Raw genomic sequence first — 115,343 nt, 5'->3', positions numbered from 1 at the left:
TTTGAAGCCTAGCTTCACTCATATCAACATAATATGTTCTAAAAAACTGTGAAAGTAAAATCGCAACAAATCCGAGCACAAACGAAACGAGAAGTAATATAGTCATCCATAACTTCCCTACTACACTTCTCCAAAGCATCAGTCGTTCACAACCTCAAATTTGTAACCTACGCCCCAAACGGTAACAATCATCTTCGCAGCATCTGGTGATTTTTTGCTTAACTTCTCACGTAAACGCTTTACATGCGTATCAACTGTACGTAAATCTCCGAAGAATTCATATTGCCATACTTCTTTTAACAATTGCTCACGATCAAATACCTTATCAGGCGCTTTCGCTAAGAATAATAGTAATTCGTACTCTTTCGGTGTTAAGTTTACTTCATTACCATCTGCTGTAACACGGTGTGCATCATTATCAATTGTTAAATGAGGGAACACAGTAACATCTTTTGTCGTTGTATCTTGTGTAAAGAACGTTGTTGGTACAGAACGGCGTAAGACCGCTTTCACACGAAGCACTACTTCACGTGGGCTAAATGGTTTCACAATATAATCATCAGTTCCTACCTCAAACCCTTGTACTCGGTTTACTTCTTCACCTTTTGCCGTCAACATAATAATTGGCGTCGCTTTCTTCTCACGAACCCCTTTACACACTTCAATACCATCTTTACCTGGCATCATAAGATCTAATAGGATTAAATCGTAATCATTTTGTAACGCCATTTCTAAAGCTGTATCGCCATTGTCCGCTTCTTCAATTGTATATTGTTCTCTTTCTAAATACATTTTCAACAAACGACGAATACGATCCTCATCGTCTACAATTAAAATTCTTGATTCATTTTCCATTTCTACCCGTTGCGTACTTTTACCACAACGGTTTACACCTACCCTTCTACACTAGTATGTTGCACTATTCTCGTTTATTTAAGCAATCTTCTAAATGTTTCACTTCCCATATTATGCTTCACAAGAATAATAAAGTTTGTTCAATTTTTTTCCAAAACTATGTATTTTTTTTGAACAGGATATAATGTCCTCGACATCATTTTACAAAATCAACCGCTACTTTGTCATGTTTTTCTCAAAAAAGAAGAAAAATTGACAAAAATAAAATAGGAAAGTGACATTCACTCTCCTATTTTATTTCTCTATGCGTATGAATGTAAACCCGCGATAATTAAGTTTACTACAATAAAGTTAAACATAATGATTGCAAAACCAATTACCGCTAACCACGCTGACTTCTCTCCGTGCCACCCTTTTGATAAGCGTAAATGTAATACCGCCGCATAAAAAAGCCAAGTAATAAGCGCCCAAACCTCTTTTGGATCCCAACCCCAAAAACGTGTCCACGCTATTTGAGCCCAAATCATGGCAAAAATTAATGCACCTAATGTGAAAACCGGGAATCCAATTGCAATAGAACGATATCCGATTTCATCCAGTAAATCACTATTTGTATTCTTTACTAACGGCTGAAGTGCTGCCGATACTCGTTTGCGTAAAACAAGTCTTAATACAATATAAAGTAATGTCCCAACTAACACTGACCAAATAACAGTATTTAATTTTTTCGCATTTACAATCGCTGGAACTTCAACTGTCGGTTCTAATTTATTTTCTGTCAATAACTTTCCTTCGTGCGGTCCTACTAAAGCTGGAAGATTGTACTTCATTTCCACTTGTTGTTCATTTTTATCAATCCATTGAAACTTTGCTTCATATTTCATACTAGAAAATAACGTTGTCACTCCAATAAAACCAACTGTACAAACAAGTGTGAACACTACCGTTTCTAACCAAAATGTACGTTTGGTTCTCGTTGATTGGTCTACATTTTTCAATAAATACATAACGCCCGTAATAAAACTAATTGCTAAAATTGCTTGTCCTGCTGCTGCAGTCGTCACGTGAATATGCAACCAATTACTTTTTAAAGAAGGAATAAGCGGAGATATTTCCCTCGGAAACATACTTGCATAGGCAATTAATAAAAGTGCAACTGGTAATGCAAAAAGTCCGATTATACTTACGCGATACATAAAATACATGACAATAAATGCTCCGACAAGCATCATGCCGAAAAATGTACCGAATTCAAAAAAGTTACTAACTGGTGCATGTCCTGATGCAATCCATCTTGTAACAAAATATACTGTTTGTGCAATAAACCCTAAAATTGTAATCGTTATTCCTATATTTGCCCATTTATGACCTTTTTCTTTAATTGCTCCCCCGAAAAATAGAGTTGCAATTAAATATAAAATAAATGCGGTAAAGAGAAAGTTACTACTTATTTGCACCATATCGTTTCCCCACCTTAACTAATTTTTTTATCCACTACTTTATCGCTTGGCTGCGGAATTGCCGTACCTTCTAGTACTCTTTCAATATCTTTCTTTAAACCGAACCAATTTTTATTCGTGTGTCCTGCAATCCACCATTCATCATTAACGCGTTGTATCCAAATACGGCGATGATTCCAATACATCCCTTGAATGACACCCACCATAAATATAAATCCTCCAATACCGAGAATCCAAAGCGTTAAATCTTTCCTTACAGTAAGTGCCGTTGCATTTTGCATTTCCACACCTGCAAACGACATTTTATATTTATTATTTCCATCAGGTTCTATATTTTGCTGAATACCAACAAAACTCACTTCACCATCTGGTGTTTCAGGCGTAAACATTTTAAACACAAATGCAGGGTTGTTTGGTAATTTCGTTTTCGTATTTGGTCTTCCACTCTCATCAAAATAAAAATCTGGAAAATAGCTTAATAGTTCTAAAGAATAACCATTTCCTAAATCAAATTTTTCTGTAGGATTCGTTAAATCTACTTTAATCGGTCCCCACTTTTGATTATTTTCTTTGTTTTGCAAATGGAATGACATGCTTTTAAATTCACTTTCTTTGTAATCCACTTGATATATAGCAAATTGATCAAATTTCAGCGGTTCATTCACTCGAATTTGCGCTTCTTTTACTTTTTCTAATTTCGGTTTTTGTCCTGCTATATTTTCGCCGACCGCTTTATATAATACAGCATTCGTTTGGAAGTTTTTCGCAATCATTTTATCGCCTACACGATCAATCGCTTCATCAAAAACTTCCTTGTCCTTACTTTTATCATAAACTTCCTTAATAAATTTCTCGTTTTTTAAATAGTATTGACCATCCGTTCCTGGTATTTCTTTCGTTTCACCGTCACGTAACCAAAGGGCTTCGTCTACGTACATACTCGGTAAAAAACGGAGCATTGCACCGAATAAAAAGATAATGAGACCGATATGATTCACATATGGACCCCAGCGTGAAAACCGTCCCTTTTCCGCCAAAATATTTCCGTCTTCCACTTTCACGTTATAGTTTCTTTTCTTTAAATTCTTTTGCACTCTTTCAAGATCACCATCTTGCGGTGTACCAGTACCGTATAATCTTTGTCTCTTTAAAAAGCTAGGGTGTCTTTTCACCCCTTGCTTCTTTAAAGCTTTATAAAGTGGAATGACACGGTCTAAGCTACATATCACAAGTGAAATACCAATTGAAGCAATTAAAATCATATACCACCATGAACCGTATAAATTATTAAATCCTAATTGATAGTATAGTTGCCCTAAAAATCCGTATTCTTGCTTATAATATTCAGCTGGTGCAATTCCTGGAGTTATGTACATTTCTTGCGGAAAAATAGTTCCTATTGCTGATGCAGCTAAAGTGATTACAATGAGCCATACACCCACTTTTACAGAAGAGAAAAAGCTCCAAATTTTATCGACTATCGTTTTTGTTTGTGTGAGAGATCTCCGAGCACTCCCCTCATAACGCATATCCAATAGTTTTATATTTTCATTGCTTTCAAATGGTTTCCCACATGCTTCACAAAAAACAGTTCCTATCGGATTCACATGTCCACATTCACACTTAATTTCTTTCAACACTCTCACCGCCCCTATATCTATATGTACTATTGTATATTCTACCCTCAAGTTACCGCAATACTCAGAATTTTTAAATCAAAGACGCTATAGGTAAGCGCCTCGTATGTAAAGGCTTTCTTTATTACGGAGTAATTTTCTTTAAATACTCTTCCAATTGTTCTATCGTTTGTTCACCTTTAATCTCTTGAATCACCTTACCATCCTTATCAATCAAGAAGCTTGTTGGTAACGGTATTACTCCATACGTTTTTATAATTTCTCCACCTTTATCAATTGCGACTGGGAACTTAAGATCGTATTGTTTCACAAAATTCTTAACAGCAATATCCGTTTCATCTGCATCTAACGCAATAATTTCAACGCCTTTTTCTTTATACTTTGGATATAATTCGTTCATATAAGGCATTTCTTTTTCACACGGTTTACACCAAGTGCCCCAAAAGTTTAAAAATACACCTTTTCCCTTTAAATCTTTTAATTCAATTTTCTTTCCTTCTAAATCTGTTACAACAAAATTAGGTGCTTCTTTTCCGATTTGCATTTTCTCTTCTTTAGTGAAATATCCTTGATAAAGTGTAAATCCTACAGCACCGCATAAAATGAGTAGAATAATAACACGAAATAATAAGCGATTTTTTTTCATATTGTCTCCCCTCTCTTCGACGAGTGATAAATATATGTATTTTTTAATAAATCACCAGCGGAGCATTCCACTGGTGAAAGTTTCACACTATCGGTTAGCGCGGCTTTGTAGAAGCCAATGCACGTAATTGTTTCACCTCATGTGGTGACAATTCTCTCGCATCACCAGGTCGCAAGCTACCCACTTCTAAAAAGGCGTAACGTTCACGCTTTAGTTTCACTACTTTACAATCTAACGCTTCAAACATGCGGCGTACTTGACGATTACGTCCTTCATGAATCGTTAATTGTACAATCGCAGTTTCTTTACGCTTGTCCCAAGAAATAATTTTCACTTGTGCTGGTGCTGTTTTCCCATCTTCTAATGCAACACCTCGTTCTAACATGCGAATTTTCTCACCTGTTAATGGCCCTTTAATTTTTGCAACATACGTTTTTTCAACTTTATATCTCGGATGCATTAATACATTTGCAAATTCCCCATCATTTGTCATCAATAATACGCCAGACGTATCATAATCTAAGCGTCCGATTGGGAATAAACGTTGTCTAATTTCAGGGAAAAAGTCTGTTACAACACTTCTTCCTTTATCATCTGATACACTTGAAATTACGCCAGTTGGTTTATATAGTAAAAAATAAACAGGTTCTTCTTTTTCAAGAGGGATGTTATTTACTTCTACTTTATCTTGAGGAGTTACTTTTGTTCCTAACTCCTTCACTATTTTTCCATTCACTTTTACTTTTCCTTGCTGAATTAATTCCTCAGCCTTTCTTCTCGATGCAATACCTGCTTGCGCAATCACTTTTTGTAATCGTTCCATTTCTTTTTTTCACCTCGAATTTATCTTACCTTACATTAGAAAGACTTGGCAACCGCATACGCTTGACGGCTATTCGCTTCATCTTACTTAAACAACATAGCGATGATAATAAACATATAAAGGGCAAATCATGTTTTTACCTTTTATTATTGTCCATATTCTTCATATTGCTCACAATAAAAGTTCATCATTTTGTCAAAAATACCGCATAAAAAAACCACTATTAAGCAACACCTTAATAGTGGTCGTATACGTATTATAAGCGAAATAGCATAAAAAATGAATAGCCGCCTTACTTAAACATTAAAGAAACAAACACAATTGAACAAATAATCCCGATTAAATCGGCAAAAAGTCCTACTTTTAATGCATCTCCCATCTTTCTAATTCCAACAGCTCCGAAGTATACTGTTAAAATATAAAAAGTCGTATCTGTACTCCCTTGCATCGTAGAAGCCAATCTTCCAATAAACGAGTCTGGCCCATATGTGGCAATTAAATCGGTCGTAATACTTAAACCAGCAGAGCCTGAAATAGGGCGTATAAGTGCTAGTGGAACAATTTCTGCTGGGACATGAATTAAATCTAACATCGGCTTCATTACTGATATCATTGCATCTAACGCTCCAGACGCCCGAAAAATCGAAATAGATACAAGCATTCCAACCATAAACGGTAAAATAGAGATCGCAATTTGAATCCCTTCTTTTCCCCCCTCAACGAACGATTCATACGTCGGCACTTTCTTTATCGTGCCATATAAAAGGATAAAACCGATTACACAAGGGATTACCCATAATGATATCGTATTTACAATGCTCATTTTTTCCGCCCCTTCCTACTCCTTCTTCGGTAAAAATAGCGGTCAATCCAAATCGCTCCGATCATAGAGAGTACTTGTGCAATGAATGTTACCCCAACAATTTCAGTAGGATTCGCTGATTCATACGTCATTCGAATCGAAATGACAGTAGTAGGAATTAAAGTAATCGCTGATGTATTTAATGCGAGAAACGTCACCATAGAACGGCTCGCCGAATCCTTCCCTCCATTTAACTCTTTCAATTGTTCCATCGCTTTAATACCAAGTGGGGTTGCTGCATTACCTAACCCAAAAAAGTTCGCCATCATATTCGATAAAATAAATCCCATTGACGGATGGTCTTTCGGGATTTCTGGAAACAACCTTTTTACTATCGGCATAAAAAGTGACACTAACTTTTTTAACAACCCTGCTTCCTCTGCAATTTTCATTAAACCGAGCCAAAATACTAATACACTAATAAGTCCTATACAAATTGTTACTGCATCTTTTGCTCCGTCAAATACGGCTTTATTTATTGCTTCCATCGTTCCATTTATCATGGCATATACAATCCCTATGACTGCCATCGCTACCCATACGAGATTAACCATCGCTCCCAACACCTATCATATGAGAAAAAATTTCTTTCACATTATTCCAATACATTCCCGTTGTAGCTACTAACTTTCGTTTACTATAAAATAAATTCCGTTCTCCAACTTTCTCATTGCCAACATAAATTTCCGTCTTCCCAACCTTTACTCCATCTTTAAGTTTTGCACTTTTATCAAGTTCAACTTTTAATACGACATTCTTTCTTTCCTGCTCAGTTAATGGCACCGCAAAACTATTTTTTGTATATACATGATTGGCATATTTCTTTTCAGTTATTTCAGCAAGAGCTCCTTGTCCTACAACGTTCGTTTGCTTGAAACGTTCAAAACCTTTATCAAATAAATTCATATGATCATCCCAATCACTAGAAGCGCTCAAAGTTACGACAATTAGATCTAGTCCATCTTTTGATGCTGTTGTAACAAGTGTCCGTCCTGCTTTCTTCGTAAAACCTGTTTTTCCTCCTGTCGCAAATTCATAATAAGATGTCACGAGTTTATGTTTGTTTTTCCACGGATAATCCCACGAATCTGATTTATACGTTTTTGTCCCAAAAATCTTCTTAAAGGTTTCGTTCCCCATTGCATACTTTGTTAAAAGTGCCATATCATAGGCTGATGAATAATGGGATCCATCTCCATCCAAACCATGTGGGTTTGAAAAGTGAGTATCTTTCATTCCAATTTGTTTCGCCTTTTCATTCATTAAATATACGAACCCTTCTATACTTCCTCCTACATTTTCAGCAATTACTTGTGCTGCATCATTACCAGATCTAAGCATGAGTCCGTATACTAAATCCTCTAACTTCACTTTCTGTCCAGGCTTTAAATAAATTGCTGATCCTTCTACTCTCACCGCTTCATTACTAACCGATACCATTTCTTTCATTTTTCCTGATTCAGCAGCTAACAAGGCTGTCATAATTTTTGTTATACTAGCAATTTTTTGTGGCTCATGTTCTGCTTTTCCGTATAATACACGACCGGACTGTTGCTCCATTAATACAGCATTTCGAGCACTGACATTACTGTTCATCTTTGCATATGTAGGAATTGGTATAACGCTTGCGCACATAATAAGAAGCGTGATTATTACACAAATTCGTCTCATATTTCCCCCCACGTCCTTTTGGCACTTTTTGTACAAGTGTATGCTTGGCCTTTTAAAATATGAACGAAATCTCTTTCTCCTTCTAATAAAAAAGACGCAGAGAACCTGCGTCTAATACGGTGTCCATTCAATTTGTTTCGCACTTTCAAATCTTTTTTCTACATCAGGCCAATTTACAACATTCCACCAGTTTTTAATATATTCATCTTTTCGATTTTGGTATTGTAAATAATACGCATGTTCCCACACGTCTAGCACGAGGAGCGGTATCGTATCCCATTGTGTAAATAATTGATGAAGTGTACTCTGCAAAATTTCTAATCTTCCAGATCGTGGTACCCAAACGAGAAGCGCCCAGCCTGATCCTTCCACTTTAGAAGCTGCTTCTGTGAAATGTTTTTGAAAACGTAAAAAACTCCCAAAATCTTGTTCAATCTGTTGTGAAAGAGCCCCTCTTGGACTTCCGCCACCCTCTTTTTTCATGTTATTCCAAAATATCGTGTGTAAGTAATGACCTGATCCATGAAAAGCCGCTTCTCTTTCCCAATGCTTAATTAAATCAAATTGATTTGTTTTTCTCGCTTCTTCCATCATTTTCTCTGCCTTATTTAACCCTTCCACGTAACTGCGATGATGTTTATCATGGTGTAACATCATAATTTCTCTAGAAATATACGGTTCTAACGCATTATACGGATAAGGTAATGGTGGAAGTGTATGCCCTCCAATTGGAACAGCTCGTTCACTATCCCCTCTTTCATATAGTTCATATTCCTCTTCTCCTTGCACGAATACTTCCTGCAAATGATGCTGAATATGTTCTACATCATCACTTATTTCATACATAAACTCTGCATCTGTATCATACTCATGCTCTTTCATACGATCTAATAACGTTTGAATTTTATAAGCAAGCATATGGACATCATACACTTCCATTGCACGGCTATCTAATACGTGAAGAACACTTTCACACCAGCTTTCTACTTCATGAAAGTAATCTGTAAATACACCTTGCTGACTCATGTTACACCTCCTTAATGCTATCCCCATAAATATATTCAAAGGAAATCCCTTATATAACTGTACAAAAGGAAAAGAAGCTAAGTCCCCTTAGCTTCTTTTTCGCAATTAATATTTGTGTAACATCTTTGTTTGGTAATCCGTCTCATAATATTCTAGTTCTTCACGCATCAATTGAAATTTTCCTTCTAAACTCTTCATCACTTGCTCTATAGATGCTGGTGGCGTTTGTTGAAAAACGATGGAGTTCTTCCCAGTATAGGCAGACCGACTATTTTCATACCAATGATCACTCTTTGGTGAGAAAAACTCTGCAATTACTTGATGATAAATTTTATATAAAATTTTCTCAGCTGCTGTTTTTCGAAATGGCTGGCTATTTAACAAAACAAAACATGCATCATGTCCTTCTTCACAAAAAACGAGAAGACGTCTTATTGATGCTAATAACCCTTTATAATATTGCTCGTTCCCTGCTGGTTTTTCTTCTAATAAAGAAGGCAACGTATGATAATTTACATAATTGGTTATTAAAGTAATAACATCTTCTAAAAACATAGAAACTTGTTCTGTTTGATTTTCAACCATTAGATTAGACATTTTTTCCCTCTCCTTTGCCATTTCACGCTATTTCTACTCTTTTATTTTTATGTAATTCAGCTAATATTTCTTGTACTTTCACCACTGTTTCCTCATCAAAATATTGTTGGAATGCTTCTATATTATTTAAATATAAACGTTTTTGCATGCGATGCTCATTCTCTTTCAGTAAACAACATATCGCTACAATATCCCGTAAATATATGTCTTGTTCTTCTACTTTACATACTGGATTTCCTTCAAAAGGAGTAATTTCTTGTAAAACTTCTTCAAAATATCGAACGTATAAAACGGAAAAAGTTCTCTCTTTATTATTTAATATATATGTCACTTCAGATTTATTAAAGAAATCTTCTGATGTATTAGGTTTCGCTTTCTCTAACTCATATCCCGCATAACCTATAATAATCATCTACTTCCCCTCTCTTCCTTCTTTCAATTCATTTTAACTTAATTTTCTGACAAACGAAATACTCTTTTAAATATGACCCATATAAAAAATAGCTTCTCTATACAGGAATTTACCTTTTTATTTTTCTTGAAGTTTGTCATAATAATATTATTGTCTCAGTTTTCTTATACAAGGAGAGTTGTATTTATGTCGTTTTCATGGAAACGTTTCTTACAAATCGGGAAAATTATCTTCCCATTTGTTGTATTAACAATTGTATTCTTTCAAGCAAAAAAAGAATTAGCAGGCATTTCTTTTTTAGAAGCAATCAATACAATTAAAAACATTCCAACCGGAGGAGTCTTTTTAGCAATTACACTTGGTGCATTTGCCGTATCAACAATGTTCTTTTATGACTATGTTATGCTTCGTTATTTAAAAGCTGATATACCAGTCCAAAAGATTTTTCGTATCTCATGGATTGCTAATACTTTAAATGGATTTATTGGGTTTGGTGGTCTCGTTGGAGCTGGTGTACGCACAATGCTTTATCGTCCATACATAAAAGAAAATGGCAAACTTATTAAAAGTATCGCCTGGATGACAACTGCTTTTATTAACGGACTCGCAATTCTTTCTTTCCTCGGTCTTATTGGAATATTAGACACAAGTTTTATTTTGCATGAAAAACCGTGGCTATGGCCTGTTCTTATTTTCTTCGCCCTTTTCGTCCCTATATACATTGGCTTTTCTAAACTAAAAAATAGAAAACCAAAGCAAACCGAAGGGCAAGAAGAAGGGGAAGAAGAAAAAAATCCAACTGTTTTATACTCATTAGTTTCATTAGTTGAGTGGGTATCTGCCGGTATTGTTATGTACGTCATACTAATATTATTTGGTATCGATATCGAATTTCAAAAGTTTTTAGGTGTGTATGTAATTGCTGCTTTAGCTGGTGTTGTTAGTCTCGTTCCTGGTGGACTTGGTTCATTTGATCTTGTCTTTTTAACTGGGCTCGGACAATACGGCATTGATACAGGCGTATTACTACCTGCTATGTTATTATATCGCCTCGTCTATTATATTTTACCTTTCTGCCTTGGTCTTATTTTTGCAGCTTTTGAAATGACAGGCGTGGCCATTAAAAAGTTTGAAGATAAACCTTTTATTGCGCCTGCATTAGAAACAACTGGTGTTATATGGACTTTGCAGCGTGATTTTCTAGGAAAACTAGGTTCATGGGCCTCTGCTGCTTTAACAGTATTTGCTGGATTAATGGTTATTTTATCGACCATTCTACCGACAAGTATAAACAGAGCACATGCCTTACATATTCTAGCTCCAAAACATCTTATTCAATTTTCTTTTAGCTTATCACTAACATTTGGTATTCTCCTCCTGATCCTTTCGCGAGGGATATATTATGGAACAAAGCGTTCTTACTATATGACGATTATTTCTTTAATCGGAGCAGCCATCTTTAATACGCTAAAAGGGATTGATATTGAAGAGACGTTTATTTTATTAATCGTACTCGCTGTATTATATATGCTTCGTAAAAGATTTGTACGCGAGAAAATGGAAGTCTCACTTTCTGATATGGTAAAAGTTTTTATATTCTTACTCATAACTTTATATTTATATAAAAACTTAGGTATTTTATTTGCAGGTGCAAAAGAAGCTTTTAAACCTGATTTTGTCGTTCGTAATATTACGCAAGTGAAACGAAGTGCATTAGCAGCTGCCTTTTTCGTTCCTACATTTTTACTGATTGGCTCACTCATTGCCAATCGTTATCGAAATGAATTTCCCGGGCAACCAGCTAATGATAAAAGGTTGCAAAACTTTTTAGATGAACATGATGGTAATGTACTTAGTCATTTAGGATTTTTAGGAGATAAACAATTTTTCTTCAGTAGTGATGGGAAAGCGCTCCTTCTCTTCTCTATAACTGGAAAACGTCTCGTTGTGCTAGGTGATCCAATTGGTGATCCTTCCTCCTACCGTACTGTGTTACAAGAGTTTTTAGCTGAGGCTGATCGATTTGGATACATTTGTGTATTCTACCAAATAGAAAGTAAATGGATGAGTTTATATCATGATTTTGGTTACAACTTCTTTAAACTTGGTGAAGAAGCTGTCGTTGATTTGAACACATTTACAATAACAGGAAAAAAACGAGCCGGTATGCGAGCGACTTTCAACCGTTTCGAACGAGAAGGCTATACATTCTCTATTCATCAGCCACCATTCTCAAACGAATTATTTGAAGAGTTAAGAAAAGTTTCAGATGCGTGGCTCGGCGGAAAAAAAGAGAAAGGTTTTTCACTCGGATACTTTGATCGTGAATATATTAGCCGAGCACCTATCGCTACATTATGTGATGCTGATGGAAAAATCATTGCATTTACAACCTTTATGCCCGTATATCAAGACGGATCATTGTCTGTTGATTTAATGCGCTATTATCCAGATGCACCTAGCGGCATTATGGATGCAATTTTCATCCACCTATTCCAGTGGGCAAAAGAAAATGAATACCACTCCTTTAATATTGGTATGGCACCACTTTCAAATGTAGGTTTATCGACACAATCTTTTTGGTCCGAACGAGTTGCTGCTGCCATCTTTAATAATGTTCGTTATACGTATAGCTTCAGCGGGCTACGTCATTTTAAAGAAAAATATAAACCAGCATGGAGCGGTAAATATTTAGCATTTAGAAAGAATCATTCTTTACCAATTACAATGCTCTCTGTAACAAAATTAATAGGAAAAAGAAAAAACAGCTAAACATTTAGCTGTTTTTTCTTTTTTGAACTTGTACAATAAATTCTTTTTCATATTTCTTACCATTTATATAGAAATCTCCCCATATTTTATACGTTCCTTCTATAGGAAATGTAATACGGTATTGTAATTGCTCATCTGTATCAACAGGTATTGCGTATAAAAAGTTTTCTCTCGTTTCGTCCACGATATAGAGCGCTTCCACTTCTCCTCTCTCTGAATGTAATTTCAATTTCTCACCCTTTTTCGCTTGGAATTGAAATGTTAACGTCGCTGGTTCATTCGGATGCAATGCACCAAATAATAGAGAAACTTCATACTCCCCTATTTTTTTTGTAAGCACACTATCGATTGAAAATTTTACTTTTTTCTTATTTTTCTCCTCTATTTCTCTCCCAAAATCTTTCTTCGCAAATGATTTCACAGACTTGTTTTTGTCTTCATATAAAAATATTGTATATCTTTCATCTTTCGCTATGTTGGAAGATACCTTATATGATCCATTCCCTGCAAATGTAGGTTTCATTTGTTGTACATGTTTTAATTGTCCGTCTACAATAACTGCCCGAATTTGATCATTCACACCACGAACTTCGTTATTTTTATTATTTAGTAATTGAAACAAAATATTTACTTTCTCATTTCCTTTTCCATTTGACACATCCCATTTTACTTCCTGAACATCACCTACAGTCTCTGTAGTTTCCTGATACTTTTTTATGTAAAATCCTCCTACTACAATAAATAGTAAAGCAACAAGTCCAATGACAAGATTTTTCAAAATATCACCTACCATTTTTATTGTCTCTGTTTATACAAAACTTCTTACATATATATTCTAGATTATGATTTATGAAATCCTCCTGCTTTGCACATATTACAAATAATTAAAAGATTTTAATTGAAAGGATTGATAGTGTATAATGCAAATGATATTGATTTCTATCAATACATTATAAGGAGGACTTTTCATGAGTGTACATATTGAAGCAAAACAAGGCGAAATTGCTGAATCTATTCTATTACCTGGTGATCCATTACGTGCAAAATATATCGCTGAAACATTTCTAGAGGACGTTACTTGCTATAATAACGTGCGTGGTATGTTAGGTTTCACTGGAACTTATAAAGGAAAACGCGTATCTGTTCAAGGTACAGGTATGGGTGTACCTTCTATTTCTATTTATGTAAACGAATTAATCCAAAGCTACGGAGTTAAAAATTTAATTCGCGTTGGAACTTGCGGTGCGATTCAAAAAGACGTAAAAGTACGTGACGTTATTATTGCAATGACAGCTTGTACGGATTCTAATATGAACCGTTTAACATTCCCAGGTTTTGATTTTGCACCAGCTGCAAGCTTTGACCTTTTAAAGAAAGCTTACGATGCTGGAACTGAAAAAGGCTTACACGTTCGTGTTGGTAATGTTTTAACAGCAGATGTATTTTACCGCGAAAGCATGGACATGGTTAAAAAACTTGGAGATTATGGTGTACTAGCAGTAGAAATGGAAACAACTGCTCTTTATACATTAGCAGCGAAATACGGTGTAAATGCGTTATCTGTATTAACAGTAAGCGATCACATTTTCACTGGTGAAGAAACAACATCTGAAGAGCGTCAAACTACATTTAACGAAATGATTGAAATCGCTTTAGATGCAGCAATTCAACAATAATACATTAAAGAACTCGTCATACGTCTGTCGAGTTCTTTTTATGTGACTTTTTATTAAAAACTACTTTCAGAAGAGACAGATTTTCTCCTCTACTTTTTTGTAACGTTTGTTATAATTAAGAAATCATTTACAGTATTTCTCACAAGAGGTGACGCAGTGAAAAACAGAAGTATCGTCTTTAAACTATTTTTATTAACATCAACATTATTTACAATCATATTCCTCCTTTTTTTCTTAGGACAATCTCTATTTTTAGAGAAATTTTACATTAATAAAAAAGTAAAAACAGTTCAAACTGCTTTTGAGAAGTTCGTAAATACTTACGAAGAAAGTGGTAAAACTTATGAGGAAATTCGAAAATTAAAACAAGAATTTCATGACAAAACAAATGCTGAAATGCAGTTTTTAAATACGAACGGCATTATTAAAAGTGACAATAATTTCTACATTGATGTAATTAATCCTAAAAATAATAAAGCATATTCCATTCCACTCAATAATGTTTTAACGCCAGAAGAATATAATAAATTCGAAAACTTAGGATTGAAAAAAGATGGGATGATAAACGTCGTCGGTTTTGTACAAGATTCCACCATAACACCACTAGAATTGACAACAAACTATAATCGATGGCAAAACGAAAATGTCAACTCAGATTTTCAATCCATTAATGGAAACCCTGCTAAAAATAGACTTACAAGCCGATCCAAAACTGTGACTCAAATTGAGTTTACTGGTATCGTATCTAAGTTACAGCTTCCATCCAAAGCAGATGTTCGTCTTGCAAATGATTTTGAAACATTACAAGCCGTTCAATATTTTGCAGAGATTATTAGAAATGGCACTGCTAACTCACACCAATTAAACACTTATATAATAGATGGTGGAGAGAATATAAAAAATAGTATCTTTGTAAAACCTATTGTGGAAAATGGAAAAATTACAGAATACGCTTTTGCGATAGCATCTTTACAACCTGTTAATGAAGCGATGCTCGTTTTAAAGGATTATTATGTCTATGCCTTAATCATCGTATTTCTCGTAATTATTTTATTATCCTTCTACTACTCAAAAATCATTGTGAAACCATTAATTAAAATGAATCGCGTTACAAAAAAAATGGCCAATTTTGATTTTAGTGAAAAATTACCTGTGACAGCAGACGATGAAATTGGCGGGCTTTCCGGTAGTATTAATACGTTATCTGTAAACTTAAAAGACCGAATCGATCGATTAAATGTTGCCAATACAAAATTACAACAAGATATTGAACGTGAACGTCAATTAGAGAAAACGCGAAAAGAATTCATTTCTGGTGTATCACACGAATTAAAAACTCCACTTAGTGTAATTAGAAGTTTCGCAGAAGGAATTAAAGATGGCGTTAGTAAAGATACGACGTATTACACAGATGTTATTTTAGAAGAAACAGAAAACATGAACAGACTTATTGTTGAAATGTTAGAATTAGCAAAACTAGAATCTGGTACGTACAAACTAGATATGACGACATTCTCAATCGGTGAATTAATTCAACAAGTCTATACAAAGTTATTATTTAGCATGGAGGAAAAGCATTTACAAGTGAACGTAGATGTAGACTCTTCTATATTCGTTAACGCGAATCGTAGTCGTATTGAGCAAGTCGTTGTGAACTTACTTAGCAATGCAATTCGCTATACGCCAGATGGAGAAAAAATACACGTCTCCGTTATAGAACTGGAAGATATAGTAAAATTCGAAATCGAAAACACAGGAAACCCTATCCCTGAAGAAAGTCTTGAAAAAATTTGGGATCGTTTCTACCGTTTAGATGCATCTCGTAGCCGTCATACTGGAGGTACCGGTCTCGGGTTATCAATTGTAAAAAACATTTTAGACCTCCACCATGCCGAGTACGGTGTATATAACACGACTAATAGTGTTGTATTCTACTTTAATTTACAAAAAGTAAAAGAAGTCAAATAATTTGTCTTAATTTCACTAGGAGTTCACATGAAATTCACACTCTCCCTTTATAGTAGGAAACAAGTTAATCCTTTCCTTTACACACATAAATGAGGAGAGTGCGTGAAATGAAACAAGCAGGACAACCTATTCAAAATGAAAAACAATTAGAAACTATCAAAAATATACTTTTACAATCTTCGAAACGTGATGGCTTATTATTCGTATTAGCTGTAAATTCTGGCTTAAAAGTAAGTGAAATCTTACAATTAAAAGTTAGTGATGTAATCGATGAAAATGAAAATGTTCGCCATTCCATTTTATTTTACAATGAAAAAGTAAAGAAACATAAATGGTTTGCTGTAAATGAAGACTTGCAGCACGCGATCGAAGACTACATGAAAGAACGTAAAACTTGGAAACGTAATGAACCATTATTAAAGTCTCAAAAAGGAACGAAATCTATTACGAGACAACATGCATGGTACATTTTAAACAAAGCTGCAAAAGAAGTTGGATTAGAAGGGATTAGCTCACATACACTTCGAAAAACTTGGGGATATTGTGCATACAAATCAGGTGTTGATATCGCATTTTTACAACACTTCTTTGATCATAGTACTCCATCAAAAACTTTAAAGTATATCGGTATTGCTTAATAACTCTTATACATAAAAAAGGTTACCATTTATAAATGGTAACCTTTTTTATGTTTCACATTCTCTTTTCTTGTCTCTCCTATATTGTAGTGGTACTCTAATAGTAAGGGGGAGAAATTATGAACACATTAACAATTGAATTACCGAAAGATACGGCTGAAAAACTTGATTTATTAAAACAAGCTTATGAAAAGAAAACAGGCGCTTCCATTTCTGAAAGTACTCTTGTTCAAACACTTATCTCAAAAGAGTTTATCCAAGCGATAACTCCTTTTGATTTACAACAATTCGTCACTGGAAAAGAACAGCATTAATTGCTGTTCTTTTTTTTGATACTTTATTAGGAGTTTACTAGCATTCTCCCCTGAAAAACTTCTTTGCTTCAGCCAAACCTTTTATCAGGAATCTTCCTACCCGTTAATGTCTCATAAAAAGTTTTTTATTTATTTTTCGGAAAACTATTGACAATGATAATGATAACCATTATCATTTATTACGAAGCCAACAATTGATGAATCAACCAAACGCTCAGTAACATTGTTACCCCTCTTTTTCATATAGAAAGGCACTGTACATTCCCCCTGTTTGTACAGTGCCTTTCTTGTTTATTATCATTCAAACAAATTTAATTGCTCAGGCTTCGGCTCACCATATGTAATGTTCATCATTTTCATAAGCTGTTTCGCATTATCCGCTGCATCTCCGCCCGAATTATTGTTAAATAGTACATATATGTCCTTTGTCTTCTTTTTTAATTGCTCTAGTCTTTCTACCCATTCTTCTAATTCTTTATTGTTGTAGCGATATAAGCAACGAACCGCTCTCCAATTTTCCCCTTTATCAAGCCACCCATGAACATTCCTACCATGAAAACGTATTAACACCATCTCTGCATTCGTTACTTCTAATACGAGAGGTACCGAACCTATCCCGGCCTGCGGCTCATCACAAATGGTATGAATCCATTTCTCATGTTCTAGAAACTGTATCGTCTTATCTTTCATTTCGGGATAAAACCATGTTTGATTTCGAAATTCTATGGCACACGGTAAACCTTCCATTTTTTCTTTCGTATATCGAAGAAAATTCACATTTTTCTTTTTACAATCAAACCATGGTGGATATTGAAATAAAATCATTTTTAATTTATCAGCTTCTATTAAAGGCAGAATAGATTGTTTGTACACATCAAACATCTCATCAAACGTAGAAAAAGGGATTTCACCTTTCATATGTCCTGTCATTCCTTGATATGCTTTTACTATAAAAGCAAAATCTTTCGGTGTTTCCATTGCCCATTTTGTATAGTTTCGTGCAGGTTGCATCGCATAAAATGAACTATCCACTTCCACTATAGGAAAATACTCACTATATGTTCGTAATTTATTTCTATTTTCATAGGGATCTATATATAAAGAATCATGATCTCCCCACCCTGTCACTCCAATGAAAAGCAAATATATCCCTCCCTTTTTAACTTCACCTTCTATTCATTCTACTCACTTCCCGAACACTTCAGCTAATCAATTTTATTAAGTAGCCCCTTCTTTAAGAGTATCCGTATAAAAATATGATATACTAGATGGAAGAATTTTTAAATTGAGGGGTTATTCATTTATGCTTCCAAACGATGATATTGTATCTCATGAAAAACGAATAGAAGAATTAGAAAATAAAGTACGTTTTTATGAAGAACTTGTGAATCAATTACCACATCATTTCACATACAAAAATCCACATATTGGTTTACAAATAAAGAAAACGAGAACGACTCATTCCATTCAAAACATAAAAAAAGAGAATAAAGAGGCTGATTTTCAACTTACTTGCGATTCATTATTTTTATTTGAGCAACTTGAAACATACTTCATTCATATTTTTGATGCTTTTTCACATCATGTAACCTTTGTTGATGCTAAAGGAAATATCACTTTATGTAACCAAGCTGCAGCAGATGATTTTGGTGTAGTACGAAATGATATAATCGGAAAGCCAATTCAACAATTACTACAATTGCCAGAAGAAAAAATTAAAGCTCTTGAAACATTAAGAACTGGAACAGAAATATATAATGAAGAAGTTTTAGACAAAAACTATGGCATTTTAAATAACCGAATTATTCGTGATTATAACGGAGAGATTTTTAGAGTTATTAGTGTCTTTCATTATTTAAACACAGAACGTGATGCAGAGAAATTTTCTTTAGCAGGGCGAATTGCAGCTGGGATTGCACATGAAGTACGTAATCCTCTTACAACCGTACGAGGTTATTTACAATTTTTACAAGAAACTGTTTCTCCATCTAATAAAGAATTATTTGAAAACTTACTTATTCCTGAATTAGACCGCGCAAATAGTATTATTACAAAATTTTTAGCTATTTCAAAAACACGCGAATTTACAAGAGAACCGTTTCCTATTAATACATTTTTACGTGAGTATATTCAACAGTTACTAGCTAGTGAAGTCTTTTTACATAATATTTCAATTGATTATAATTTTTCTACCGAATTAGATGATGTATTAGTCCATATTGATCGTCATGAACTTGTACAAGTTTTTTTAAACCTATTTCAGAATGCTGTCGATGCTCAAGGTGAAAAAAAACTTTCTATCCAAATTACTAGTTATCGTCTAGATAATTTTGTTCGTATTACTTTCACTGATAATGGAATTGGTATTCCAACAGCCATTCAAGAGTATATCTTTGATCCATTCTTCTCAACAAAAGATTCGGGCACAGGACTGGGCTTGTCAGTAACGAAGAAAATTATTCAAAATCATAACGGTACATTAAAAATGACCAGTAATCAAGATGGTACAACTTTCACTATTTCAATTCCAATTTTACCTAAAACAACCCTTGAAAGATTAAATGACTACAAATGAGGTACTCCTCCACAAACTGCATGCCAATTGTTAAATACCTACAACAATTAGCATGCAGTTTTTTATGCTGAATTTTTCGTCTTTACATTATATAAACCTTCTCTTTATCTTACTTATTTTTGCTAGGAGGGCCAATTTCTTATTTTTTTAGAAATGGTAGTTTGTCCATCACGAATTTAGTATAAATTTCATTTTAATATATAGTAACGACTATTGATTCTATGAAAGAAAGGAATGAAAAGATGAACAATAAAAATAAAGGAAAAGTATTTTATGGTAATGATTGTTGCGAAGTCAGAGCTTGTAGTTATATTAACATCTCTAAGTCCGAACTTACAGAATTCGTTAGACTTCTTCAAGCTCTTGGCCAAGCTATTCAAGCTGTCTTTCAAAACCCTTCTCAAAATAATATCGATAACTTGATTGCTGCCCTAAATAACCTACAAAAATTCCTCAATTGCTTAGATTTATCTCCAGCACAAAAACAAATTGGAAATTCTATTATCGCTAATCTATTAACTATTTTAAAAACAAAACCTTTCTCATGCGGAGCATTGTACGTTGAGCTACAAAGCTTGCTTAATTATTTATTGTATATCGCTAAGTTATTTAAAGTAGATTGCTGCACTATCGACAAACTAGTTAAACTCATAACAGAGATCCAAACTATCCTAGTTCAATACGGGTCAGGTTGCCTTGGAGGAGGAGCAACAGGGGCTACTGGGGCTACTGGACCTCAAGGTGCTACTGGACCTCAAGGACCGGCTGGTGCTCAAGGTGCTACTGGACCTCAAGGACCAGCTGGCGCAACAGGTGCTACTGGCGCTCAAGGACCTCAAGGTGCTCAGGGACCAGCGGGTGCTCAAGGCGCTACTGGACCTCAGGGTGCTCAAGGTATTCAAGGTCCAGCGGGTGCTCAAGGTGCTACTGGTGCCCAAGGACCGGCTGGCGCTCAAGGTGCTACTGGCGCTCAAGGACCGGCTGGCGCTCAAGGTGCTACTGGTGCCCAAGGACCAGCTGGCGCTCAAGGACCGGCTGGTGCTCAAGGTGCTACTGGCGCTCAAGGACCGGCTGGCGCTCAAGGTGCTACTGGCGCTCAAGGACCGGCTGGCGCTCAAGGTGCTACTGGCGCTCAAGGACCAGCTGGCGCTCAAGGACCGGCTGGCGCTCAAGGTGCTACTGGCGCTCAAGGACCGGCTGGCGCTCAAGGTGCTACTGGCGCTCAAGGACCGGCTGGTGCTCAAGGTGCTACTGGCGCTCAAGGACCAGCTGGCGCTCAAGGACCGGCTGGTGCTCAAGGTGCTACTGGCGCTCAAGGACCAGCTGGCGCAACAGGTGCTACTGGGGCTCAAGGACCGGCTGGCGCTCAAGGTGCTACTGGCGCTCAAGGACCAGCTGGTGCTCAAGGTGCTACTGGCGCTCAAGGACCAGCTGGTGCTCAAGGTGCTACTGGCGCTCAAGGACCAGCTGGCGCAACAGGTGCTACTGGGGCTCAAGGACCGGTTGGCGCTCAAGGACCAGCTGGCGCAACAGGTGCTACTGGGGCTCAAGGACCGGTTGGCGCTCAAGGACCAGCTGGCGCAACAGGTGCTACTGGCGCAACAGGAGCAGCGGGTACTCCAATTCCTGTAACTATCGCAGCTATCGGAAACTCAAATCCACAAACTATATCCCCTGGAACAAACATCCAATTCAATCAAGTTTTTGAATTAACTAATATCTCTTTCAACGATACTTCAGATACTTTAACAATTTTAGAAACAGGCGTATATGATATTAGTTTCTCAGCGTCTACAACTTTCCCAGGATCTTCACCATTCGGATTCGGTATTTCATTCAATGGCCAACCACCTAATCGTAACTTCTCAACTAACGTTATCGGTAGTGCTGTTTCTTTCTCTACAATCGTTACTTTACAAGCTGGTACAACGATTGCTGTACAGCCTACAGCAAACACTATTTCTATTCCTAACACAGGCGATACAACTGCAACACTATCCGTATTCCGAATTTACTAATTTTCAATCAATAAGTATATTTATAATAATATGTATCGTTTAACCGTGCATTAAATCTCTCTTTATATAGAAAGGAGCACTTATTTGGGAGGATAAGTGCTCCTTCTTTACGTTTCTTTACCTCAAATTTACTCTGTCTTAATCCTCATTTTGTATGATAAATAGTGAAGTCAAAGATATGAAAGAGGGATGAAAATGAGAGTTATGTCACTAATACGCATTTGGGTTGCTCTTATGGTATGCATTATTTTATGTGTAGGATTTTTTTTAACTCTAAAATATTCCACTATATCAAAAGCAGAGAGAAAAACTGTTCCATACAAACTTTTGTATACAAAACAAAGCAACATCCCTTATTCCAATGCCTCAAATAATGAAAAAAAAGTTATAAAAGGAATGCTTATTACGAAAGCTGCTAGTTCCGAAGCGTTACTTCAAATTGCTGAAACGATTAAAGTTCAGTATACAAATAAAGAAATTGATGAAATCATGCTTTCTATCCATAATGAAAATAATGGTGTTTACGAAGAAGAATTACCTTACGAGCCTATTAGTAAAGGAAAAATAATCATCACATACGATTCTCAATCCTTTGGCAGTACAAATGTTACACTTAACGAGTAATACTATTTATCCCAATTGATATGGGCTAACAACTCGTAAGGATAGATACAGCTCTTCCCACCGATTAAAAGTTCACTTAATTTCTCATACGAAAAAGAGGCGAATTTCGTTATTCGCCTCTTTCTTTTACCAAAGTGAAGGAATCCATTCTTTTACTTTGTCGAGCCACTCTTGTTGCTCTTTTTTTCTTTGCTGTTCCTCTTCTTTCCTTTTCTTCTCTTCTTCTTTTCTTCGTTTTTCCTCTTCTATTGTATTCAATTGTTTTTTATAATCAGCCTCAGATATGAGCGATAACTGGAATGCTTTTTGAGCTGGATTGGCATTCGCTTTTTTCATAATATCCCGGAACATTGTCGTCGTAATTTGACTCCCCCCTGGAACATAATGATCGCTATCTGTTTTATCAAATCCTACCCAAATCGCACCTACTAAATCTGGTGTGTATCCAACAAACCATGAATCCTTTGCACCAGTGCTTGGTCCATTTACAATTTGAGTAGTTCCTGTCTTCCCGGCCGTATCAACATTATTAACTTTCGCCTTTTCGCCCGTTCCCTTTTCGACAACACCTTTTAATAAATATGTCATCTTTTGAGCAATTTTCTCGCTCGTCACTCGTGTCTCTTTCTTATACCACTGTCCAATTGTTTCACCTTCAGCATTTTGTATCTCTCTAATCGCATGAGCTTCCACTTGGACACCGTCATTTGCAAATGTACTGTATGCTTGAGCCATTACAAATGGAGAGGTCCCAACATGCATCCCACCTAAAGCAATTGGATACGTACGATCTTCTGGCACTAATGGAATACCAAATCGCTCTAAAGATTTCAACCCTTTATCCAATCCAATTTGTTCCAATAGCCAAACAGCCGAAACATTGTACGACTTTGCCACGGCTTCATACATTGTCACATCACCGTGAAAAGTGTGATCACTATTTTGCGGTTTATATTCTTTAATATTAAATGGTTCATCTTTTAATATATCGTATACTTCATACCCTTGCTCTAACGCTGGTACATATACAGCCAGAGGCTTTAACGTTGAGCCAGGTTGTCTTTTTAATTGGGTTGCATGGTTAAACTGTAAAAACTGATACGGTCCTCTACCTCCAACTAAAGCTGGTACACCACCTGTTTTTGGATTTATAAGAACTACACCCGTTTGCATAAGCTGGTCTGAGCCATTATCTTTGAAATAACTCTCATTATTCACAACGTCTTCTACAGCCTGTTGTTTTTTCGGATCAAGCTCTGTGTAAATACGATAACCACCTGCTAAAATTTCATTTTGTGTTAATTCGTACTTGTCCATAGCTTCCCTAACAATATAATCTACATATTGAGAGTATTTCCCCTTGTATTTATCATCCACACCACGTTTTAACACAAGACCGCTCTCTTTTTCTTTATTATACTGCTCGTCAGAAATATATCCTTGCTCTTTCATTAAACTTAATACAACATTACGTCGTTCGATTGACTTATTAAAGTTTTTATATGGTGAATATGCAGACGGTGCTTTAATCAAGCCAGCAATCGTTGCAGCCTCTGAAACCGTTAAATCTTTTACATCTTTATCAAAATAAGATTTAGCTGCCCTTTTTATACCCCAAGCACCTTCGCCAAAATAAATTTGGTTCATATACATTTCAATAATTTCATCTTTTGTATACGTACGCTCTATTTTTTTTGTTAAAAAATATTCCTTTATTTTTCGAGAGTATGTGCGGTCTTGTGTCAGAAATACATTTTTCGCAAGTTGTTGTGTAATTGTACTTCCCCCTGCTACAACTTCTCCTGCTGTAATATTTTTAAAAACTGCACTTATAATTCCACTATAGTAAATACCGTGATGGTTAAAAAACTCCTTATCTTCTACTGCAACAATTGCCTGAACCATAATATCAGGAATATTTCCCCTTTTAATACCTTCTGTTTTAGAAGAAGCTAATTTAGTCGCAACTTCATTATTTGCATCATAAATTAAGGTCGGTTGCGGAACAGCTTGTTTTAATTCAGATATGTCTTGAATGGAAATTATTATATTTATAGCAACAAATAGAGTAGCGAGTAAACTCCCTAATACAATTAATGAATTACGAAGTTTCTTCCTCTTGTTGAACCACTCCTGCATTTTTTTTAAGTGAGTGTTCTTCAATTTCATTCGTTCACTTCCTTCGTTTGTTTACACTCTTCTTTTCAAAAGGAAGAATATACCTCCTTTTAAATTTATTATAATAACGTAGTCGTTCCTATAGTGTAAAGCTTTTCTTTCACATTCATACTTTTTGCAAGAAAAGGACATTCTACAAGTAAGATATTCACTATTGATTATTAATATTATTAATACAACAATGAGAGTTATGTTAAGTTTTTGTAAACTTTTCGATAAAATGTTTTAAAAAACGACAGTTTTTTGTTAGAATTGATTAGCCAATATATTTTACATATATTACTTTTGTGGGGGTAACTAATAATGGTATTTAAATCAAAAAAAGATAAATTTTCTGAAATGTTAATGAATGTTTCAGAAAATTTAAAAGAAGGCGCGCAGTTTTTCGTGGAGTATAAAATTAAAAATGCTAGCGATTTAAAAGAGTTTTCTATGCGCATGAAAGAGTATGAGTCAAAAGGTGACTCATTTATTCACGAAATCATTATGGAGCTAAACAAAGCGTTTATTACTCCAATTGAACGTGAGGACATCCTACAACTTGCAATGAGTATGGATGATGTATTAGACGGATTAGATCATAGTGCTGGTCTATTCGAAATGTATTCTATTACAGAAGCTGATGAATACATGATTAAATTCGTTGAAGCAATTAATCAATGTGCGATTGAGATTGCAAATTCTGTTGAACTACTGTCTAAAAAGAAGTTAGTCGACATTCGTACGAACGCGATTAAGATTAAAGATTACGAATCACAATGTGATGATATTCGCCGTCATGCAATTAAGCACTTATTCTCTCGTGAGAAAGATCCGATTAAGATTATTCAATACAAAGAGATTTACGAGGAGCTTGAAGAAGTAGCGGATAGCTGCCAAAGCGTTGCAAACGTATTAGAAACAATTATTATGAAGAACGCGTAAGGAGTTTGATCATGGATACACTCTTGATACTGACCGTTTTAGTAGTCATTTGCGCTTTAGCTTTTGACTTTATCAATGGATTTCACGATACAGCAAACGCTATTGCAACGGCTGTTTCAACGAAAGCTCTAAAGCCTAGACATGCAATTATTATGGCAGCTATTATGAACTTTTTAGGTGCGATGACATTTACAGGTGTAGCAAAAACGATTACAAAAGATATCGTTGATCCATTTGCCTTGCAAAATGGTTCTCTTGTAATTTTAGCTGCTTTGCTTGCGGCAATAGCTTGGAATTTAATTACTTGGTACTACGGTATTCCAAGTAGTTCTTCGCATGCAATTATCGGCTCAATCGCAGGTGCAGCTATCGCTGCTGCCGGTATTAGCTCGTTAAATCTTAAAGGGTTCATAAAAATTCTTGAAGCTTTAATCATTTCACCGATTATCGCTTTTGTTATTGGTTATATCGTATACAGTATTTTTAAAGTGGTCTTTAAAAACTTTAATTTAACGAAAACGAACAAAAACTTCCGTTTATTCCAGATTTTCACTGCAGCATTACAAGCTTATACACATGGTACGAATGATGCACAAAAAGCAATGGGGATCATTACGATGGCTCTTATGGCCAATAACTATCATACTTCTGACGACATCCCGTTCTGGGTACAATTATGTTGTGCAATCGCAATGGGTCTTGGTACTTCTGTTGGCGGATGGAAAATTATTAAAACTGTCGGTGGACAAATTATGAAAATTCGTCCTGTAAATGGTGTAGCTGCTGATTTATCATCATCACTTGTTATTTTCGGCGCAACATTCATTCACTTACCGGTTAGTACAACGCACGTTATCTCTTCTTCTATTTTAGGGGTTGGTGCTTCACATCGTGTGAAAGGTGTAAAATGGGGAACTGCAAAACGCATGTTAATTACATGGGTTATTACACTTCCTATTTCAGCTTCGTTAGCTGCATTATTTTACGCTTTATTACACTTAATCTTTTAATTAAAAGTCGTCTTCCTTATTTTTCTAGGAAGACGACTTTTTTGTGAACAAACCTTTTTCTTATTAAAAAGCGTGTATAATAATTGGTGGATAAGTTATATAGAGGAGTTGGAAATTTTGGAATACATCATGTTACTTTTCATCGGGTTAATCGCCGGGACAGTCGGGAGTCTAGTCGGGCTTGGTGGCGGAATTATTATTGTTCCGTTATTAATCGGATTACACAGTCTATCACCACAACTTGCAGTAGGAACTTCAATGGTAACAGTCGTTTTTACAGGACTCTCTTCCACCCTTACTTATATGAAGCATAAACGAGTAGATTACAAAAGTGGACTTATTTTATTTATCGGGAGTGGCCCTGGTGGTATCATCGGCTCGTGGGCAAACAAATTTTTAAACCAAGATACATTTTCTTTATATTTTGGGATTTTCCTTATTTTTGTCTCCATCCTTCTTATGTTACGAGACAAATTAAACCCCCTTTCTTTATCAAATATGACGGTAATTAAGCGTACTTTTACAGATAACGAAGGAAACACTGTACACTATCAATTTCCACCGCTTCTCGCTATCTTTATCGCCTTTATAGTTGGTTTTATATCTGGATTATTTGGAATTGGCGGCGGTGCCTTACTTGTTCCAGCAATGATGCTACTTTTTGCATTCCCAGCACATATTGCTGTAGCAACTTCGATGTTTATCGTATTTTTATCAGCAATTGTAAGTTCTGCAACTCACATCTCCCTTGGAAATGTCAGCTGGGTTTACGCATTAATTCTTATTCCTGGTGCATGGATTGGCGGAAAAATCGGGGCTTATATTAATACAAAATTAAGTGGTAATGCCGTAATTAATTTATTACGTATCACATTAATTATTCTCGGAACTAGATTAATCATTACTTCTTTTTTATAACGCGTTCTTTTTAGAATGCGTTTTTCTTATACACATGAATATAAAAATCCTCCTAAGAGAACAAATAAAATTAAACAAACACATAATAACATATAATTGGAAATATGTACTTTCTTCAAGTTGACCACTCCTATAACTGCGACTGTTATCTTTATGATAGCGAAAAAATAATTCACTTGCAGTTACAAAGTGCTAACAATGCAAAATCATTTATTACAAATTTTATCCTTATATTTCATTTCTTTGTATATTCTATCGTTTTAATAAAAAAAGATGTCATATTGACATCTTTTTTAGTGAAGAAGTGACCATCCCATAAAATCCTCATGTACTTGGCACGCCCTCTTATCGTTTCGATCATATAATTCAGCATAACTATCTGTTTCTTCATCATAAGCCATCGTATAAATAATTTGGCCGTCTACTTCAACGGATAACACGACTCCACCTTTCATCTCTTCTACATGAATGATAGCATTCGCCGGAATTCTCATATCCGTCATTTTTATCGCATCTAACAATATACTAAACCCCCTACAGCGTATTCATTGCTAGTACTATTACACACTAAATAGTATACTACTGTAATAGCATATATTTCGTCAATGAAATTGCTGTTTAAAAGCATATTGTCTTTATACATATACGCTAAAATAGAAGAAATATAAATGTTTAAATGGGGGGCTAACATTGATTCTACACAAAGGAGATGTACTATTCCGTCAAGGCGAGGACGGTCCTTTATATTTTATAAAAACAGGTTTATTAAAAGTAGTACGGATAGAAGAAGATGGAACACCATTTCTATTCAACATTATCGTTCCAGGTGAAACGATACCTCACCATTCTTTAATTTCACCGAAGGAATATCACGGTACAGCAATCGCTTTAATGAAAACAGAAGTTGAACCTATAATTAGTAATGAATGGTACGATCAACTTCAGGCAAATCCTGCATCATATGCAAATATTGCTATGCAACTACAATCAAAATTAAGACTGATGCAACAGCGTATCGATCAATTGACAACCGTCTCTCCGAAAGAACGTCTACATCGTTTACAAGAATGGTTCACACTATATTTAGGTGACATTCCTATATATGAAATATTAACACAAACTGAAATCGGTCAACTCATAGGTATACGCCGTGAAACGGTAAATCGGCTGTTACGGGAACAAATAAAAAACGAGGTAAAATAATACCTCGTTTTTACTTATTTCAAACTTCATCTATTGTAAGCTTGCTGCTGGACCGAAAAATTCATAATGAATATGCTCTTGTTCCACACCTAAATTAGTTAATGCAGCATTTATATGCTTCATAAATGGTACGGGACCACAGAAATAAAATTCTGCTTCCGTTGTCGGAATAATAGTTTGTAACCATTCAGCTTCAATGAAACCTTCTTTATCAAAGTTCTTCATTTCCAAATCTTTTTCAGTTGGTGCAGAATAGCAAGTGTATGCTTTAACTTGTTCGTATTCATTATCTACTGCCTCAACGTGTTCTTTCATTGCATGTGTATTACTATTTATCGCTGCATGAACAAAACATACATTACGTTTTGAGTTTTGTTCAATTAACGTATTTAGCATACTCATCATTGGTGTAATACCTACTCCACCACTAATTAGCACAACTGGTAATGTTGAATCCATATTTAATACGAAATCTCCTGCTGGTGCACTTACTGGTAACATATCCCCTTCTTCTACATGACCATGTAAGTAGTTAGATACTTTACCGTCCGGTGTATCTACACCTTTTTCTTTCTTTACACTAATACGATAATATTCTTTTCCAGGAGCATCTGATAAACTATATTGACGATTATGTGTATACGTTTCACCTTCTATATTTATTTGAATCGTTACATATTGTCCTGGGATGAATGAAGAAACTTGCCCACCATCTTCAGGTTTTAAATAAAATGATGTAATAACGTCGCTTTCCTTCACTTTTTTAACAACCACAAATTTACGGAAATCTTTCCATCCACCTTCTTTATGTGCCGCTTCTTCATACATCTCTGCTTCAATGCTAATGAATGCATCAGCAATGACACCATAAGCTTCTCCCCATGCATTTAAAACTTCATCAGGTGCACCTGCGACCTCTTTAATTGCACGTAGTAAACATGTACCTACAATCGGGTAATGCTCTGCTTTAATACCTAAACTTCTATGCTTATGACCAATTTGTTTTACAACTGGAATAATAGCTTCTAAATTATCAATATACGCTGCAGCTGCATAAACAGCATTCGCTAGCGCTTGTTGTTGTCTTCCCTTTTTCTGATTTGTATGGTTGAAAATATTCAATAACTCCGGATGTTCCGAAAATAAAATTTGATAAAATCTCGTTGTAATTTCAACACCTTTTTCTTGTAATAATGGTATTGTTGACTTTACGATTTCAATTGTTTTTGCACTTAACATTGTATCCCACTCCTCTATTTCCTTAACTGTTTTTAGTTTAACTGAATTGTATAGTACATATTGTGATTTTAATCACTATTAACACGGTGTTTTTGTGAATAATATATGAACATTGCACTTACAAAAGAAAATAAGCCAACTAGAATTCTAGCTAGCTTATTATTTGGACTGTATAGCTTGTTCAATTACCCTTATATCTTTTCCATCTCCAAACTCTGTATACCCCCAGATGTTCGTTTCACCTCTATATTTATTTACAATAATATCTAAGTCATGGTATACACGATGTGCATAAACTACATACTCAATATTTTGAAGTTCCACACCTTTTTTTACAATTTCATAGCTTCTATTTACATCACGTTTTATTTTTTCATTCTTTATTTCTGTATGTATATTTTTTAAAGACGATTCTTGTTGTTGAAACCATTGTTTAAATTGGTTCCAGTCCCCTTCTGTATAATTCTCTGCTTTACCGTAATTTAAGGAATTATTATAACTTTCATGCGTCATACGAATAAAATCTAGCACTTTTGTCTCTTCTTGCACATCTTCTATTTGAGCTATTGTACTTACCTCAGCAGGCTTATTCGCATAATGTAATAGCAATTTCATAAGACTATAGCTCGCAATGATCATTACGCTAATAATCCCGAATACAATTAACAATTTCTTCATATACAGAACTCCTTCTCTACTAAAGATATTACAATGTAAGACTATACTTGTAACATTCTCTCGTAGAAATATAATTCCTGTATAAATTCTTCCTATCATTTCGACAATATTTTTCTATACATTTCTCGTTGGTAAATGTTCTTGTAAAACAATGTACCCTTCATAAGCTGTGTAACCGAGTATAGCCATTAATCCGATATAACAAGCAAAGACTGTCCATTTTGTTTTCATATCAACTTTATAATAGTTTTCCTGTTGTCTCTTTTCTGTCTCCCATTCCTGTAATTTTCTTTCTGACATTTCAAATGCTTCTCTTATATGAATTGTATGCGTTTCTTTTTCATCTTCATATGGAACGTAATCAAGCGGCTCAAACTTTGGTAAAAGATGCTCTAACACTTCAATCTTTTGAAGTTCTCCTACTTTTAATTCTTTCTCTCTTTCTTTTTGCCTTAATATATTCATTTCATGTTGCATCATATATATATTTCGATGCACCGCACCTGTTTCTTTTAACTCCTCTTCAAGTCTTGCAACATATTCTTTCATTCCATCAATTCTATATCCTAATTCCTTAATTGGCTCATCTCTCTTTATTACTCTATATAATTCCATACAGCCGATAATAAAAATAAATCCTCCCAAAATACTTTTAAAGTAAATGGCATAACCGAGCAATACAATAAGACCCGCTCCCCAAATCTTTGTACTTACAACTGAGATAATTCGTCCACCATCTAATGGAGAAACCGGAATCAAGTTAAAGAAGTTAATCATACTTCCAAGTAAAATAATTAATGCCCAAAATGGCTCTTTCGTTATTATATAAAGTGGAATCGCAGGTAAAAATGACAACAATCCGAAAAGAGGTCCCATATAGGCGATGTAAGCTTCATCTTTTGCATTTTTCGGCATCTCTTTCATCCCAATAAGAGCACCCATAAATGGAATAAATATTGCTGGCGATGTTGGTATACCTTTTCTTTTCGCAGCCCATAAATGGCCCATTTCATGAATAAACAACAAATAAATGAGCGCTACCCCAAATTTCCAACCATATATAACCGCGTATGCACCAAGTGATAGAAACATACTAAATACCGTTGAAAACTTTGCTAGTTTAAAAATTGCAAATACCCACTTTAACTTAGAAAGTAAAAATAGCCCTATTGCAACAATAATTCCCCATAATCCTTTTTTATTATTTTTCATATTCCTCTCCTTTATCTCTCATTAATGAATCATATTTATTCATCAAAACTATTCTTTTCTCTATTATGACATATTTTTTTCTATCGTTAGAAATAATGTTTATTTAATCCATTTTTAGCCAAAAATATAAATATAAGGAGGTGTTTGCAAATGAATTTACAATCTCTCATAATAGGCGCTCTATCGTTTTTAGCTTCAACTCTTATTTTTTATACCGTTAGTTACGTATTATTATTAGATTTGTTGCCCAATCACGTATTTATTGCCCTTGTCATCCTTTCCGCTCTTATGATTTCTTTTCTTATTACACGAAAATCAATGAATGAGCCATCTGCAAAAGCAAAATAATAGAGAGGGGGTGTTTTCCCCTCTCTATTATCATTTCCTAGGAAAGGTCATATAGACTTTACATTCATCTCGATCCGTAAGAGCTAATTAAAGTTTCATTTTATCTTTGTAAATCCATTTTTTCACCATACTCTTTAACAATTTGAATGATATTTTGAAAAACACCTATTTTTTCTTTTTTGCTATTTAATATTTTCAAATCATAATTTTCATAATATGTTTCTAATGACTTTAATTGTGATTCTGAAGCATCTTTTACCGGAACAGTAGCATGCAATTCATATTGTTTATACCCTTCCTTTACCTTTTCACCTGAAATTTTTTCACTCTCTTTTGCTCCAATTAATTTTTGAACTTTTTCTGGGAAAATGACTTGTAAATAATACTCTTGTTCCTTCTCTAACTTGTTGTATAGTGAATGTGAAATCGTATACCGCACCGTATAATTCACTTTTTGATCGCCTGCTTTAATATGAAACGCAGTAATCTGCAAATCTTTTTTTGTTACTTCCGTTAAAGGACCTACCTGCATCTCATCTTCTTTTTGTTCTGAAACATTTGGAAATATAGCCAAAAGCTTTTCTGTATCTTTTTTATTCAGCATATACATAGCTTTCTTATATTGTATCCATCCTCGTCTGTCTTCTCCTCTTAGCCATGCATAATATGTTTCTTTTTTTCCACCCCTATTAATTTTCATTTCATATTCCGGTTCACCAAAACTACCTGTTACTTCTTGTTTTTCCGCTTTATCTATAATGTCTATTACTAACTTAGCTTCTGATTCCTGTAACTTTTTCTCTTTATGTTTTTTTTGTATAACGGTTACCCCTATCGTTTCTTTCACTTCATTCACCGTCTCTTCCACTTTTTTTGTTTCTTTTTTTTGCTCTATTTGACCACAAGATGCTAGTAACGTAGCAAATAACAACAATACATATTTCCTTTTCAACTTAATCCTCCTTTTACAATAAGAAATTCTTATACTCTTCATATAAAAAACAAAAACGTGAAACACTATAAAATACGCTATACTAAGTATTGAAAGGAGGTCTTCTTCATGTCCATTAATTTTCACGATGCAAATAATAAATACACATACGCACAGCGAAACGCCCATATTTCTTGGGGAGAAATGATAAAAAGTATTACAAATATACAAAACAAACAAATAATTGATATCGGCTGTGGTGGCGGGATTTATACGAAAGAACTTGCTCTTATGGGGGCCAAAAATGTCATTGGACTTGATTTTTCAAAAGAAATATTACAAGCTGCAAAAGAAAATTGTAGCGGCTTTCCAAATATTTCATTCATTCACGGTGATGCACATAACGTCCCATATCCTAATAATACATTTGACATTGTTATTTCGCGCGCAGTGATTCATCATTTACAAGACATTCCTGCATTTCTACGTGAAGCTTCTCGTATATTAAAGAAAAACGGTGTACTTATTGTACAAGACCGAACTATTGAAGATTGTACAATTCCTGGAAGCCCCGAACACATTCGTGGATATTTTTTCTCTACCTTTCCAAAACTCATTGAAATAGAATCAAAAAGGCGGCCAAAAACCACCACGATACAGCAAGAATTACAAAAATATTTTCTTCACGTGTTCCCCTCTCAAACACAATGGGAAGTACGAAAAATACATGATTCTGTAGAAGCATTGCTACAAGATTTATCACCTCGAACAGGTCGATCCATTCTATATGAATTAACAGATCATGAACTTTCTCAACTTCTACAACAGGTCCAGACCGCATTACAAAGCATCTCTCCTATTATCGAAAGAGATCGGTGGACAATTTGGAGCGCCATGAAATTGTAAGGAAGGAAGCCTCACAACATAATGTGAGGCTTCCTTCTTTCATAATCTAATTTTGCAACACTCTTGATATCCTCCACTTCTGGCCTGTGCACTTCCACACTTCGGACATACTAAATATCTAGACTGATTTGTCAACAAACTACCTTTTTGAAAGAGTAAAACTTCTGCTTGTTTAAACGAACGCGAATAATATAACCACATAAAACCAATTATAGCAATAATGCCAAATAATACTCCCATCGCAAGCATTCCAGTCACCTCTTTTGGTTTGTTCTTTCCAGCAAGTGGATTGTTATATTATTCTCTGTAAATTCAAACAATACCTTCTTTACTCCTATAAATATCAACTTTCTCTATAAGTTTTACAATTCTCTACAAATTTTTACTCCCGTTTTACAATTCACCATTCCCTTTACAACAACGAATATCACATTCGATATTTCCATATATAAATATATCTTTCAAAAAAATGTTGACTTTCAAAAAAAAACATGTGACAATACTGTCAGAATACTTGAATAAAAATTCATTGACGAGAACGAGTACGTTATAGGACTGTCCTCCAGAGAGTTGGCGATTTGCTGAAAGCCAACGTTCAGTGCGTAACCGAAAATCATCTCCGAGAAGTAGAACCGAATGTTACAGTAAGTTCTTACCGGCTGTCCCCCGTTACAAGGAACACGTATCATGTTGTACGTTGTAAAGCCGTATACATATAGACTCATTTCTACATGTATAAATTAGGGTGGTATCGCGGGTAAATATAACTCGTCCCTTTCTTTAGGGACGAGTTTTTTGTGTTCTTACAAATGAATTTAAAAAAGGAGGAAAAACAATGAACACTGTATCAAAAAAACATATTTTTTTCACGGGTCTTATGCTATTTTCTTTATTTTTTGGGGCAGGTAATTTAATTTTCCCTCCCATGCTTGGACAAAATGCAGGTGAAAACTTTTGGCCGGCAATGATTGGATTTTTACTAACAGGAGTCGGTTTACCATTATTAACTGTTATTGCAATTTCTTTATCAGGAAACGGCATGCAACAACTCGCAAGTCATGTTCACCCATTATTCGGAATTTTCTTTACTGTAGTTGTATATATCGCAATCGGTCCTTCTATGGGAATTCCACGCGTTGCAAATGTCGCTTATGAAATGGGTGTTAGTTCTTTCTTACCAGAAACAATTCGTTCTAGTAACCTAGCACTATTTTTATACACAGTCGTCTTCTTCGCTATCGTATTTTGGCTTAGTTTAAATCCATCTAAACTTGTCGATCGCATCGGAAATATTTTAACACCTATTTTATTACTCTCTATTCTCTTACTATTTATTAAAAGTGTATTTACACCACTCGGGCAATCAGGACCAGCAATGCAAGAGTATCAAACTTCTCCAATCTTCAAAGGCTTTATGGAAGGATACTTAACGATGGATACCATTTCTGCGCTTGCATTTGGAATTATCGTTGTAAATGCCATTCGCTCTAAAGGTGTGAAGGATCGTAAATCCATTGCCATCGCAACAGCGAAAGCAGGACTTATTGCCGCTACTGGTCTCGTACTTGTATATGGTGCACTTGGCTGGCTCGGTGCAACTAGCGTCTCGCTCGGATATGCACAAAATGGTGGACAATTACTTACTGTTATCGTACAGCAATTATTCGGTCCATACGGTTTACTTCTATTATCTCTAATCGTTACACTCGCTTGTCTAACAACTTGTGTTGGACTTGTATCTGCGTGTAGTCAATATTTCTCAACATTATTGACTAAATTTTCATACAAAATGTTCGCGAGTATCATTTGTGCATTAGGATTATTAGTTGCCAACTTAGGTTTAACGAAAATTATTGCCATCTCTGTTCCAATTCTACTTGTTGTATATCCAGTTGCAATTGTACTCGTCCTACTATCGTTACTTCATAAATATTTCGGTGGATATCGTTCTGTTTATGTAGGTGCTTTAATTGGAGCAGCAATCGTAAGCGTATTTGACGGATTAAAACAAGGTGGCATTTCAGTTTCATTTATCACACCATATTTTGAATTTATCCCTTTATATAATGAAGGAATTGGCTGGCTAATACCAGCATTAGCCGGGGCTATTATCGGCCTTACAATCGCTAAGTTAAGCGGTGCGAAAAAAGTTCCCTTAATAACCGATTCCCGCGAAGTAAAAGCATCCTAAAAAACTCCCGAAAGGGAGTTTTTTACTTTTGATAAACAGTATGATTAAAACTGCTTATTTTATATGCTTTCGTATAATATTCGATATTTGTATCCACTGTTTCTACTTTGACAACATCGTAGCAATCTTCTTGCTTTACTAAAAATAAATAGTACTCTTCTGTCGCCTCAACAATTGCAATTTTATCTGTTTCAACATTATATTGTTCACAAAGCGCTTGTAATGCGTTCACATAATCCCCTAATTTTTTAGACTTATCCATGCCAAATATCGTTTGAACTAACATACACTCTCTCCCCTTTGTATGTATTGTTAACAACTCAATGATAACGCTTACATTTATTAACGTCAATAAAAAGATTTGGCGTAAACTAATAATCAGCGGAGATCCCCCCCACTGATTAAAGTTTCACTTTATCATTTCGTCAATTGATGTCTAAACGCATAAATAACTGCCTGTGTTCGGTCACTTACATTTAGCTTATTTAAAATATTACTCACATGTGTCTTTACTGTTTTGAGGGCAATAAACAATTCATCTGCAATCTCTTGATTACTTTTCCCCTCTGCAATTAATAACAAAATTTCAGACTCTCTTTCTGTTAACTCCTCATGCAAAGGTTGTTCTTTCTTCTGACGCATACGAGACATCATTTTACCAGTAACTTTTGGCTCTAATACCGTTTCTCCATCATAAGTAGCTCGTACAGCGTCTGCTATATCACTCGCTCTTGATGTTTTTAATAAATAACTTGTCGCTCCAGCCTCAATAACAGGGTACAATTTCTCATCATCTAAAAAGCTCGTTACAACTACAATTTTCGCTTCTGGCCATTCCTGAATAATAGTACGTGTTGCTTCAACCCCATCCATCTCATCCATGACAAGGTCCATCAAAATAATATCTGGTCTTAATTGCAGTGCTAACTCTGAACCTTTTCTTCCATTTTCAGCTTCTCCAACTACTTCGATATCTGGCTGCGTTGATAAATATGCTGATACACCCATTCGAACCATTTCATGATCATCGACAAGTAACACTTTTATCATGATTCTCCCCCTCTCTCAATCATAATCGGTACTTTTACTTCTATTTGCGTCCCTTTAGCGGGGAAACTAAGTACTTTTAATGTCCCACCAATTTCATGAACACGCTCTTGCATTGATCTTAAACCATATGAACCAGCCTTATTCACTCCGACTTCAAATCCAACGCCATCATCAATAATTTTTAGAATTGCATATTGATCAATTTTCCGAAGACGTACTTCCGTTTTCTTCGCTTTCGCATGTCGTAAAGTATTGGATAAAGCTTCTTGCACAATACGAAATAAATGATCTTCTACACCTTTTTTCAATTCTATTGGCTCGATTAGCCATTCAATTTTCATATGTTGCTTTCGCGATAATTCCGTCAATAATTCCTCTATGCCTTGTGTCAGTTTCTTACCTTCTAATTGTACAGGACGTAAATGAAGAAGCAATGCTCTCATTTCTGATTGCGCATTTACAACCATATTTTCAACGAGCTGCAACTGCTTGTTTGTCGTTTCTGGAATTTCAGCTACTTGTTCATTAATAGCCGACATCATCATCGACATTGCAAAAAGCTGCTGACTTACAGAATCATGCAGCTCCCTCGCCAATCGATGCCTTTCTTGGGATATCGCTTCTTGTCTCATCTCTTCATTCCAATGAGCTCGTTCATTCGTTACTTTTTGAAAGAGTCCAGCTTGCTCCTCTAATCGACGAGCAAGACCGATTACTTTTCGTTCTACTTCATGAAATTCATCATCTGCAGTAAACGAAACATCGCTCGGAAAATTCCCTCGCTCCACTTCAAATAGAAAAGTATTTAATCCTTGTATACGCTGCTCTATATAGTAACCGATTGCATACCCTACAATTCCCCCGATAAGTAAACTTGTAGTCATAATAAACAAGCCAATTGGAACAGAAGCGATGGATTCCTTCCATAATAAATCATACACTTGTTGCTCGCTTTTCCATACATATACAATTGTACAAATGAGTGCGATACTAACAGAAGACAACATAGAATAACGAATATACATCCACGAAATATTTTTTTGTTTCTTCATTATACTTTCCTCACTTCCGTATCGCCTACGATAAGCGAAGAAATAATTTTAATACGACGAGGAGCTTCTTTATACTGCTCTGTTCTAAATGTAACATTACGATTAAATCCTGTCTCTTCATGTCCTGGCAGGAGCACACGTCCGACAATAACAGAATGATTTAAAGACAGCTCAATATCATATGGCACGTATAAACGAATATTACCAACGATACCTCGGATAACAATTACCGTTTCTCCTTCTGGAATCATAGCAGTTGTTAAATCTATTTCCACATCACAAGCACCATATTGAACATTAATATCCTCAAGTTCATAAATATGATCCATCATTCGCACATTACCTACAAACATGTTTTTTAAATATGGTTCTGTACGATAAATTTGCTTCTCTTCATCTATATATCCTTTTTCTTTAATTTCAACCTTCATTGCTTTTTTCTGATGTCCTTGTTGAATCAATTGATAACCAATTAAAGCTAAACAAGCAAAGACGACAAGAACAAATGCTGCTGATGAAAATAAGAAGAATAAAAATACGATACCACCAACAAATAAAAAGACATTTCCCCTTACATAACGATTCTTCTTACGATAATGCCTTCCAAACATAAGCATAATAAATGCAAAAATGAGACCACCTGGTTCAAAATGTCCAAGTATCATATCAAGAAAAAGACCGAATCCAAATATGATGAGGAGCATCCCCATTAATTGTGTTTTTGAAAATTGTTTCTTCATTTCAGCTCCCCCCTTCTTGTTACATATACATAGAAGAAAAGGCATTGCTTTCCAACACCTTTTCTCCTATCACTATATCATAAGCCTGTTTTATAATATACTACTATTATTTTGTTAACTCTTTCGTTAACGATACATCATTCTTCTCTTTCATTTCACGCTCAAGCTTTGCAATCTTCATATCAAATGTGTCACGTTCATGCTCCTCATTTATACGAGATTCTAAGTCGCGAATATGATCTTCAATTTCTTCAAAGCGTAAGAACGGATTATTTTCATCCATTTTATGCATCGCTGTATTCATACGACGATTTGCATGCGCCATATTTTCACGTGCCATTAATTCCATACGCTTTGCGTTCATTTCTTTTAATTTATTTTTCATTTCTGAAAGACGACGCTCTAACTCATCAATTTGCTCTACAACACCTGCATACATTTCTTCTAATCGAGTTACTTGCCCTTCATAATACGCTACTTCTTCTAACGCACGCTCATGTAGCTGTAATTCGCCTGCTTCTTGAGCGACGATCGCTTGCTTTGATCTTTTATTAACGAAATAACGTGCTTGCTCAAGCTCACGAGCGAAATTAGATTTTAATGTTTTGTGGCGCTCAATTAACTTCTCAATTTTTGTTATTTCACGCTCACTATCGCGTAAATATTGGTTTAACATCGCGATTGGATTTTTTCTTTCTTTCTCATCTAACACATTATGAAAATCTGCTAAAATTGCATCGCGTACACGTCCGAATAAAGATTGTTTCATTATAATCTTCCTCTCTTCTACTTTATAAATTTGATTTAGTTTTTTATTAGTTTTTCATTAACTTGTTCCACTCATCTTCAAAGTTGCTATATGGTTTAGAACTTTCTGGTGCAGAATCAACAACTACATTTTTTTCTTTTTTCCACTCACGGTATCCGTAGTATAAAACTACTAATGCTGCGATACCAATTAATGCTGGGGAATGAGAAAGGGCGATGGACAAGCCGATCAAACCAACAATACCCCAAGCTAACTTTCCAAAAAATGATTGTGCTCGCACAAATGATTTATAGCTCCAGTACACAACTCCTGCTCCAATTGCGAATCCTATAATACCAGCAAGACTACCAAGAGCAATTAAAGCTAAAATACCAGCCGCGATAAACGCTAGAAATTGTTTCATCTTGTGCTTGCCTCCCTTCGATTTGATACTCTTATCTTAACTATTTTTTCACTTTTCCATAACGAGCTTAAGAACCGTTTTCGACTCAGACTTAAGACTGAGTTGCATTCAGCCTTTTGTAAAAATATGCGGTAGGATAGGATGATTCACTCTTTTATCGCACATAAAAAGCCGTACAGAGAACATTCTCTGTACGGCTTTCATTACTATTCATAAACTTCATTTTAAATTATGCTGTTTTGTGATACTCTTTCTTTCCCGCTACTTTAGAAAACCTCGGGAAACCAATTAATATAGAAATAATTCCACATACTCCAACTAAAATCGGATAAAACGCATATGGTAACAATTCAATCGGAGATAACGCCGCAAATCCTGCTGCCGTTAACATTTGCGCACCATACGGAATTAACCCTTGCACACAACATGAGAAAAGATCTAATACACTCGCTGATTTACGAGGATCAATTTCATATTGATCTGCAATATTTTTCGCAAGTGGACCTGTAAAAATAATAGAAATCGTATTATTCGCTGTACACATATTCGTCATGCTCACTAAGCCAGCGATACCGAACTCTGCTCCTTTTTTCGAACGAATGTTACGAGTTAAAATATTCATTAAATATTGAATACCACCATTATATTGAATCAGTTCGACCATACCACCAATTAAAATAGCAAGTAATACTAACTCCATCATACCGCCCATTCCAGTCGTTACACTTTTAAAGAAACTCTCTAACGTGTAACTCCCATCTAAAAGACCTATAACGCCGGATAGTACAGTTCCACCAGTTAACACAATAAGTACATTCCAACCAAGCAATGCTGTAATAAGTACTCCTGCATACGGTAAAATCTTTATCCAGTCAAAGCTATGCGCTTTAATCTGCGTGTCACTTCCTAAAGTAACGATTACTAATAGTACAATTGTAATAATAGCTGCTGGTAATACAATTAAAAAGTTCGTTTTAAACTTATCTTTCATTTCTGTTCCTTGTGAACGTACAGCTGCGATTGTTGTATCTGAAATAAATGATAAATTATCCCCAAACATCGCCCCACCAACAACAGTAGCCATCGTAAGTGCAATAGAGATATCAGTTTGCCCACTAATACCTACAGCTATTGGTGCTAATGCAGCAATTGTTCCCATTGAAGTTCCCATCGCTAATGAAATAAATGCCCCTATAACAAAAATTCCAGCTACGATAAATCCTTGCGGTAAAATGGATAACGCTAAATTAACTGTAGAATCAACGCCGCCCATCCCTTTTGCTGTTTCAGAAAATGCTCCTGCAAGTACAAAAATCAGAACCATAATCATAATATCCGGGTTCCCTGCACCTTTAGCAAATCGTTCTACTTTTACATTAAAACTTTCTTTACGATTCATTGCTAAAGCGACTCCTACAGCAATTGAAATTGCTACAAGTATCGGCAATTTATAGAAATCACCTGTAATAATTCCAGAACCAATAAATAGCGCCAAAAATATCCCAAGTGGTAATAAAGCCAAACCATTTCCTCTCGTTTCTTTCAAAGTACCATCTCTCCCTAGTTTCAACCTTTTTCTAATGAATAACAAAAGACCTCTTCCAATGAGAAGAGGTCTTATACATCTATAAGGAACGCTCTTCTCATCTTTCAAGCACATGCTTGCTGGATTTGGCACAGCACTCTGAAATCGAGTCCGCTGCCGAGGCATCGTAGGGCCAGTCCCTCCGCCTCTCTTTATAAGAAGGTTTCATATTTATTTTTTAATAATAATTTCTTCCCTAACTTTACTCGCTTACAAAACAAAAGTCAATTATTTTTTGTATAGATTTTTTTGGTAATTATACAAAAATTTGAATACAACAATCATTTTAACTTTTTGATTTCTTCTTCCAATATTGAAATCCAATAAAATTCACTATTTTTTATTGCATCTATTATCCATTTCGTAGTGTACCAAGCTAACTCGTACTCTTCTTTTGTAACATCGCCACTTTTATAGGCGTCCTCTAGCTCATCTTCATCTAGTACATACATCTTACCGTTCGGTAATAACACTACATCTAAATATAAATCATCAAAATACGGTAAACCACGGTCATCAATTTTATATTCTTTCGCCACATCGATATAATATTGCACTAATTTTTTCTGATCATCTAACATAGCTGTAATCGCAAAGTTTTTCCCGTCTATAAAATATTGAATCCACGTATATTGATTCCCTGCGATACAAAGTTTTTTACCATCATATTCTTTACAACTAGGTTCTCTTACCTTTTTTATGTCTAATATTCCTAGCATTCCTTCTTCTACTTGCTTAACCGTATAATCCTTCTCTATTAGTCGCTTCCACGAAGAACCGTCACCATATTTACGTTTCATTACGTCCGCTTCCCTTCTATATAGAAAAGCCCCCACATATTATGTGAGAGCTTGTTCAAATTATAATTAAGCTGCTTGCTTATTAGAAATTTCTTTCAAATAAGCTTGTCCTTTTTCAGCGTCATACTGACCTTCCCACTTAGACATAACTACAGCTGCTAAAGAGTTACCTACAACGTTAACTGCTGTACGAGCCATATCTAAAATACGGTCAATACCAGCGATGAATGCTAAACCTTCAGGTGGAATACCTACTGTACCAAGTGTCGCTAATAATACAACGAATGATACGCCTGGTACACCTGCGATACCTTTTGATGTAACCATTAATACAAGTAATAATGTAATTTGTTGTGTAATAGATAAATCAATACCGTACATTTGTGCTAGGAAAATAGCCGCAATTGCTTGATATAAAGTTGATCCATCTAAGTTAAATGAATAACCTGTCGGAATAACGAAAGACGTAATTGCTTTCGGACAACCGAATTTCTCCATTTTCTCCATGATTTTCGGTAAAACTGTTTCTGAACTCGCTGTAGAATATGCTAAGATCAGCTCGTCTTTTAAAATCCTAAAGAATTGGAAAATGTTAATTCCAAATATTTTCGCTGTAAGTCCTAAGACAACTACGACGAAGAAGATCATTGCTCCATATACGACAATTAGTAATTTCCCTAATGGAATTAATGAAGCTAGACCGAATGTAGAAACTGTAACACCAATTAGTGCAAACACACCAAATGGTGCAAATTTCATAACTTGGTTTGTTACATAAAACATTGCATCAGCTACACCTTGGAAAAATTGAAGAACCGGTCTTCCTCTTTCACCAATTGCTGCTACACCTAAACCAAATAATACAGAGAAGAAGATAATCGCAAGCATATCTCCGTCAGCTAATGACTTCATAATGTTCGTTGGAACAATATTTACAAATGTATCTGCAAATGAATGACTTTGCACTTGCTCTGTCGTATGTGTATATTTCGAAATATCTGTCTTCGTTAACTGATCCATATTTACGCCTTTTCCTGGTTGGAAAATATTCGCAATTAATAGACCGACAATAATTGCAATTGTTGTAATAATTTCAAAATAAAGAATTGTTTTCCCGCCTAGTCGGCCCAGTTTTTTTACATCACCAACACCAGCAACCCCAACAACAATACTTGCTACAACAATTGGTACAACGATCATTTTAATTAATCGGATGAAAATATCACCAATTGGTTGTAAATATTTCACAACCGCTGGATTATCAAAGAAAATCGCTCCAACTGCAATACCAAGCGCAAGTCCTATTAATATTTGCCATGCAAGTCCTATTCTTTTCATATTTGTTGTAACCCCCTCTTCGATGTGTCACTCTATCTCTCATTCTATCTCTATAAAACTTGAAATTAAGAGTATTACATATTATTCGACAATTCACTACATTTTGTCCCTGTTAAAAATCATAAATCAAAATTTTAAATCTGACAACAAAATAAGTTTGCCCGAACACAAATAATTTTCTTGACAAAAACAAAGCCCATGTCAGAAAACCTCACATGAGAACGATTCCTTATCAGTGTTTTATTGGATTCCTATCTAATATTTCACTATATAAAACAAATGCATTATTCCCTTTATTTTACATAAAAACCCAAAAAAATACATCCTTCTTACACGAACAAAAAGTGCATCTACCATGACAATTACCGTTAAAAAATGATAAATTCCGACAAAACTTAGCAACTTTATAAAATTTTCTTTACATTATGGTTACAACGATAGACACTCTTCTTCTTATGATATATAACATTCATAGGGAAAGGAGCCAGACAACCATGAAAAAGAAATTTGCAGCGTTTAGTGTTTTAGCAGCAGGAACACTTTTTGTTTCTCCGTTACTTTCACCCGTATACGCTGAAACGAATCAAGATAAATTATCTAATATTCAATCTGAATTAGAAGGAAAACAAAATGACTTACAAAATAAATCAGCTGAGAAAGAACAAATAGAAAAAGAAATTCAAGAATTACAAAAGAAAATTGATGACTTAACTACTTCTATTAATAAAAACGAAGCTGAATTAAACGATACAAAAAAAGAAATTAGTAAAACACAACAAATAATTACTGAAAAAAAGAAACATATAGAGCAATTACAAACAAACATAGATACGCGTCAGGAAGTTATTAAACAACGTTTACAATCTATGCAAGAAAAACCTCGTACAAACATCATTACAGAGGTATTAACAAATTCTACAAACATTGCTGATCTTGTTGATAATATGTACTCTGTAAGTTTAATTTTAAACAATGATACAGATATTGTTAAAAAGCAAACAACTGACCAAAATGCTGTGACGAAAGAAAAAGAGACTGTTGAGAAAAAAGAGCAACAACTGAAAGAATCCGAGCAAAAATTAGAACAAAAACAGCAAGAATTACAAAATAACCAACAACAGCAGCAAACATTTATTAGCGATCTACATACGAAAGTAGCAAAAGTAGATTCAGAGATTGAAGGATTAGAAGAATCTAAAGGCATTTTAGAAAATCAGCGTCAAGCTGTTCAAAAAGCAATTGAAGAAGAAAAACGTGCCGAAGAGGCTCGTAAAGCTGAAGAAGCTCGCAAGGCGGAAGAAGCTCGTAAACAAGCTACTACATCTGCTCAAGCAGCTCAAGCAGCTCAAGCAGCTCCAACACCACACGATACAAATATTGGTGGGTTTATTAAGCCAGCAGCTGGATCAAAAACTTCTGGGTTTGGCGTGCGCTCTATAGATAACCATAAAGGAATCGATATCGCAGCCTCAGGAACCGTTCCAATTATTGCCGCTGCTGATGGTGTTGTTATTCGCTCAGAATTATCATCTAGTTACGGAAACGTTGTATACTTATCTCACCGTATAAACGGAAAAACATATACGACAGTATATGCTCATATGAGTAGCCGTTCTGTATCAAATGGACAAACTGTAAAACAAGGCACTCAACTTGGATTCATGGGAAATACTGGACAATCATACGGGCAGCATTTACACTTCGAACTTCACCTTGGAGAATGGAATGTCGGCAAGACAAACGCAGTGGATCCATCTCCTTATATCGGATTATAAAAAAACTCGGTGCATACCGAGTTTTTTTATTTCCACTTCACACACTATAGGCATTCCACATAGACTACAACTAAATGCCTATATTTTACGAGGTGAATCATATGAATACACAATTACAACAGAAAATAGAAGAAGCTAGAGAAACTTACATTGGCCGGTTATTTACATTTGGCGGCTCAGCATTATTTTTAATCGGATCATTCATTGCAGTCGTCACAGCCTATAAAGCGTATAATCGTTTAGTGAATATACCTACAACATAATAAAAAGACGGAGAAATCTCCGTCTTTTTATTATGCAAACATTTTAAATACGCCTATCGCATTTAAAAATACAATAATTACCGTTACTGGAATAACATAACGAAGCAAGAAGAACCAAATATTAAATAATGTTTTCCCTTTCGTTTCCGTAACTTCTAATTCTTTCATTAACATTTCTTTACTCATTTTATTTGGTACGAATAGCGAAATGGCTAGTACTCCGAGCGGCAGTAATACATTACTTACCGAAAAATCGACGAAATCAAAAAATGTCTTACCAAATATTTTCACATCACTCATAATTCCAAACGATAATGCTGACGGGATTCCAACTGCAAAAATAAGAATACCAATTAATAATGATGCTGACGGACGCTTTTTCTCATTATCTTTCGCAACAGATGCTACTACAATTTCAAGCATGGAAATCGCAGATGTTAAAGTTGCAAAGAAAAATAAAACTAAAAACATAATGAAGAAAAATTGTCCAAATGGTATTTTCGCAAATACTGCTGGAAGGACGATAAACAGTAGTCCTGGTCCTTCAGTCGGCTTAACGCCTAATGCGAAAATCGCCGGGAAAATTGCTAATCCTGCAAGTACTGTAATAAAAACAGTTAAACTTACAATAGATGTTGCTGATTTAGCTAAATGTTCTTCTTTCTTCAAGTACGAACTATACGTGACCATTACTGAGGCACCTACTGTTAGTGAGAAGAACGATTGTCCCATCGCGTATAAAATCGTATCTGCTGTCAGCTTTGAAAAATCTGGTTTTAAGAAGAACTCTACCCCAGCAAAAGCACCATCTAGTGTTAACGCACGAATAATGATTGCAATAAACAAAATAAATAATAGCGGCATCATATACTTACTTGCCTTTTCTATTCCCTTCTCTACACCTTTACTTACTACAAAAATAGTACAAAGCATAAAGATAAATTGCGCTCCAATCGCACTTACTGGATTTGAAATCGTTTCACCAAATAATTTTCCATAATCAACAACACCATTCCAGAAGCTACCTGTAACACTATAGTATAAGTACAGTAAAATCCATCCACCTACAACACTATAAAAAGAGAGTACACTAAAACAAGTAACAACTCCCATGCGACCAATCCAAGGATATAACTTGCTATTTGGCACCAATACTTTATACGCTGTAACTGCCTCTTTTTGAGTACTACGTCCAATAACAAATTCAGCTAAAAGAAGCGGCATACCTATAAATACAGTTAATAGTAAAAATACAAGGAAGAATGCGCCTCCCCCACCATTACCTGCAACATACGGAAATTTCCATATGGCACCAAGACCTACTGCGGCTCCGGCTGCTGCGAGTACAAAGCCTATTTTCGACGTCCATTGCTGTGTTTCTTTCATCATAAATTCTCCTTTTCTGAATATTTAAACTTTTGTTAATTATACACTTTCATTTCATACTCGCACACCTCCTTTAGAAAATAAAAAAGTCCCCTACACGCAAATATGCATGTAGAGGACGATATATGTAATGTAAATACCGTGGTACCACCTCAATTGGATTGATAAATCCCACTTGTTCAAGTACAGGAAAATTCCGATACTCTATCCTTTTAACGGCGGAACCCGGGTTGCCTACTACAATGTTCAACATACCTCTCGCAAGCCCATTCTGTATATTTTATCGTACCGGGCTCACACCTTCCCCCAGCTCTCTGAACGTATCAAATATACATACTCTTCTTGCTCATCGATTTCATTTATTGAAGTTACTTGTGATTATAAATTATATTTTTATAGTTGTAAAGTACAATTTACTCATTATCCTATATGAACTCTTCTCTCTAATTCTTGTAAAAACAATTCTCTTTTTTGTTCATTTTGAACATATATCGACTTTAATACTTCTTGCAACAATATATTTCTCTCTCTTTTCTCTAATTGTAATTCTTTCACTTTTATTCTAACTTCGTATAAAAAATCAAGATACGATCCATACGCCTCATCATATTTATTTGCGATATCATCACGAATTTTTTTTGCAAGTTTCGGACTCGCTCCTCCGGTAGAAACAGCTACATTCAATAATCCACGATGAATCGCCGCCGGAAAATGAACATTGCCACTTTCCGGGTTCGTAATAACATTTACTAATTGATTTTCTGCGCTATCTTCAGCAATTTGTTCATTTAATAAGGCATCACTACTCGCTGCAACAACTAAAAAAGCACCTTGAATATCACTTTTTTCATACTCCCTTTGATACCAACGAATTTGCTTTTCTTCCACTAGTTTCACTAAATTCGCATCCAATTCAGGACTTATCACAACTATATCCGCACCTTGTTTTAGTAAAGGAATAATTTTGAATCCCGCGACTTTTCCTCCACCAATGACAACAACACGTTTCTTCTCAACTCGCACTGTAAGTGGATACATATTGATCTCCCTTCAATAATTTCTTCGTTTTCTGAATTAACATATATTGAAATGCTTCATTCTTTCCTAAATACGGACTTATTTTTATCTCATCCAACTCATATTGGCGCACTTCTTTTTCAATATGTTTCATAAGTAAACCTGTAAATAATAAGTAAGGCAGTACAACGATATTCTTTTCTTTTCGTTCAACAACTTCCTTTAACTTCTCCTCAAATTTCGGCTCGGCAGCCGCTAAATAACAAACCTCTACTTTTTTAATTTTCTCTTCATGTTGAAATAAAGAAGCAATCCAGTTTATATCTCTTAATACTTCAGGATCACTACTCCCTCTTGCTACGAGAAGTAGCGTCACTTCATTCTTATCTTCCTGTTCAATGCCACTTCCACTATACACCGATTTCACAAGTGTTTCTGATACACCAAACGGGTTACCGTAGGTCACTTTAACATTCGAAAATTGATTATTTAACTTTTCCAATTCAAACGGTATATCTTTTTTCACATGACCTGCCGCTAATAAAAAAACTGGAATAACAATAATCTCTGTAGCACCACGCTTCACACATGTACGGAACCCTTCATTAATCGTTGGGCTCGCTAACTCTAAAAAACAAACTTCTTGAATACTTGCCTCTACACGGTTCATGCATGACGTAATAAATGCAACCGCTTCTTCTTTAGCTGCTTTCAAACGACTTCCATGGCATATATATAAGACGGCTTTCATTTTATAACACTCCACTTACTTGATAGGTACTTTCTGTCTGTTTCTCAAACCAATGGATTTTTTCTCGAAAACGGACCACTTCTCCAATTACAATCATGCTCGGATTTTGAATTTGTTCTTTTTTTGCAACATCCACAATTGTTCCTAACGTCCCTACAACTGTGCGCTGCATTGATGTCGTTCCCCGTTCAATAATAGCAGCAGGTGTACTTTTGTCTTTTCCATGCTTCATCAGTTGTTCACATATGTAGGGTAAATTGCTAACCCCCATATATACAGCTAAAGTCTCTACACCTTTCGCTAAATTTTCCCACTTCACTTCTTCTTCAGCACCTTCTTTCCTATGCCCTGTCACAATAGCAAAACTTGCACTTGCATCACGATGTGTCACTGGAATGCCAGCATAAGCAGGAGCAGCTATCCCAGCTGAAATACCAGGAACGATTTCAAATGGTACACCTTGCTTTGCTAACGCTTCAGCTTCTTCTCCTCCTCTACCAAATACAAATGGATCGCCGCCCTTAAGCCTCGTTACAACTTTTCCTTTTTTCGCATATTTAATAAGAAACGTGTTAATCGTCTCTTGCTTCATCGTGTGATAATTTGGTAGTTTTCCGCAATAAATTAAATCCGCTTCAGGCTTTGCATGGGAAAGTAACTCTTTATTCACGAGACGGTCGTATAAAATAACATCTGCCTTCTCAATACATTTCAACCCTTTCACAGTAATTAAATCTGGATCACCAGGACCTGCACCAACGATATAAACCTTCCCCATCATCTCTCCTCATTTCTACTATTAAAGTGAAACTTCCATCCTTATATACGAATGGAAGTTTTCATTATTTCGTATTACCTTTTTCCTACTCATGAATAACAAATGCTGCACCTTTTCGAATCTTCTTTTTTTCAAATAGAGAAATCTCCTTTACTTCTGGTAACGGTAAAAAATGCTTTTCAAGCTCTATCTCCGCGAGCTTAAATGCCTGTTCTTCACTTTGAGCAACAACAACAATCGGAACAATACTATTTACTAACACAGCTTCAAATCGATATAAATCCATATTGTCCCTCCTAAGACGCTATTACTTCTTCTAGCACGTTATTTAACGCTATTTGTAATGTCTCTACACCAACACGGCCGACAAAATCATAAAACGTTTCAACTGGTAATTTATTCTCTTTGAAATAGCTTATAAATGATGCAAGTACATCAGGTAGATCCTCACCATCTATTTTCCCTTTTAACTTTTGGTTATAAGCACCGCCATCTAACAGCGTTCCACCTACGTATATTTCAAATGCTTCAACAATTCCTTTTTCCTTCGTTTTCATTTTCACCCCTTGCAATCCAATGTCAGCAATTTGACGTTGCCCACATGAATTCGGGCATCCTACCATATGAATACGAACTGGAACATCGAGCGCAATTTGTGTATCTAAGTACTCTGCGATTTTGCGTAATCTTTCTTTCGTTTCTACTAAAGCAAGATTGCAATACTCAATACCGGTACAGGAAACCGCATGACCAATAAATGATTTAGGACTTGCTGATATGGCTTTAAATAACGGCTCATTTAGTAAACCTGTTACATTTTCTGGCGGAACATTCGGAATAATGAAATTTTGCGAATTACATGTACGAATCTGTCCATTTCCATACTGCTTAGCAATTCTTGCAATCTCAAACATTTCTTCTGCATGTAGACGTCCTACCGGCACATTAAAACCTACATATTTTAGTCCATCTTGTTTTTGATCTTGAACACCATAAAAGTATCCCGCATTCCATCCTTTGAGAGCACTTTCTCCTTTACTTTGCAATGGTCCTATATACTCTATTAGTTTCTCTTTAAATTTCTCTGCTCCCCAGTCTGCAACTAGAAATTTCAAACGGGCTAAATGACGTTTTTCACGGTATCCAAAATCACGGAATATCGTAGCAATCGCAATTGCTACCGCCTTCACTTCTTCTGGTAAAACGAATACATCTAATTCATCAGCTAAATATGGACGGGCTGATAATCCACCGCCTACTTTTATATGAAAACCAACTTTTTTCTCACCATCTATCTCTTTCGTTGCAGGTGTAAATGCAACACAGTTAATCTCTGCGTTTGCTGAATTATAAATGTTAGAACTAATAGACATTTTAAATTTACGCGGTAAGTTAGAAAACTCTTCATTATGTTGGAAATAATCATATACCTCTTTCACAATACCCGTTGTATCAAACAGTTCATTTGCATCAATACCAGCAAGTGGATTCCCTGTAATATTACGCGTTATATCACCACACGCCCCCGCTGAAGATAACCCAACTCTTGCTAATCTTTTGAAAATATCTGGAATTTGATGAATTTCTAACCAATGAAACTGAATCGCCTGTCTTGTCGTAATATCTATTACGTCACGCCCATAATCCTCAGCGATAGAAGCAAGCACTTCTGCCTGTGCATTCGTAATAATCCCTGAAGGTATATTTACACGCATCATAAAATATCCAGCTTCTTTCGGTCTTTGTAAATATAACCCTGCCCATTTGAATGCGTCCCACTCTTCTTTCGGAATAGATTCGAAGCCATTTTCTGCATAGTAAGGAATATCATTAAAGATTTCCAGTCCATCTTTTTTCAATTTATTTTTCTCAGTCTGATTTAATTTTTCATTGTTAGCCCATACTTTTTCATAACTCATTTTTTATCCCCCTATATAAAACTACGCTCTTGTAAGTACTTCACGATTTGTTCTGCACATTCTTCAATAGAATACTTGTGCGTTTCTACAATTAACTCTACTTTCTCTGGCTCCTCATACGGTGAATCAACACCAGTAAACTCTTTAATATCACCCTGTCTTGCCTTTTTGTATAATCCTTTTGGATCACGTTTTTCACACTCTTCAATTGGACATTTTACAAACACTTCTATAAACTCATCTGCTGCTAATAGATCTCTAACTTGTTTTCGGTCTACTCGAAACGGTGAAATAAACGCTGTAAGAACAACAGTACCTTGATCTACAAATAGCTTCGCCACTTCACCAATCCGTCTTATATTTTCCATACGATCACTTTCAGAAAAACCTAAGTCTTTATTTAAACCGTGGCGTACATTATCTCCATCTAATACATAGTTTCCAATATTCTTTTCAAATAGTTTACGAGCAACCGCGTTCGCCACCGTAGATTTACCTGAAGCTGATAGACCAGTAAACCAAACTACAAAACTATGATGCCCATTTCTTACTCTTCTCTCATCTTTTGAAACAGATGCTGTATGCCAAGTAATATTCGTATCCATGTCATTCTCTCCCTATTCTGTTACTACTTCTTTTTTCAAACCTTTAATTAGCACTTCCACTACTTCTTTACGACTAAATGTACTCGGCGGAACCTCACCGTTTCTTAATAGTTCTCTTACTTTCGTACCTGATAAAATGACATGATCCTCTTTTCCGTGTGGGCATGTTTTCGTCGAAGCCATCGCTTCACACTTCGTGCAGTAAAAACTATGTTCAAAAAATAATGGTGTAATCCCTAATTCTTCCACTGTAAAGTTTGTAAAAATTTCTTGTGCTTCATAAGTCCCGTAATAATCTCCTACTCCTGCATGATCACGCCCTACGATAAAGTGGGTGCATCCAAAATTCTTTCTGACTATTGCATGGAATATCGCTTCCCTCGGTCCTGCGTAACGCATTGCTGCAGGAAATACACCTAAAAAGACACGATCTTTCGGATAATAGTTTTGAAGTAATACTTCATAGCTTTCCATCCTTACATCAGCAGGAATATCGTCCGACTTCGTTTCCCCAACGAGTGGATTTAAAAAGAGACCATCTACAATTTCAAGGGCAGATTTTTGAATGTATTCATGGGCACGATGTACCGGATTTCTCGTTTGAAATCCAACCACTGTTTTCCAACCACGTTTTTTAAATGCTTCTCTCGTTTCAATTGGATCTAAATGATAAGAAGGAAACGGATTATTTTCAAAGCGTTTTGTAAGAATAATAGCTCCCCCGACATAAACGTTCGGTCGTTCATATAATTTTTTCACTCCTGGATGAACCTCATCCGTCGTTTTATACACAAGTAACGCTTCTTTTTCCTTGTCAGGCACAAAAATATCTTCTATTTGAATGACACCATATACATTTTCAGCATTAACAAGTTTTACTTCCTCTCCAGCTTTTAAACTCTCTGCTACTTCTTCTGTTACTGGTAATGTAATCGGTATACTCCATATGCTCCCGTTTGCTAAGCGAAGCGTTTCTACGACCGAATCATAATCTTTCTTTCCTAAAAAACCAGTAAGTGGGCTATATCCCCCTGTCGCTAATAGCTCTAAATCACTTAACGCAATGTTGTCTAGTTCAATTTCTTTTTCGATTTGTGATACGTCGTAAGTCTCGTCTATACGATTTATTAATTCGTTTCTTGTACTCATTTTCTATTTCCTCTCTTAGCTTTATTTTCAAATTCATCTTATTGGTAATGAAGACCACATTCTGTTTTCACTTTCCCAGACCACCTACCATCTCTCGAATCGCCACCCTCACCTACAGGTAACGTACACTTCTCACACCCAATACTTGGATATCCAACATCATGCAGCGGGTTATACGGTAAGCTATGTTTGTATACATATCGCCACACTTCTTTCCACGTCCAATGAATGAGTGGACAAACTTTAATAGATTGAAAGCGATGATCTTGATTTATAAACTTTGTATGCTTACGTGTTTCTGATTGTTCCCTCCTTAAGCCCGATATCCACGCTTTTTCCGCTGCCAATGATTTTTCTAACGGTAAAATTTTTCTAATTTTACAACAAAGATTCGGATTACTTTCCCATAATTTCTCACCATGCAACTTCGCTTGTTCATCAAGCGTAAGTTCCGGCTGTTTTTCTATAATATTTAATGAAGGAAATCGTTTACGCACTTTTTGAATTAATTCATACGTTTCTTGAAAATGAACATTCGTATCTAAAAATACAACTTTAGCAGATGGATTTACTTGGTTTATAAGATGCAGCAATACCATCCCTTCCACTCCGAAGCTACATGCGTATACAATTTCATTTTTATATTCTTTATAAGCCCAACTTAATACAGATAGCGCGCCTTTCGTTTCATCTTCTTCTGAAAATGAAACATTATTTTCTTCCCACGTTTCATACGTCAACATGTTCTTTCCCCCTGTAAAAGCAAAAAGACGGTTTTAACCTAATATAATAGGTTAAAACCGCCTCTAGTTTTTCTAGTCAGCGCTTTTTACTTTAAACGTACCTTTTCACTTTTCTCTAATTGAATGACTTTCCCATCTTGCACAACAATTGTAATTGAACCATATTTCATATCAGCAAGCATCGCTTGAATTTTCTCAGATACTTCCTCAAAATGTTCCCGTACGCTCACGCGAACAGCCCCCCTTTTTATTCATAAAAAAAATCTTTCCCATTTCGAAAAGACTGTTCGGTAATATATTTTACCTTATCTTTCAAAATGGATTCCATTTTGCTGGATTTAGCACCTTGCTTTCTATAAGCAGGTTGCCGAGCTTCTTCGGGCCAGTTCCCTCCGCTTCTCTTGATAAGCTTTGTATTTGTATTTTATCACAATTCTGATTTTTTTCAATCCTAGTTTTCCGATATATTTTAATTATTTTATTTTATAAAAAAGGAATTGCCCATCCGAACAACTCCTTTTTCCCATTCACACAAGTTCTTTAATACGTATGCGATCGTTCCCAATAATATTTTCATATGTTTCACGCTCTACAACAATTTGTGATGTGCCGCCTTTCGCGAAGACGACAGCTGGTCTACGAATCCGATTATAATTATTCGCCATCGAGTATCCATATGCCCCTGTACAAGAAATTGCTAATAAATCGGCTGAAGCAACTTTCGGTAGAGTGATATCCCAAATTAACATATCTCCACTCTCACAGCACTTCCCAGCAATCGAGACAAGTTCCTCATTCTCATCATTCCCTCGATTCGCTAACATCGCTTCATAACGAGCGTTATATAAAGCAGGTCTTAAATTATCAGTCATCCCACCATCCACTGATACATATTTCCGAATACCAGGAATGTCTTTCACAGATCCGACTGTATAAATTGTCGTTCCAGCATCCCCTACAATACTACGGCCTGGTTCAACCCATATTTCTGGCAGGGGATAATTACATACTGTAAATTGTTCCCTCACAGCACTTGTTACAGCTCGCACATATGTCTCAAGAGTTAATGGTGTATCTGACTCTGTGTAGCGTATTCCGAATCCTCCGCCTACATTTAGCACTTTTACTACATAGTTTGTTCGCTCTCTCACTTCTTCTAAAAATTGACGAAGAACTTCAATCGCTCGCACAAAGCCGGCCGTTTCAAATATTTGTGATCCGATATGTGAATGAATTCCTAACACATTATAATTTGATTTTTGTAAAGCAATCTCAATTACTTGCATCGCTTGACCATTTGACACGCCAAATCCAAATTTCGAATCATCTTGGCCTGTTGTAATATATTCATGTGTGTGCGCCTCTACTCCGGGCGTTACACGAATTAATATGTTCACAAATTTCCCATGTTGCACTGCTAAATCATGCAAAATTTCTAATTCTAAGAAATTATCTACGACAAAACAACCAATATTCGCCTGAAGAGCCATCACAATTTCTTCTTCTGTTTTATTATTGCCGTGAAAATGAATGCGTGATGCCGGAAATCCTGCTTGCAGCGCAGTATATAATTCTCCTCCAGAAACAACATCTAATGACATATTCTCTTCACGAGCCACTCGGCACATCTCCATGCACAAGAACGCCTTGCTTGCATATGCTACTTGATAAGAGAAACCACTTTCTTTAAACGCACGATGAAACGCGCGGCACTTTCCTCGAATAGACTCTTCATCGTATACATAAAGTGGTGTTCCGTATTGTTTTGCTAGCTGCGTCGTATCGCACCCTCCAATTTCTAAGTGTCCTTGCCCATTGATTCGGCTTGTGCCGTGTAAATACATTTGAATTCCTCCCTTATTTCCTCTAAAACTCATAACCCCAATCTTCTATTCATTGCAGCACGCTTTTAGATAGACAAAAAACGCGCGGAACAATGTTCACACGCGTTTCTTATTAGGAAAAATATATATTGAAAAAATAAACGAGTTGTTATCTCCTCAAAATAAGAAACCGCATCAACATCTCCAAATAGCTCTCCATAAAAGAAATATTATGACAGTACTACATTTATTCAATGTAGTCCCAATATATGAATAAGATGGTTATTCTTATATTTCGGCAATAGTCCCTTTCAACCTATGATCACAGATTCCATTAAATCTCCCATAGCTTACTCTTTCCTATCGCGGCCTCTACCTTTGAGAGTAGATGAGGTAAGTCTATTTAATTTTCAAACATCTAATTGTTGCTATTAACAATACCAAAGGACCATTTTATTTGTCAAACAATTTTTTATATTGTTTTTTTACAGTTTAATTTCGTATCATTTGGTAAGCGCTTTACTGAAATCTTTGACACTTCCCATTCGCCTTCTTCATTATTAAATGTAATCGTTACCTTCTCAAATGGTGGAGCAATTTTCCCAGCAACTCGTTCATACTTCGTTACTTCAATACTTGCTTGAAATAAATATGTACCGCTATACACTTTTTTTAAACTAATAATTTTAGGACATTGATAAGGCTTCAAGCTCCCATATTGTTTTTCAATTGCTTTATTTATTTTCGGAAATAAAACAGAATAAAGGGCATCTTCCATAAGAGGTGCATCATATTGGGCTACCGACACACTCGGTGAAGCAAAAAGTATAACACTACTGCATACTATAAAATATAATAATTTTCGCATTATAACCTCCGTATTATTACACGATTCTTTCTGCGCACGATAATTATCATACATAGAAACTCCGTTTTATTGTCTCCCACTGCCCTTTTTCTACTCAATTATTATAAAAAAGTCCACAACTCTCTTTTATTTTCGTATAATGATACTCATAGTATAATAAACATAATAACAAAGGACTGTTCGTATATATAAAATGAGGCGCTAATCAAACCGGCTCACAAGAACTGTCATGCTTTTTAGGAGAGGAGTATATTATGCTACAACGCCTGTTTCCAAAACTGCGATTTGCACTCGTTGCAGTCGTTTTATTATGGATAAAAACATATATTGTGTACAAGCTAGCATTTGATATTAAAATTGATAACTTCTTTGAAGAATTTATGCTTTTTATTAATCCACTAGCTGCGTTACTTTTATTTTTCGGTTTTGCTTTACTTGCATCTAAACACCGAAACCGCATTATAGTTGGAATCAGTTTTATACTGTCCTTTATTTTATTTGGAAATGCAATGTTTTATGGGTTTTATAACGATTTCGTTACGTTCCCAGTTTTATTTCAAACAAATAATATGGCTGATTTAGGGACAAGTATAAAAGAACTCTTTACGTACAAAACATTACTTTTATTTGCAGATGCAATTATTTTAATGTTTCTTTCACGTAAATTCCCAGCATTTTGCGACAAGACGCCACTTTCTCGCTCTGAGAAGCGAACTTTCTTTAGCGGTGTAACAGCTCTATTAGCATTACAAATTGTCGTTTCAGTTATTTATAAGCCACAAATGTTCTCACGCTCATTTGATCGTCAAACTGTCGTGAAAAATTTAGGTTTATACACATATCATCTATTTGATATTACACTTCAATCTAAATCTTCGGCTGAACGTGTATTTGCAAGTGGTGACGGATTCTCTGAAATTAAAAACTATACAGACTCAAAAGATAAGCAAGTTGATAAAAACTTATTTGGAGCTGCAAAAGGTAAAAATGTAATTTTGATTTCAATGGAATCTACACAAAGTTTTGTTATTAATAAAAAAATAAATGGAAAAGAAATTACTCCATTTTTAAATGAATTTATTAAAGATAGTTTTTATTTCGATAACTTCTATCATCAAACGGGACAAGGTAAAACTTCTGATGCTGAATTTATCGTTGAAAATTCGCTTTATCCGTTAGACCGCGGTTCTGTATTCTTTACTCACGCAACAAATGAATATACAGCTACACCAGAACAATTAAAAAAATACGGATATTCTTCTGCTGTCTTCCATTCAAACGATAAAACGTTTTGGAATCGTGATGTAATGTATCCTGCACTTGGATATGATCGTTACTTTAATTTAAATGATTACGTAGGCACAGAACAAATGTCTGTCGGTTGGGGATTAAAAGATAAAGGGTTCTTTGAACAATCGATTCCAAAGCTAAAATCTTTACCACAACCGTTCTATACAAAATTTATTACTTTAACAAATCATTTTCCATTTCTTCTAAATCCAGAAGATCAATATGTTGATGAGTTTAATTCGGAAAGTGGTGTTGTAAACCGCTACTTCCCAACCGTTCGTTACACGGATGAAGCTCTTAAACTATTTATTAAACAATTAAAAGAGGAAGGACTGTATGATAATTCCGTTATTGTCATTTATGGAGATCATTACGGTATTTCTGAAAACCATAATGCAGCTATGGCTCAGTTCCTTGGTAAAGACGCTATTACACCGTTTGATTCTATGCAATTACAACGCGTCCCTCTCATTATTCATGTACCTGGTCAAGAAGGAAAAGTCATTTCTAAAGTATCTGGTCAAATTGATATTAAACCAACGCTACTTCATTTACTTGGTATTAAAACAAATCAATCAGTTGAATTTGGAACTGACCTATTTATTAAAGAAGAAGATCCACTTATGGTAATGCGTGATGGTAGCTTCGTTTCGGAAAACTATGTTTATACAAAAAACATGTGCTATAAACGAAATACAGGTGAAGAAGCGGACATTTCATTATGTCAACCAAATATTGAAAAAGCAAAAACTGAATTGAAACTCTCCGACAAACTCATTTATGGAGACTTATTACGTTTCGACCCTAACAATCATTATAAAACCGGAACAATGACAACGAAATTTGAATAGCGCCAGAAGCAACTTTTATAAAAGTTGCTTCTTTTTTCACTTATTTTTCAAATCATTCCGCTATGAAATCTTTCACAAATTGGGAATTTTTTTCGTATGAGGAAGAAATTTATGGTATGATAAAATAAGTAAAATTTCATAAACTAATTAAGAATTTATTACAGAAAGCAAGGGATCAGATTTTGTATAGAGCAGCTATTCCAAACTTATTTACGCTCGGAAATTTATATAGTGGATTCTTGTCAATCGGCTATGCATCTTTAGGATATTATAAATCAGCTGCTATTTTAGTACTTATCGGGATGATGTTAGATAGTCTTGATGGACGTGTTGCTCGTTTATTACGTGTTGATTCACAAATGGGAAAAGAGCTTGACTCGCTGGCGGATGTCGTAACATTTGGTGCAGCACCTGCTGTTCTTATGTATTACACATCTTTCTCCAATTACGGAATCATCGGACTATACATAGCGGGATTATTCCCTCTTTTCGGAGCATACCGTTTAGCACGATTTAATGTAACACCATCTTCTACTTCAATGAAATATTTCACTGGCGTACCGATTACAGCAGCGGGAGGGCTTGTTGCTTTCTTAACATTATTTTCACATACCATTCCAAAAATCGTTCTTATTACAGTATTTGTAACGTTCGCATTTTTAATGGTGAGCCGCATTCGTATCCCAAGTTTAAAAGATGTACCAATTCCACGATATAGTATCATTATTACACTATTTTTAGTTGGAATCATTATAACAATGTACCAAACAGGGTTCGGTAATTTTTCTGTTTTCTTATTCATTGCTATTCCACTATATATTTTGTATATGCTATCTCAATTTCTTAGACAAAGACCATCTAAAAGAACAAATAAAGAAAAATAAGAAACCTTCCGGAATCGGAAGGTTTCTTTTTATTTTGTAACTACTACTTTTTGATTTACAGGTGTTACAGGCTCTTCCCCTTTTAATACGGCTAAAATATTTCTTACTGCCATTTCAGCCATCGCATCACGAGTTTCGAACGTTGCATTTCCTACGTGAGGAGCAAGTACTACATTCTTTAATCCTTTTAGCTCTTCTGTAATTTTCGGTTCAAATTCAAATACGTCAAGAGCTGCTCCTTCAATTTCATTCGTTTTTAATGCATGAGCAAGTGCCGCTTCATTCATAATTGGTCCACGTGAAGCATTTACAATATACGCTGTTTTCTTCATCATTTTAAACTGTTCATCATCAATCATATGATGCAATTTCGGATTATAAGCACAATTAATTGTAATAAAGTCTGCTATTTGTAATAATTCTTCCAATGTTACATATGTTGCTTCCAGTTCACTTTCAGCTTCAGGCTTTCGATTTGGACCTGTATATAAAACATTCATTCCAAACGCTTTCGCACGCTTTGCAACTGCCTTTCCGATTTCTCCAAGCCCAATAATTCCAATTGTTTTACCATGTACTTCACGGCCTAAGAAAAATAATGGCGCCCATCCATTAAATCCAGTTGTACGACATAATGTATCGCCTTCAGGAATTCTACGTGCAGCTGCTAAAAGAAGTGCAAATGTTAATTCTGCTGTCGCTTCAGTTGATACTTTCGGTGTGTTCGTTACCGCAATCCCTTTTTCTCCGGCATACGAGTAATCAATATTATCGTAACCAGCACCGTAGTTTGCAATAATCTTCAAATTAGGTGCCGCATCAATAACTTCTTTTGTCACCTTTGTAGAAAGTAGACTTAACAATGCATCTTTATCTTTTACACGATCTGTTAATTCATCTAAAGAAATTAACGCATCTTTATCGTACATTTCTACATCATGATCCTTTAATAGTTCTAATCCGATTGCTGGAATTTTCCCTGCTACTAATATTTTTGCCACTACTAACACCTCTTCTATAAAAAATAAGATATCTCTTATCTTTCATTGTAAGAAATCCACCTATAAAAACCAAGGAATTTGATTATAGTTTTGAAAATCGACACTTTTCCACAAAAAAAGAGGAGATGCAAGTCTCCCCTCTTCTTATGCCTTTTCTTGCGATTGTTTTCCAAGCTTCACATCGATCGTTCCTTCTGCAACTGTATCACTAATTTGTTCCTCAATAACGGATTGAGATGTAGCATTCGTTTCAGAAGTATACGCTTGTTCCTGTGCACCTTGTACATTTTGTTTATTTTGTTGTTTCGTCATTTCTTTACCCTCCTTTTTATTCTTTCTTATTTTGAACAAAAAGGTGAATTTTCATCAAAAAATCGTGATCATTTTGAAATTGTTACTTCTTCTTCCAGTAATCGCATCGTTCTGACTCGTTTCGTAAATGTAGCTAAATGCGAAATATCATGATTGCGTAACGTCTTTATATTCTCTTCCACATATTTTCCTAAATCATGCGGATAATGAGCATCTGAGGAAAGTGTAATCGGGATCCCATGCTTAGCTAATACTTGTAAATATAGTGGACTCGGGCACATCTCGCGCACAGGGTAGCGATAGTACAACCCCGCATTTATTTCCGTTGCCGTATTAGTTTCTACTAACGCACGCGCAATTTCCGTATAATAAGAAAGTTGTTCATTCTCATCTAGCCGGTAGTTAAATACTTTTATGTTATCAAGATGGGCTATTATATCAAATAACTTAGAACGAACTGCACGATCCACCGTTTTGAAAAACGTATCATATAAAACATATAAGTCATGTTCCTTAAAATATTCTTTCGTATCTGGATTATCAAATCCCCAGCCATTTAAAAAATGAACAGAACCTATTACATAATCAAAATCCCCTAATGCGAGTAAAGATTGTAATTCTTGTTCACCACCAATAAAATAATCCGCTTCAATTCCAAGTTTAAGCGTAACACCTCTTTTACTCCATCGTTCTTTCGCCTCTTCAATTGCCTTTGTAAAATCATGTAGTGACGCTACCCTTACTTGGTCTAACCATTCCTTCTGTAAATGACCAAGCCTCGAATTACTAATATCGACATATCTTTCATAGTATTCTTTCGCTTCATAAAAACGGTATAAATGATCGACAATCCCGACTTCTTTTATACCTTTTCGCAAAGCTTCTTCTAAATATAAATCAATCCATTTCACCGTAAATGGCCCTTCTTTCACACGTCTTTGCAGGCGTTCTTGTGTTTTCACAAGCCATTCCATAGAATGTTTTTCTTCTTTAAGTGGTTCATAATGTTGCAGTGCTTCATTTATTTTAGCTAGCCATCCTATTGAATATGGCCCTTCTTCTAAATGAATGTGATAATCCACCTTCATCTACATTTCCCCCTTATAATGTATCTATTTCTCTCCTGTCTCCTACTCTCGAATGCTTCCCATTTCTTTCTTTCACTTCCTCCATAATATCTTCTAATGGTATATTTTTTTCGGCTAATAAAACGAAGCAGTGATACATTACATCAACCATTTCTTTCACTAACTCTTCTTTATCATTATTTTTAGATGCGATAATTACTTCGGAACATTCCTCACCAATTTTCTTTAAAATTTTATCTTCCCCTTTTGAAAACAAGTAATTTGTATATGATTCAGGAAGCGGACTTCTCTTTCGTTCTTCAATTGTTTCAAATAGTAATGTAAAGGCGTTTTTCATATGTATCCCCCTATATAATTTTGTAATGAAAACATGTCTTTTCTCCCGTATGACATGCAGGTCCTACTTGCTTTACGACAACAACAATTGAATCTTGATCACAATCTAAATAAAGAGATTGCACATATTGGATATTCCCTGATGTTTCCCCTTTATTCCATAACGACCTTCTTGACCGAGAATAAAACCAAGTTCTTTTCGTTTCTAACGTTTTTTCATATGCTTCTTCATTCATATAAGCTAGCATTAAAACTTCTTTTGTACCTTCTTCAATTACAACTGTTGGTAGTAATCCTTTTGAAAAGTTAGGTTTCATAACCGCACCTCGACGTTTGCATTTCTTAATTTTCTCTTTACATCCTGCATTGTCGCCTCACCATAATGAAAGATTGATGCCGCTAACGCTGCATCAACTGTTGTCTTTTGAAAAACTTCTATAATGTGATCAACATGACCGCACCCGCCTGACGCGATGACTGGTACGGAAACGCTTTTTGAAATTTTTTCTGTTAAGCGAAGGTCATATCCATTTTTCGTTCCATCTGCATCCATACTCGTTAATAAAATTTCCCCTGCGCCTAGCTCGGTAACGCGCTTTGCCCACCAGATGGCATCCATTCCTGTATCAACTCTTCCGCCGTTCACATATACATTCCACTTACCTTCTGTTACTTTTCTAGCATCAATTGCGACGACAATACATTGTGAGCCAAAGTGTTCTGCTCCTTCTTCAATTAATTTTGGATTTCGCACTGCTGCTGAGTTAATTGAAATTTTATCTGCTCCCGCTCTTAGTAAATTGTACATATCTTTAACACTTGAAATTCCCCCGCCAACTGTAAGAGGAATAAATACTTTTGAAGCTGTTTTTTCTACAACATCTAGAATTGTTTTTCGTCCTTCATGCGTTGCCGTAATATCTAAAAATACAATTTCATCTGCTCCCGCCTCATTATATAAAGCGGCTATTTCAACAGGATCACCAACGTCTTGTAATCCTATAAAATTTACACCCTTTACGACTCGGCCCTCTTTCACATCTAGACATGGAATAATGCGTTTCGCTAACATAACTTTGTTACCTCTAACACTTCTTCTAAATCAATCGTTTTCTCATAAAGAGCCTTACCAATTATGACGCCGTATATATTCATATCATTTAATTTTTTCACATCTTGAATAGATGCCACTCCTCCAGAAGCAATAAGACGAATAGCAACGCTTTTTTGTAGTAACTCCAATTGCTCTAAATTCGGCCCTGCAAGCGTCCCGTCTTTCGAAATGTCTGTAAACACAATCGTTTGAACACCTACATTCTCCATTTGCTTTGCTAAATAAATGTAAGAAATTTCAGACACATCAAGCCAGCCTCTCGTTGCTACGAAACCATTTTTCGCATCAATTCCAACAATGATTTTCTCTTTATATAGAAGAACTGCTTCTTCTAAAAATTCCTTATCATAAAGAGCAGCTGTTCCTAAAATCACTTTATCTACACCTACTGACAATAACTTCTCTACCGCTACAAGTGATCGAATTCCCCCTCCAACTTGCACAGGAATACGTACTGCCTTGCAAATCCTTTCAATAACGAGCAAATTTACTGACTCGCCAGCAATTGCGCCATCTAAATCAACAATGTGCAACTTTTTCGCTCCCAATTTTTCGAATATAATCGCTTGCGCAACCGGATCTTCATTCATTACTGTTTCTTTACTAAACTCTCCTTGATAAAGTCTAACGCATCGCCCCTCTTTTAAATCGATAGCTGGGAAGATTTCCATGCCTCTACCACCCCTTTGAAATTTTTCAACATTTGCATTCCAATGTCACCGCTTTTTTCAGGATGAAACTGTGCGCCGTATATATTTCCTTTTGCTACAAAACCAGGTACTTTCACTCCATATTCACTTATTCCATACACAATTTCATTTGGACAATCTGCATAATAAGAGTGAACATAATATACGAAAGAACCGTCCTCTACTCCATTCCAAAGTGCTATTTCTCCCTCTTTCTTTAACTCATTCCATCCCATATGTGGAATTTTATAAGGAACCTTTAACTTTCGAATAACACCTGGCAATAAACTTAATCCGTTACAGTCTTGTAGTTCCTCACTTTTTTCAAATAAAAGCTGCATCCCTAGGCAAATGCCCAGAAGCGGTTTTCCTGAACGCCCGACTTCTTTTAACACGCGCACTAAATTTTTTTCTTCCAATACATCCATCGCTTTCGGAAATGCACCTACTCCTGGTAAGATCACTCCATCACTTCTAAAAATCTTTTCTTTATCACCCGTTACGATGTACTCTGCTCCAATATATTGTAATGCTTGTTCCACACTGCGAATATTTCCCATTCCATAATCTATAATAGCAATCAATTACAACATCCCTTTCGTTGAATTTACACCAGTAATGCTGGCATTTCTTTCGACTGCTTCTCTAAGCGCTCTACCAAACGCTTTAAATAACGCTTCAACTTTGTGATGTGTATTGCTTCCGTATAAAATGCGAGCGTGTAATGTAATATTGGCAGCATGAGCAACTGCTCTAAAAAATTCTTCTGTTAGTTCTGTATCAAAATCCCCTAGCTTCGGATTCGTTAATTCTCCTTGAAATACAATATATGAGCGCCCGCTAATATCAATTGCGACAAAACCTAAAGATTCATCCATCGGTACATATGCGGAGCCATAACGGTTAATCCCCTCTTTATTTTGCAATGCTTCTTTCAAACAATTTCCGAGTACAATTCCAACATCTTCAACTGTATGATGCGCATCAACGAATACATCGCCTTCCGCCTCCACTTGTAAACCGAATCTTCCATGCCTTGCAAATAAAGTTAGCATATGATCAAAAAATCCAATTCCCGTTTGTACAGAAACGTTTTTGCCTTCATCAAGCTGCAAACTTAATTTGATTTTTGTTTCTGTCGTCTCACGTATTTGACTGCACTCACGCATTATTCTTCCTCCTCAAATCTTATTTGAATTGCTCTCGCATGCGCATGTAATCCTTCTTTATTGGCAAGTTCTACAATATGATGTTGTACATCTCTTAACGCTTCCTCCGTATAAGACAGAAAGCTTGATTTTTTCACGAAATCATCGACTGATAACGGTGAGAAAAATCTTGCTGTTCCACTTGTCGGTAACACATGATTCGGTCCTGCTAAATAATCACCGAGCGGTTCCGGTGCATATGGTCCAAGAAAGATAGATCCCGCATGTTTCACATAAGCTAGAGCATTCATCGGTTCTTTTATATGTAACTCTAAATGTTCTGGAGCAATTTCATTGGATAATTGTAGCGCCTCATTTAAAGAAGGAATGATAAAAATGGCTCCATTTCTATTTATCGATTCACGTGCAATTTCGCTTCTTGGTAATGTTTCTAACTGTCTTTCTATCTCTTTTTCTACCTCTTTTGCTAACTCTATATTCGTTGTAATACAAATTGCTGTTGCTCTCACGTCATGTTCTGCTTGTGATAATAAATCAGCAGCAATGTATTTTGCATTGCCAGTTTCATCAGCGATAACTACAATTTCTGACGGTCCAGCAATCATATCAATATTTACTATCCCGTATACTTCTCGTTTTGCCAGAGCGACGTACAAATTTCCCGGTCCAACTATTTTATCCACTTTCGGAATCGATTCCGTCCCGTATGCTAAAGCAGCAATTGCTTGCGCGCCACCTATCGTATAAATTTCATCTACTCCTGCAAGGCTTGCAGCAACTAAAATATGTGGATCAATTCCTCCTTCCCTCGGCGGTGTTACCATTACAATTTTTTTCACACCAGCGAGTTTTGCTGGCAATACATTCATTAATACTGACGAAGGATACGAAGCAGTTCCGCCTGGCACATATACGCCTACATTCTCTAACGGCCGAATGATTTGTCCTCTAATGATGCCATTACTCTCGCAATCGAATATGGATTGCCTTTTTTGTTTTTCGTGATATGAAATAATGTTTTTCTTCGCCTCTTGTAACGCTTCTAAAAATGAATTCTCTACAAACATACCCGCTCGTTTTATTTCTTCTTCACTTACGCGAAATTCTTTAACTTTTACACCATCAAACTTTTTTGTATAAAAAGATAGGGCCTCATCCCTACTCTCCCTTACATTTCGAACAATTTCATTTACATTTCTTTGAACAGTTTCTTCTATTACATTAGCGTTTTCTCGTAGCAATTTTATTTTTGATAACGCCTTTTGAAAATCTTCATAAACGATTTCCATTACAAGTCCCCCTATTTTCCTGACAAAATTTCTTGCTCCATCATATTTACAATACTGAATATTTCGTCTTTTTTAGTTTTTAATGCAGCCTTATTTACAATCATTCGAGCAGATATAGAACACATTTCCTCAAATACAATGAGCCCATTTTCTTGTAATGTTTTTCCTGTTTCCACAATATCAACAATTGCATCTGCCAATCCAAGAATAGGAGCGATTTCTACAGAACCTTCTATTTTAATAATTTCTACATCTTCCCCTTTATCATGAAAATAGTTAGAAGTAATATGTGGATATTTCGTCGCAATGCGTTTCTTTCGGTAGCTCTTCGGATTATACGTAGGAATAGAAGCAACACAAAACTTACACACGCCCACTCCTAAATCTAACATTTCATAAATATCTTTCTCGTTTTCCATTAAAATATCTTTTCCAACGACCCCAATATCAGCTACTCCATGTTCTACATAAGTAGCAACATCTACTGCTTTCACTAAAATAAATGAGATATCTGTATTTTTACTTTGAAAGACAAGCTTTCGTCCTTTATTTTTGAGCTCCGAACAATCAATTCCAATCTGCTCAAAGAGCGGAATCACATGTTTTTCTAATCTTCCCTTCGTTAACGCAATTTGAATGTTACGCATGAAGTTTCTCCTTCTTTCTGGACTACCCATTTCTCTTTCCATACATATTCCACTAATGATTCGTTCTTCGCCTCAACGACCGTTACTATTTGATTTTTTCTTGCAAATTGAAAGGTGTCGTTTACATTAGAGTATAAGGATAGCTCTACTTTTTTCCCGTCCTTTTGAAGTAAATTTCGTAATCTTTCCGCTTCTGCTAATCTATTTAACTCATAATGAATAATAATATCTATTTCCTTTCGTTCATATGGTTCTTGTTGCTCTTGCAGCGCCTTCACAATTTGATTGACTTGCACCGCGAGTCCAACAGCCGGCAGCATCTCTCCAAAATTTCCAATTAACTCATCATATCTTCCGCCACTAACAATTTCTTCTCCTATTTCATATATATACCCTTTGAAAATAACTCCCGTATAGTAATCTAAATGTTGGATCATACCTAAATCAATTGATATGTAAGATCCATAGCCTAGTTTTTCAATTGCTTCATATATTTCTTTCACTCTTGCAATCGCCATTTTCATTTCATTACTTGAGGCGAGTTTTTCTGCTTCCTCAATCACTTCTAAGTTTCCAAATAGCCTTGGTAACTTCTCAAGTAATCTTACTGTTTCATCACATCGATCTAATTTCTTTTCTCTAATAAAATTTGATAGAGCCGCATAATTTTTACTTTCAATGTATGTCCTAAGTACTCTCTCTTCTTCCTCATGAATGGAGAGTTTTTTTACAATACATTTATATAATTGCACTTGCCCAATCTCTATTGTAAAAGATTGTACCTTCACCTTTTGAAGTGATTGAATGACGCTTATGACGCATTCAATTTCAGCTCTTACGTTATCAATACCTATAATTTCAATACCACTTTGTACAATTTCATTATATTTTCCAGTAAGGGACTCATTCGCCCGAAATACATTCCCGCCATACGTCAGTTTAAGCGGCGTATCCCACCTCTGCGTTCCCATCACTCTCGCTAAAGGAATTGTCATATCTGGACGCAATACGATAATCCGTCCCTTTTCATCAAAAAATTTATACATCTTTTCTTCATCTATCGGTCTATTTTGAAAGGCAAAAACATCATAAAATTCAATTGTAGGTGTCCTTATTTCCTCATAACCTCGCCCTAAAAAAGTACGTCTTAATTTTTGCTCCACTTCCTCAATTAACGTACATTCTTCGAATAAATAGTCTCTCGTTCCATTTGGGTTTGCACGTTTCCATTTTGTCATCTAAATTCTCACACCTTTCCCTTTCTAATGTATGCTCATTTCATTCACCTAAACCGAAAATAAAAAGAGCCTTGTAGACAAAATACCTACAAGGCTCTTTAGTAGAGTGTAGGTACAACGGGAATAACCCTTGTACCCACACGTTTTCACGCTAGGTTCAAGGGCTTTATGTATGATGATGTAGTTGTGTAAGCACTTTAATAGATTGCATGATATTCATAATACTTACTCCCTTTCTCCTCTGATTTTTACATAGTATATAATACTTAATTCTGAATGTAAATACTTTTTGAACATTCCGTTATTTCTTAATGTAAAGCTACTTTCCTTTCATACTCTACAATTTCTTGTTCATATTGCATCGTAATACTAATTTCGTCTAGACCATTTAATAATTTCTCTTTCCACATTTTCTCGATTGTAAAATGAAACCTGTGCGTACTTGTTTTAATTACCTCATTCTCTAAATCTACTTCTATTTGTTCTCTCGCATCCGTTATGGCAAGTTGTTCTCGCATTTCTTTATCCATTACAATTGGTAACATACCATTTTTCATACAATTCATATAAAAAATATCTGCAAACCCGCCGGCGATAATAACGCGAAAACCATAATCAGCAAGCGCCCACGGAGCATGTTCTCTTGAAGAACCACAACCAAAATTATCACCTGTAATTAATATACTTGCTCCTTTTCTATTTTGTGCATTAAGCGGAAAATTAGGGTTTTCATGGCGGTTATTATCATAACGCCATTCATCGAATAAATATTTTCCAAATCCCGTCCTTTCAATTCTCTTTAAATATTGCTTCGGAATAATTTGATCTGTATCAATGTTATCATTCATCAGTACTGCAGCAGTACCTTTATGAATACGAAATGGCTCCATCATAACTCTCCTTTCTAGTATCAACAAAATGACCGTATAACGCAGCTGCTGCCGCCATTGCCGGGCTAACTAAATGTGTTCGTGCCCCTTTTCCTTGTCTTCCTTCAAAATTACGATTTGAAGTCGAAGCACAATGTTCTCCTGCAGGTACTTGATCTGGATTCATTCCAAGACACATTGAACATCCAGGTTCTCTCCATTCAAATCCAGCTTCTTCAAATATGTGATGTAGCCCTTTTTGCATCGCAGCTTCTCTTACTCTTTTCGATCCAGGCACAACGAGCGCTCGCACACCTGCTTTTACCTTTCTCCCTTTCACAACAGATGCAGCAATTTCTAAATCAGAAAGCCTGGAATTTGTACAGGATCCAATGAAAACATGCTGAACAGGAATGTCATACGTGCTTTGTCCAGGGCTTAATCCCATATAAGAAAATGCTCTTTCGTCATTTGTATCCTGCTTTTCTGGCAATTTTTCATCAATACGAACACCCATACTCGGGTTTGTTCCCCATGTAACGTACGGTGCTAAATCCGTCACATCTATCGAAATATGCAAATCATAAATTGCATCTGAATCTGTATAAAGTTCAGACCATTTCTTCTCGAATGTTTCAAATTCTTTCGGTGCATATTTACGTCCTTTTACATAAGCAAATGTTTTTTCATCTGGTGCTATAATACCAGCCTTTGCTCCTCCTTCAATTGCCATATTACAAAGCGTCATTCTCTCTTCCATCTCCATAGCCTCAATCGTATCTCCGTAAAATTCCATTACATATCCAGTTCCAACTGCTACACCGTACTTTGAAAGGAAATGCAAAATAATATCTTTTGCGTAAACACCTTTCTGTAATTTTCCTTTTAACTCAATACCCATCGCTTTCGGCTTTCGTTGCCATAACGTTTGCGTTGCCAATACATGCTCCACTTCACTCGTACCAATGCCAAATGCTAGTGCGCCAAACGCACCATGCGTTGCTGTATGACTATCACCACAAACAATTGTTTTTCCTGGTTGTGTAAGTCCAAGTTCTGGTCCGATAACATGAACAATCCCTTGCTCTTCATCCCCGATATCTGCTAACGGCACCTGAAATTGTTTACAATTTTCCCGGAGTGTATCTAGTTGCTGCTTCGCAATGCGATCGGTAATATTCCAAACATCTTTCGTTGGAATATTATGATCCATCGTTGCGAATGTTAAATCCGATCTGCGAACCGTTCGATTTGTAAGCCGCAAGCCTTCAAAGGCTTGCGGTGACGTTACTTCATGAACAAGATGAAGATCGATATATAATAAATCTAATCCATTTTCGTTTGTCGTAACTACGTGTCTTTCCCAAAGTTTATCTAGCAGCCTTTTTCCCATTATCTCCCTCTCCCTACTAACGCTTGCTCTTCCATCTCTTGTATAACTGCCTTCGTAAATGAAGTTGTCGTCTCATCTCCTCCGATATCTGCTGTACATTTTCCTAATTTAAGAACTGCAGATATCGCAGATTCAATTGCATTCCCTTCTCTCGTTAATTCAAATGATTGCCCAAGCATCATTGCAACAGAGCGCATCATTGCAATTGGATTCGCCTTATTTTTCCCCGCAATATCCGGTGCTGATCCGTGAATAGGCTCGTATAATGAAGGCCCCTTTTCCGCGTGACTTGCTGATGGAAGCATTCCTAATGATCCCGCTAATACTGAAGCCTCGTCACTCAAAATATCCCCAAATAAATTTTCCGTTACAATTACATCAAACCGTCCTGGATTCCGTATTAACTCCATCGCAGCTGCATCTACTAAAATATGTTCTAGTTCAACGTCTGGATAACGAAGTGCTACTTCTTCCGTAACAGTTCTCCATAGTTTACTAGATTCTAAAACATTCGCCTTATCAATAGATGTTACTTTTTTCTTCCGCTTACTCGCTAATTGAAAGGCATAAGAAACGATTCGTTCAATTTCATGACGATGATACGTAAGTGTATCTGTTGCTACTTCGTCCGTTCGTTCTTTCGGATAAGAAAAATAAATTCCGCCTGTTAATTCACGAACGACAACGAAATCAATTTCATCAGCGTTTTTTAATGGCGATAAATGTGCCGTTGCGCTTTCTACCGTTACAGGGCGAACGTTCGCAAATACTCCAAGTCCTTTTCTTAGAGCTAATAATCCTTTCTCCGGTCTTTCTTTCGCGCTATCCCACCTTGGTCCACCAACCGCTCCAAGTAAAACCGCATCACTTGCTAAACAAGCGGCAAGCGTTCGTTGTGGTAATGGTTGCCCATTTAAATCGATAGCACTCCCGCCAAAGTACTCATCTTGTAAGTGAAAATGATGTCCATATAACCTTTCTACCATATGCAATACTTCTTTCGCACTTTCCATAATTTCTGGGCCAACACCATCACCAGCTAAACAAACGATACGTTTTTCCAATTTCAACACTCCTTTTAATTGAATTTTCAGAACTTTAATTTGATAGGTAAGGAAACTTCTCCCTCACCCATCAAACACTTATTTCACAAGCGCTATCAGAGATTTTAATTTCCCTGCTGCATGGACATATGCTCTTGCCGACGCTTCCAATACATCTTGCGCAACACCAAAACCTGATACTTGATGCGTTCCTTCTTTTAATTCAACATGAACATGAGCCAGTGCGTCTTGACCTTGTGTAATAGATTGTATGCGATAATCCGCCAATTCACATTCTAATCCTAAAATTCTTTGGATTGCATTATAGATCGCCTCAATACTACCAGAACCAGTGGCTGCATCTTCGTATGCATTTCCTTCTTCGTCTTTTAGTACAACTGTCGCGCATTGTGTACTATTTGATACGAAATGAACTTGTAGTTGCGTAATGTTATATTGCTGAGCTGCAAATGCTGCTTCACCAAGCATAAGCGCACGTAAATCTTCCTCAGTAATTTCCTTCTTACGATCAGCTAATTTTTTGAACGCTTCAAACACCGCATCTCGTTCTTCCTTTGTAAATTCATAGCCAAGCTCTTTCATTTTTTCTGTAAACGCGTGACGTCCAGAATGTTTTCCAAGTACGAATAGATTTTGAGATTCGCCTATTAGCGCTGGTTCAATAATTTCATATGTTGTCACTTCTTTTAAAACACCATCTTGATGAATTCCGGATTCATGAGCAAATGCATTCGCTCCAACGATCGCTTTATTTTTCGGTACAACCATACCTGTTAATCTACTTACTAATGTACTCGTCGCTTTAATTTCTTTTAGCGTCATAGAAGACTCCGCCTTATAGAAATCTTTTCTAATATGAAGAGCAACTGCGACCTCTTCTAGCGCCGCATTACCTGCTCTTTCTCCAATTCCATTAATTGTTCCTTCTACTTGCAACGCTCCGCCTTCAACCGCAGCTAATGAATTTGCTACTGCCATCCCAAGATCATCGTGACAATGACAAGAGAAAATTGCTTTTTCATATGAAGGAACGGATTCTTGTAAGTATTTAAAAAGAGAATAATATTCTTCTGGATTCGTATATCCAACTGTATCTGGAATATTAATTACATTCGCTCCTGCACGAATCGCAACTTCAACTGCTTCAGCTAAAAAATCTCTTGCTGTTCTTGTCGCATCTTCTGCAGAAAATTGTACTGTCGGAAATAATGATTTCCCGAGTGTAACCGAGCGGTGAATACTATCTAATACATCTTCTTTTGACATACAAAGTTTATATTTCATATGAATATCACTTGTGGCTAAAAATACGTGTAAACGAGGAGATACAGCACCTTTCACCGCTTCATATGCTCTTCGAATATCACTTTCTTTCGCTCTAGCTAAACTCATAACTGTAGCATTTTGAATGGTATTTGCGATGCGTTTTACCGATTGAAAATCCCCTGCGGAAGCTGCTGCAAAACCAGCTTCCATGACATTAATACCTAGTCTCTCTAATTGCCTTGCAATTTGCAATTTCTCTTGTTCATTTAAATTTACTCCTGGTGATTGTTCGCCATCACGTAGCGTCGTATCCATGAACAAAATCTGCTTCATATTATTTGACCCCTGCCTTTACTCGCGGCTGTACAAACGGCATCATTTCACGTAATTTACGTCCAACTACTTCAATTTCGTGTTCATTCTCTTTCTCATTTGTCGCATGGAAATTTGGTTTTCCTGCTTTATGCTCTGCAATCCAGCCTCTTGCAAATGTACCATCTTGAATTTCTGCTAGCACTGCACCCATCGCTTTCTTCGTATCTTCCGTTACAACGCGTGGTCCTGATACGAAGTCGCCCCACTGCGCTGTATCTGAAACTGAATATCTCATATTTTCAAGTCCGCCTTCATACATAAGGTCAACGATTAGTTTTAGTTCATGTAAACATTCAAAATATGCAAGTTCCGGTTGATAACCAGCATCAACTAACGTTTCAAATCCAGCTTTTACTAGCGCAGTTACTCCGCCGCAAAGCACAGCTTGCTCTCCAAATAAATCTGTTTCTGTTTCTTCTTTAAATGTCGTTTCTAATACACCAGCTCTCGTCGCTCCAATCCCATCAGCATAAGAAAGTGCCTTTTCAGTCGCAACTCCTGTTGCATCTTGGTATACTGCAAATAATGCAGGAACAGCTCCGCCTTCAGCAAATGTACGGCGCACAAGATGACCTGGCCCTTTTGGCGCTACTAGAAATACATCTACATTAGCTGGTGGTTTCACTTGATCAAAGTGAACATTAAATCCGTGTGCAAAAACGAGAGAATTTCCTGCCTTTAAATTTGGCGCAATTTCCGCTTCATATACTTCTGACTGGAGTTCATCTGGTAGTAGAATCATTACTACATCAGCTTTTTCCGCTGCTTCTGCTACTGTATATACAGAAAATCCATCTTCTTTCGCTTTATCCCAAGACTTCCCTTTTCTTAAACCTACTACTACATCAAATCCGTTATCACGTAAGTTTTGCGCATGCGCATGACCTTGCGAACCATATCCAATGATTGCTACTTTCTTTTCTTTTAATACATTTACCGTTACATCTTTCTCATAATAAACTTTTGTCATTTTCATTTCCCCCTATATTTAAATGATTATTGAATTAACATAACTTGCTTATCTTGTTTTTTCATACTACGCGTAAATGCTGTTACACCTGTTCTAGCAATTTCTTTCAAACCATACGGACGAAGTAATTCAATTAATGCTTCTACTTTCTCTTGCGTACCAGTTACTTGCACAACTATGGAATCCTTCCCAACATCTATTACAGCGGCTCGAAACGGTTCAATTAAACTATATAATTCTGCTCTTGCTACTGATGTTGCTACTTTAATAAGTGCAAGTTCTCTTGCGATCATCGCTTCTTCTGTAATATCTGATACTTTCAGAACATCAATTTGCTTATGAAGTTGTTTAATTAACTGCTCCACTTGCTGTTCATTTTCAACGTGTACAACAATCGTCATCCGCGATATGTCCGATGATTCCGTATGACCTACTGAAATACTTTCAATATTAAAATGTCTTCGTGTCATAACACCCGTAATTCGGTTTAACACACCACTTTGATTTCGAACTGTCGCTGTAACAATTCTCTTCACCTTTTTTCCACTCCCTCCATTTGGTGAACACCTTTCCCTGGCGCAACCATCGGCATTACCTTTTCTGATTGAAGTACACGGCAATCAATTACGACCGGTTCTTTTAATTCAATCGCCTGCTGTATTTGCTTCTTTGCAAGAAGTGGATCCTCTATGCGAACTCCTTTTATGCCATACGCATTCGCAAGAGCGACGAAATCTGGTTGACACGACAATAAAGAGTGTGAGTATCTTTGATTATAAAATTCATCTTGCCATTGTCTTACCATTCCTAAAGCTTCATTATTTAAGATAAATACTTTAACAGGCAACGAATGTTCTTTTAACACACTTAATTCTTGCAAGGTCATTTGAAATCCGGCGTCACCGACAATTGCAATAACTAGTTCCTCAGGCTTTGCAATTTGCGCACCAATTGCTGCTGGAAACCCAAATCCCATCGTTCCTAATCCTCCTGAAGTTACCCATTTATTTGGATTTTTGAGCGGATAATATTGTGCCGCCCACATTTGATGTTGCCCAACATCTGTTGTTACAATCGCTTCTCCTTTCGTAATTTCATATAACATATCAATTGCGTATTGAGGCTTAATACTTTCCGAATTTCGTTTGTAAGAAAATGGATACTTTTCTTTTCTACTCTTTAGTAAAGAGATCCATTCATGATGATTTTCTTTCTTTCCTTCTGGTTGAAGTAATACTTCCAAAGCTCGCTTAGCACTTGCAACAATAGGAATTTCAGTCGGCACATTTTTTCCGATTTCGGCTGGATCAATATCGATATGCGCAACAGTCGCCTTTTTAGCAAAATAAGCTAAATTCCCAGTAAGACGATCGTCGAATCTTGCACCTATATTAATAAGTAAGTCGCATTCATATAACGCCATATTGGCTGTGTAAGAACCGTGCATTCCTCCCATCCCTAGAAAAAGTTCATCATCTGGCGGAAACCCACCAAGACCAAGTAATGTATGCACAACAGGAATTTCATATTTACGAGCAAAACTTGTTAACTCTTTCGAAGCCTTCGCATGCAATACACCTGCTCCAGCTAAAATTAACGGCTTGTTTGCAGCCCTAATTGCTTGTAATAATTTGTTTATTTGGAGTAAATTTGGTTCATAATTAGGGTTGTATCCTGGTAAATCCATTTGTACGTCATTACAGCGTTCTCCTTGCTCTACTACCATATCTTTCGGAAGGTCAATAACGACTGGGCCTGGTCTTCCTGTTCTAGCAATATGAAATGCTTCTTTAATAATTCGAGGTAAATCTGAAGCCTTTCGCACTTGATAGTTATGTTTTGTCACTGGCATCGTAAGCCCCATAATATCCGCTTCTTGGAAAGCATCACTTCCAATTAACGTCGTTGCTACTTGCCCTGTAAATACAACAAGTGGTAATGAATCAATCATCGCATCTGCTAGACCGGTAATAACATTTGTAGCACCTGGCCCACTCGTTGCAATGACAACCCCTGGATTGCCAGTAATTCTGGCATACCCTTCCGCGGCGTGAATAGCTCCTTGCTCATGCCTTGTTAAAATATGCGGAATTTCACAGTCATAGAGTGCATCATAAAGAGGTAAAACAGCACCACCAGGATAACCGAAAATCACTTCTACTCCTTCCTTTTCTAACGCTTCTAACAATAGCTGTGCACCCGTTGCCAGTTTCTCTTCCGTTTTTGAAGACATTGTTCTTATAAGCCCCCTTTTTGAAAATTTTTATCAATAAAAAAAATCCTACGTCCACACTCCAGCTATGTGCTGAAGGGACGAAAGATTTCGCGGTACCACCCTTCTTCGCAAGAATACTCTTGCCTCAGTGACTCATAAATGAGTCTAGCTAATAACGGAGCTACCGTCTAAGCCTAGACAAATGCTTCAGCTTAGCACTCAAGGGCGATGTTCGTCGACGTGAACCATCGGTTTTCAGCAACCACCGACTCTCTGTGAGGCTTCACAATCAACTACTCCTCCCTCTCAACGCTTTCTTATTGTTATAAAGAGTTGTTATCCAACTTTATTTTCTTCGTAAATCTTCTCTCCATCTTCTACAACTAACTTTCGGAATTCTTCTAATAAACGATTCGTATGTGGACCTGTTTGCCCTAAACCAATCGTTCTACCATCTACTGTCGTAACAGCAATTACTTCAGCAGCCGTTCCTGTTAAAAATACTTCATCAGCTACATATACATCATGCCTTGTAAATAACTCTTCTCTAACGTCATATCCAAGTTTTTCACCGATTTCTAATATAGCGTTTCGTGTAATGCCTTCTAACGCTCCAGCAGAACTTGGTGGTGTAATTAATTTATTTCCTTTTACAATAAACACGTTATCTCCTGAGCCTTCAGCTACGTATCCTTGATCATTTAACATAAGTGCTTCTTGTACTCCAGCTAATTTCGCTTCAATACGAACTAAAATATTGTTTAAGTAATTTAAAGATTTTACTTGAGGCGACAAAACATCTGGACGGTTTCGGCGCGTTGCAACTGTTACAACCGGAATCCCCTTTTCATAATATTCTTGCGGGAATAAAGATAGTTGTTCTGCAATTACTACTACATTCGGTTTCTTACAAGAATCAGGATCTAATCCAAGATTTCCTGCTCCTCTCGATACAACAAGGCGAATGTATCCATTAGATAATTTATTTTGTCGAATCGTCTCAACAACAATATTCGTTACTTCATCTAAAGAATATGGAATTTCTAACATAATGGATTTTGCTGATTCATATAACCGGACAAGATGCTCTCTCAAACGGAAAACATTACCGCTATATACTCTAATTCCTTCAAATACTCCATCGCCATATAAATAACCATGATCATATACTGAAACTTTTGCCTCGTCTTTTGGAACAAATTCTCCATTTAAGAAAATCCATTGCTCGTTCACTGGAAAGCGCCTCCTATGTTCTATGAATTTTTTATTGTTTCCTAGTTTACTCTCCTTTCTAAATAAATCAAGTTAATTTTTAGAAAATTTATAATTTTTAATCGTACGTACATCTTTGATTATATTGATTTAACAGCATTGTTAACGTTTACAAAAAATAAAAAATTTTTTTCGTCAATTTCTACTAAAAAAATTATTTGTTTAAAAGAAGGATTTTCATCAATTGATACGAATCTATTGTATTCAATAAACGGACGTCCGTTTTTATAAATTCGGGAATATATAACGACTTTTGCTGAAAAAGGGGGGAAATAATAAGAATAACGCTGTCTAAAAATAACATTCATATTTTTCGTTTCGTAATCATAATCCTATTTTTAAAAAACAATTTGTCAAAATGAAGGAGGAAATCAATATGGCGTGTGTACAAATTAAAGGAACGAGACAAGAGGTAGTAGAAATGCTTCAACTATTTGATCTAATGGATACGAAAGGTTTTTGTAAATTCGATAATTATGTAGAGGTAGAACCAAATAATAAAGAACATAATAATTTTATTGCTTCAATTGACATTCATTCAAATACTTCTTCTGCCCAAGATACTTTAAACGATCAATTCGTAAGTCAAATGCTTACTGGTGTATATAACGACTAAACAAAGATTTACTTCCTACCGTCTTTTCATAAATATATGCAGTGGACTTGAGCATACTAGCAACTAGATGGTAGGAGGTGAGAATTATGGCTAGAATTGGCGTTGAAAACTCATTAACAGATGTTCAACAAGCTCTTCAGCAACAGGGACATGAAGTTGTTACCTTGGGCTCCGAACATGATGCACAAGGGTGCGATTGTTGTGTTGTAACTGGGCAAGATTCTAATATGATGGGTATTGCAGATGCATCAATTAAGGGATCGGTAATTGCAGCTCATGGTCTAACAACAGATGAAATTTGTCAGCAAGTAGAGAGCCGCACTTAAATGTATTATACAAAAAGAAAGAGGGCTCCTTTTGAAAAGGAGTCCTCTTTTTTATATTCACCTAACGGGAAAGTAACATATACTGGATGAAAGCCCTACCTCTCTCTCATCATTACGGTTCCACTGACCGCTCCTTGATTCACTAGTATACATATAAAGCCTACAATAATAATTTATAGGGTTTGTTCACAAAAGTTGTTGGTAAGACTACCCGATCTTTCGCAAACTTTTCGTATTATATTTATAAGATTTATTTACTTTACACTAGCTGTAACCGAGACACGAATTAAAATTTTAACACTAATACAATAACTTGTCAACGTTTTTTGTAAATTAAAAACAGACAGTAACGGTTTGTCTGTTTTAGAATGGAGCTTTTTCTTTTATTACATATACAACAAAACCGCTTACTAACATACATAAGCCAACTACTAAGTTTTTGATATTAATCATAAATTCCTCTCCCTTATTCCACACATCATATATATTTACAGTTCAATTATTCCGATCATCTTAAAGCGCACTTTTTCTAATATATCATAATTCCTAAAAAATGCAAGTTCACTTTTGGCGACCATTTACAAATTTATCTACAGTGCTTGGTACCGTATTTAAAGCCTTTTCAATTAAATGTGTACTACTATTGAGGTGTAATACTTGCACACCGTTCGAACCGACTACTAAAAAAGCAACTGGGCTAATAGAAACCCCAGCCCCGCTTCCGCCTCCAAATGGATGGCTTTGCTTCTTCTCTTTATGCTGCCCTTGTCCGTTATTATGCTTTTCGGAAATAAAATCACCTTTAAAGTCACTTCCGCCGGCACCAAAACCAAAAGCCACTTGAGATACTGTTAATACTACATTTCCATCAGCTGTTGAAACTGGACTTCCGACAATCGTATTTACATCTACCATCTCTTTTAAATTTGTCATTGCTGTTTTCATTAAATCTTCAATTGGATGTTCCATTATGTATTGCACCCTTTCCTCATTATTCTTTTTTATACTTTCCAAAATAGAGGAAGTCATACTAACTTTTCCTATTTCAAAAAAACAATTTTACTCTTCTAAGTGGAATTACGCCTTGTACTCGTTCGGATAAAGTGAAACTTTAATCAGCAGGGCTTTGTTCATCCCCCACTGATTATTAGCCATCAGCAATCAGATGTTTACGGGCTACAATAGCGGGATAAAAAAGAAAAAGAGATGCATACTACTATTGAACCTTGTTATGAAAGGAGTCATGACTTTGACTGAGAAATTTGATGAGTATAAAAAAAGAGATAGAATAGATAGTGATTATAGTGACTATAAAGAAGAATATGCAGCTGAGGTTGCACCACAGCACATTGATTATGATTACGATGAGAAAGATAATAAAGATGATGTAAGATCGTCCGCCGCTGGATCAACTGCTGGCTTTATCGCTCTTGCCTTATCTATCTTATCACTCTTTACCTTCCCAACATTATTTGGTCTTGTTTCTGTATTACTAGGAATTTACGCTTATAATCGCGGAGCTACTGTAACTGGTGGTATCGCTGCGATTGTCGGCGGAATTGCAGCACTCATTGCAATTTTATTCCGAGTAGCACTTGTCGGATTATTGTTCTCCCTTTTTTAAAAAGAAAAAGGTATCTCGCTTATGCGGGATACCTTATCCTGTAAATACATCTTCCCATGGATATTTAATTTTTTGTTTTGCTGGTCGCGCTAAAGAAAAAACAAGTGTTAACGGTCCAATTAATCCACAAAACATAACAAACATAATAATACATTTTCCAAACGCTGATAACTTTGCAGTAATCCCCATCGTTAACCCTACTGTTCCAAACGCTGAAATTGTTTCAAATAGTAACTGAATAAAACTAAAGTTTTCTGTAAGCATTAATACAAATACTGCTGCAAAAATGAGTATTTGACTGGCAACAGCAATGGCTAACGCTCTCGTTACTGTTGACATTTTTATCGTGCGCTGAAATAAAACGATTTCCTCTTTTTTTCTAAAGAAAGAAAGGACGGATGTAACTAAAATAACAAACGTTGTTAATTTAATCCCTCCACCTGTCGATACACTTCCTGCACCAATAAACATTAAAACCATCGTAAGTAATATAGATGATTCTTCCATCCCCCCGTAGTCAACTGTATTAAATCCAGCAGTGCGAGGAGTAATACCTTGGAAAAAAGAAGCCCATAACTTTTCATTTAAAGGTAAATTCCCCAACGTCTTCACATTATTATATTCCAATACAAAAATCACAATCATCGCTATCACATTTAGCGCTACTGTTCCAACAATCATGATTTTGGAATGAAGCGATAATTTTCGAAAACTCCGGCTATACCATATATCAATTAATACAGTAAAACCGAGACCACCTATTACGATTAAAGAGCAGATCCCAATATTAATAATTGGATCTCCTACATACCTCGTTAAATTATCTGGCCATAGAGCAAATCCGGCATTATTATATGATGCGATCACGTGAAAAATACTATAGTATACACCTTTTCCAAAGCCAAACTCTGGAATAAAGCGAAATGATAAAAAGATAACTCCAATCAATTCAATACAAATTGAAAATATAAAGACACGTTTTACTAATTTTACAAGACCACCTATATTTGTCTGATTAAATGCCTCTCCGATTAATAATCGATGGCGTAACCCGATTTTTTTACCTAATACCCAAACAATTAAAATGGCAATTGTCATAAGACCTAAACCACCTGTTTGAATTAAAAACATAATAACAATCTCGCCAAACATCGTAAACGTACTTGCAGTATCTACTACTCCTAATCCGGTTACAGTTGCTGCTGACGTTGCCGTAAAGAAAGCATCTACCCAACTAATATGTACTTTCGTTGCGAATGGTAACTTTAATAACAAACCGCCAACCAGAATTAAGCAGAAAAAACCTAGTGCTAATATTTGTGGTGGATTTAATCGTATAAAACGATTATACAGCCCTTGTCTTTTTGTTACTTCCATGTTCACTAACTCCCTTTTCCCCTCATAACTAAAGGCTTATAAGAAACCTTACATAGCGGGATAAACCTTATATTCTTATAATATAGTTGAGCATAATCCTTTTTTTTAAAGATTTCAACTTTTATTTATACTCGAACTCCACTTCATTTTATGACAAGAAACTTTCTATTATATTTATTCGTACTCTACAACTCTCGTAACAATCATTTTATATGTATCATTTCTCAAATTCTCATACCTTTCACTCTATGTTCACATGGGGGTCACATCCAACTTTTATAGTATATATATCGAAGTTGTTCCTCCCTAATTTATAAGACATTCCCCAGTGTCTTGAACAACTTCCATCCCTAATTAAATTGACATAAATTGTCCCCTTCCTTAGGCCATCATTTGTGATGGTCTTATTTTTTGTTTACTCTACCTCTTATTTAAAACTCCCTCTCTCTTTCACTCTATGTTCACATGGGGGTCACATCCAACTTTTATAGTATATGTATCGAAGTTGTTCCTCCCTAATTTATAAGACATTCCCCAGTGTCTTGAACAGCTTCCATCCCTAATTAAATTGACATAAATTGTCCCCTTCCTTAGGCCATCATTTGTGATGGTCTTATTTTTTTATTTACTCTATCTTCTATTTAAAACTCCCTCTCTCTTTCACTCTATGTTCACATGGGGGTCACATCCAACTTTTATAGTATACGTATCGAAGCTGTTCCTCCCTAATTTATAAGACATTCCCCAGTGTCTTTGAATAGCTTCCATCCCTAATTAAATTGACATAAATTGTCCCCTTCCCTAGACCATCCTATGTGATGGTCTACTTTGTGTTCTAACTAAATTCCCCAAATTTTTTGCTTACTTTAGCAAAAGCAATCTATATTTAAATACATATTTTCATACAAAATATTCAGAAAATACTGTCAAAACAGGCGGTTTTTCTGTACAATTAATGTAGAAAGTAATTTCACAAAAATAAAGGGGGGGTTTTATTGAAACAAACAAAAGCAATCTTAATCGCATTATTTCTCGGTTTAGTCGTCGGACTCACTTTAAATTTAGCTGCACCATCCATTTTTGAACCATTAAATCAATATGTGTTCAATCCACTTGGTCAATTATTTATTCGCCTCATTAAAATGCTAGTTGTTCCTGTTGTATTCATTTCTATCGTGCTTGGATCTGCTGGGCTTGGAGACCCGAAACAACTTGGAAGAATCGGCTTAAAATCAATTTCATTCTTTCTTGTAACTACAGCCGTTGCCATCTCTATTGCAGTTACATTTGCACTGATTATACAACCAGGATCTGGCGGTAACTTTAAAACCGAAGGGCTTAAATATGAAGGGGCAAAAACCGAAACATCTTTCGTCGATACATTGCTAAATATCGTACCAGATAACCCAGCAAAAGCGATGGCTGATGGAAACATGTTACAAATTATTGCCTTTGCCGTATTAATCGGACTCGGTATAGCTATTTTAGGAAAACGAGTTCAAGGTATCCATTCATTACTTGAACAGGGCAACGAATTAATGATGTATCTTGTTAATCTCGTTATGAAATTAGCTCCAATCGGAACATTTGGATTGCTCGCTTCATCCGTTGGTAAAATGGGTCTTGCAGGCGTCGCTGCGATGTTCAAGTATATGATTGTCGTTATGCTAGTACTTATTATTCACGGCGTCTTCGTCTATGGCGGATTATTAAAGGTATTAGCAAAAGAAAGTATTGTCCGTTTCTTTAAACATTTCGGACCGGTAATGGCAATTGGGTTTAGTACATCTAGCTCTAATGCATCTCTTCCGTTTGCAATGAAAACAGCACAAGAAAAACTTGGCGTTCCAAAAGCGATAAGTTCTTTTGTACAACCACTAGGTGCAACAATTAATATGGATGGTACTGCCATTATGCAAGGTGTAGCAACTGTGTTTATCGCTCAAGTATACGGAGTTGAGCTTACTATGTCCCAATTAGCTGTCGTCGTATTAACTGCTGTACTAGCTAGTATCGGTACTGCTGGTGTACCAGGTGTTGGACTTGTAATGCTTACGATGGTTTTAAATCAAGTAAATCTACCCGTAGAAGGTATTGCCTTAATTATCGGTATTGATCGCATTTTAGATATGTCAAGAACAGCTGTAAATATTTCCGGTGATGCAATTTGCGCAATGATCGTCGCAAAATCAGAAGAAAAATATAATACGGATCAATCCGCAGCATCTTAAATCAAAAAAGGAGTGAATTATTTCACTCCTTTTTTGATTTACTTCCTTTTTTCGAACGATATTCTTTTCCTTTATTATCATTACCAGTCTCAAATTCAGTACTAAACTCTTGCTGAAATTGCCCTGATTTCGGTGAGCCTTGATTTCCGCTCCCTTTACTACCATTTCGATTTGTCATATGTCTGCCCCCTTCCTTACTAGTAGTATGTTACATATTTTCTTTTTTATAATCTTTTACATACGAAAGAAGACCTTCCTCACATAGGGAAGGTCTTCTCCTTTATTACGTAAGCGTTTTCTTACTTGTAATGAATTAAATAAGTTTTTTAGAAATTGATATCATTATATTCATTTCTTCTTCTGAAAGCGCGGAGAATCTTTCTTGTAAATATTTCTTTTTCTCCCCTTCCATTTTCGCAACTAAATCTTTTCCTTGTTCTGTAATCTCCAAATATACAACTCTGCGATCTGACGTAGAACGTGAACGAGTTACAAAACCTTTATTAATTAATTTTTCTGTAACAGCTGTAATATGACTATTCGACACATTTAACTCATTGGCTACACGTGATACCATTTCTTTATTCGTACGATTCAATATTCTAAGGACAATGAACTCATTCCACGGTATGTAACCACCAAATATCTTTCCAATATCATTACGCAACGTGCGGAACATAGCAAAAACATTTGTCGATAGTTCTTCCATTAATTGCTCTCGATTTTGAGACAACTTTGACAGCCCCTTTTATTTCATTTAGTTAAATAAAAACCTTATTAATAATTTTACATGAAATCTTACTTTTTGTCACCTTATTTTCCCATAATTCGTAGTTTTTAAATAGATATTTCATGATACAATAAAGTTGATTTTCCAGAAAAAGGGGATGAAATAGTGAGTGAAGAAGACAAATTTTCTAATCTCAATCTAAAAGATAAGACTTTGATTATTGGTTTTGTTATTCTGTTTCTCATTATAACTTTTGCATTTATATTCTTTGTATATGTAGGAATCTTTCATATTACAGGTATAGAGTATAGATCACGCACTGCTTTACTTCTATTTTTTCTATTAATCACTTTCTTAGACGGTATTACATTCTTTATCTTCGGCTTCCTCAAGGCGTTGCTATATCCAATGACAAAAAACATGCCAAATTGGCTGGCTATTACTCTTTTTGCAATCATTGAAATTACGCTAGATTGGTTCGTCATTCATACTGCCGATGATTGGATAGAGAGCGTACAACTGTCCAATCTTACTGAATTATGTGTCGTACTATTCTTTTTCCTATTAAATCAATTATTAAGTGACAAGAAAGAGTAAGAATACAAGCTTTTCTATATAAAAATTGGTACAATGAAAACAAATCATACTAAAGAGGTGTTACTTATGAACTTACAACAATGGGCTGATAAAGGTATGTCCTTTGATACATATGTGAATGAAATGAAAGTCAATCAATACGAGCTACTACACATTTACAATAACTTTTTAATTCCAAATGAATTACTTCCTGTATTAGAAGAACGCCAAAATGATGGCTGGCGTGTTATCGTATTAACAGCTGATTGGTGTGGTGACGCTCTTTTATGCGTACCTGTTATGAAACGAATTTCTGAAGTTGCAAATATTGATATGAAATTATTAATTCGCGATGAAAACTTAGAATTAATGGATCAATATTTAACAAATGGAACAGCACGTGCCATTCCAATTTTTATTTTCATTGATAAAGATGGAAATGAACAAGCCGTTTGGGGACCACGCGCTCCAAAAGTACAAGAATTAGTAACTTCAATGCGCGCTACATTGCCTGAAAAAGAAGATCCAACATTCGAAGAGAAACAAAAAGAAATGTACGCTAATTTCCGTGCCACATTAGCGGATGATACTACTCTTTGGGAACATGTAATGGAAAGCATGATGGAAAAAGTAGTAAAATAAAAAAACTGCCGAACTCGGCAGTTTTTTTATTACATAATGAAGAAGAAATAGAATACCGCAGCTAAAATGAAACGGTAGTAAGCGAACGGTGTTAGTTTTACACGAGCTAATAATTTTAAGAATGAAACAATTGCAAGCATCGCAACAACGAATGCTGTAATGAATCCTGTTGCAAATAATGGGATATCAGCCGTACTTAATATATCCCAGCTTTTAATTAAATCTAAACCACTTGCAGCTACCATCATTGGTACTGCTAAAATGAATGTATATTCAGCCGCCGCTGTATGTGACACGCGAGCTAATAAACCACCACTTATTGTAGATCCAGAACGAGAAAATCCTGGCCAAAGCGCTAAACATTGGAACATTCCAATTGTAAATGCTTGCTTATATGTGATTTCATCTAATGTTCTTGCTGTACTTGGTTTCGAAAACTTTTCAGCAACAATCATTAAAATACCACCAGCCACTAAACTGATGACAACTGGGCCTGGCCCAAATAAAACTTCTTTAATCGCGCTATGGAACAATACGCCAAGTACGCCGGCAGGAATCATCCCGATAATAATATGTAATAAATTTAACGATGGTCCTTCTGTTACTTTCCCTATACCTACTAAAGACCATAGACGCTTCCAAAATATAACAACAACTGCTAAAATCGATCCCAATTGAATAACAACTTCGAAAACTTTCGCTCTCTCATCGTCAAATCCAAGTAAATGACCTGTTAAAATCATATGTCCTGTTGATGAAACTGGTAAAAACTCTGTTAAACCTTCAACAGCACCCATGATTATTCCAATTAACCAATCAGCCACGAGTAGTGCCTCCTTAATAACGAATATGTAATTTTTCACACCTTATCATAATACCTTATCCCCTTTTAAAGTGCATCTTTTTTTTATTGATTGTACATGTTGTATGCGCGTATTTCTTTTCTATTTTTTGATTAAATTGTATGATAGTAAGAGTTTGTTTTTTTAGCGGAAAGGGGATTTTATGAAGGAAACTAATTCATTCTCACAAAAATTAAAGCAATTTGTATTACTATTTTTCCCGATTTTCGTAACGCAAATGTCATTATTTGCAATGAGTTTTTTCGATACGACAATGTCAGGGCACGCAAGTCCTATTGATTTAGCTGGTGTTGCTATCGGAACAAGTATATGGCTTCCCGTTAGTACCGGATTAACAGGAATTTTAATGGCTACTACTCCAATTGTTGCGCAGCTCGTTGGATCAAAGAAAAAAGAAGATGTTCCCCAAGTTGTCATACAAGCAGTATATTTAGCAATTTGTGCTAGTTTCGTGGTCATCCTTATCGGTTTCTTCGCTGTTTCACCTATTTTAAACGGCATGCGCCTGGAAGAACCTGTGGAACGTATTGCGGCACAATTTTTAAGTATTATTGCAATTGGAATTATCCCTTTATTTACTTACACTGTTTTGCGCGGGTTTATTGATGCATTAGGAAAAACTCGCACAACGATGATTATTACATTACTATCATTACCAATTAACGTAGTATTGAATTATGTATTAATTTTCGGTCATTTCGGTTTTCCAAAACTCGGTGGTGTTGGAGCGGCAATTGCTTCTGCAGCAACCTATTGGTGCATTTTAATTATTACCGTTATTATTATTCGTACGAAAGAGCCTTTCGCATCTTTCAATATATTTAAACAATTATATCGTCCTTCTCTTTCAAGTTGGACTGAATTCTTAAAACTTGGCGTCCCTATCGGATTTGCTATCTTTTTTGAAACGAGTATTTTTGCTGCAGTGACACTTATGATGAGTAATTTTAGTACGACAACAATCGCTGCTCATCAAGCAGCTATGAACTTCGCTTCCTTGTTATATATGACTCCTTTAAGTTTAGCAATGGCAATGACCATCGCTGTTGGATTTGAAGTTGGAGCAAAGCGATACAATAACGCAAAACAATATGGATTTATCGGGATTGGCTTAGCACTTGCATTCGCCCTATTATATTCAATTCTTCTCTACTTCTTTGATGATGCAATTGCTTCAATTTATACGACAGATATACAAGTTCATCATTTAGCAAAAGAATTTCTTATATTTGCGATTTTATTTCAAATTTCAGATGCAATTGCAACTCCCGTACAAGGGGCACTGCGTGGTTATAAAGATGTCAATGTCGCCTTAATTATGACGCTAATTGCTTATTGGGTAATCGGTCTTCCTCTTGGCTACATATTAGCAACTTATACGGAATGGGCAGCGAAAGGTTATTGGATCGGTCTTATTATCGGTCTAGCATTTGGAGCTAGCTTCCTACTTATCCGTCTCTTTCAAGTCCAGAGAAAATATACAACGCAAAACAGCCGCTAATGATATAGCGGCTGTTTTCTTCATGCATATTTTTTCTTTGAACGTATAACATAATGAAAAAGAAAGGTGGATACATATGGACGAAAAAGAAAAAAAGCAAGCATTCAATGAAGAATTCGCCCCTGAAATTTCACCTGGATATCGGCAAGATGTACATAAGCCACCTAAATATAAAAACACCTCGTTTTTAATGGGCATTACCATTTTTGCTGCGGTGTTACTCGTACTCATCATTTTCGTTTATTTTTAAGGAAAGGTGACATATTATATGAAGAAAAAAGATTCCAATCGTTCAAAAAGAACTGTGAAAACAGAAAAAGGGTATGCAGGTGATTCTGTTCTTACTCAGAAACAAGTCGAGCAAGGAAATTTATATATTGCTCAAAAAGAACTTGGTCAACAAAATGAAAACCTTTAGAATCCCTCAAAGAACTGGGGGATTTTTTTATCCGCTATTTGTAGCACTCATTCATGTTTCACTTTATTGTACATACTGTTTTTGTTCTAACACCTTAAATAAATTATTAACCTTTACAATTTTTATTTCATAATTCAATTTCATTTCGCTTCTCTTACCATTTTCAGTACCCGCAACGTACGCTGCAGTTTGATAACGAAAACTCTCATCTGTCTCTTCACGTATGTCCCTCGTCTGTAAATTTATACTCTAAATCCCGAAAGCGATTTGGATAATAATTTCTCATTAATTGTTCACACTCTCTATTTACAAATAGTTCTTCACCTTTTCGTTTCACATCTTCTTTATTATTAAACTCAAACACTGATAATTGCTCTGTCACAAAATGTTCTCCTACCTTTTTCATTTCATTATGAGTTAAAGTTTCTATACTTTTATTCTTTAATTCCTTATTTAACCCGTACTGATCAATCAGTTTAAAGGTAGCAAAAACCTCCTCTTTATATGACCAAAACAAGCCAAAAGCGATACATAGAGCAATGATGAATAGTCTTTTCTTCGTAATACTCCCGCCCTTCTTCATAATGATAGTTATATTTTAACATATAGAAAGAAAATTCTGATATCATAAAGTGGAATAACTTAACTTAGAAATGAGGAACAATTATGGACTCTTACAAACAGTATATAAAAGAAGCTTTGCCTAATCTTTCTATACATTCATATAAACAAAATGAAGAAGGCTGGGATAATGTAGCGGTTATAGTAAATGAGGAGCTACTGTTTCGCTTCCCTCGAAAACAGGAATATGCAACGCGAATTCCGTTAGAAAAAGAACTATGCACACTCCTCTCTTGTTCACTACATGAAATTGAGGTTCCACAGTATCACCTATTATATAGAAATGATGCTGATGCGGTTCCACTTTGTAGTTACTATACACTCATTCATGGTGAACCATTAAAAACAGACATAGTAATCAAGCTTGAGGATAAAGAACTGAAAACTATTATTACACAATTAGCCACCTTCCTTGCAACCTTACATAGTATTCCTTTAAAACAAGGTACAACGTTAGGATTCCCTGTTGAAAAAACACTCACCTACTGGAAAGAGCTACAAACAAAATTAACTCAATATCTTACTAACAGTCTTACTTCATACCAGAAATCAGCGTTAAATTGTTTATTTGAAAATTTCTTTACATGTATCGATACATCCACTTTTCAAAAAACAATTATTCACGCTGACTTTACACATCATCACATTTTATTTGATCACCAAAATAAAACCATTTCAGGTATTATCGATTTTGGTGATGCTCAAATTGGAGATCCTGCCTTTGATTTTGCTGGGCTATATTATGATTTCGGACATGAATTTACTACATCAGTATATGAACAATACAGTACGCTTATTTCACACTATGATCCATTACTCATTCATCGCATCACGACCTTTTATCAATACAGTCCTTTATTACATAATATGATTTATAACTTAGAAACAAAGAATGAACTTAAATTCCTAGCAGGTACAGAAAAACTGAAAGTAATACTACAGGGCCGAGATTAAATTCTCTCCCGATATTCTCTCTCTTCATACATCATTAACTTTTTATCCATTTCAACAATAATTTGATACAGTTGAAACGCTTGTAAAATTTGCAGTTGAATTCCAAAAGGAGCATTCTGTTCTTTTAACCATTGAAATACTTTCGTTTCATCTTTCATTGATTATTCCTCCCTTTATTAAAATCTGCTACAAATATACGTTAAATGATGAAAAGCTTTTCATGTCAATAACAAAAAAGGATGCAAAATTGCATCCTTTAATGTACGATATTTTTCTTCTGCTTCGCTTCTTTCTTTACTTCTTCCCTTTGGCATTCACTACGAAACGCACAACTCATACACTCAGAACGAAAATGACGCTCTGTATAATGCTCAGGTTGTTGCAACATTTCTTTCATTCTAGATAAATCAGCCATGCCAGTTATAATATCTTCCTGTTTCGGAATGTACTCATACTTAGTTCCTTCTATTAAATTAATAACTTCAATTTTTCCTGGAAGAATACCGAAAGCTTTATAACTGAATACTGTCATTAACTTTTGACAAAGAGCAAGCATTTCCTCATCCGCATCGACAACATACTTTTTAATTACAAACGACTCAGTACGCCACTCACCAACTTCTAATGTCAATGACATGTGGACACCTAACTCTTCCATATATGTTTGAAATTTTTCATATAAAAATAACGGTGGTGTCTGACTATCATCTCTTTCAACAAACTGTAATAAGTGATCCGTTAACTTCGCTAACACAATATAATACTCCGTCTTTGAAGCGAACATATTAATCCTTACTCTTTTCCAATACTTTTCTATTAATATTAAAAGTACGATTTTCGTTTGTTGGCCCGCAGGTAGTGTGTAATATTCATTAATAATTCGATTCACAATCATTTGTGCGATTTGTTGCCATTCAAATGAAGAAGGTTCTCTTCTTTTTATATGACGGAAATAAAATTTATGCGGACAACGCATAAAATCATACAAATGATAATCTGTCATCGTTTTGATTGCGATTTTCTCGTGCACTTGCTCTCCATCTCCCTTCTGCCATTAAGAAAGGTGTTTTACAAATTCAGCTCCAAACTGTAAACATTTTTCTACATCTCCATCTTCTGGCGTTAATTCTACTTTTAGTCCTTCTAACACAACTGCAGCTCCGCGCTCTTGTAGCTTTTCTATTAAAATGTCAACCGCCACGCCGTATTTCGGATAAGCCGAATCACATGATCCGAAGACTGCTGCTTTTTTCCCATTTAAATCAATAGAATCCATTGCGTCATAAAAATCTAAGAAATCATCAGGAAGGTCACCATCTCCCCAAGTGTAAGCACCTAAAATAATTCCATCATACTGTTCTAGTATAGAAGCCTCTGGTGAATCCATAATATCGATCACTTCAATTTCATTTTCTGTTTCACGAATTGCACCCGCAATATGATCAGCCATTTCCTCTGTATTTCCACTCATACTTGCAAATATCATTACTAACTTACTCAACTGAATCTCTCCTTTTACCTTGTATCTCTTTTTCTGTTGGAAGCGGACTCTTCTCATCTACATATTCAGAACGAATTACATTTCGTTGCCATTCCATATGCTGATCAACATCTTTATTTTTATCTTTTAATCCCCTCCGCAGAAGGTGAAATTTTTTTCTCATTAACATGTCGCATCCATCCTATTGATAATAATTATCAATTTCAACTACCCTTAGATTAATTGACAGTGATTATCAATGTCAATAACTATTTTTAAAAAAATGATTAAAATGTACAAGCTTGTCCGTTAGCTATTCATATACTATAAATGAGCATAGTTCTTTCTCAGCCCTCTCTGACGGAAAGAAATAAAAGCAACTGCGATAGAGCGCAGTTGCCTTTTTTTATACTTTTTTACGATTTTAGCAATCTTATCGCTGTCTCTAGAAATAATCCCACTCCATAAATTAAAGCTGCTTCATCTACATCAAATTTTGGATGATGATGTGGATAACAAGTATCTATCTTTTCATTCCCCGTCCCCAATTTAATGAAGCAACCCGGTGCTTTTCTTAAATATGCTGAAAAATCTTCTCCTCCCATAGAAGGTTCAAGCTTCACAACACGCTCATTCCCAAACAAATGTAGTGCACTTTCTTCTACTACTTTCGTAATATATTCATCATTAATAACCGGATCATATCCATATCGATACGTATATGTATACTTCCCTCCATGTGCTTTTGTAATTCCTTTCACGATTTGCTCAATTTTCTCTTCTGCTTCTATTCTTAACGCTTGATTAAAAGAACGCACAGTTCCCATTAAAGTTGCTGTATTAGGAATAATATTATCAGCCATTCCCCCATGAAACTGCGTAACTGAAACAACTCTTTGCATGAAAGCACTTGTATTTCTTGATACGATATGTTGTAAATTTGTAATAATCTGTGCTCCGATAGCAATAGGATCTATCGTTTCTTCTGGCCTCGCCGCATGCCCTCCTTTCCCTTGAATTTCAACTGTAAATACGTCCGGTGCTGCCATCATCGGTCCATACGTAATTCCGATTTTCCCGCTCTCAAGTCCAGACATAACATGTAAACCTATTACATAATCAACACCATCCATCACGCCTGCCTCAACCATTTCTTGTCCCCCGCCAGGATACACCTCTTCTGCGTGCTGAAAGAAGAGACGAATCTCACCTACGAAATCTTCCTTTATATTTGATAGCACCTCTGCTGTACTTAACAAAATAGCTGCGTGAGCATCATGCCCACATGCATGCATCATTCCTTTATTCACAGACGTATAAGATTTCCTTGTCTCCTCTTGAATTGGTAAAGCATCTATATCAGCTCGAATCGCAACTATTTTCCCTTGTCCCGTCCCTCTTTTAATTGCTAGTACACTATACTTCGTCGGTCTCGTTACTTCAAAAGAAGAAAATGAGCATAATGTATCATATATAAATTGTGAAGTTTCTTTTTCATGAAATGATAATTCCGGATATTTATGAAAATGCTGTCTCCATTTAATAATGTTTTCTTCTGAAATAAGATCCTTCCACACCCTCTTCATCAGAAATTCCTCCTCTTATGAAACTTTAACAATTCATACATTAACTATGAAAAACTCAAACGAATATTACATTTCTATACATTCTCCCAGACCACTTTTATACATTCACACAATCCACTTCCTATTTACATGTCAAACCCATTACAAATTCATGCTGAATGTAATATAATTGCTAAGTTAGGGATTTTCTTTTTTAGTATTTAGTGCTAATATCAGAAAAGAGCCTTTTGACTTATTTTTACCTAAAATGTGGAATTTTGTTTTTTTCACAATAATGTAGGACATGATACCTACAAAGAGCTATCATTTCATTAAGAGAGGGAAAGACATGGAAAGATTAAAAGAGATATGGTCTCGACCACTCACACAATGGGTTGCAAAGACGGTTTATTACCTTGCAATTTTATTTGCATTACTTTGGTTGTATGGATTCCATGATACAAACACAAGTACATTTATTTACAACGAATTTTAGGGTGGGAACGTTATGAAGTTATTAGAACAAATTGAAAAGTGGGCTATTGAAACGCCTGATCAAACTGCTTTTGTTTGGCGAGATGCGAAAATTACGTACAAACAATTAAAGGAAGATTCTGATGCGTTAGCACATTGGATTTCTTCTGAGTATCCAGATGATCGTTCACCAATTATGGTGTATGGCCATATGCAACCTGAAATGATTATTAACTTTTTAGGATGTGTAAAAGCTGGACACGCTTATATTCCTGTAGATTTATCTATCCCAGCTGATCGTGTACAACGTATCGCTGAAAATTCTGGTGCGAAACTACTTTTATCAGGAACTGAAGTAACTGTAACTGATTTACCAGTTCGCATTGTAAGTGAAGACAACTTAAAAGATATTTTCTTTACTCATAAAGGGAACACTCCAAATCCTGAACATGCGGTAAAAGGTGATGAGAACTTCTACATTATTTACACATCAGGAAGCACAGGTAATCCGAAAGGGGTTCAGATTACTTATAACTGCCTTGTAAGCTTTACAAAATGGGCTGTAGAAGATTTCAACTTACAAACAGGACAAGTATTCTTAAACCAAGCACCTTTCTCATTCGATTTATCTGTCATGGATATTTACCCATCCTTAGTAACAGGTGGTACACTTTGGGCAATCGATAAAGATATGATTGCACGTCCAAAAGACTTGTTTGCTTCTTTAGAGCAATCGGATATACAAGTATGGACTTCAACACCATCTTTCGCAGAAATGTGTTTAATGGAAGCATCTTTCTCTGAGAGTATGCTTCCAAACATGAAAACATTCTTATTCTGCGGTGAAGTGTTACCAAACGAAGTGGCTAGAAAATTAATTGAGCGTTTCCCGAAAGCGACAATTATGAATACGTACGGTCCAACAGAAGCTACTGTCGCTGTAACAGGTATTCACGTTACAGAAGAAGTGCTTGATCAATACAAATCACTTCCAGTTGGCTACTGTAAATCAGACTGCCGCCTTCTTATTATGAAAGAAGATGGCACGATTGCACCTGATGGTGAAAAAGGTGAAATCGTAATTGTCGGTCCAAGCGTAAGCGTTGGATATTTAGGAAGCCCTGAATTAACAGAAAAAGCATTTACTATGATTGACGGTGAGCGCGCCTATAAAACAGGCGATGCTGGCTATGTTGAAAATGGTCTTCTATTCTATAATGGTCGTCTTGATTTCCAAATTAAGCTGCATGGTTATCGAATGGAATTAGAAGAAATTGAGCATCACCTTCGTGCGTGTTCTTACGTAGAAGGAGCAGTTATCGTTCCAATTAAAAAAGGTGAGAAATACGATTATTTATTAGCGGTTGTTGTTCCTGGAGAACATTCATTTGAAAAAGAATTCAAATTAACATCTGCAATTAAAAAAGAACTCAATGAGCGATTACCAAACTACATGATTCCACGTAAATTCATGTATCAATCTTCTATTCCAATGACACCAAATGGAAAGGTAGATCGCAAAAAATTATTGAGTGAGGTTACAGCATGACCGCATATGGATCATTTTATTTTTTCGCTATAGTGGGCATTTTATTAATACCTACTATCATAGCTGGATTAAAAGGTAAAATGTTGCGTAAATATAATGCCGTTTTAACATTAGTCATGATTGCTATTATCTTCTCGGATAAACCGAAGCAAGCGATTATGTTAGCCGTATTTATTATTTGGCAATATGCCCTGATTAAAGGCTATTTAATTTTAAGAAAACAAAATAATAGTACATTCATGTTTTGTATAGCTGTTATTTTATCGATTTTGCCACTTATTTTGGCAAAAGTCGCACCATTTGTACCTGAATTGCATTTTATTGTTTTCGCAGGTATGTCTTACGTAACATTTAGAGCTGTACAAATGGTCTTTGAAGTTCGTGATAATTTAATTAAAGAACTTTCCTTCTTTAATTTCTGGGAGTTTGTTTTATTCTTCCCTGCGATTTCAAGTGGACCTATCGATCGTTACCGTAGATTCCAAAAAGATATCCAAAAGCCACCTAGTGCTGAGGAATATCAAAAATTACTATATACAGGGCTTAACCGTATTTTCCAAGGTTTTCTGTATAAGTTTATAATCGCGCACTTGATAACAACATACCTTGTTAAGGCAGTATTCGCCAATCAAGATACACTTTTATCTAATGTGATTTTTATGTACGCTACTAGCATGCAATTATTCTTTGACTTTGCAGGTTATAGTGCGTTCGTAATTGGTATCAGTTACATGATGGGAATTAAAACACCAGAAAACTTTAATAAGCCATTCCTTAGTCGTAACATTAAAGACTTCTGGAACCGCTGGCACATGAGTTTATCATTCTGGTTCCGTGATTTTATTTACATGCGTTTCGTCTTTTTTGCAACGAAGAAAAAGTTAATCAAGAACCGTTACACAATTTCGTATATCGGTGCCTTTTTAAACTTCTTCATTATGGGAATTTGGCACATCCAAGGAAGCGCCATTGCGCAGTATGTTATTTATGGTCTCTATCATGCCGCACTGTTTATTTTATTCGATATTTTCGAACGAAAAAACAAGAAGCATAAGTTTTGGCCAAACAATAAATTTACACACGTCCTTGCGATTGTAATTACGTTCCACGTTGTATGTTTCGGTTTCCTAATTTTCTCTGGACACCTTAACAGATACTTTTAATGCACCCTTCTTATACTAATAAGAAGTTGCACATATAATATATTTCGGATATAAAGGAGATTTTAAAAATGGCAGAATTCAAAGAGCAAGTATTAGATATTTTAGAAGAAGTATGTGAAAACGATATTGTGAAAGAAAACTTAGATGTTCAATTATTTGAAGAAGGTATTCTTGATTCTTTCGCTGTAGTATCTTTATTAGTTGAATTCCAAGAGCGTTTAGATATTGAAGTTTCTATTTCTGATTTTGACCGTGACGAGTGGGCTACACCAAACATGGTTATTAAGAAGTTGGAAGAAATCCGATGAACAAAGCAAAATTTGGTCCGATGCTTTTAGCATTGGCCCTTTTTGCTGTATTCTTACTTATTCCAACGCGCTTTCTACTTCCACTTTTAAGTGATGAAAAAGTAGAACAAGCTGCCACTTCTTTAAAAGAAGAAAAGATTCAAAGTATGATTTTACAGCAAAAGATGTTAGCAGACCCGAAATACCTTCCGATGTACGGTTCATCGGAATTCGCACGTATGGATGCTTTCCATCCATCAAATTATTTCAAAGTAAAACCTGAAGGGTTCACACCATTCCTTCTTGGACGCGGAGGAACACAAGACCTTGTACATGTGTTAAATTTTGCATCTACAATGGATCAATTGAAAGATAAGAAAATGGTATTCGTTCTTTCTCCTCAATGGTTTGTACCACAAGGTATTGATGAAACACACTTTGCACCTAACTTTTCAAAACAACAAGGCTATCACTTACTTTTCAATGATGACCTAAAGCCTGAAATGAAAAAGCAAATTGCAAAACGTTTATTAAACTTTGAGATCGTTAAGAAAGAAACTTTATTAAAAATTTCGCTTGAAGGTATCGTTTATGATGATACAAAGCATAAAGTAAAAGCACTTGCTGCTAAACCTTTCGCTTATATTTATCGTAACATTTTAGATCGTAAAGATTTATTTACAGCAATGTTTGATATTAAACCGCATAAAGAAAAACTTGACCCTTCATTAAAACAAATGAATTGGGAAGAAGCTCGTAAACATGCAGATCAAACTGGTGCAGTAGAATCAGGTTCTAACGAATACGGTATCGAAGATGATTACTTCAACAGTAAGATTAAGAAGAAGTTAAAGCAACGTGAAGGCTACTTAAAAAATGATGCTTATGATCAATCGCCAGAATATGAAGATTTACAAATTGTACTTGATTTATTAAAACAATCTGGTGCAAAACCACTCTTCATTTCTGTTCCTGTAAAAGGTCCTTGGTACGATTACGCTGGCTTCCCGAAAGAACGTCGCGAATTGTACTACAAAAAAGTTCATGAGCAAATTGAGAAAGCTGGCTATCCAATTGCCGACTTCTCAAATCATGAGTATGATAAATACTTCTTAAAAGATCATATGCACTTAGGTTGGAAAGGCTGGGTTTATATCGATGAAGCCATCCAACAATTTTATAAAGCAAACTAATGAAAAGACCGCTTGAATTATTCAAGTGGTCTTTTTCTATATATATTTTGCAATTGTTCGATTACGTTACCTGCTTCTTTCATCACTCGCTCCACTACATGCTGAGCTGATTCTATTCGTGCTAATGATGACGCTTGCCCTGCCCAAAGCGACATGTATTCTCCTTTATTATGTTTTGCTGCTTCTTGGCGTATTTTAGAAGTTAATACATTTTGCACTGGATACATCGGAAGCCCTTTTTCTTTCCCTTCATATCTCTCTATAAATTCATTACGAATACCCCGTGCATATTTCCCGGAAAACGCACGGGTCACAGTTGTACTCGTATCTCTACTATGTAAAACTGCTTTTTTATACACATCATGCGTAATACTTTCATCACTCGTTAAAAAGGCTGATCCCATTTGAACAGCTTCTGCCCCCAGTGTAAATGCCGCAACAAGCCCTTGCCCGTTCATTACACCCCCTGCTGCAACAATTGGTATATGCGGGACTGCTGCTACTAACTGCGGAATTAATGCGAACGTCCCAATCATAGCGTCCTGTTCTTTCCCAATAAATGTTCCTCTATGCCCTCCTGCCTCGCTACCTTGACCGACAATAATGTCTACTCCTAATTCAGCAAGCACCCTCGCCTCTCTCACATGAGTAGCTGTTCCGATGACTTTTATTCCTCTTCTTTTTAAGTCATCTATTTCTTCTTTTTCTAACGTTTGAAATGCAAAGCTAACGACTGGCACGTTTTCTTCTACTAACACTTGTAATTGTTCTTTATAGCTTCTCGGAAGCTTTATCGTCTCTTCTTCCTCTATACCGAATTCTTTATTTACTCCGCTAAGTAATCCCTTTGCCAAGGTTACCTTCTCTTCTTCTATCTGTATCTCTTTCGTTAACAGTAAATTAACACTGAAAGGCTTATCCGTTCGTTCTCTTATTTTATAAATTGCGTCACGAATTTGTTCAGGGCTCATATAGCCTGCTCCAAGCGTTCCTAATCCTCCGCTATTACTTACAGCTGCAACAAGCTCAGGCGTCGTAATCGCACCTGCCATACCTGCTTGAATGATTGGATACTTAATTTGTAATAGATCTATTACGCGACTTGTAAACATCATTTCTCCTCCTATTCCCCTTATATCTTCTTTATTTGACAAACTTTCCCCTTCTTTTACAAGGGTTGAACTTCCTATGAAGCGAATATATTGAAAGGGAAGGAGGCTGAAAATGATGATTTATCCAGATGCGTTACAACAAGGTGATACAGTAATGGTTATTGCACCGTCCGGTCCACCAACAATTGAAAGTGTATTAAAAGGTGTAAATGTATTACAAGAGATGGGTTTATCTGTAGTAATCGGGAAGAGTGTTTATGAGAAATATGGATATTTAGCTGGAAGTGATCAAGTTCGCCTTGATGATATACATGAAGCATTTTCCAATCATGAAGTAAAAGCCATTTTCTGTGCACGGGGTGGTTACGGAAGTGCTCGTCTCCTCCCTCACATTCAATATGAAATCATTAGGCAAAATCCAAAAATCTTTTGGGGATATAGCGATATTACAGCTTTACATACGGCCTTTTCACGTTATGCAAAGCTCATTACTTTTCATGGCCCAATGGTTGAAGAATTAGGAAAAGGTGTAGATTCTCTCTCTTTATCTTCTTTCAATCAACTATTCCATCCGTATTCCACCATCTTATCTGCTTCAGAATGTATCGTACCTACCTCTTCTTGTACAGTTACAGGCACATTAGCGGGAGGAAATTTAGCTGTGTTAACGAGTATAATTGGCTCACCTTATGAGATAAATACGGCGAATAAACTTTTGTTGCTTGAAGACATTGGGGAAGAACCGTATCGCATTGACCGTATGTTAAATCAGCTACTTTTATCTGGAAAGTTTAATGAATGCAGCGGTGTTATTTTTACAAGTTGTCATGACTGCACTCCTTCTAAACCATCTCAATCATTACAAACAATATTATATGAATATTTCGCACCATATCATATACCTGTTCTATTCGGTTTACCGATTGGACATATAAGTCCAAACATCGGGATTCCTCTTGGAGCTACAGCGACAATAAATACAAATAATAAAACACTCTCTATTTCTTCTGGCGTAGCCAATCCGTATTCAAATTAAAAAGGAAAAGCGATTCCGCTTTTCCTTTTATTTATAATAATTAAAAATTCGTCCAGATGCGATATCTGCAACTTCTTCTGGAATAAATGTTTTACTTATATCAGTACCAACATTTAATACTGCTGTAGCATCTTTCTCAATGCTACCAAATAATTCTTTTCCACGTATCGTAATAAGGGGCGTTCCTTCTGGCAACACGTCTTTTACAAATTCCATTTGTGTAAAGAACGGAACGATCCATCTACCCTCTCCTTGGAAATGACGCAAACGAAGTATTCCTTCTGTTGCCCCGTCCTCTGCTTCTAGTGAACCAGCAACATAAAACTCAGTAGATAAGAGCAATTCATAAAATTCCTTTTGCTTCTGTTTATCGTCCCCTGCTACAACAAGTACTTCTTCTATTCTCTTTACCGGAATTTGCTCCATATGATGCCACCCCTATTTCAAAATGATTGTACTTAGATTATACGAAATATTCTTATTTTTTTCTACATAATTCGCAATTATTTTCTTAAAATAATTTTAATACTTCTTTTGTCGTTACAATCGTAGCAAACTCTTCATGTAAATTTACAAGTGTCATATTGTGAATATCCTCTGCATTATACTCTTTACCATCTAGACCTTTACGGTTAAAAGTAGCCGTTGCATCACTCACTAAATACGTTGTAAATCCTAAATTTCCTGCCATTCGTGTCGTAGTCTCCACACAATGATTTGTCGTTAATCCTACAACCACTACTGCATTACATTTGTTCTCTCTTAATTGCTCTTCTAAATTTGTCCCAATGAACGCGCTGTTAACAGATTTCTGAATAATCACTTCGCCTGGTAATGGCTTCAGCTCTTCTTTAAAGTTCACCGTTTCCGCTCCTTCATAAAACATCGATTGAGCATTTTCTTTATTTACATGTTGAATATGAAAAACTGGTCGTTTCCTTTTTCTCCATTCTGCTAATAACATTCTCATGTTTTCTTCAGCAAAAAGATTATTTCTCTCGCCCCAGTATGGTAACTGAAACGCCTTTTGTACATCAATTATAATAAGTGCTATTTTATTCATCATCATTTTCTCCTTCATTCGGCTGTAATTGAAACAGAAAACCAAGTTGTTGTGACGCAGTAATAAAACAAATATAAGCGCAAAGCTCTACAATTTCTTTTTCCGTCCAATATTGTTTCAATGCATGAAACATATTATCATCTATTGCCTTTTTATCATGAACAAATGTATGTGCAAAAGTAACTGCTACACTCATTTCTTCTACCTTTTGCATATCATCAGGTCTTCCCTTTGCCATACAGTACGGACATTCATTCCCGTACGCTAATGTTCTTCTTACTTGCTCCTTCAACTCTGCTGAAAGAGTTCCTTTACTATACAGCGTATTCTCTACCATACTCCATGCATGTAATAGATCCGGATTATGCCCTAATAACTTTTGAAATTTTGTATCTCCTATATTTGATAATGAAATTCTCTCCATCATTTCCCCTCCTATTTCCTTCTGTTTTATTGTAAAATAAATAAAGTTCACTTCACATTTCATATGAATCTTAATTTATATTTTTCCTTTACAAAAATTATTATTTTACTGGAGGTATATTTACAAATGCAACTAGACCGTGTCGATCGAAAGATTTTAAATGAATTATATAATGATAGTCGCCTTTCCATGCGTGAATTGGCGAAACGAGTAAATTTATCTGCTCCGTCTACTGCAGAACGTGTTCGCAAACTTGAAAGTGAAGGCGTTATTCAAAAGTACACAATCGATATCGATTATAAAAAAGCAGGACTTGTTTTAGATTGTATTTTAGAAATCACTTTAAAAAATGGTGATACAACACGTATGCAACAGTTTATTCAGTCTTATCCATCTGCAAGTTTTTGTTACCGAGTAACAGGGAGCTTATGCTACATTGTAAAAATTTCTGTTCCTTCACTCGTTGAACTTGAAGAATTTATCAATGATGTTTCTTCATATGCAACGACTGTTTCTCATATCGTATTATCAGAAGTATCTCTTACTCCTGATATTGAACATATCTTCCCAGAAGTTTAATTTATTTTTATTCATAAAATATATAAAAACCCCTTACAATAAGAATAAAAATAATATATTATGTATTAAAATACATAAAGTTCGAGAAAGGGGCTTTACATTGAAAATCTGGTTTTATGAAAAAACGGCACAATTAGATGACTTGCTTGGCATTTGGGACAATGTTCCGACTATCCCTCGAATTGGTGAAAAAGTGGAGATTTTAAAAACAGTCCGTATCGTTACAGATATTAAATATGTAAAGAACGGTAATAATTTTCGTGTAGAAATTATTACAAATTAAAAAGTAGCTCCTAAGGAGCTACTTTTTAATTATCTATCGTGCGCTTTCTTTATAACGATTTTATCGTCTTCTACAGCTACTGTTACATAATCATTTTCTTCTAATCGAAGCTTATTTACTGCTTCATCTGGTAGCTCTACAGCCATCAGTCTATCTGTTACAATCACTTGACTATACACTTCATTTTCTTGTAACAAACTTACTATTTTTTCCTCATTTATAAAGCGCATCGGCGGCACACCAACTTCTTTTACTGTACGCCATTGCTTCCAAACATACGGAGTTAACCACAGTAAACCAACAACTGTAAGACCGATACCGATCCATAAATTACTTTGCGCTTGTAATTCAGGAATTGAAATTGCACCACTCTCTTCTCCACCGACAAATTGCATACTTGTTGCAATCAAATTATTTAGAGCGTGTACAGCGATATTCGTCCATATATTTTTCGTCTTTATGTATAAAAGACACATCACAACACCAAACATAAATGCACCAATAACATCAAAATGTCCTAAACCAAAAATAAGTGAAGATATGATTACAGCTTTTTTAATTCCCCATTTATAAGCCATTCGCTGTAAAAAGAAGCCCCTAAAAATAACCTCTTCCATAATAGGTGCTAACACACACGCTGAAATGAAAGTAAATATCGTCATATATATGTTACTCGTATTAATAACGTTTCCGTCTTCTAACATAGTAACTAAGAAATTCGGTAACGTATGTGCTAATATGTAAAATTGAATATGAGATATACCAACTGAAAAAATCATTCCCATTATCGTTGCTAATACAATTAACCCCCACGGTAAACGTCCTGGCTTATCAAAAAAACTGTTAAATACAACATTATTTTTATTTGTTTTTACGTATAACCAAAATAACGGAAATACAAAAAATACAGTTATTTGTGAAATAACTTCCATCGTACTCTCAGAAACATTCGATAGACCTAATGGGATCATCGTAAGGAACAACCCTATAATCATCCATCCAAAAAAGCTACGGAGTCTTATACGTGAAAATGCATAGTGCATATAGAACACCCCCAAAGATAATATAAATAAATGGTCAGATAACTAAATTATAATTCGAATATAGTTGAAATTCTTCCTATTTTTCTCAAATACTTTCAAACAACATATCTTTTAAAATACCATATCACTGTTCTTCAAGTTGCCATTTAGGAGGAGGTTATGTAATAAAAATCCCCGTTTTTACAAGCGGGGATTTCTTTTATTATAATACGTCACGTTTTTGGAATAATACACTTGATGCTACAAGTAATACAATAAAGTATGCAGCTACAAGTAATAATGAAGTTGTAAATGTAAACTCTGTAAATGTTGGTTCCATTCCACCACTTACTAGTTTATTGCTATCGTAAACACTTAAATTCAAATGGAAAAACACTACAAATTTCGCTACACCTTTTGCAAACATCATCAGTACCATATTAATTGGTCCTTGTAAAAAGAAGAGGAACATCGTAATTATTAATGGTAATACAGATTTTCTAAATACATTTGCTAAGAAAAATGCAAGCGTCGCAAAGAAGAACGGCGAAAGTACTTGATATAAAGTAGATTTCATTACGATTCCTACCGTTAATTCTGTTTTACTACCATCCATTACAATTCCGCCAACAATCATTGCAATTAACGTGCTAGCAAATATGATAAATACTATAGTAAGTAACACTGTAATATATTTAGAGAATAAAACTGTCACTCGTTTTCTTGGACGGATTAATAACTGCTTAATTGTACCTTTTTGGAACTCATCAGTAATCATACGAGAAGCAATCGTAATGCCAAAAATTGTTGCAAACAAAGTAATTAAACCAATCTCTGAACTTGCAAAATCTAAATATGATCCTTTAAATTCAGTTCCGTCCCCCCATTTCAGCATTGCTAAAACTCCCAAAATCTCCAATACTGCAATAACACCAATTAAAATATACATACCTTTTTTCGCATGCAACTTTAAAAATTCATTTTGAATTAATTTAAACATTACGCTTTCACTCCCCCTGTAATCGCTAAGAACTCATCCTCTAACGTTTTATTTTGAACGGTAACCCCGTATACAAGCACATCGTCACTCACAAGTTTCTTTACAAGTTGTGGAATTTCTTCTTTCGTTACAGATACTACAATGACATTTCCTTGCGCCTTACCTTCAATGATTTCATTTGCTTTCTGTACTTGATCTACTTCAAACGCTACAACTACTGTCTCATCATGTTTTGCTTGTTCATGTAAGTTGTACTCTTGTACAAACTCACCTTGTTTAATAATAACAACACGATCACACATGAGTTCAATTTCACTTAATAAGTGACTTGATACGATTACAGCAATATTCTCCTCTTTCGCTAAACGTTGTAAATAATCACGAATTTGGCGAATACCAGCTGGATCTAATCCATTTGTCGGCTCATCTAAAATTAAGATTTTTGGCTGATGCAGTAATGCCTGTGCAATTCCTAAACGTTGTTTCATGCCAAGTGAATATGTTTTCACTTTTTTATGAATCGCATGCTCCAATTCAACAAGCTTTACAATTTCAGCAATGCGCTCTTTACTAATCGGTGTAATTGCCATGTTCGCAAAATGCTTTAAGTTTTGCATTCCTGTCATATAATCATATAGTTCAGGATTTTCTACAATCGCTCCAATTTGCTCTAGCGCCTTTTCACGCTCCGTGCGAATACTATGACCACAAATTGTAATATCTCCCTCTGTCATTGATATAAGACCTGTCATCATACGAATTGTCGTCGTTTTACCACTACCATTCGGTCCAAGAAACCCGTACACTTCCCCTTCACGAACTTCAAATGATAAACCGCGGATAATTTCCGTTCCACCAATCTTTTTTCGAACATTCTCTAACTTTACTACTACATTTCCCAATGTTGATTCCTCCTTTAGACTTCTAGTTTCTTATCGATTATGCGACCTGTTATATAAACAAATAAAACAAATATACCGATTGAAAAAGCAATACTATATAAATTCATAAGCTTTTCCGGATAAAGAAACACATTTGCTTCTGATGATTCATCTATATACACTAACTTTTTTATAAAAGCAGGTGTAGGTGCAAGTCCACCTAGCATTTCATATATCATATTGATTACTTTCGTTACTAGTAAAAATAAGAAGAAAATAATTACATACTCCATTTTTTTCTTTTTCAAAGAAAATACTTTAACGCCAGCTACTGTAAAAAGTAAAACTAACAATACACTTGATAAATTAAATACATATAACACACTGCTAAATAATTGTTTTACTATATCTAACGTAAGTGTACTTTCGGTAAATAACAATCCATAGAGTTCTGTACCTTTTATTACTTTCATCGAAATGCTATAGAAAAACATAGTACCTATTACTTCAAAACACATTAAGCTAATTGCCGCATATGACAATATTGCTAAAACAATTTTTTTACCAGATATCGGTGTTAATCGAAATAATGTACTTTCGGTCATTTTCCCAAACGCAGACATCGCCTGCAGAAATACTAATACCGCAAAAATTATATAAACTAAGAATACTAAGGCAACTATAATCATTTGCCTTACTTCTCCTGATTCTTGTTTAATATAATTCCCCATACTTACAAAAGCGACAGCTGCAATAAATATGAATGACAATAACGAAATGAAAATTTGTTTTTTATTCGCATTGTACATATATATTAAACTGGCCTTCATCTACTAAACACCTCCTTAAACAAATCCGTAACAGCTTTTCCTCTTTGGAAACGTAATTCCTCTACATTTTCATGCAATACACTCTCACCATCTTTTAAAAAGATTACTTCGTCAAAAATATTTTCCACTTCTCCAATTAAATGTGTTGCAATTAAAATAGTACAGTCTTCGCGATAAAACTGTAAAATAAGTTCCAGTACATGCTCCCTAGAAACGAGATCAATCCCGCCCAATGGTTCATCTAGTACGTATAACCTCGCTTTCCTAGAAAATGTTAAAATAATTTGTAGCTTTTCAACCATACCTTTTGATAAAGCTGTAATTTTTTCTTCTAACGGTATTTTAAATTCCGCAATCGTATCTACCGCTTTTTGAATGTCGAAGTCTTTATAAAAATCTCGATAGAAGAATAAAGAATCTTTTACCGTCATCCAATTATCAAATACTGGTTTATCTGACATAAAAGAAACAATTTCTTTCGTTTCTAATCCTACCTTTTTACCAGCAATTGTAATACTGCCTTCGGAAGGATGCTGCAGACCGGCAATCATTTTCAATAACGTCGTTTTCCCGCTCCCGTTATCTCCAACGAGTCCTATAATTTTCCCTTCCGTAATCTCTATGTTTAATTCACGGATCACTGCTTTCAATCCGTATCTCTTCCATAAGTTTTCTATTTTTAATAACTCTGTCATTCGCTCTCCTCCCTCTTCTCGTGTAATGAAGAACGAAGGATTGTAAGAATTTCTTCTTCTGAAAAACCTAAATTGTCCATTCCATCTATAAAAGAATGAAGTAATTCTTTCGCCATCTCTTTTCGCAGCTCCATAATTTTCTCCCCTTCATTCGTTACATATCGACCCATTCCTCTACGTGTGACAACAACCCCATCCCGTTCTAGCTCTTGAAATGTACGCTGAATCGTATTTGGATTTACTTGTAATTCACTCGCTAATTCACGTACAGAGGGAATTTTATCACCAGGCAATAAATGTCCTGTTACGATTTCTTTTTTTATGTATTCCATTACCTGAATGTAAATTGGTGTATTTGGAGAAAACTCTATTTTCATTTCTTCCCTCCTTTTGTATCGGTGTACTAGTTAAATAATACACTGATACAAATAGTTTGTAAATACCCATTTAATTACAAAAAAGTTCTATCCATTTGCTGGATAGAACTTTTTAAACAGAACTCGTTATACAAAAATAATAGTGTTATGTAAACAAATCCATAAAGAAAAGCTGTCTTATCAATGAATAAGACAGCTTTTCTTTATGAGTATATATTAAAAATCAAACACGAAGTCATCATCAGCTAACTTTTCAACGTTCGTTGCTTTTACGTAACCATTCCCTTTTACAGAGAAGAAATCATGGTTTTTCGTATCTGTACGTAAACCATTTAAAACGATTGGGTTAATTTCTTCTTCTTCAAACTTCGGCTCAAGTCCTAAGTTCATAAGTCCTTTATTCGCATTGTAACGAACGAAACGATTTACATCCTCTACAAGACCGATAGAAGTGTAAATTTCTTCTGTGTATGCCATTTCAATTTCATATAGTTCCATTAATAACTCTTGTGTTTCTTTTTGCACTTCTTGTTGATCTTCTGCAGAAAGTTCTGCGAAGAGTTGTTGTGCTAAAATACCGACGAATACGCCGTGAATTGACTCATCACGAATTATTAGGTTAATAATCTCACCACTTGCTGTCAATTTACCTTGACCTGCTAAGTAAAGTGGGTAGAAGAATCCACTATAGAATAAGTAACTTTCTAAGAATACACTTGCTACCATCGCCATGTATAACTCTTTTTTCGTTACTTCAGGCTTTAATAAACGACGATAGTAACTAGTAACAATACCAGCTTTTTTCTCAAGTAATGGATGATTGTCTACCCATTCAAAAATATCATCAATTTCTTCTTCAGTAGCTAACGTTGTGAAAATATGACTGTAACTCTTCGCATGTACTTCTTCCATAGCTCCCATGAAAGCTAATACACTTTTCGCTTGTAAATTTTCAAGATGAACAAGTACAAGTGGCATCCCTTCGCCACCTTGTTTCGTATCTAAAAGTGTTAAACCACCTAATACACGCTTATAAGCAACCTGCTCTTCTTTTGATAATTGTGCCCAAGTATTTTTGTCAGAAGATACTGCGATTTCTTCTTCTGTCCAAAACTGAGCGATGTTTTGCTTCCAAAACATTAAACTAAAATCATCTTCTTTTTTGTTCCAGTTTACCGCACGCATTCAATCGCCCCTTCTCTAAATAAACATGAAAAATTGATAACTAAGCATGAGCAGGGTTCAGAAAACCCTGCTCATGATGTCTCACTTTTTATATTAAACGGTACAAGCTACGCACTCTTCCACGCTTAACTTACGTGTTCTCGTATAATAAAGACTCTTCAAGCCTTTTTTATGTGCATAGATGTAGTAACGTGCTAACTCACGTGTTGAAATATCACTATTAACGTAAAGAATTGTACTAATTCCTTGGTCAATATGTTCTTGGATTTCTGCGATTAAATCAATTAATTTAAACTGATTCATATCGTAAGAAGATTTATAGTACCAGAACGTATCTTTTGATAAATACGGCATTGGATAATATGTTGTCGCATTCGCATATGTTCTTGATTCGATTTGACTTACGATCGGCATTACGCTTGAAGTTGCATTTTGAACGTAACTGATAGATTGTGTTGGAGCGATAGCAAGACGGTATGAATTATATAATCCATTCTTCTTCACTTGCTCTTTTAAACTTGTCCAATCTTCTTTTGTTGGAATATGAATTCCTTCAAATAGTTGCTGAACTTTTTCAGTTACTGGGCTGTAATCTGTCGTTTCGTACTTTTCAAAGTATGTGCCATTCGCATAATCAGACTTATCGAAGTCTTTAAATGTTTCGCCTTTTTCTTTAGCGATCTCCATACTTTTTTCAATAGAGTAGTAATTTAACATCATAAAGAATGTACGAGCGAACTCTTTCGCTTCTGCACTTTCATATGCGATTTTGTTTTTTGATAAATATCCGTGTAAGTTCATTGCGCCAAGTCCAACTGAATGAAGCTCATCATTTGCTTTTTTCACAGTTGGTGCATTCGGAATGATCGTCATATCAGACACAGCTGTTAAAGCTTCCATTCCCGCATGAACAGCTTCACGAATTTCTTTATTTTCCATTACATTCACGATATTTAACGATCCTAAATTACAGTTAATATCACGACGGATAATATCATCTGTACCGTAATCATTTATTTCAGAAGTTTCTTGAAGCTGGAAGATTTCTGTCTCGAATGTTCAACCGAGTCCGCTACTCCTCAGTCCGTTGCTCATGCAACTGCTGTATGTCACCATACAGGACAGACTATATCATCACCTACAGCATTACCTGATTAGGTGCTCCGCTTTTCGAACGCCAATCGCTTGCGCTCTACTCCCATAAGGGATAGTCGTTAGGCTTTTACTTATCTTACATACTTCAGAATGTATCTTATTACTTTATGTTGTCCCATAACTCTGCTATACAAAATAATAAGATACATTCTGAACTTTTATATTTTCATTCTAAGATAAGATTTAGCACGGTAGGTTACCTCAAATTTGAGGCTTTCCCCGTTTAACGGAGTTTTCGACTAGCATTTCTACTAGAAGGTGCTACATATTTAACACAAGTTCGACATCTTCACAGTTCCAATATCCTTCAGTGGATGTTGGTTATTTGCATTTGATTTAAACATTAAGTATGGGTAACCAGACTCAAGCTGAATCATAGCAATTTTAATAAGCATATCACGTGCACTAATATCTAGCGGCTTCTTCTTCACTTTCGGATTGCTCATTAATTCATCGTACATTTCATCAATGTCTATATCATCTAAATGCTTTCCGTATTCTTTATACACCGTATAAGGCGCGAAAACATGGAAAGGTTCGTTTTTCTCAGCAAGCTCAAAGAACTTACTTGGAACGATAATTCCGATTGATAGAGACTGAATACGGCTCTTCTCATCGGCATTTATTTTTTTTGTATCAAGGAATTCAATAATATCCCAATGGAAAATGTTTAAGTATACTGCACCGGCACCTTTTCGTTGCCCAAGTTGATTTGCATATGAAAACGAATCTTCAAGTAATTTCATAACAGGTACTACACCACTTGCAGCGTTATCGATACCTTTAATTTGCTCACCGCGTGCACGTAGCTTAGACAAGTTTAAAGCTACTCCACCGCCGATTTTTGATAATTGCATTGCAGTATTAATGTTAAAGCCGATTGAATTTAAGCTATCATCCATCTCTAACAAGAAACAAGACACCATTTCTCCTCTTCTGCTTCGTCCCGCATTTAAAAAGGTTGGTGTCGCTGGTTGGTAGTTTTGTTTTACAATCATGCTTGCGAAGTGTTTTGCCTTCGCAACATCACCGCGTCCTAAGTATAATGAAACAATTGCTACACGATCTTCATAGCTTTCTAAGTATTGTTTTTGATCATTTGTTTTTAACGCATAATCTTTGTAGAACTTAGATGCTGCCATATAAGATTGGAACTCGAAGTTTTCACCATAAGCGATGTTATATACCTCTTCTACTTCCTCCAAGCTATACTCGTCCAGAACGTTGTAATAGTAATCATATTCTTTCATATACTCCATTCGCTCTGCCACGCTATTAAAATGAACGGTATTTTCTCTAGCTTCTTCCATAAAGACTTCTAATGCCTCTTTATCTTTATGAAGCTGATAAAAACCGTCCTGCATTTGCGTGATTTCATTATTCAGTTCAATGTGTCGCAATCTCCCGCACCCTTTCCTTAAAATATTCTACATCATTATTTGTTCCTGATAACTCAAATTTTGATACAATAGGCACTTCATATTTAGCAGAAATTTTGTCAGCACTTGCACCGAACATGTCTCCCCAGTTACGATTGCCGCTTGCAGATACGCCTTTTAATTTTTCATTATTGCGCTCTAAAAATTCTAAAACACGTTCTGGTACATTGCCAAAACCTGTTGTATACGTAATTAAAACAAAGTCTTCATCTATTACTAGATCTTCACCAATTTGAACGGCCGGCATATTTAATTTGTGAATGAAACGTTTCACGTTTCCTGTCATAGAATCATATGCAACTATCATTTCCGACCCTCCCTCTCCAATCTATACTCTCTGTATGTTGTTTCTTGATTTCTCTATATATTGTATTACGTTTCAAAATAAGACACAAGATATATGTATAAATTCTTTCTTTTTTTAAATTTTACTTTTCGACAAGACAGTCGATTTTTTTCAATACAATGACTATGAAACAACATTCTAAAACTCATGTCAATAAAGTGCTTTTCAAAAAAGTTGTCAACGAATTTAACCTTATTTTTAAAAAAGTTACCAATATATTTTGTCATAAAACGGCAAATGCTGGAGGAATATATTTCTCCAGCATCACGCAAAAAAGAACAGACATGAAACGATAATCTGTTCTAAAAAACGATTACATTTATCAGTTTTACTTTATTAAATATTATACATATACTTTCGGTTCGCGTTACATACTAAAAGATAACTATTATAGAAAAAGATTATTATTATGGAAATTCAACTTATTTATGAAAAGATTATTCTGAGTGCTCAATGCGCAAAATATCTTTTACAAATATATGATGTGGATTTTCATCTTTATCAATCATTGTACATACAGGAGCTTCTTCATCAAAGTACACAATCATTCCTTCTACATACTGAAATGTATGTTGAACTTGTACGGTTACTTTAATTTCTATAGCCTCTTCATATGCTCTTTTTATTTTCTGAAGCATTTTTGCCGAACACTTTCGTTTCTCTGGATACATGACCATCCCCATAAACCTATTGCCAGCTCTATCTTTCCACATATAATCCCAATGCGGTAATATGCCTTGTTTAAAATCGCCCATAATTCTCCTCCCTATATTCTTCTAGTTACGAACGTGGCGTTTCTGAATATGTATAAATTACTTGTCCGCCGCGCTGTGCGTTCCCAATAATATGTTTAAAATCTTCTCGACTTACTACAACTTCTCTGAACGTATAAAATACATCTTTCGTAACAACATACTCCTTTATTTCACCATTTTTCAGCTGATCCAAAATTGCATTTGCTAATTCTTTATCCATGTATTTCACCTCTATGCAATATTTTATTTTATCGTATATTCTATAGGTCAACAACTGTAAAATTATCCAGGTGCTATACCTTCATTTCATTTTCATTATTTTTCAAAAAAGATCTCTTTAGTATATGTCCACTAAATATCATATACTAACATAGCTACTTCTCTATATCAATCATTTCAGCATTCAATTATGCAAAGTTCCATACCACTATGCTACAATATATAAATAGAATTAGGAGGGATACTATGATTCGGAAAGCAAAAAAGACAGATGCGAAGGCAATTGCACCTTTATTATATAACGCTCTGCACGAAATTGCTGAAAAAATCACAGGCAGCACAGTTGAGACAGAAGTATTACTAGGACTTGAAACATGGTTCTCAAAAGAGAGAAATCGACTGAGCTATGAAAACTGTTTTGTATATGTACAAGACGGGGTTGCAGTTGGGGTTATTGTCGCTTATCACGGTAGTGAAGCAACAAGTCTTGATGCACCAATTGTACATTACTTAAGAGAATTACATAAAGATGAATCAATTACATTAGAAAAAGAAGCTGAACTTGATGAATATTACATTGATACATTATCAGTTTCAAGTGCATATGGCGGAAAAGGAATCGGTTCTCAATTAATTGAAGCTGCTGAAATCCATGCAACTGAAAAGGAGCATGAAAAAATCGCATTACTTGTTAATTTAGAAAACAAACGTGCCTATTCACTATATGAAAAACTAGGTTATAAAAAAGATCAAATCGTTATGCTTGTAGGCGAACCTTATGCACACCTCGTAAAAACATTAAACATCAAAATTTCTATATCTTAAAAAGAAAGCACACGATTTATATATAAATCGTGTGCTTTTATGTTAATTTTGTATTTAATATATTTCCATCCATCGCTTCGTGGAATGTATAGGTTGTACATCCCCATGGCTTCCTATGTAAAATAGGAGAACCAGACCATCCCATCGCTCTCAGCTCCGCACCAACCATTGCATTAATGTAATTATGACCTACAAGAGCAATACTTCCATGTACGAGAGCATAACGGTGTAATAAGTAAGCCGCTTGCCTTGCCCTCTCTCTTACTTCCTTATAAGACTCAACACCTTTATGGTAACCAAGTATCCATAATGTTCGCCCGATAAACATCCATACGTTAGGTTTACATTTCAACCATGTTGGAGCATAAAAATTCGTCGGAATTTCAGCTTCCCTAAAAAGAGAATTTTGCATAAAAGATAAAGAATTCATTAATTCAGCTGCTGACTGTATAGCACACCTTTGATCACTCGTTACAATCAACTTTGCTGCTTCAACCGCTTCCATTGTTTCCATTGGTATAGGTGCTTTTTCTGTTATAGTATGTAAGTCATATCCTTTCATCCATTCGTGAAAGGATGTAACCGTCATTGGTTCTATAGTACGATCTAAGCGGCCATGACGAATAAAAGAAATCTTCATTCTTTCCACTCTCCATTCATCACTTACGAACTCTATTATGTACTATTTTTAAATATCATACCACGCAAAAAAAGAAAGTTATACACCTTTACATATCCCAACCACTCTCATGTGTGACCCCAGCATGTATACCATCCATCCCATCAAAATATGTAGTCGTTTCATGATGACGAATCTTTTTTAAATTTATATAAGAAAATACAAATAAAGTTAATGCTATAACACTCCCCACAAATTCAAACATCATTTTACCGCCTCTAATTTCTCCCACTTTAGTAGGTTATTGTATTTTTTCATTATACCCCTATATAAAGATGCACGCATTTAAACCGTTCTTTTTTTCTAATAACTTGGAGTTCTTGCATATTTTCTTACAAAATGTGAATATTTTTCGAATTTTTACTTTGGAAACATTTACAAACTAGACAATATGGTTCAAAATAAGAGGAAATAAAAAAAAACCAAAATTATTCTTTTTTTGGAAAACTGTAACAAGGAGAGTTGCTTATGCAGATCGCAGAAACTGGAGATATCATTGAATTTAAAGGTGGAATGCAAGGCCGTGTTCAAAAAGTAAATCAAAACTCCGTTATTGTAGATATAACAATTATGGAAAATTTTAGAGAACTAGATATGGAACCTCTTACAGTTGTAAGTCATAAAAACTATACTGTCATTAATCAAAATGCATAATATAATAGAAAGAAAGGATCTGTATGTTATACAGATCCTTTCTTTCTATTATATATTAACGATTATCAATTGTTTCTGGATATAGATCATGGTTCATCATACGGTAGTCTGCCATTTGTTCATACTTCGTGCCTGG

Annotated in this window: 131 protein-coding genes, 2 pseudogenes, 3 riboswitches and 3 other annotated features (2 of these 139 only partly in view); of the genes and pseudogenes, 39 read left to right on the top strand and 94 right to left on the bottom strand. The window is 35.6% G+C overall.

Annotated elements, in window-relative coordinates:
* From resE to ABH961_RS02695, 12 genes are all read right to left on the bottom strand, one after another.
* On the bottom strand, positions 1-139 hold the 5' end (the start) of the coding sequence (gene resE / locus ABH961_RS02750) for a sensor histidine kinase ResE (protein WP_000964666.1). The gene continues 1,637 nt to the left of window position 1, outside the view; the window shows 139 of its 1,776 coding nt (coding positions 1-139); it begins with the start codon at positions 137-139; its stop codon lies off the left edge, out of view.
* Positions 139-855 (bottom strand): DNA-binding response regulator ResD, encoded by a 717-nt coding sequence (gene resD, locus ABH961_RS02745; protein ID WP_000426862.1) that lies wholly within the window; start codon positions 853-855, stop codon positions 139-141. The genes resE and resD overlap by 1 nt, the downstream gene beginning before the upstream one ends.
* 302 nt (positions 856-1,157) lie before the next feature.
* Complete coding sequence (gene resC, locus ABH961_RS02740) at positions 1,158-2,315, bottom strand: cytochrome c biogenesis protein ResC (protein WP_048541895.1); 1,158 nt, start codon at positions 2,313-2,315, stop codon at positions 1,158-1,160.
* A gap of 14 nt (positions 2,316-2,329) precedes the next feature.
* Positions 2,330-3,955: a cytochrome c biogenesis protein ResB gene (resB, locus tag ABH961_RS02735; RefSeq protein ID WP_048541893.1), complete on the bottom strand. Its 1,626-nt coding sequence runs from the start codon at positions 3,953-3,955 to the stop codon at positions 2,330-2,332.
* 121 nt (positions 3,956-4,076) lie between these two features.
* Positions 4,077-4,598, bottom strand: a complete 522-nt coding sequence (gene resA, locus ABH961_RS02730; RefSeq protein WP_000742201.1) for a thiol-disulfide oxidoreductase ResA — start codon at positions 4,596-4,598, stop codon at positions 4,077-4,079.
* 94 nt (positions 4,599-4,692) lie between these two features.
* Positions 4,693-5,421 (bottom strand): 23S rRNA pseudouridine(2605) synthase RluB, encoded by a 729-nt coding sequence (rluB, locus tag ABH961_RS02725; protein ID WP_000440552.1) that lies wholly within the window; start codon positions 5,419-5,421, stop codon positions 4,693-4,695.
* A 292-nt stretch (positions 5,422-5,713) separates the two neighbouring features.
* On the bottom strand, positions 5,714-6,244 hold the full coding sequence (spmB, locus tag ABH961_RS02720; protein WP_000029511.1) for a spore maturation protein SpmB: 531 nt from the start codon (positions 6,242-6,244) through the stop codon (positions 5,714-5,716).
* Positions 6,241-6,837: a spore maturation protein SpmA gene (gene spmA, locus ABH961_RS02715; RefSeq protein WP_000247806.1), complete on the bottom strand. Its 597-nt coding sequence runs from the start codon at positions 6,835-6,837 to the stop codon at positions 6,241-6,243. Before spmA ends, spmB begins: the two co-directional genes overlap by 4 nt.
* A complete protein-coding gene (gene dacB / locus ABH961_RS02710) occupies positions 6,830-7,954 on the bottom strand; it encodes a D-alanyl-D-alanine carboxypeptidase DacB (RefSeq protein WP_116443083.1) in 1,125 nt (374 codons plus the stop codon). The genes spmA and dacB overlap by 8 nt, the downstream gene beginning before the upstream one ends.
* Before the next feature lie 111 nt (positions 7,955-8,065).
* The gene (locus ABH961_RS02705) at positions 8,066-8,980 is read right to left on the bottom strand and encodes a superoxide dismutase (RefSeq protein ID WP_404518847.1); all 915 of its coding nucleotides are present in this window, start codon (positions 8,978-8,980) and stop codon (positions 8,066-8,068) included.
* A gap of 105 nt (positions 8,981-9,085) precedes the next feature.
* Positions 9,086-9,577, bottom strand: coding sequence for a YpuI family protein (locus ABH961_RS02700; RefSeq protein WP_000067570.1), 492 nt, complete (start codon positions 9,575-9,577; stop codon positions 9,086-9,088).
* Positions 9,578-9,599: 22 nt separating this feature from the next.
* Positions 9,600-9,989: a hypothetical protein gene (locus ABH961_RS02695; RefSeq protein ID WP_087985526.1), complete on the bottom strand. Its 390-nt coding sequence runs from the start codon at positions 9,987-9,989 to the stop codon at positions 9,600-9,602.
* 186 nt (positions 9,990-10,175) lie between these two features.
* Between ABH961_RS02695 and mprF the strand changes: the two genes are divergently transcribed.
* Positions 10,176-12,761, top strand: coding sequence for a bifunctional lysylphosphatidylglycerol flippase/synthetase MprF (gene mprF, locus ABH961_RS02690; protein WP_048541887.1), 2,586 nt, complete (start codon positions 10,176-10,178; stop codon positions 12,759-12,761).
* A 4-nt stretch (positions 12,762-12,765) separates the two neighbouring features.
* On the opposite strand, the gene ABH961_RS02685 is transcribed toward mprF, so the two are convergent.
* Positions 12,766-13,554, bottom strand: coding sequence for a hypothetical protein (locus tag ABH961_RS02685; RefSeq protein WP_116443084.1), 789 nt, complete (start codon positions 13,552-13,554; stop codon positions 12,766-12,768).
* Positions 13,555-13,729: 175 nt separating this feature from the next.
* Between ABH961_RS02685 and deoD the strand changes: the two genes are divergently transcribed.
* The 4 genes from deoD (at position 13,730) to ABH961_RS02665 (ending at position 17,357) form a co-directional block, all read left to right on the top strand.
* On the top strand, positions 13,730-14,437 hold the full coding sequence (gene deoD, locus ABH961_RS02680; protein WP_404518844.1) for a purine-nucleoside phosphorylase: 708 nt from the start codon (positions 13,730-13,732) through the stop codon (positions 14,435-14,437).
* A 156-nt stretch (positions 14,438-14,593) separates the two neighbouring features.
* A complete protein-coding gene (locus tag ABH961_RS02675; protein WP_048541883.1) occupies positions 14,594-16,405 on the top strand; it encodes a sensor histidine kinase in 1,812 nt (603 codons plus the stop codon).
* A gap of 107 nt (positions 16,406-16,512) precedes the next feature.
* Positions 16,513-17,043 (top strand): tyrosine-type recombinase/integrase, encoded by a 531-nt coding sequence (locus ABH961_RS02670; RefSeq protein ID WP_000806236.1) that lies wholly within the window; start codon positions 16,513-16,515, stop codon positions 17,041-17,043.
* A gap of 119 nt (positions 17,044-17,162) precedes the next feature.
* Positions 17,163-17,357: a DUF3924 domain-containing protein gene (locus ABH961_RS02665; protein WP_001094854.1), complete on the top strand. Its 195-nt coding sequence runs from the start codon at positions 17,163-17,165 to the stop codon at positions 17,355-17,357.
* Positions 17,358-17,654: 297 nt separating this feature from the next.
* Here the strand turns inward: ABH961_RS02665 and ABH961_RS02660 are convergent, their stop codons facing one another.
* A complete protein-coding gene (locus ABH961_RS02660; RefSeq protein WP_098078695.1) occupies positions 17,655-18,500 on the bottom strand; it encodes a DUF72 domain-containing protein in 846 nt (281 codons plus the stop codon).
* 160 nt (positions 18,501-18,660) lie between these two features.
* Between ABH961_RS02660 and ABH961_RS02655 the strand changes: the two genes are divergently transcribed.
* The 3 genes from ABH961_RS02655 (at position 18,661) to ABH961_RS02645 (ending at position 22,574) form a co-directional block, all read left to right on the top strand.
* Positions 18,661-19,932 carry an ATP-binding protein gene (locus ABH961_RS02655; protein ID WP_000937261.1) on the top strand — a complete coding sequence of 424 codons (1,272 nt, stop codon included), beginning with the start codon at positions 18,661-18,663 and terminating at the stop codon, positions 19,930-19,932.
* 242 nt (positions 19,933-20,174) lie between these two features.
* Entirely contained in the window at positions 20,175-21,950 is a 1,776-nt protein-coding gene (locus ABH961_RS02650) for a Gly-Xaa-Xaa repeat protein (RefSeq protein ID WP_404518842.1), read from the top strand.
* Positions 21,951-22,145: 195 nt separating this feature from the next.
* The gene (locus ABH961_RS02645; RefSeq protein ID WP_048544855.1) at positions 22,146-22,574 is read left to right on the top strand and encodes a hypothetical protein; all 429 of its coding nucleotides are present in this window, start codon (positions 22,146-22,148) and stop codon (positions 22,572-22,574) included.
* Positions 22,575-22,700: 126 nt separating this feature from the next.
* On the opposite strand, the gene ABH961_RS02640 is transcribed toward ABH961_RS02645, so the two are convergent.
* On the bottom strand, positions 22,701-24,743 hold the full coding sequence (locus tag ABH961_RS02640) for a transglycosylase domain-containing protein (RefSeq protein WP_098077920.1): 2,043 nt from the start codon (positions 24,741-24,743) through the stop codon (positions 22,701-22,703).
* A gap of 312 nt (positions 24,744-25,055) precedes the next feature.
* Between ABH961_RS02640 and ABH961_RS02635 the strand changes: the two genes are divergently transcribed.
* The 3 genes from ABH961_RS02635 to ABH961_RS02625 all read left to right on the top strand — a co-directional run bounded on the left by ABH961_RS02635 (position 25,056) and on the right by ABH961_RS02625 (position 27,604).
* Entirely contained in the window at positions 25,056-25,676 is a 621-nt protein-coding gene (locus tag ABH961_RS02635) for a DUF47 domain-containing protein (RefSeq protein WP_000231446.1), read from the top strand.
* Positions 25,677-25,687: 11 nt separating this feature from the next.
* Positions 25,688-26,686, top strand: coding sequence for an inorganic phosphate transporter (locus tag ABH961_RS02630; protein WP_048544857.1), 999 nt, complete (start codon positions 25,688-25,690; stop codon positions 26,684-26,686).
* Positions 26,687-26,803: 117 nt separating this feature from the next.
* Positions 26,804-27,604, top strand: coding sequence for a sulfite exporter TauE/SafE family protein (locus ABH961_RS02625; RefSeq protein ID WP_098077917.1), 801 nt, complete (start codon positions 26,804-26,806; stop codon positions 27,602-27,604).
* A gap of 293 nt (positions 27,605-27,897) precedes the next feature.
* Here ABH961_RS02625 and ABH961_RS02620 read toward each other — a convergent pair whose 3' ends face one another.
* Positions 27,898-28,125 carry a hypothetical protein gene (locus ABH961_RS02620; RefSeq protein WP_000882907.1) on the bottom strand — a complete coding sequence of 76 codons (228 nt, stop codon included), beginning with the start codon at positions 28,123-28,125 and terminating at the stop codon, positions 27,898-27,900.
* A 169-nt stretch (positions 28,126-28,294) separates the two neighbouring features.
* Between ABH961_RS02620 and ABH961_RS02615 the strand changes: the two genes are divergently transcribed.
* Entirely contained in the window at positions 28,295-28,807 is a 513-nt protein-coding gene (locus tag ABH961_RS02615) for a Crp/Fnr family transcriptional regulator (RefSeq protein ID WP_048544859.1), read from the top strand.
* A gap of 30 nt (positions 28,808-28,837) precedes the next feature.
* Here ABH961_RS02615 and hmpA read toward each other — a convergent pair whose 3' ends face one another.
* From hmpA to ABH961_RS02600, 3 genes are all read right to left on the bottom strand, one after another.
* Complete coding sequence (hmpA, locus tag ABH961_RS02610) at positions 28,838-30,046, bottom strand: NO-inducible flavohemoprotein (RefSeq protein ID WP_098077914.1); 1,209 nt, start codon at positions 30,044-30,046, stop codon at positions 28,838-28,840.
* A gap of 159 nt (positions 30,047-30,205) precedes the next feature.
* On the bottom strand, positions 30,206-30,724 hold the full coding sequence (locus ABH961_RS02605) for a hypothetical protein (RefSeq protein ID WP_098077911.1): 519 nt from the start codon (positions 30,722-30,724) through the stop codon (positions 30,206-30,208).
* A gap of 114 nt (positions 30,725-30,838) precedes the next feature.
* On the bottom strand, positions 30,839-31,936 hold the full coding sequence (locus tag ABH961_RS02600) for a site-2 protease family protein (RefSeq protein ID WP_048544865.1): 1,098 nt from the start codon (positions 31,934-31,936) through the stop codon (positions 30,839-30,841).
* 150 nt (positions 31,937-32,086) lie between these two features.
* On the opposite strand from ABH961_RS02600, the gene ABH961_RS02595 reads away from it, so the two are divergent.
* A complete protein-coding gene (locus ABH961_RS02595) occupies positions 32,087-32,284 on the top strand; it encodes a hypothetical protein (protein WP_001053356.1) in 198 nt (65 codons plus the stop codon).
* Between the two features lie 100 nt (positions 32,285-32,384).
* Here ABH961_RS02595 and ABH961_RS02590 read toward each other — a convergent pair whose 3' ends face one another.
* Positions 32,385-33,236 carry a YhfM domain-containing protein gene (locus ABH961_RS02590; RefSeq protein ID WP_098077908.1) on the bottom strand — a complete coding sequence of 284 codons (852 nt, stop codon included), beginning with the start codon at positions 33,234-33,236 and terminating at the stop codon, positions 32,385-32,387.
* A 108-nt stretch (positions 33,237-33,344) separates the two neighbouring features.
* Here ABH961_RS02590 and ABH961_RS02585 point away from each other — a divergent pair, with 108 nt between their 5' ends.
* Positions 33,345-34,121 carry a class I SAM-dependent methyltransferase gene (locus tag ABH961_RS02585; protein ID WP_048544870.1) on the top strand — a complete coding sequence of 259 codons (777 nt, stop codon included), beginning with the start codon at positions 33,345-33,347 and terminating at the stop codon, positions 34,119-34,121.
* Positions 34,122-34,160: 39 nt separating this feature from the next.
* On the opposite strand, the gene ABH961_RS02580 is transcribed toward ABH961_RS02585, so the two are convergent.
* Positions 34,161-34,370: a hypothetical protein gene (locus ABH961_RS02580; protein ID WP_000880630.1), complete on the bottom strand. Its 210-nt coding sequence runs from the start codon at positions 34,368-34,370 to the stop codon at positions 34,161-34,163.
* Positions 34,371-34,641: 271 nt separating this feature from the next.
* Positions 34,642-34,900, top strand: a binding site (T-box leader).
* A 56-nt stretch (positions 34,901-34,956) separates the two neighbouring features.
* Between ABH961_RS02580 and brnQ3 the strand changes: the two genes are divergently transcribed.
* Positions 34,957-36,312: a branched-chain amino acid transport system II carrier protein BrnQ3 gene (brnQ3, locus tag ABH961_RS02575; RefSeq protein WP_087985517.1), complete on the top strand. Its 1,356-nt coding sequence runs from the start codon at positions 34,957-34,959 to the stop codon at positions 36,310-36,312.
* A 22-nt stretch (positions 36,313-36,334) separates the two neighbouring features.
* Here the strand turns inward: brnQ3 and ABH961_RS02570 are convergent, their stop codons facing one another.
* The 9 genes from ABH961_RS02570 to gltP all read right to left on the bottom strand — a co-directional run bounded on the left by ABH961_RS02570 (position 36,335) and on the right by gltP (position 44,049).
* On the bottom strand, positions 36,335-36,673 hold the full coding sequence (locus tag ABH961_RS02570; RefSeq protein WP_165775576.1) for a DUF3922 domain-containing protein: 339 nt from the start codon (positions 36,671-36,673) through the stop codon (positions 36,335-36,337).
* Positions 36,674-36,729: 56 nt separating this feature from the next.
* Entirely contained in the window at positions 36,730-37,362 is a 633-nt protein-coding gene (locus ABH961_RS02565; protein ID WP_048544876.1) for a response regulator, read from the bottom strand.
* On the bottom strand, positions 37,359-38,414 hold the full coding sequence (locus ABH961_RS02560; protein WP_000744323.1) for a sensor histidine kinase: 1,056 nt from the start codon (positions 38,412-38,414) through the stop codon (positions 37,359-37,361). Before ABH961_RS02560 ends, ABH961_RS02565 begins: the two co-directional genes overlap by 4 nt.
* Positions 38,414-39,154, bottom strand: coding sequence for a cell wall-active antibiotics response protein LiaF (gene liaF / locus ABH961_RS02555; protein ID WP_048544878.1), 741 nt, complete (start codon positions 39,152-39,154; stop codon positions 38,414-38,416). Before liaF ends, ABH961_RS02560 begins: the two co-directional genes overlap by 1 nt.
* A gap of 106 nt (positions 39,155-39,260) precedes the next feature.
* Positions 39,261-39,923 carry a PspA/IM30 family protein gene (locus ABH961_RS02550; RefSeq protein ID WP_048544879.1) on the bottom strand — a complete coding sequence of 221 codons (663 nt, stop codon included), beginning with the start codon at positions 39,921-39,923 and terminating at the stop codon, positions 39,261-39,263.
* A gap of 46 nt (positions 39,924-39,969) precedes the next feature.
* Positions 39,970-40,326, bottom strand: coding sequence for a lmo0954 family membrane protein (locus tag ABH961_RS02545; protein WP_000808634.1), 357 nt, complete (start codon positions 40,324-40,326; stop codon positions 39,970-39,972).
* Positions 40,327-40,555: 229 nt separating this feature from the next.
* On the bottom strand, positions 40,556-41,872 hold the full coding sequence (locus ABH961_RS02540) for a Na+/H+ antiporter NhaC family protein (protein WP_033659650.1): 1,317 nt from the start codon (positions 41,870-41,872) through the stop codon (positions 40,556-40,558).
* Positions 41,873-41,966: 94 nt separating this feature from the next.
* Positions 41,967-42,072, bottom strand: a riboswitch (SAM riboswitch).
* A gap of 120 nt (positions 42,073-42,192) precedes the next feature.
* Positions 42,193-42,711, bottom strand: coding sequence for a ribonuclease FAU-1 family protein (locus tag ABH961_RS02535; RefSeq protein WP_048544881.1), 519 nt, complete (start codon positions 42,709-42,711; stop codon positions 42,193-42,195).
* A gap of 66 nt (positions 42,712-42,777) precedes the next feature.
* Entirely contained in the window at positions 42,778-44,049 is a 1,272-nt protein-coding gene (gene gltP, locus ABH961_RS02530) for a glutamate/aspartate:proton symporter GltP (RefSeq protein WP_098077905.1), read from the bottom strand.
* 494 nt (positions 44,050-44,543) lie between these two features.
* On the opposite strand from gltP, the gene ABH961_RS02525 reads away from it, so the two are divergent.
* Together ABH961_RS02525 and ABH961_RS02520 are read left to right on the top strand one after the other, a co-directional pair.
* Positions 44,544-45,824 (top strand): murein hydrolase activator EnvC family protein, encoded by a 1,281-nt coding sequence (locus ABH961_RS02525; RefSeq protein ID WP_098077902.1) that lies wholly within the window; start codon positions 44,544-44,546, stop codon positions 45,822-45,824.
* A gap of 101 nt (positions 45,825-45,925) precedes the next feature.
* Positions 45,926-46,087, top strand: a complete 162-nt coding sequence (locus ABH961_RS02520) for a hypothetical protein (protein WP_176519563.1) — start codon at positions 45,926-45,928, stop codon at positions 46,085-46,087.
* A gap of 30 nt (positions 46,088-46,117) precedes the next feature.
* Here the strand turns inward: ABH961_RS02520 and ABH961_RS02515 are convergent, their stop codons facing one another.
* The 12 genes from ABH961_RS02515 to ABH961_RS02460 all read right to left on the bottom strand — a co-directional run bounded on the left by ABH961_RS02515 (position 46,118) and on the right by ABH961_RS02460 (position 57,126).
* Complete coding sequence (locus ABH961_RS02515; RefSeq protein WP_000665462.1) at positions 46,118-47,473, bottom strand: sodium-dependent transporter; 1,356 nt, start codon at positions 47,471-47,473, stop codon at positions 46,118-46,120.
* 111 nt (positions 47,474-47,584) lie between these two features.
* Positions 47,585-47,832 (bottom strand) — a binding site (T-box leader).
* Between the two features lie 61 nt (positions 47,833-47,893).
* The gene (locus ABH961_RS02510; RefSeq protein WP_098077900.1) at positions 47,894-48,511 is read right to left on the bottom strand and encodes an NAD(P)-binding protein; all 618 of its coding nucleotides are present in this window, start codon (positions 48,509-48,511) and stop codon (positions 47,894-47,896) included.
* Positions 48,486-49,241, bottom strand: a complete 756-nt coding sequence (locus ABH961_RS02505) for a sirohydrochlorin chelatase (protein WP_098077897.1) — start codon at positions 49,239-49,241, stop codon at positions 48,486-48,488. Before ABH961_RS02505 ends, ABH961_RS02510 begins: the two co-directional genes overlap by 26 nt.
* Before the next feature lies 1 nt (position 49,242).
* Complete coding sequence (cobA, locus tag ABH961_RS02500) at positions 49,243-50,019, bottom strand: uroporphyrinogen-III C-methyltransferase (protein ID WP_048544889.1); 777 nt, start codon at positions 50,017-50,019, stop codon at positions 49,243-49,245.
* An 85-nt stretch (positions 50,020-50,104) separates the two neighbouring features.
* Entirely contained in the window at positions 50,105-50,305 is a 201-nt protein-coding gene (locus tag ABH961_RS02495; RefSeq protein ID WP_000366913.1) for a DUF3906 family protein, read from the bottom strand.
* 10 nt (positions 50,306-50,315) lie between these two features.
* Positions 50,316-51,938, bottom strand: a complete 1,623-nt coding sequence (locus tag ABH961_RS02490; protein ID WP_098077894.1) for a nitrite/sulfite reductase — start codon at positions 51,936-51,938, stop codon at positions 50,316-50,318.
* Positions 51,939-51,949: 11 nt separating this feature from the next.
* Positions 51,950-52,543, bottom strand: coding sequence for an adenylyl-sulfate kinase (gene cysC, locus ABH961_RS02485; RefSeq protein ID WP_098068891.1), 594 nt, complete (start codon positions 52,541-52,543; stop codon positions 51,950-51,952).
* A 12-nt stretch (positions 52,544-52,555) separates the two neighbouring features.
* Positions 52,556-53,692, bottom strand: a complete 1,137-nt coding sequence (gene sat, locus ABH961_RS02480) for a sulfate adenylyltransferase (protein ID WP_098077892.1) — start codon at positions 53,690-53,692, stop codon at positions 52,556-52,558.
* A 38-nt stretch (positions 53,693-53,730) separates the two neighbouring features.
* Positions 53,731-54,435: a phosphoadenylyl-sulfate reductase gene (locus ABH961_RS02475; RefSeq protein WP_098068892.1), complete on the bottom strand. Its 705-nt coding sequence runs from the start codon at positions 54,433-54,435 to the stop codon at positions 53,731-53,733.
* Positions 54,436-54,521: 86 nt separating this feature from the next.
* Positions 54,522-54,665, bottom strand: a complete 144-nt coding sequence (locus ABH961_RS02470) for a YezD family protein (RefSeq protein WP_000116163.1) — start codon at positions 54,663-54,665, stop codon at positions 54,522-54,524.
* Between the two features lie 72 nt (positions 54,666-54,737).
* Positions 54,738-54,846, bottom strand: a riboswitch (SAM riboswitch).
* A 116-nt stretch (positions 54,847-54,962) separates the two neighbouring features.
* On the bottom strand, positions 54,963-56,279 hold the full coding sequence (gene lysA / locus ABH961_RS02465; protein WP_048544900.1) for a diaminopimelate decarboxylase: 1,317 nt from the start codon (positions 56,277-56,279) through the stop codon (positions 54,963-54,965).
* 180 nt (positions 56,280-56,459) lie between these two features.
* A riboswitch (Lysine riboswitch) is annotated at positions 56,460-56,641 on the bottom strand.
* An 89-nt stretch (positions 56,642-56,730) separates the two neighbouring features.
* The gene (locus ABH961_RS02460; RefSeq protein WP_001228833.1) at positions 56,731-57,126 is read right to left on the bottom strand and encodes a DUF3888 domain-containing protein; all 396 of its coding nucleotides are present in this window, start codon (positions 57,124-57,126) and stop codon (positions 56,731-56,733) included.
* 254 nt (positions 57,127-57,380) lie between these two features.
* On the opposite strand from ABH961_RS02460, the gene ABH961_RS02455 reads away from it, so the two are divergent.
* On the top strand, positions 57,381-59,267 hold the full coding sequence (locus tag ABH961_RS02455; RefSeq protein ID WP_098077890.1) for an LTA synthase family protein: 1,887 nt from the start codon (positions 57,381-57,383) through the stop codon (positions 59,265-59,267).
* 182 nt (positions 59,268-59,449) lie between these two features.
* The gene (gene pssA, locus ABH961_RS02450; RefSeq protein ID WP_098077888.1) at positions 59,450-60,151 is read left to right on the top strand and encodes a CDP-diacylglycerol--serine O-phosphatidyltransferase; all 702 of its coding nucleotides are present in this window, start codon (positions 59,450-59,452) and stop codon (positions 60,149-60,151) included.
* Positions 60,152-60,180: 29 nt separating this feature from the next.
* Here pssA and ABH961_RS02445 read toward each other — a convergent pair whose 3' ends face one another.
* The 21 genes from ABH961_RS02445 to ABH961_RS02345 form a co-directional block, all read right to left on the bottom strand.
* On the bottom strand, positions 60,181-61,152 hold the full coding sequence (locus ABH961_RS02445; RefSeq protein WP_098077886.1) for an NAD(P)-dependent oxidoreductase: 972 nt from the start codon (positions 61,150-61,152) through the stop codon (positions 60,181-60,183).
* Positions 61,153-61,296: 144 nt separating this feature from the next.
* Complete coding sequence (locus ABH961_RS02440; RefSeq protein ID WP_098077884.1) at positions 61,297-61,464, bottom strand: DUF4025 domain-containing protein; 168 nt, start codon at positions 61,462-61,464, stop codon at positions 61,297-61,299.
* 68 nt (positions 61,465-61,532) lie between these two features.
* Entirely contained in the window at positions 61,533-62,552 is a 1,020-nt protein-coding gene (locus ABH961_RS02435) for a histidinol phosphate phosphatase domain-containing protein (RefSeq protein WP_098077882.1), read from the bottom strand.
* 13 nt (positions 62,553-62,565) lie between these two features.
* Entirely contained in the window at positions 62,566-62,889 is a 324-nt protein-coding gene (gene hisE / locus ABH961_RS02430; protein WP_098048925.1) for a phosphoribosyl-ATP diphosphatase, read from the bottom strand.
* Positions 62,890-62,899: 10 nt separating this feature from the next.
* On the bottom strand, positions 62,900-63,205 hold the full coding sequence (gene hisI / locus ABH961_RS02425) for a phosphoribosyl-AMP cyclohydrolase (RefSeq protein ID WP_048544916.1): 306 nt from the start codon (positions 63,203-63,205) through the stop codon (positions 62,900-62,902).
* Entirely contained in the window at positions 63,202-63,960 is a 759-nt protein-coding gene (gene hisF, locus ABH961_RS02420; RefSeq protein WP_048544919.1) for an imidazoleglycerol phosphate synthase cyclase subunit, read from the bottom strand. The genes hisI and hisF overlap by 4 nt, the downstream gene beginning before the upstream one ends.
* On the bottom strand, positions 63,954-64,673 hold the full coding sequence (gene hisA / locus ABH961_RS02415) for a 1-(5-phosphoribosyl)-5-[(5-phosphoribosylamino)methylideneamino]imidazole-4-carboxamide isomerase (protein ID WP_098077880.1): 720 nt from the start codon (positions 64,671-64,673) through the stop codon (positions 63,954-63,956). Before hisA ends, hisF begins: the two co-directional genes overlap by 7 nt.
* A complete protein-coding gene (hisH, locus tag ABH961_RS02410; RefSeq protein WP_000560363.1) occupies positions 64,646-65,275 on the bottom strand; it encodes an imidazole glycerol phosphate synthase subunit HisH in 630 nt (209 codons plus the stop codon). Before hisH ends, hisA begins: the two co-directional genes overlap by 28 nt.
* Entirely contained in the window at positions 65,276-65,860 is a 585-nt protein-coding gene (gene hisB / locus ABH961_RS02405; protein ID WP_098048929.1) for an imidazoleglycerol-phosphate dehydratase HisB, read from the bottom strand.
* Positions 65,860-67,149, bottom strand: coding sequence for a histidinol dehydrogenase (gene hisD, locus ABH961_RS02400; RefSeq protein ID WP_098077878.1), 1,290 nt, complete (start codon positions 67,147-67,149; stop codon positions 65,860-65,862). The genes hisB and hisD overlap by 1 nt, the downstream gene beginning before the upstream one ends.
* A gap of 11 nt (positions 67,150-67,160) precedes the next feature.
* Positions 67,161-67,796 carry an ATP phosphoribosyltransferase gene (gene hisG, locus ABH961_RS02395; protein ID WP_001244476.1) on the bottom strand — a complete coding sequence of 212 codons (636 nt, stop codon included), beginning with the start codon at positions 67,794-67,796 and terminating at the stop codon, positions 67,161-67,163.
* Positions 67,772-69,034, bottom strand: a complete 1,263-nt coding sequence (gene hisZ, locus ABH961_RS02390) for an ATP phosphoribosyltransferase regulatory subunit (protein WP_098077876.1) — start codon at positions 69,032-69,034, stop codon at positions 67,772-67,774. The genes hisG and hisZ overlap by 25 nt, the downstream gene beginning before the upstream one ends.
* A 308-nt stretch (positions 69,035-69,342) precedes the next feature.
* Complete coding sequence (leuD, locus tag ABH961_RS02385) at positions 69,343-69,924, bottom strand: 3-isopropylmalate dehydratase small subunit (protein WP_048544930.1); 582 nt, start codon at positions 69,922-69,924, stop codon at positions 69,343-69,345.
* Positions 69,902-71,296: a 3-isopropylmalate dehydratase large subunit gene (gene leuC / locus ABH961_RS02380; protein ID WP_048544931.1), complete on the bottom strand. Its 1,395-nt coding sequence runs from the start codon at positions 71,294-71,296 to the stop codon at positions 69,902-69,904. Before leuC ends, leuD begins: the two co-directional genes overlap by 23 nt.
* Positions 71,296-72,360: a 3-isopropylmalate dehydrogenase gene (leuB, locus tag ABH961_RS02375; RefSeq protein ID WP_048544933.1), complete on the bottom strand. Its 1,065-nt coding sequence runs from the start codon at positions 72,358-72,360 to the stop codon at positions 71,296-71,298. Before leuB ends, leuC begins: the two co-directional genes overlap by 1 nt.
* A gap of 78 nt (positions 72,361-72,438) precedes the next feature.
* Positions 72,439-73,959: a 2-isopropylmalate synthase gene (gene leuA / locus ABH961_RS02370; RefSeq protein WP_098077874.1), complete on the bottom strand. Its 1,521-nt coding sequence runs from the start codon at positions 73,957-73,959 to the stop codon at positions 72,439-72,441.
* 1 nt (position 73,960) lies between these two features.
* Positions 73,961-74,977, bottom strand: coding sequence for a ketol-acid reductoisomerase (gene ilvC, locus ABH961_RS02365; protein ID WP_098077872.1), 1,017 nt, complete (start codon positions 74,975-74,977; stop codon positions 73,961-73,963).
* Between the two features lie 20 nt (positions 74,978-74,997).
* Positions 74,998-75,507 (bottom strand): acetolactate synthase small subunit, encoded by a 510-nt coding sequence (gene ilvN, locus ABH961_RS02360; RefSeq protein WP_000822948.1) that lies wholly within the window; start codon positions 75,505-75,507, stop codon positions 74,998-75,000.
* The gene (gene ilvB / locus ABH961_RS02355; RefSeq protein WP_098077870.1) at positions 75,504-77,204 is read right to left on the bottom strand and encodes an acetolactate synthase large subunit; all 1,701 of its coding nucleotides are present in this window, start codon (positions 77,202-77,204) and stop codon (positions 75,504-75,506) included. Before ilvB ends, ilvN begins: the two co-directional genes overlap by 4 nt.
* Positions 77,205-77,277: 73 nt before the next feature.
* Positions 77,278-77,505: a binding site (T-box leader), on the bottom strand.
* A gap of 17 nt (positions 77,506-77,522) precedes the next feature.
* Positions 77,523-78,419, bottom strand: a complete 897-nt coding sequence (gene ilvE, locus ABH961_RS02350) for a branched-chain-amino-acid transaminase (protein ID WP_048544941.1) — start codon at positions 78,417-78,419, stop codon at positions 77,523-77,525.
* 119 nt (positions 78,420-78,538) lie between these two features.
* Entirely contained in the window at positions 78,539-78,766 is a 228-nt protein-coding gene (locus ABH961_RS02345; RefSeq protein WP_098077867.1) for a hypothetical protein, read from the bottom strand.
* Between the two features lie 68 nt (positions 78,767-78,834).
* Here ABH961_RS02345 and ABH961_RS02340 point away from each other — a divergent pair, with 68 nt between their 5' ends.
* Together ABH961_RS02340 and ABH961_RS02335 are read left to right on the top strand one after the other, a co-directional pair.
* A complete protein-coding gene (locus tag ABH961_RS02340; protein ID WP_000752504.1) occupies positions 78,835-79,074 on the top strand; it encodes a DUF3911 family protein in 240 nt (79 codons plus the stop codon).
* Between the two features lie 86 nt (positions 79,075-79,160).
* A complete protein-coding gene (locus tag ABH961_RS02335) occupies positions 79,161-79,400 on the top strand; it encodes a YkuS family protein (RefSeq protein ID WP_000101010.1) in 240 nt (79 codons plus the stop codon).
* Positions 79,401-79,763: 363 nt separating this feature from the next.
* Here the strand turns inward: ABH961_RS02335 and ABH961_RS02330 are convergent, their stop codons facing one another.
* Positions 79,764-79,853, bottom strand: coding sequence for a hypothetical protein (locus ABH961_RS02330; protein ID WP_000608225.1), 90 nt, complete (start codon positions 79,851-79,853; stop codon positions 79,764-79,766).
* A gap of 108 nt (positions 79,854-79,961) precedes the next feature.
* Entirely contained in the window at positions 79,962-80,429 is a 468-nt protein-coding gene (gene ytfJ, locus ABH961_RS02325) for a GerW family sporulation protein (RefSeq protein WP_053078521.1), read from the bottom strand.
* A gap of 202 nt (positions 80,430-80,631) precedes the next feature.
* Between ytfJ and ABH961_RS02320 the strand changes: the two genes are divergently transcribed.
* The gene (locus tag ABH961_RS02320; protein WP_116442972.1) at positions 80,632-81,024 is read left to right on the top strand and encodes an imidazole glycerol phosphate synthase; all 393 of its coding nucleotides are present in this window, start codon (positions 80,632-80,634) and stop codon (positions 81,022-81,024) included.
* A 33-nt stretch (positions 81,025-81,057) separates the two neighbouring features.
* Here ABH961_RS02320 and ABH961_RS02315 read toward each other — a convergent pair whose 3' ends face one another.
* Positions 81,058-82,401 carry a TrkH family potassium uptake protein gene (locus ABH961_RS02315; RefSeq protein WP_098068902.1) on the bottom strand — a complete coding sequence of 448 codons (1,344 nt, stop codon included), beginning with the start codon at positions 82,399-82,401 and terminating at the stop codon, positions 81,058-81,060.
* A gap of 995 nt (positions 82,402-83,396) precedes the next feature.
* On the opposite strand from ABH961_RS02315, the gene ABH961_RS02310 reads away from it, so the two are divergent.
* The gene (locus ABH961_RS02310) at positions 83,397-84,632 is read left to right on the top strand and encodes a dicarboxylate/amino acid:cation symporter (RefSeq protein WP_000814822.1); all 1,236 of its coding nucleotides are present in this window, start codon (positions 83,397-83,399) and stop codon (positions 84,630-84,632) included.
* A gap of 22 nt (positions 84,633-84,654) precedes the next feature.
* Here the strand turns inward: ABH961_RS02310 and ABH961_RS02305 are convergent, their stop codons facing one another.
* Entirely contained in the window at positions 84,655-84,810 is a 156-nt protein-coding gene (locus tag ABH961_RS02305) for a hypothetical protein (protein ID WP_000184933.1), read from the bottom strand.
* Positions 84,811-84,945: 135 nt separating this feature from the next.
* Entirely contained in the window at positions 84,946-85,365 is a 420-nt protein-coding gene (locus ABH961_RS02300; RefSeq protein WP_000081442.1) for a MarR family winged helix-turn-helix transcriptional regulator, read from the bottom strand.
* A gap of 162 nt (positions 85,366-85,527) precedes the next feature.
* On the opposite strand from ABH961_RS02300, the gene ABH961_RS02295 reads away from it, so the two are divergent.
* Both ABH961_RS02295 and ABH961_RS02290 read left to right on the top strand, forming a co-directional pair.
* Positions 85,528-85,959, top strand: a complete 432-nt coding sequence (locus ABH961_RS02295; RefSeq protein WP_046958205.1) for a regulatory YrvL family protein — start codon at positions 85,528-85,530, stop codon at positions 85,957-85,959.
* Positions 85,960-85,992: 33 nt separating this feature from the next.
* Positions 85,993-86,580: a thioredoxin family protein gene (locus ABH961_RS02290; protein ID WP_098068903.1), complete on the top strand. Its 588-nt coding sequence runs from the start codon at positions 85,993-85,995 to the stop codon at positions 86,578-86,580.
* A gap of 29 nt (positions 86,581-86,609) precedes the next feature.
* On the opposite strand, the gene uppP is transcribed toward ABH961_RS02290, so the two are convergent.
* Complete coding sequence (uppP, locus tag ABH961_RS02285) at positions 86,610-87,404, bottom strand: bacitracin resistance undecaprenyl-diphosphatase (RefSeq protein ID WP_000796251.1); 795 nt, start codon at positions 87,402-87,404, stop codon at positions 86,610-86,612.
* 181 nt (positions 87,405-87,585) lie between these two features.
* Between uppP and ABH961_RS02280 the strand changes: the two genes are divergently transcribed.
* From ABH961_RS02280 to ABH961_RS02270, 3 genes are all read left to right on the top strand, one after another.
* Positions 87,586-88,944 (top strand): MATE family efflux transporter, encoded by a 1,359-nt coding sequence (locus tag ABH961_RS02280; RefSeq protein WP_098077864.1) that lies wholly within the window; start codon positions 87,586-87,588, stop codon positions 88,942-88,944.
* A gap of 76 nt (positions 88,945-89,020) precedes the next feature.
* A complete protein-coding gene (locus ABH961_RS02275; RefSeq protein WP_046958206.1) occupies positions 89,021-89,194 on the top strand; it encodes a 2-isopropylmalate synthase in 174 nt (57 codons plus the stop codon).
* Between the two features lie 18 nt (positions 89,195-89,212).
* Positions 89,213-89,362, top strand: a complete 150-nt coding sequence (locus ABH961_RS02270; RefSeq protein WP_098077861.1) for a hypothetical protein — start codon at positions 89,213-89,215, stop codon at positions 89,360-89,362.
* 63 nt (positions 89,363-89,425) lie between these two features.
* On the opposite strand, the pseudogene ABH961_RS02265 reads toward ABH961_RS02270, so the two are convergent.
* Positions 89,426-89,945, bottom strand: a pseudogene (locus tag ABH961_RS02265) (biotin transporter BioY).
* An 83-nt stretch (positions 89,946-90,028) separates the two neighbouring features.
* On the opposite strand from ABH961_RS02265, the gene ABH961_RS02260 reads away from it, so the two are divergent.
* A complete protein-coding gene (locus tag ABH961_RS02260; RefSeq protein ID WP_098077858.1) occupies positions 90,029-90,937 on the top strand; it encodes an aminoglycoside phosphotransferase family protein in 909 nt (302 codons plus the stop codon).
* On the opposite strand, the gene ABH961_RS02255 is transcribed toward ABH961_RS02260, so the two are convergent.
* The 5 genes from ABH961_RS02255 to ABH961_RS02235 all read right to left on the bottom strand — a co-directional run bounded on the left by ABH961_RS02255 (position 90,934) and on the right by ABH961_RS02235 (position 94,003).
* Positions 90,934-91,095, bottom strand: a complete 162-nt coding sequence (locus tag ABH961_RS02255) for a hypothetical protein (RefSeq protein ID WP_046958209.1) — start codon at positions 91,093-91,095, stop codon at positions 90,934-90,936. The two genes, ABH961_RS02260 and ABH961_RS02255, sit on opposite strands and share 4 nt — an antisense overlap.
* 98 nt (positions 91,096-91,193) lie before the next feature.
* A complete protein-coding gene (locus ABH961_RS02250; protein WP_098077855.1) occupies positions 91,194-91,967 on the bottom strand; it encodes a hypothetical protein in 774 nt (257 codons plus the stop codon).
* Positions 91,968-91,991: 24 nt separating this feature from the next.
* Positions 91,992-92,438: a flavodoxin gene (locus ABH961_RS02245; RefSeq protein ID WP_098077853.1), complete on the bottom strand. Its 447-nt coding sequence runs from the start codon at positions 92,436-92,438 to the stop codon at positions 91,992-91,994.
* Complete coding sequence (locus ABH961_RS02240; RefSeq protein WP_000929010.1) at positions 92,431-92,607, bottom strand: hypothetical protein; 177 nt, start codon at positions 92,605-92,607, stop codon at positions 92,431-92,433. Before ABH961_RS02240 ends, ABH961_RS02245 begins: the two co-directional genes overlap by 8 nt.
* A 226-nt stretch (positions 92,608-92,833) precedes the next feature.
* Positions 92,834-94,003, bottom strand: a complete 1,170-nt coding sequence (locus ABH961_RS02235; protein ID WP_098077850.1) for a M20 metallopeptidase family protein — start codon at positions 94,001-94,003, stop codon at positions 92,834-92,836.
* Positions 94,004-94,331: 328 nt separating this feature from the next.
* Here ABH961_RS02235 and ABH961_RS02230 point away from each other — a divergent pair, with 328 nt between their 5' ends.
* The 5 genes from ABH961_RS02230 (at position 94,332) to dltD (ending at position 98,648) form a co-directional block, all read left to right on the top strand.
* Positions 94,332-94,478: a teichoic acid D-Ala incorporation-associated protein DltX gene (locus ABH961_RS02230; protein WP_000440293.1), complete on the top strand. Its 147-nt coding sequence runs from the start codon at positions 94,332-94,334 to the stop codon at positions 94,476-94,478.
* A gap of 12 nt (positions 94,479-94,490) precedes the next feature.
* Entirely contained in the window at positions 94,491-96,005 is a 1,515-nt protein-coding gene (dltA, locus tag ABH961_RS02225) for a D-alanine--poly(phosphoribitol) ligase subunit DltA (RefSeq protein WP_000770525.1), read from the top strand.
* Complete coding sequence (gene dltB / locus ABH961_RS02220; RefSeq protein ID WP_048544963.1) at positions 96,002-97,168, top strand: D-alanyl-lipoteichoic acid biosynthesis protein DltB; 1,167 nt, start codon at positions 96,002-96,004, stop codon at positions 97,166-97,168. The genes dltA and dltB overlap by 4 nt, the downstream gene beginning before the upstream one ends.
* Positions 97,169-97,236: 68 nt before the next feature.
* Positions 97,237-97,476, top strand: a complete 240-nt coding sequence (dltC, locus tag ABH961_RS02215) for a D-alanine--poly(phosphoribitol) ligase subunit DltC (protein WP_000807310.1) — start codon at positions 97,237-97,239, stop codon at positions 97,474-97,476.
* On the top strand, positions 97,473-98,648 hold the full coding sequence (dltD, locus tag ABH961_RS02210) for a D-alanyl-lipoteichoic acid biosynthesis protein DltD (RefSeq protein ID WP_048544965.1): 1,176 nt from the start codon (positions 97,473-97,475) through the stop codon (positions 98,646-98,648). Before dltC ends, dltD begins: the two co-directional genes overlap by 4 nt.
* Before the next feature lie 17 nt (positions 98,649-98,665).
* Here the strand turns inward: dltD and ABH961_RS02205 are convergent, their stop codons facing one another.
* Complete coding sequence (locus tag ABH961_RS02205) at positions 98,666-99,760, bottom strand: NAD(P)H-dependent flavin oxidoreductase (protein WP_098077847.1); 1,095 nt, start codon at positions 99,758-99,760, stop codon at positions 98,666-98,668.
* Between the two features lie 115 nt (positions 99,761-99,875).
* Here ABH961_RS02205 and ABH961_RS02200 point away from each other — a divergent pair, with 115 nt between their 5' ends.
* On the top strand, positions 99,876-100,796 hold the full coding sequence (locus tag ABH961_RS02200) for a S66 peptidase family protein (protein WP_098077935.1): 921 nt from the start codon (positions 99,876-99,878) through the stop codon (positions 100,794-100,796).
* Between the two features lie 27 nt (positions 100,797-100,823).
* On the opposite strand, the gene ABH961_RS02195 is transcribed toward ABH961_RS02200, so the two are convergent.
* From ABH961_RS02195 to ABH961_RS02185, 3 genes are all read right to left on the bottom strand, one after another.
* Positions 100,824-101,222 carry an SseB family protein gene (locus ABH961_RS02195; protein ID WP_000435201.1) on the bottom strand — a complete coding sequence of 133 codons (399 nt, stop codon included), beginning with the start codon at positions 101,220-101,222 and terminating at the stop codon, positions 100,824-100,826.
* Between the two features lie 85 nt (positions 101,223-101,307).
* A complete protein-coding gene (locus ABH961_RS02190; protein ID WP_048544974.1) occupies positions 101,308-101,862 on the bottom strand; it encodes a cysteine hydrolase family protein in 555 nt (184 codons plus the stop codon).
* Positions 101,852-102,346, bottom strand: coding sequence for a carboxymuconolactone decarboxylase family protein (locus tag ABH961_RS02185; protein WP_098077844.1), 495 nt, complete (start codon positions 102,344-102,346; stop codon positions 101,852-101,854). The genes ABH961_RS02190 and ABH961_RS02185 overlap by 11 nt, the downstream gene beginning before the upstream one ends.
* A 63-nt stretch (positions 102,347-102,409) precedes the next feature.
* Between ABH961_RS02185 and ABH961_RS02180 the strand changes: the two genes are divergently transcribed.
* Together ABH961_RS02180 and ABH961_RS02175 are read left to right on the top strand one after the other, a co-directional pair.
* On the top strand, positions 102,410-102,862 hold the full coding sequence (locus ABH961_RS02180; protein WP_001175500.1) for an Lrp/AsnC family transcriptional regulator: 453 nt from the start codon (positions 102,410-102,412) through the stop codon (positions 102,860-102,862).
* Positions 102,863-102,962: 100 nt separating this feature from the next.
* Positions 102,963-103,145 (top strand): DUF3913 family protein, encoded by a 183-nt coding sequence (locus ABH961_RS02175; RefSeq protein ID WP_000707104.1) that lies wholly within the window; start codon positions 102,963-102,965, stop codon positions 103,143-103,145.
* Positions 103,146-103,174: 29 nt separating this feature from the next.
* On the opposite strand, the gene ABH961_RS02170 is transcribed toward ABH961_RS02175, so the two are convergent.
* From ABH961_RS02170 to ABH961_RS02115, 12 genes and pseudogenes are all read right to left on the bottom strand, one after another.
* Entirely contained in the window at positions 103,175-104,188 is a 1,014-nt protein-coding gene (locus tag ABH961_RS02170) for a CPBP family intramembrane glutamic endopeptidase (RefSeq protein ID WP_098077842.1), read from the bottom strand.
* 202 nt (positions 104,189-104,390) lie between these two features.
* Positions 104,391-105,167, bottom strand: a complete 777-nt coding sequence (locus ABH961_RS02165; protein WP_098077839.1) for an ABC transporter permease — start codon at positions 105,165-105,167, stop codon at positions 104,391-104,393.
* On the bottom strand, positions 105,167-106,069 hold the full coding sequence (locus tag ABH961_RS02160; protein WP_048544983.1) for an ABC transporter ATP-binding protein: 903 nt from the start codon (positions 106,067-106,069) through the stop codon (positions 105,167-105,169). The genes ABH961_RS02165 and ABH961_RS02160 overlap by 1 nt, the downstream gene beginning before the upstream one ends.
* Before the next feature lie 14 nt (positions 106,070-106,083).
* A complete protein-coding gene (locus tag ABH961_RS02155; protein ID WP_048544985.1) occupies positions 106,084-106,878 on the bottom strand; it encodes a hypothetical protein in 795 nt (264 codons plus the stop codon).
* Positions 106,875-107,573: an ABC transporter ATP-binding protein gene (locus tag ABH961_RS02150; RefSeq protein ID WP_098077837.1), complete on the bottom strand. Its 699-nt coding sequence runs from the start codon at positions 107,571-107,573 to the stop codon at positions 106,875-106,877. The genes ABH961_RS02155 and ABH961_RS02150 overlap by 4 nt, the downstream gene beginning before the upstream one ends.
* A complete protein-coding gene (locus ABH961_RS02145; protein ID WP_000687513.1) occupies positions 107,570-107,950 on the bottom strand; it encodes a GntR family transcriptional regulator in 381 nt (126 codons plus the stop codon). Before ABH961_RS02145 ends, ABH961_RS02150 begins: the two co-directional genes overlap by 4 nt.
* Before the next feature lie 216 nt (positions 107,951-108,166).
* Positions 108,167-109,135, bottom strand: coding sequence for a class 1b ribonucleoside-diphosphate reductase subunit beta (gene nrdF / locus ABH961_RS02140; protein ID WP_048544989.1), 969 nt, complete (start codon positions 109,133-109,135; stop codon positions 108,167-108,169).
* 93 nt (positions 109,136-109,228) lie between these two features.
* A complete protein-coding gene (locus ABH961_RS02135; protein WP_306295567.1) occupies positions 109,229-110,179 on the bottom strand; it encodes a ribonucleotide reductase large subunit in 951 nt (316 codons plus the stop codon).
* A gap of 383 nt (positions 110,180-110,562) precedes the next feature.
* A pseudogene (locus ABH961_RS02130) lies at positions 110,563-111,690 on the bottom strand (ribonucleotide reductase N-terminal alpha domain-containing protein); the annotation flags it as partial.
* Positions 111,677-112,036 (bottom strand): class Ib ribonucleoside-diphosphate reductase assembly flavoprotein NrdI, encoded by a 360-nt coding sequence (gene nrdI / locus ABH961_RS02125; protein WP_000634376.1) that lies wholly within the window; start codon positions 112,034-112,036, stop codon positions 111,677-111,679. The gene nrdI and the pseudogene ABH961_RS02130, both read right to left, overlap by 14 nt.
* Positions 112,037-112,512: 476 nt before the next feature.
* Complete coding sequence (locus ABH961_RS02120) at positions 112,513-112,830, bottom strand: hypothetical protein (RefSeq protein WP_097816701.1); 318 nt, start codon at positions 112,828-112,830, stop codon at positions 112,513-112,515.
* A gap of 25 nt (positions 112,831-112,855) precedes the next feature.
* Positions 112,856-113,050 carry a hypothetical protein gene (locus ABH961_RS02115; protein WP_000356682.1) on the bottom strand — a complete coding sequence of 65 codons (195 nt, stop codon included), beginning with the start codon at positions 113,048-113,050 and terminating at the stop codon, positions 112,856-112,858.
* 245 nt (positions 113,051-113,295) lie between these two features.
* Between ABH961_RS02115 and ABH961_RS02110 the strand changes: the two genes are divergently transcribed.
* On the top strand, positions 113,296-113,874 hold the full coding sequence (locus ABH961_RS02110) for a GNAT family N-acetyltransferase (RefSeq protein ID WP_048544992.1): 579 nt from the start codon (positions 113,296-113,298) through the stop codon (positions 113,872-113,874).
* Positions 113,875-113,911: 37 nt separating this feature from the next.
* Here the strand turns inward: ABH961_RS02110 and ABH961_RS02105 are convergent, their stop codons facing one another.
* Positions 113,912-114,514: a histidine phosphatase family protein gene (locus tag ABH961_RS02105; RefSeq protein WP_075308623.1), complete on the bottom strand. Its 603-nt coding sequence runs from the start codon at positions 114,512-114,514 to the stop codon at positions 113,912-113,914.
* A gap of 88 nt (positions 114,515-114,602) precedes the next feature.
* Positions 114,603-114,758, bottom strand: a complete 156-nt coding sequence (locus ABH961_RS02100) for a hypothetical protein (protein WP_048545344.1) — start codon at positions 114,756-114,758, stop codon at positions 114,603-114,605.
* 263 nt (positions 114,759-115,021) lie between these two features.
* Between ABH961_RS02100 and ABH961_RS02095 the strand changes: the two genes are divergently transcribed.
* The gene (locus tag ABH961_RS02095; protein ID WP_001165081.1) at positions 115,022-115,207 is read left to right on the top strand and encodes a YkvS family protein; all 186 of its coding nucleotides are present in this window, start codon (positions 115,022-115,024) and stop codon (positions 115,205-115,207) included.
* Positions 115,208-115,262: 55 nt separating this feature from the next.
* Here ABH961_RS02095 and queF read toward each other — a convergent pair whose 3' ends face one another.
* Positions 115,263-115,343, bottom strand: partial view of a preQ(1) synthase gene (gene queF, locus ABH961_RS02090; RefSeq protein WP_000918895.1) — the final stretch only. Its footprint extends 417 nt past the window's final position; the window shows 81 of its 498 coding nt (coding positions 418-498); its start codon lies off the right edge, out of view; its stop codon occupies positions 115,263-115,265.

This window comes from Bacillus sp. RC251 (assembly GCF_044908765.1).
Classification (GTDB): domain Bacteria; phylum Bacillota; class Bacilli; order Bacillales; family Bacillaceae_G; genus Bacillus_A; species Bacillus_A wiedmannii.
Note: the sequence above shows the minus strand (reverse complement) of the source record. Positions and strands in the feature narration are given on the sequence as shown.

What these genes read in the sequence shown, in the direction of transcription:
- ABH961_RS02475 (WP_098068892.1), bottom strand. Translation starts at nt 54,435, where the DNA reads ATGTTGACGTATGAAACGTGGGAAGAAAATAATGTTTCATTTTCAGAA.
- ABH961_RS02535 (WP_048544881.1), bottom strand. Translation starts at nt 42,711, where the DNA reads ATGAAACGTAAATATGGTGACGGTTCTTCGTGGAAGCGACTAATAGAG.
- ABH961_RS02695 (WP_087985526.1), bottom strand. Translation starts at nt 9,989, where the DNA reads ATGATTATTATAGGTTATGCGGGATATGAGTTAGAGAAAGCGAAACCT.
- ABH961_RS02495 (WP_000366913.1), bottom strand. Translation starts at nt 50,305, where the DNA reads ATGGATTTATATCGATTTGAAGCTGTGTTAGTAAATAGTATTGTTCCG.
- leuC (WP_048544931.1), bottom strand. Translation starts at nt 71,296, where the DNA reads ATGGGAAAAAGGCTGCTAGATAAACTTTGGGAAAGACACGTAGTTACG.
- deoD (WP_404518844.1), top strand. Translation starts at nt 13,730, where the DNA reads ATGAGTGTACATATTGAAGCAAAACAAGGCGAAATTGCTGAATCTATT.
- ABH961_RS02205 (WP_098077847.1), bottom strand. Translation starts at nt 99,760, where the DNA reads ATGTTTACAAGTCGCGTAATAGATCTATTACAAATTAAGTATCCAATC.
- ABH961_RS02190 (WP_048544974.1), bottom strand. Translation starts at nt 101,862, where the DNA reads ATGATGAATAAAATAGCACTTATTATAATTGATGTACAAAAGGCGTTT.
- ABH961_RS02105 (WP_075308623.1), bottom strand. Translation starts at nt 114,514, where the DNA reads ATGAAGATTTCTTTTATTCGTCATGGCCGCTTAGATCGTACTATAGAA.
- ABH961_RS02345 (WP_098077867.1), bottom strand. Translation starts at nt 78,766, where the DNA reads ATGAATGTTATTTTTAGACAGCGTTATTCTTATTATTTCCCCCCTTTT.
- gltP (WP_098077905.1), bottom strand. Translation starts at nt 44,049, where the DNA reads ATGAAAAGAATAGGACTTGCATGGCAAATATTAATAGGACTTGCGCTT.
- ABH961_RS02520 (WP_176519563.1), top strand. Translation starts at nt 45,926, where the DNA reads ATGAATACACAATTACAACAGAAAATAGAAGAAGCTAGAGAAACTTAC.
- ABH961_RS02505 (WP_098077897.1), bottom strand. Translation starts at nt 49,241, where the DNA reads ATGAAAGCCGTCTTATATATATGCCATGGAAGTCGTTTGAAAGCAGCT.
- ABH961_RS02460 (WP_001228833.1), bottom strand. Translation starts at nt 57,126, where the DNA reads ATGCGAAAATTATTATATTTTATAGTATGCAGTAGTGTTATACTTTTT.
- ABH961_RS02335 (WP_000101010.1), top strand. Translation starts at nt 79,161, where the DNA reads ATGGCTAGAATTGGCGTTGAAAACTCATTAACAGATGTTCAACAAGCT.
- hisF (WP_048544919.1), bottom strand. Translation starts at nt 63,960, where the DNA reads ATGTTAGCGAAACGCATTATTCCATGTCTAGATGTGAAAGAGGGCCGA.
- ABH961_RS02255 (WP_046958209.1), bottom strand. Translation starts at nt 91,095, where the DNA reads ATGAAAGATGAAACGAAAGTATTTCAATGGTTAAAAGAACAGAATGCT.
- ABH961_RS02095 (WP_001165081.1), top strand. Translation starts at nt 115,022, where the DNA reads ATGCAGATCGCAGAAACTGGAGATATCATTGAATTTAAAGGTGGAATG.
- ABH961_RS02315 (WP_098068902.1), bottom strand. Translation starts at nt 82,401, where the DNA reads ATGGAAGTAACAAAAAGACAAGGGCTGTATAATCGTTTTATACGATTA.
- hisG (WP_001244476.1), bottom strand. Translation starts at nt 67,796, where the DNA reads ATGCGTAACATTCAAATTGCGTTAACGAAGGGAAGATTAGAAAAACAT.
- spmA (WP_000247806.1), bottom strand. Translation starts at nt 6,837, where the DNA reads ATGGTTAATCTCGTATGGGTAGCGATGGCAGTCATAGGGATTGTATAT.
- ABH961_RS02455 (WP_098077890.1), top strand. Translation starts at nt 57,381, where the DNA reads ATGCTACAACGCCTGTTTCCAAAACTGCGATTTGCACTCGTTGCAGTC.
- ABH961_RS02320 (WP_116442972.1), top strand. Translation starts at nt 80,632, where the DNA reads ATGAAAGGAGTCATGACTTTGACTGAGAAATTTGATGAGTATAAAAAA.
- ABH961_RS02630 (WP_048544857.1), top strand. Translation starts at nt 25,688, where the DNA reads ATGGATACACTCTTGATACTGACCGTTTTAGTAGTCATTTGCGCTTTA.
- ABH961_RS02195 (WP_000435201.1), bottom strand. Translation starts at nt 101,222, where the DNA reads ATGGAGCAAATTCCGGTAAAGAGAATAGAAGAAGTACTTGTTGTAGCA.
- ABH961_RS02230 (WP_000440293.1), top strand. Translation starts at nt 94,332, where the DNA reads ATGGAAAGATTAAAAGAGATATGGTCTCGACCACTCACACAATGGGTT.
- ABH961_RS02550 (WP_048544879.1), bottom strand. Translation starts at nt 39,923, where the DNA reads ATGAAACAATCTTTATTCGGACGTGTACGCGATGCAATTTTAGCAGAT.
- ABH961_RS02200 (WP_098077935.1), top strand. Translation starts at nt 99,876, where the DNA reads ATGATTTATCCAGATGCGTTACAACAAGGTGATACAGTAATGGTTATT.
- dltB (WP_048544963.1), top strand. Translation starts at nt 96,002, where the DNA reads ATGACCGCATATGGATCATTTTATTTTTTCGCTATAGTGGGCATTTTA.
- hisB (WP_098048929.1), bottom strand. Translation starts at nt 65,860, where the DNA reads ATGCGTGAGTGCAGTCAAATACGTGAGACGACAGAAACAAAAATCAAA.
- resC (WP_048541895.1), bottom strand. Translation starts at nt 2,315, where the DNA reads ATGGTGCAAATAAGTAGTAACTTTCTCTTTACCGCATTTATTTTATAT.
- dltD (WP_048544965.1), top strand. Translation starts at nt 97,473, where the DNA reads ATGAACAAAGCAAAATTTGGTCCGATGCTTTTAGCATTGGCCCTTTTT.
- rluB (WP_000440552.1), bottom strand. Translation starts at nt 5,421, where the DNA reads ATGGAACGATTACAAAAAGTGATTGCGCAAGCAGGTATTGCATCGAGA.
- ABH961_RS02100 (WP_048545344.1), bottom strand. Translation starts at nt 114,758, where the DNA reads ATGTTTGAATTTGTGGGGAGTGTTATAGCATTAACTTTATTTGTATTT.
- leuD (WP_048544930.1), bottom strand. Translation starts at nt 69,924, where the DNA reads ATGGAGCCATTTCGTATTCATAAAGGTACTGCTGCAGTACTGATGAAT.
- ABH961_RS02655 (WP_000937261.1), top strand. Translation starts at nt 18,661, where the DNA reads ATGCTTCCAAACGATGATATTGTATCTCATGAAAAACGAATAGAAGAA.
- cysC (WP_098068891.1), bottom strand. Translation starts at nt 52,543, where the DNA reads ATGGATACGAATATTACTTGGCATACAGCATCTGTTTCAAAAGATGAG.
- ABH961_RS02340 (WP_000752504.1), top strand. Translation starts at nt 78,835, where the DNA reads ATGGCGTGTGTACAAATTAAAGGAACGAGACAAGAGGTAGTAGAAATG.
- dltC (WP_000807310.1), top strand. Translation starts at nt 97,237, where the DNA reads ATGGCAGAATTCAAAGAGCAAGTATTAGATATTTTAGAAGAAGTATGT.
- ABH961_RS02600 (WP_048544865.1), bottom strand. Translation starts at nt 31,936, where the DNA reads ATGAAAAATAATAAAAAAGGATTATGGGGAATTATTGTTGCAATAGGG.
- ABH961_RS02260 (WP_098077858.1), top strand. Translation starts at nt 90,029, where the DNA reads ATGGACTCTTACAAACAGTATATAAAAGAAGCTTTGCCTAATCTTTCT.
- ABH961_RS02275 (WP_046958206.1), top strand. Translation starts at nt 89,021, where the DNA reads ATGGACGAAAAAGAAAAAAAGCAAGCATTCAATGAAGAATTCGCCCCT.
- spmB (WP_000029511.1), bottom strand. Translation starts at nt 6,244, where the DNA reads ATGAGCATTGTAAATACGATATCATTATGGGTAATCCCTTGTGTAATC.
- hisE (WP_098048925.1), bottom strand. Translation starts at nt 62,889, where the DNA reads ATGAAAAACGCCTTTACATTACTATTTGAAACAATTGAAGAACGAAAG.
- brnQ3 (WP_087985517.1), top strand. Translation starts at nt 34,957, where the DNA reads ATGAACACTGTATCAAAAAAACATATTTTTTTCACGGGTCTTATGCTA.
- ABH961_RS02150 (WP_098077837.1), bottom strand. Translation starts at nt 107,573, where the DNA reads ATGACAGAGTTATTAAAAATAGAAAACTTATGGAAGAGATACGGATTG.
- ABH961_RS02120 (WP_097816701.1), bottom strand. Translation starts at nt 112,830, where the DNA reads ATGGGCGATTTTAAACAAGGCATATTACCGCATTGGGATTATATGTGG.
- ABH961_RS02155 (WP_048544985.1), bottom strand. Translation starts at nt 106,878, where the DNA reads ATGAAGGCCAGTTTAATATATATGTACAATGCGAATAAAAAACAAATT.
- ABH961_RS02565 (WP_048544876.1), bottom strand. Translation starts at nt 37,362, where the DNA reads ATGATAAAAGTGTTACTTGTCGATGATCATGAAATGGTTCGAATGGGT.
- ABH961_RS02560 (WP_000744323.1), bottom strand. Translation starts at nt 38,414, where the DNA reads ATGAAGAAACAAAAAAATATTTCGTGGATGTATATTCGTTATTCTATG.
- ABH961_RS02525 (WP_098077902.1), top strand. Translation starts at nt 44,544, where the DNA reads ATGAAAAAGAAATTTGCAGCGTTTAGTGTTTTAGCAGCAGGAACACTT.
- ABH961_RS02235 (WP_098077850.1), bottom strand. Translation starts at nt 94,003, where the DNA reads ATGAAGAGGGTGTGGAAGGATCTTATTTCAGAAGAAAACATTATTAAA.
- hisD (WP_098077878.1), bottom strand. Translation starts at nt 67,149, where the DNA reads ATGGAAATCGTTTATGAAGATTTTCAAAAGGCGTTATCAAAAATAAAA.
- ABH961_RS02180 (WP_001175500.1), top strand. Translation starts at nt 102,410, where the DNA reads ATGCAACTAGACCGTGTCGATCGAAAGATTTTAAATGAATTATATAAT.
- hmpA (WP_098077914.1), bottom strand. Translation starts at nt 30,046, where the DNA reads ATGTTAAGTGCAAAAACAATTGAAATCGTAAAGTCAACAATACCATTA.
- ABH961_RS02685 (WP_116443084.1), bottom strand. Translation starts at nt 13,554, where the DNA reads ATGGTAGGTGATATTTTGAAAAATCTTGTCATTGGACTTGTTGCTTTA.
- ABH961_RS02165 (WP_098077839.1), bottom strand. Translation starts at nt 105,167, where the DNA reads ATGTTTAAATTAATTCAAAATGAATTTTTAAAGTTGCATGCGAAAAAA.
- ABH961_RS02670 (WP_000806236.1), top strand. Translation starts at nt 16,513, where the DNA reads ATGAAACAAGCAGGACAACCTATTCAAAATGAAAAACAATTAGAAACT.
- ABH961_RS02585 (WP_048544870.1), top strand. Translation starts at nt 33,345, where the DNA reads ATGTCCATTAATTTTCACGATGCAAATAATAAATACACATACGCACAG.
- ABH961_RS02640 (WP_098077920.1), bottom strand. Translation starts at nt 24,743, where the DNA reads ATGAAATTGAAGAACACTCACTTAAAAAAAATGCAGGAGTGGTTCAAC.
- ABH961_RS02635 (WP_000231446.1), top strand. Translation starts at nt 25,056, where the DNA reads ATGGTATTTAAATCAAAAAAAGATAAATTTTCTGAAATGTTAATGAAT.
- ABH961_RS02580 (WP_000880630.1), bottom strand. Translation starts at nt 34,370, where the DNA reads ATGCTTGCGATGGGAGTATTATTTGGCATTATTGCTATAATTGGTTTT.
- ABH961_RS02440 (WP_098077884.1), bottom strand. Translation starts at nt 61,464, where the DNA reads ATGACGAAACAACAAAATAAACAAAATGTACAAGGTGCACAGGAACAA.
- hisZ (WP_098077876.1), bottom strand. Translation starts at nt 69,034, where the DNA reads ATGACAAAATGGAAACGTGCAAACCCAAATGGAACGAGAGACTATTTA.
- dacB (WP_116443083.1), bottom strand. Translation starts at nt 7,954, where the DNA reads ATGAGACGAATTTGTGTAATAATCACGCTTCTTATTATGTGCGCAAGC.
- ABH961_RS02280 (WP_098077864.1), top strand. Translation starts at nt 87,586, where the DNA reads ATGAAGGAAACTAATTCATTCTCACAAAAATTAAAGCAATTTGTATTA.
- ABH961_RS02705 (WP_404518847.1), bottom strand. Translation starts at nt 8,980, where the DNA reads ATGAGTCAGCAAGGTGTATTTACAGATTACTTTCATGAAGTAGAAAGC.
- ytfJ (WP_053078521.1), bottom strand. Translation starts at nt 80,429, where the DNA reads ATGACTTCCTCTATTTTGGAAAGTATAAAAAAGAATAATGAGGAAAGG.
- cobA (WP_048544889.1), bottom strand. Translation starts at nt 50,019, where the DNA reads ATGGGGAAGGTTTATATCGTTGGTGCAGGTCCTGGTGATCCAGATTTA.
- ABH961_RS02270 (WP_098077861.1), top strand. Translation starts at nt 89,213, where the DNA reads ATGAAGAAAAAAGATTCCAATCGTTCAAAAAGAACTGTGAAAACAGAA.
- hisA (WP_098077880.1), bottom strand. Translation starts at nt 64,673, where the DNA reads ATGGAAATCTTCCCAGCTATCGATTTAAAAGAGGGGCGATGCGTTAGA.
- ABH961_RS02110 (WP_048544992.1), top strand. Translation starts at nt 113,296, where the DNA reads ATGATTCGGAAAGCAAAAAAGACAGATGCGAAGGCAATTGCACCTTTA.
- ABH961_RS02515 (WP_000665462.1), bottom strand. Translation starts at nt 47,473, where the DNA reads ATGAAAGAAACACAGCAATGGACGTCGAAAATAGGCTTTGTACTCGCA.
- dltA (WP_000770525.1), top strand. Translation starts at nt 94,491, where the DNA reads ATGAAGTTATTAGAACAAATTGAAAAGTGGGCTATTGAAACGCCTGAT.
- hisI (WP_048544916.1), bottom strand. Translation starts at nt 63,205, where the DNA reads ATGAAACCTAACTTTTCAAAAGGATTACTACCAACAGTTGTAATTGAA.
- nrdI (WP_000634376.1), bottom strand. Translation starts at nt 112,036, where the DNA reads ATGATAGTTGCATATGATTCTATGACAGGAAACGTGAAACGTTTCATT.
- leuA (WP_098077874.1), bottom strand. Translation starts at nt 73,959, where the DNA reads ATGAAGCAGATTTTGTTCATGGATACGACGCTACGTGATGGCGAACAA.
- nrdF (WP_048544989.1), bottom strand. Translation starts at nt 109,135, where the DNA reads ATGCGTGCGGTAAACTGGAACAAAAAAGAAGATGATTTTAGTTTAATG.
- resD (WP_000426862.1), bottom strand. Translation starts at nt 855, where the DNA reads ATGGAAAATGAATCAAGAATTTTAATTGTAGACGATGAGGATCGTATT.
- ABH961_RS02170 (WP_098077842.1), bottom strand. Translation starts at nt 104,188, where the DNA reads ATGCACTATGCATTTTCACGTATAAGACTCCGTAGCTTTTTTGGATGG.
- ABH961_RS02650 (WP_404518842.1), top strand. Translation starts at nt 20,175, where the DNA reads ATGAACAATAAAAATAAAGGAAAAGTATTTTATGGTAATGATTGTTGC.
- ilvC (WP_098077872.1), bottom strand. Translation starts at nt 74,977, where the DNA reads ATGAAAATGACAAAAGTTTATTATGAGAAAGATGTAACGGTAAATGTA.
- ABH961_RS02665 (WP_001094854.1), top strand. Translation starts at nt 17,163, where the DNA reads ATGAACACATTAACAATTGAATTACCGAAAGATACGGCTGAAAAACTT.
- ABH961_RS02145 (WP_000687513.1), bottom strand. Translation starts at nt 107,950, where the DNA reads ATGAAAATAGAGTTTTCTCCAAATACACCAATTTACATTCAGGTAATG.
- resA (WP_000742201.1), bottom strand. Translation starts at nt 4,598, where the DNA reads ATGAAAAAAAATCGCTTATTATTTCGTGTTATTATTCTACTCATTTTA.
- ABH961_RS02435 (WP_098077882.1), bottom strand. Translation starts at nt 62,552, where the DNA reads ATGAAGGTGGATTATCACATTCATTTAGAAGAAGGGCCATATTCAATA.
- ABH961_RS02305 (WP_000184933.1), bottom strand. Translation starts at nt 84,810, where the DNA reads ATGACAAATCGAAATGGTAGTAAAGGGAGCGGAAATCAAGGCTCACCG.
- ABH961_RS02185 (WP_098077844.1), bottom strand. Translation starts at nt 102,346, where the DNA reads ATGAAATGTGAAGTGAACTTTATTTATTTTACAATAAAACAGAAGGAA.
- lysA (WP_048544900.1), bottom strand. Translation starts at nt 56,279, where the DNA reads ATGTATTTACACGGCACAAGCCGAATCAATGGGCAAGGACACTTAGAA.
- ABH961_RS02490 (WP_098077894.1), bottom strand. Translation starts at nt 51,938, where the DNA reads ATGAGTTATGAAAAAGTATGGGCTAACAATGAAAAATTAAATCAGACT.
- ABH961_RS02290 (WP_098068903.1), top strand. Translation starts at nt 85,993, where the DNA reads ATGAAAACAAATCATACTAAAGAGGTGTTACTTATGAACTTACAACAA.
- ABH961_RS02595 (WP_001053356.1), top strand. Translation starts at nt 32,087, where the DNA reads ATGAATTTACAATCTCTCATAATAGGCGCTCTATCGTTTTTAGCTTCA.
- mprF (WP_048541887.1), top strand. Translation starts at nt 10,176, where the DNA reads ATGTCGTTTTCATGGAAACGTTTCTTACAAATCGGGAAAATTATCTTC.
- sat (WP_098077892.1), bottom strand. Translation starts at nt 53,692, where the DNA reads ATGAGTACAAGAAACGAATTAATAAATCGTATAGACGAGACTTACGAC.
- ilvB (WP_098077870.1), bottom strand. Translation starts at nt 77,204, where the DNA reads ATGTCTTCAAAAACGGAAGAGAAACTGGCAACGGGTGCACAGCTATTG.
- ABH961_RS02240 (WP_000929010.1), bottom strand. Translation starts at nt 92,607, where the DNA reads ATGTTAATGAGAAAAAAATTTCACCTTCTGCGGAGGGGATTAAAAGAT.
- liaF (WP_048544878.1), bottom strand. Translation starts at nt 39,154, where the DNA reads ATGAAGAAACAATTTTCAAAAACACAATTAATGGGGATGCTCCTCATC.
- ABH961_RS02605 (WP_098077911.1), bottom strand. Translation starts at nt 30,724, where the DNA reads ATGAAGAAATTGTTAATTGTATTCGGGATTATTAGCGTAATGATCATT.
- ABH961_RS02645 (WP_048544855.1), top strand. Translation starts at nt 22,146, where the DNA reads ATGAGAGTTATGTCACTAATACGCATTTGGGTTGCTCTTATGGTATGC.
- ABH961_RS02545 (WP_000808634.1), bottom strand. Translation starts at nt 40,326, where the DNA reads ATGAAACAATTTCTAGCGTTTATCGCGGCTGGTATTTTAGCTTTAATT.
- ABH961_RS02115 (WP_000356682.1), bottom strand. Translation starts at nt 113,050, where the DNA reads ATGGATAAAGAATTAGCAAATGCAATTTTGGATCAGCTGAAAAATGGT.
- ABH961_RS02330 (WP_000608225.1), bottom strand. Translation starts at nt 79,853, where the DNA reads ATGATTAATATCAAAAACTTAGTAGTTGGCTTATGTATGTTAGTAAGC.
- ABH961_RS02700 (WP_000067570.1), bottom strand. Translation starts at nt 9,577, where the DNA reads ATGTCTAATCTAATGGTTGAAAATCAAACAGAACAAGTTTCTATGTTT.
- ABH961_RS02510 (WP_098077900.1), bottom strand. Translation starts at nt 48,511, where the DNA reads ATGTATCCACTTACAGTGCGAGTTGAGAAGAAACGTGTTGTTGTCATT.